At 58.8% G+C, this 115343-nt stretch carries 71 protein-coding genes and 11 pseudogenes (1 of these 82 running past the window's edge); 37 read left to right on the top strand and 45 right to left on the bottom strand.

The features are described 5' to 3' along the window. The 3 genes from nodD2 to QA637_RS28830 all read right to left on the bottom strand — a co-directional run. A protein-coding gene (gene nodD2 / locus QA637_RS28840) for a transcriptional regulator NodD2 (RefSeq protein ID WP_283067838.1) crosses the window boundary here: on the bottom strand, positions 1-904 show its 5' portion. Its footprint begins 71 nt before the window's first position; the window shows 904 of its 975 coding nt (coding positions 1-904); its start codon is at positions 902-904; its stop codon lies beyond the left edge, outside the window. A gap of 309 nt (positions 905-1213) precedes the next feature. After that, on the bottom strand, positions 1214-1477 hold the full coding sequence (locus QA637_RS28835; RefSeq protein WP_283067836.1) for a hypothetical protein: 264 nt from the start codon (positions 1475-1477) through the stop codon (positions 1214-1216). Continuing rightward, positions 1449-2465 (bottom strand): helix-turn-helix transcriptional regulator, encoded by a 1017-nt coding sequence (locus QA637_RS28830; RefSeq protein ID WP_283067834.1) that lies wholly within the window; start codon positions 2463-2465, stop codon positions 1449-1451. The genes QA637_RS28835 and QA637_RS28830 overlap by 29 nt, the downstream gene beginning before the upstream one ends. A 700-nt stretch (positions 2466-3165) precedes the next feature. Here QA637_RS28830 and QA637_RS28825 point away from each other — a divergent pair. Next, positions 3166-4239, top strand: a pseudogene (locus QA637_RS28825) (nucleotidyltransferase family protein). Positions 4240-4740: 501 nt separating this feature from the next. Here the strand turns inward: QA637_RS28825 and QA637_RS28820 are convergent. Next, on the bottom strand, positions 4741-5514 hold the full coding sequence (locus QA637_RS28820) for a helix-turn-helix transcriptional regulator (protein WP_283067832.1): 774 nt from the start codon (positions 5512-5514) through the stop codon (positions 4741-4743). A 522-nt stretch (positions 5515-6036) separates the two neighbouring features. Here QA637_RS28820 and QA637_RS28815 point away from each other — a divergent pair. Together QA637_RS28815 and QA637_RS28810 are read left to right on the top strand one after the other, a co-directional pair. Then, the gene (locus QA637_RS28815) at positions 6037-6312 is read left to right on the top strand and encodes a hypothetical protein (protein WP_283067830.1); all 276 of its coding nucleotides are present in this window, start codon (positions 6037-6039) and stop codon (positions 6310-6312) included. Between the two features lie 493 nt (positions 6313-6805). Continuing rightward, entirely contained in the window at positions 6806-7660 is an 855-nt protein-coding gene (locus tag QA637_RS28810; RefSeq protein WP_283067828.1) for a sterol desaturase family protein, read from the top strand. A gap of 299 nt (positions 7661-7959) precedes the next feature. On the opposite strand, the pseudogene QA637_RS28805 reads toward QA637_RS28810, so the two are convergent. Then, positions 7960-8426, bottom strand: a pseudogene (locus QA637_RS28805) (KUP/HAK/KT family potassium transporter); the annotation flags it as partial. Then, positions 8421-8648: pseudogene (locus QA637_RS28800) on the bottom strand (hypothetical protein); the annotation flags it as partial. The pseudogenes QA637_RS28805 and QA637_RS28800, both read right to left, overlap by 6 nt. On the opposite strand from QA637_RS28800, the pseudogene QA637_RS28795 reads away from it, so the two are divergent. Both QA637_RS28795 and QA637_RS28790 read left to right on the top strand, forming a co-directional pair. Beyond that, positions 8649-8866, top strand: a pseudogene (locus QA637_RS28795) (methyl-accepting chemotaxis protein); the annotation flags it as partial. A 102-nt stretch (positions 8867-8968) separates the two neighbouring features. Further along, complete coding sequence (locus QA637_RS28790; RefSeq protein WP_283067827.1) at positions 8969-9847, top strand: aldose epimerase family protein; 879 nt, start codon at positions 8969-8971, stop codon at positions 9845-9847. A 102-nt stretch (positions 9848-9949) separates the two neighbouring features. Here QA637_RS28790 and QA637_RS28785 read toward each other — a convergent pair whose 3' ends face one another. Continuing rightward, positions 9950-10411, bottom strand: a complete 462-nt coding sequence (locus QA637_RS28785; protein ID WP_283067826.1) for a transposase — start codon at positions 10409-10411, stop codon at positions 9950-9952. 125 nt (positions 10412-10536) lie between these two features. Between QA637_RS28785 and QA637_RS28780 the strand changes: the two genes are divergently transcribed. Continuing rightward, positions 10537-10758: a hypothetical protein gene (locus QA637_RS28780; protein WP_283067825.1), complete on the top strand. Its 222-nt coding sequence runs from the start codon at positions 10537-10539 to the stop codon at positions 10756-10758. Positions 10759-11154: 396 nt separating this feature from the next. Further along, entirely contained in the window at positions 11155-11361 is a 207-nt protein-coding gene (locus tag QA637_RS28775; protein WP_283067823.1) for a hypothetical protein, read from the top strand. A gap of 153 nt (positions 11362-11514) precedes the next feature. Here the strand turns inward: QA637_RS28775 and QA637_RS28770 are convergent, their stop codons facing one another. Together QA637_RS28770 and QA637_RS28765 are read right to left on the bottom strand one after the other, a co-directional pair. Next, entirely contained in the window at positions 11515-12120 is a 606-nt protein-coding gene (locus QA637_RS28770; RefSeq protein ID WP_283067822.1) for a hypothetical protein, read from the bottom strand. A 140-nt stretch (positions 12121-12260) separates the two neighbouring features. After that, a pseudogene (locus tag QA637_RS28765) lies at positions 12261-13213 on the bottom strand (3'-5' exonuclease). Positions 13214-13453: 240 nt separating this feature from the next. On the opposite strand from QA637_RS28765, the pseudogene QA637_RS28760 reads away from it, so the two are divergent. Continuing rightward, positions 13454-13859: pseudogene (locus QA637_RS28760) on the top strand (Ros/MucR family transcriptional regulator); the annotation flags it as partial. 275 nt (positions 13860-14134) lie between these two features. On the opposite strand, the gene QA637_RS28755 reads toward QA637_RS28760, so the two are convergent. The 8 genes from QA637_RS28755 to QA637_RS28720 all read right to left on the bottom strand — a co-directional run bounded on the left by QA637_RS28755 (position 14135) and on the right by QA637_RS28720 (position 26367). Further along, the gene (locus QA637_RS28755) at positions 14135-16207 is read right to left on the bottom strand and encodes a UvrD-helicase domain-containing protein (RefSeq protein ID WP_283067820.1); all 2073 of its coding nucleotides are present in this window, start codon (positions 16205-16207) and stop codon (positions 14135-14137) included. Between the two features lie 50 nt (positions 16208-16257). Then, entirely contained in the window at positions 16258-16926 is a 669-nt protein-coding gene (locus tag QA637_RS28750; RefSeq protein ID WP_283067819.1) for a hypothetical protein, read from the bottom strand. Positions 16927-16954: 28 nt separating this feature from the next. Then, positions 16955-17905 (bottom strand): hypothetical protein, encoded by a 951-nt coding sequence (locus QA637_RS28745; RefSeq protein ID WP_283067817.1) that lies wholly within the window; start codon positions 17903-17905, stop codon positions 16955-16957. A gap of 94 nt (positions 17906-17999) precedes the next feature. Next, positions 18000-18338 carry a GIY-YIG nuclease family protein gene (locus QA637_RS28740; RefSeq protein WP_283067815.1) on the bottom strand — a complete coding sequence of 113 codons (339 nt, stop codon included), beginning with the start codon at positions 18336-18338 and terminating at the stop codon, positions 18000-18002. Then, positions 18335-19876: a DGQHR domain-containing protein gene (locus QA637_RS28735; RefSeq protein ID WP_283067814.1), complete on the bottom strand. Its 1542-nt coding sequence runs from the start codon at positions 19874-19876 to the stop codon at positions 18335-18337. The genes QA637_RS28740 and QA637_RS28735 overlap by 4 nt, the downstream gene beginning before the upstream one ends. Before the next feature lie 297 nt (positions 19877-20173). Further along, positions 20174-23338, bottom strand: coding sequence for a UvrD-helicase domain-containing protein (locus tag QA637_RS28730; RefSeq protein WP_283067812.1), 3165 nt, complete (start codon positions 23336-23338; stop codon positions 20174-20176). Next, entirely contained in the window at positions 23338-25665 is a 2328-nt protein-coding gene (locus QA637_RS28725; protein WP_283067810.1) for a PD-(D/E)XK nuclease family protein, read from the bottom strand. Before QA637_RS28725 ends, QA637_RS28730 begins: the two co-directional genes overlap by 1 nt. A gap of 513 nt (positions 25666-26178) precedes the next feature. After that, a complete protein-coding gene (locus QA637_RS28720) occupies positions 26179-26367 on the bottom strand; it encodes a hypothetical protein (RefSeq protein WP_283067808.1) in 189 nt (62 codons plus the stop codon). Positions 26368-26546: 179 nt separating this feature from the next. Between QA637_RS28720 and QA637_RS28715 the strand changes: the two genes are divergently transcribed. From QA637_RS28715 to QA637_RS28705, 3 genes and pseudogenes are all read left to right on the top strand, one after another. Continuing rightward, positions 26547-27449 (top strand): helix-turn-helix transcriptional regulator, encoded by a 903-nt coding sequence (locus QA637_RS28715; RefSeq protein ID WP_283067806.1) that lies wholly within the window; start codon positions 26547-26549, stop codon positions 27447-27449. A 443-nt stretch (positions 27450-27892) separates the two neighbouring features. Further along, a pseudogene (locus QA637_RS28710) lies at positions 27893-28470 on the top strand (DDE-type integrase/transposase/recombinase); the annotation flags it as partial. Positions 28471-29026: 556 nt separating this feature from the next. Continuing rightward, positions 29027-29332, top strand: a complete 306-nt coding sequence (locus QA637_RS28705) for a hypothetical protein (protein ID WP_283068026.1) — start codon at positions 29027-29029, stop codon at positions 29330-29332. A 489-nt stretch (positions 29333-29821) separates the two neighbouring features. On the opposite strand, the gene QA637_RS28700 is transcribed toward QA637_RS28705, so the two are convergent. Further along, positions 29822-29971: a hypothetical protein gene (locus QA637_RS28700; protein ID WP_283067805.1), complete on the bottom strand. Its 150-nt coding sequence runs from the start codon at positions 29969-29971 to the stop codon at positions 29822-29824. A gap of 89 nt (positions 29972-30060) precedes the next feature. After that, positions 30061-30366, bottom strand: a complete 306-nt coding sequence (locus tag QA637_RS28695; protein ID WP_283067804.1) for a hypothetical protein — start codon at positions 30364-30366, stop codon at positions 30061-30063. 832 nt (positions 30367-31198) lie between these two features. Here QA637_RS28695 and QA637_RS28690 point away from each other — a divergent pair. After that, a complete protein-coding gene (locus QA637_RS28690) occupies positions 31199-32527 on the top strand; it encodes a hypothetical protein (protein ID WP_283067802.1) in 1329 nt (442 codons plus the stop codon). 13 nt (positions 32528-32540) lie between these two features. Continuing rightward, positions 32541-33980, top strand: coding sequence for a C25 family cysteine peptidase (locus QA637_RS28685; RefSeq protein ID WP_283067800.1), 1440 nt, complete (start codon positions 32541-32543; stop codon positions 33978-33980). 50 nt (positions 33981-34030) lie between these two features. Here the strand turns inward: QA637_RS28685 and QA637_RS28680 are convergent, their stop codons facing one another. The 6 genes from QA637_RS28680 to QA637_RS28655 form a co-directional block, all read right to left on the bottom strand. Further along, the gene (locus QA637_RS28680) at positions 34031-35419 is read right to left on the bottom strand and encodes a hypothetical protein (protein ID WP_283067798.1); all 1389 of its coding nucleotides are present in this window, start codon (positions 35417-35419) and stop codon (positions 34031-34033) included. Continuing rightward, positions 35416-40203 (bottom strand): ATP-binding protein, encoded by a 4788-nt coding sequence (locus tag QA637_RS28675; RefSeq protein ID WP_283067797.1) that lies wholly within the window; start codon positions 40201-40203, stop codon positions 35416-35418. The genes QA637_RS28680 and QA637_RS28675 overlap by 4 nt, the downstream gene beginning before the upstream one ends. 104 nt (positions 40204-40307) lie before the next feature. Beyond that, positions 40308-42368 carry a CHAT domain-containing protein gene (locus QA637_RS28670; RefSeq protein ID WP_283067796.1) on the bottom strand — a complete coding sequence of 687 codons (2061 nt, stop codon included), beginning with the start codon at positions 42366-42368 and terminating at the stop codon, positions 40308-40310. A 223-nt stretch (positions 42369-42591) separates the two neighbouring features. Then, a complete protein-coding gene (locus QA637_RS28665) occupies positions 42592-43272 on the bottom strand; it encodes a hypothetical protein (RefSeq protein WP_283067794.1) in 681 nt (226 codons plus the stop codon). Between the two features lie 33 nt (positions 43273-43305). Continuing rightward, complete coding sequence (locus tag QA637_RS28660; protein WP_283067792.1) at positions 43306-44163, bottom strand: hypothetical protein; 858 nt, start codon at positions 44161-44163, stop codon at positions 43306-43308. Beyond that, positions 44136-45056: a hypothetical protein gene (locus QA637_RS28655; protein ID WP_283067790.1), complete on the bottom strand. Its 921-nt coding sequence runs from the start codon at positions 45054-45056 to the stop codon at positions 44136-44138. Before QA637_RS28655 ends, QA637_RS28660 begins: the two co-directional genes overlap by 28 nt. A gap of 157 nt (positions 45057-45213) precedes the next feature. Between QA637_RS28655 and QA637_RS28650 the strand changes: the two genes are divergently transcribed. Both QA637_RS28650 and QA637_RS28645 read left to right on the top strand, forming a co-directional pair. Next, positions 45214-57339, top strand: a complete 12126-nt coding sequence (locus QA637_RS28650) for a hypothetical protein (protein ID WP_283067788.1) — start codon at positions 45214-45216, stop codon at positions 57337-57339. Then, on the top strand, positions 57330-65123 hold the full coding sequence (locus QA637_RS28645; RefSeq protein WP_283067787.1) for a hypothetical protein: 7794 nt from the start codon (positions 57330-57332) through the stop codon (positions 65121-65123). The genes QA637_RS28650 and QA637_RS28645 overlap by 10 nt, the downstream gene beginning before the upstream one ends. A 367-nt stretch (positions 65124-65490) precedes the next feature. Here the strand turns inward: QA637_RS28645 and QA637_RS28640 are convergent, their stop codons facing one another. Both QA637_RS28640 and QA637_RS28635 read right to left on the bottom strand, forming a co-directional pair. Continuing rightward, on the bottom strand, positions 65491-65949 hold the full coding sequence (locus QA637_RS28640; protein WP_283067785.1) for a hypothetical protein: 459 nt from the start codon (positions 65947-65949) through the stop codon (positions 65491-65493). A 377-nt stretch (positions 65950-66326) separates the two neighbouring features. Beyond that, a complete protein-coding gene (locus QA637_RS28635; protein ID WP_283067783.1) occupies positions 66327-66605 on the bottom strand; it encodes a hypothetical protein in 279 nt (92 codons plus the stop codon). A 602-nt stretch (positions 66606-67207) separates the two neighbouring features. Between QA637_RS28635 and QA637_RS28630 the strand changes: the two genes are divergently transcribed. The 3 genes from QA637_RS28630 to QA637_RS28620 are packed head-to-tail and all read left to right on the top strand — an operon-like array spanning position 67208 to position 71103. Then, complete coding sequence (locus QA637_RS28630) at positions 67208-67906, top strand: M12 family metallopeptidase (RefSeq protein WP_283067781.1); 699 nt, start codon at positions 67208-67210, stop codon at positions 67904-67906. 4 nt (positions 67907-67910) lie between these two features. Further along, a complete protein-coding gene (locus tag QA637_RS28625; RefSeq protein ID WP_283067779.1) occupies positions 67911-70616 on the top strand; it encodes a hypothetical protein in 2706 nt (901 codons plus the stop codon). Beyond that, a complete protein-coding gene (locus tag QA637_RS28620; RefSeq protein WP_283067777.1) occupies positions 70606-71103 on the top strand; it encodes a hypothetical protein in 498 nt (165 codons plus the stop codon). Before QA637_RS28625 ends, QA637_RS28620 begins: the two co-directional genes overlap by 11 nt. A gap of 385 nt (positions 71104-71488) precedes the next feature. On the opposite strand, the gene QA637_RS28615 is transcribed toward QA637_RS28620, so the two are convergent. Together QA637_RS28615 and QA637_RS28610 are read right to left on the bottom strand one after the other, a co-directional pair. Further along, on the bottom strand, positions 71489-72202 hold the full coding sequence (locus QA637_RS28615; protein ID WP_283067775.1) for a hypothetical protein: 714 nt from the start codon (positions 72200-72202) through the stop codon (positions 71489-71491). 3 nt (positions 72203-72205) lie between these two features. After that, complete coding sequence (locus QA637_RS28610; RefSeq protein WP_283067774.1) at positions 72206-72595, bottom strand: hypothetical protein; 390 nt, start codon at positions 72593-72595, stop codon at positions 72206-72208. Between the two features lie 275 nt (positions 72596-72870). Between QA637_RS28610 and QA637_RS28605 the strand changes: the two genes are divergently transcribed. The 7 genes from QA637_RS28605 (at position 72871) to tnpC (ending at position 79595) form a co-directional block, all read left to right on the top strand. Next, on the top strand, positions 72871-74145 hold the full coding sequence (locus tag QA637_RS28605; protein WP_283067772.1) for a hypothetical protein: 1275 nt from the start codon (positions 72871-72873) through the stop codon (positions 74143-74145). A gap of 263 nt (positions 74146-74408) precedes the next feature. Continuing rightward, entirely contained in the window at positions 74409-76172 is a 1764-nt protein-coding gene (locus QA637_RS28600) for an AAA family ATPase (protein ID WP_283067771.1), read from the top strand. A 3-nt stretch (positions 76173-76175) separates the two neighbouring features. After that, the gene (locus QA637_RS28595) at positions 76176-77012 is read left to right on the top strand and encodes an HNH endonuclease (RefSeq protein ID WP_283067770.1); all 837 of its coding nucleotides are present in this window, start codon (positions 76176-76178) and stop codon (positions 77010-77012) included. A 35-nt stretch (positions 77013-77047) separates the two neighbouring features. Further along, positions 77048-77275, top strand: coding sequence for a hypothetical protein (locus tag QA637_RS28590; protein ID WP_283067768.1), 228 nt, complete (start codon positions 77048-77050; stop codon positions 77273-77275). 48 nt (positions 77276-77323) lie between these two features. Further along, entirely contained in the window at positions 77324-77728 is a 405-nt protein-coding gene (gene tnpA / locus QA637_RS28585; RefSeq protein WP_283067766.1) for an IS66-like element accessory protein TnpA, read from the top strand. Beyond that, on the top strand, positions 77725-78072 hold the full coding sequence (gene tnpB / locus QA637_RS28580) for an IS66 family insertion sequence element accessory protein TnpB (protein ID WP_283067764.1): 348 nt from the start codon (positions 77725-77727) through the stop codon (positions 78070-78072). The genes tnpA and tnpB overlap by 4 nt, the downstream gene beginning before the upstream one ends. A gap of 68 nt (positions 78073-78140) precedes the next feature. Further along, a complete protein-coding gene (tnpC, locus tag QA637_RS28575) occupies positions 78141-79595 on the top strand; it encodes an IS66 family transposase (protein WP_283067762.1) in 1455 nt (484 codons plus the stop codon). Here the strand turns inward: tnpC and QA637_RS28570 are convergent, their stop codons facing one another. Genes QA637_RS28570 through QA637_RS28560 form a run of 3 tightly spaced genes read right to left on the bottom strand, consistent with a single transcriptional unit; the run spans position 79596 to position 82793 of the window. Beyond that, complete coding sequence (locus QA637_RS28570) at positions 79596-80603, bottom strand: tyrosine-type recombinase/integrase (RefSeq protein WP_283067760.1); 1008 nt, start codon at positions 80601-80603, stop codon at positions 79596-79598. Beyond that, positions 80596-81552, bottom strand: coding sequence for a tyrosine-type recombinase/integrase (locus tag QA637_RS28565; RefSeq protein ID WP_283067758.1), 957 nt, complete (start codon positions 81550-81552; stop codon positions 80596-80598). Before QA637_RS28565 ends, QA637_RS28570 begins: the two co-directional genes overlap by 8 nt. Beyond that, positions 81552-82793 (bottom strand): site-specific integrase, encoded by a 1242-nt coding sequence (locus tag QA637_RS28560; RefSeq protein WP_283067756.1) that lies wholly within the window; start codon positions 82791-82793, stop codon positions 81552-81554. Before QA637_RS28560 ends, QA637_RS28565 begins: the two co-directional genes overlap by 1 nt. 172 nt (positions 82794-82965) lie before the next feature. Here QA637_RS28560 and QA637_RS28555 point away from each other — a divergent pair. Next, positions 82966-83163 (top strand): annotated as a pseudogene (locus tag QA637_RS28555) (transposase domain-containing protein); the annotation flags it as partial. Positions 83164-83185: 22 nt separating this feature from the next. On the opposite strand, the gene QA637_RS28550 reads toward QA637_RS28555, so the two are convergent. From QA637_RS28550 to QA637_RS28540, 3 genes are all read right to left on the bottom strand, one after another. Continuing rightward, a complete protein-coding gene (locus tag QA637_RS28550) occupies positions 83186-83503 on the bottom strand; it encodes a hypothetical protein (RefSeq protein ID WP_283067754.1) in 318 nt (105 codons plus the stop codon). A 754-nt stretch (positions 83504-84257) separates the two neighbouring features. Next, the gene (locus tag QA637_RS28545) at positions 84258-84650 is read right to left on the bottom strand and encodes a hypothetical protein (protein ID WP_283067753.1); all 393 of its coding nucleotides are present in this window, start codon (positions 84648-84650) and stop codon (positions 84258-84260) included. Positions 84651-84743: 93 nt separating this feature from the next. After that, entirely contained in the window at positions 84744-85340 is a 597-nt protein-coding gene (locus tag QA637_RS28540; RefSeq protein WP_283067752.1) for a poly-gamma-glutamate hydrolase family protein, read from the bottom strand. A gap of 154 nt (positions 85341-85494) precedes the next feature. Between QA637_RS28540 and QA637_RS31090 the strand changes: the two genes are divergently transcribed. From QA637_RS31090 to QA637_RS28505, 8 genes are all read left to right on the top strand, one after another. Next, positions 85495-85803 carry an XRE family transcriptional regulator gene (locus QA637_RS31090; protein WP_379937353.1) on the top strand — a complete coding sequence of 103 codons (309 nt, stop codon included), beginning with the start codon at positions 85495-85497 and terminating at the stop codon, positions 85801-85803. Next, positions 85796-86989, top strand: a complete 1194-nt coding sequence (locus QA637_RS28535; protein ID WP_283067751.1) for a cysteine desulfurase family protein — start codon at positions 85796-85798, stop codon at positions 86987-86989. Before QA637_RS31090 ends, QA637_RS28535 begins: the two co-directional genes overlap by 8 nt. Beyond that, on the top strand, positions 86982-87932 hold the full coding sequence (locus tag QA637_RS28530; protein ID WP_283067749.1) for a DUF4007 family protein: 951 nt from the start codon (positions 86982-86984) through the stop codon (positions 87930-87932). The genes QA637_RS28535 and QA637_RS28530 overlap by 8 nt, the downstream gene beginning before the upstream one ends. Then, positions 87925-91374 (top strand): DUF6079 family protein, encoded by a 3450-nt coding sequence (locus tag QA637_RS28525; RefSeq protein WP_283067748.1) that lies wholly within the window; start codon positions 87925-87927, stop codon positions 91372-91374. Before QA637_RS28530 ends, QA637_RS28525 begins: the two co-directional genes overlap by 8 nt. After that, positions 91364-92218, top strand: a complete 855-nt coding sequence (locus QA637_RS28520) for a phosphoadenosine phosphosulfate reductase family protein (RefSeq protein WP_173519398.1) — start codon at positions 91364-91366, stop codon at positions 92216-92218. Before QA637_RS28525 ends, QA637_RS28520 begins: the two co-directional genes overlap by 11 nt. A gap of 145 nt (positions 92219-92363) precedes the next feature. After that, positions 92364-94139: a hypothetical protein gene (locus QA637_RS28515; protein WP_283067743.1), complete on the top strand. Its 1776-nt coding sequence runs from the start codon at positions 92364-92366 to the stop codon at positions 94137-94139. 43 nt (positions 94140-94182) lie between these two features. Then, entirely contained in the window at positions 94183-95652 is a 1470-nt protein-coding gene (locus QA637_RS28510; protein WP_283067741.1) for a methylation-associated defense system protein MAD7 family protein, read from the top strand. Between the two features lie 7 nt (positions 95653-95659). After that, positions 95660-100915 (top strand): FtsK/SpoIIIE domain-containing protein, encoded by a 5256-nt coding sequence (locus QA637_RS28505; protein ID WP_283067739.1) that lies wholly within the window; start codon positions 95660-95662, stop codon positions 100913-100915. A 229-nt stretch (positions 100916-101144) separates the two neighbouring features. On the opposite strand, the gene QA637_RS28500 is transcribed toward QA637_RS28505, so the two are convergent. From QA637_RS28500 to QA637_RS31085, 4 genes and pseudogenes are all read right to left on the bottom strand, one after another. Then, entirely contained in the window at positions 101145-103187 is a 2043-nt protein-coding gene (locus QA637_RS28500) for a hypothetical protein (RefSeq protein ID WP_283067738.1), read from the bottom strand. Between the two features lie 2 nt (positions 103188-103189). Further along, complete coding sequence (locus QA637_RS28495; protein WP_283067736.1) at positions 103190-105520, bottom strand: sensor histidine kinase; 2331 nt, start codon at positions 105518-105520, stop codon at positions 103190-103192. 221 nt (positions 105521-105741) lie between these two features. After that, positions 105742-106428 (bottom strand): RHE_PE00001 family protein, encoded by a 687-nt coding sequence (locus QA637_RS28490; RefSeq protein ID WP_283067734.1) that lies wholly within the window; start codon positions 106426-106428, stop codon positions 105742-105744. Positions 106429-106449: 21 nt separating this feature from the next. Further along, positions 106450-106726: pseudogene (locus tag QA637_RS31085) on the bottom strand (RHE_PE00001 family protein); the annotation flags it as partial. A 191-nt stretch (positions 106727-106917) separates the two neighbouring features. Here QA637_RS31085 and QA637_RS28480 point away from each other — a divergent pair. After that, positions 106918-107177: pseudogene (locus QA637_RS28480) on the top strand (DUF7673 family protein). A gap of 23 nt (positions 107178-107200) precedes the next feature. Here QA637_RS28480 and QA637_RS28475 read toward each other — a convergent pair. After that, a complete protein-coding gene (locus QA637_RS28475) occupies positions 107201-107632 on the bottom strand; it encodes a plasmid maintenance toxin (PemK-like) (protein ID WP_283067732.1) in 432 nt (143 codons plus the stop codon). Then, positions 107619-107897, bottom strand: coding sequence for a type II toxin-antitoxin system Phd/YefM family antitoxin (locus QA637_RS28470; RefSeq protein ID WP_283067730.1), 279 nt, complete (start codon positions 107895-107897; stop codon positions 107619-107621). The genes QA637_RS28475 and QA637_RS28470 overlap by 14 nt, the downstream gene beginning before the upstream one ends. 71 nt (positions 107898-107968) lie before the next feature. Between QA637_RS28470 and QA637_RS28465 the strand changes: the two genes are divergently transcribed. Together QA637_RS28465 and QA637_RS28460 are read left to right on the top strand one after the other, a co-directional pair. Then, positions 107969-109144 (top strand): site-specific integrase, encoded by a 1176-nt coding sequence (locus QA637_RS28465; RefSeq protein WP_283067728.1) that lies wholly within the window; start codon positions 107969-107971, stop codon positions 109142-109144. A 226-nt stretch (positions 109145-109370) separates the two neighbouring features. Then, positions 109371-110389: pseudogene (locus QA637_RS28460) on the top strand (Fic family protein). A gap of 165 nt (positions 110390-110554) precedes the next feature. Here the strand turns inward: QA637_RS28460 and QA637_RS30945 are convergent. The 4 genes from QA637_RS30945 to repA form a co-directional block, all read right to left on the bottom strand. Further along, positions 110555-110812, bottom strand: a complete 258-nt coding sequence (locus QA637_RS30945; RefSeq protein ID WP_346283798.1) for a hypothetical protein — start codon at positions 110810-110812, stop codon at positions 110555-110557. A gap of 872 nt (positions 110813-111684) precedes the next feature. After that, positions 111685-112899 carry a plasmid replication protein RepC gene (gene repC, locus QA637_RS28450; protein WP_283067726.1) on the bottom strand — a complete coding sequence of 405 codons (1215 nt, stop codon included), beginning with the start codon at positions 112897-112899 and terminating at the stop codon, positions 111685-111687. Between the two features lie 198 nt (positions 112900-113097). Continuing rightward, positions 113098-114123, bottom strand: coding sequence for a plasmid partitioning protein RepB (gene repB, locus QA637_RS28445; RefSeq protein ID WP_283067724.1), 1026 nt, complete (start codon positions 114121-114123; stop codon positions 113098-113100). Further along, positions 114120-115343 (bottom strand): plasmid partitioning protein RepA, encoded by a 1224-nt coding sequence (repA, locus tag QA637_RS28440; protein ID WP_283067722.1) that lies wholly within the window; start codon positions 115341-115343, stop codon positions 114120-114122. The genes repB and repA overlap by 4 nt, the downstream gene beginning before the upstream one ends.

The raw sequence follows: 115343 nt of genomic DNA, 5'->3' as shown, positions 1-115343 counted from the left end.
CCATACGGGACGCCTCCTGCACCAACATCTCGCGCATCCACAGGCTTGCCGGATCACTATCGTGAAGGGCAGGCCATTGGACAGCCTCGGTGAATGGGGGAAGTGGCAGCGGAAGTTCAACGATCTGCACGGGAATTGTCTTTGCGAAATGCTGCGCCAGCCGTAAGGGCATGGTTCCTATACGCTCGGTCCCCACCAGCATGGGCGGAATCATGCTGAAGCCCTGTAGGACGACGTCGGTACGTCTCTTGAGACCATGCTCGAGCAAATACCATTCCTCGATGCCTGGCCTCCGGCTATTCCCGAACTTGACCACAACGTGCCCCATCGACATGTATCTGTTGAATGTAAGTGGCTCTGACAGTTGCTCGTTCGTGCGACAACCTACACACACGTGTACATCTTCGAACAATTTCGCGCGAGGATGAGCGTTCGACATCAAGATTTCCGGGAGAATTACCAGATCGACATCGCCGCGCCGAAGAAGGTCCTCATTATCGTCGGTGGGAGGCCGAAATTCGAAGCTGACTCCGGGAGCTTCCCGCGCCGCACGCTCCACGATCTTTTCAAAAAACACGAGTGTGACGTAATCGGAAAGCACGATCTTGAAACGACGATCCGACTGGGCCGGGTTAAACGGCTCCCAGGAAATAATCGAGAGCTGAACGTGCAGCAGAGCCTCGCGCACCGCGGAGGCGAGCCCTTCCGCACGCGGTGTGGGGATAAATTCGCGACCAGCCATCGTAAATAGCTCATCACGGAAATAGGTGCGTAACCGGGCGACGGCGGCGCTCATCGCCGGCTGGCTCAGGTTGATGCTGCGTGCCGCCGCCGTGAGGTTCCGCTCGGCCATCAGAGCGTCGAGCGCAACCAGGAGATTTAGATCAAGACCCTTGAACCGCATGTTTCTTTATCCATACCGTGGATGTATGCCATCCGACCTATCAGCACCGTTTATTAGTAATACAAATTGACATTTTCACAGTGCAGAGACGGGGTATGGAAACTTTCATTCGCGAATTGCATATTGAACGCGAATTTGAATACGGCGTGTCGGATTGCGGACGCGCCGTGCTCGGGCAATGCTAGCGATCTAGCCTCGCGTCGCGCCGGCTTTCAGCGAGTGAACGGTCGGACTTTCGTCATCGCGTGCCGATAGCTTGACCTGTTCGGTCAAGAGCTTCTGGCGGTCGACGACACTGATTAAGGGCGGTCAAACAACGAGGAGCGACTTCCTCTTGGCTCGCTTGCGAAGTTCATCCGTGAAGCGGACGACAAATTGGCCGCTCAGGAAGCGGCTGAGCGCGACGGATGCTGACGAGGAGAAGTCAGCGGCGCCAACGGCGATCATCCGCCGACGCAGAGGCATATCTACGGCATGGCTGTCTTCCGATTTACGCAAACCGGTCATCCTATTTGCCGCGTGAGGGCGTTCGTCATCCGCTTTGTCAGGAGGACCTGCGAGAATGTGATCCACAGACGCGTCTCCTTGTTTCGGACGGATTTTCTCCATAGTGCGCCCTATAAACTGCGGAGAACCTCCCGAACTGAAAGAATCCCCATTTCAGGCAGATTTCTTTCAAAAGCATACGGTTCTCTGGATCGAGCAGGTCCTCCCGTGCAGCGCGTAACCGAAGCATCTGTAGATAGGCAGCAGGCGTAGTATCCTTGAAAGCACGAAAACCCGCTTCGAGTGCTCTGGTGGAAACACCCACTGCATCTGCCACCATTGGCATTGTAATCGGACGGTTGATATTGGCACACATGAACTCGATCCCGCGGCGGACATGTCCGGGAGCAATCATGCAAGGCTTCTTATTCATTAGATGCGACAACCGATGAGGCACCATCCTTATTACCACGTCGGCTAGTGCCTGCGTAATATGTGCCATCGCTACGGGAGACTGAGTGAGGGGGCCATTATCGCGTATTCCGTCGATGACCGCTTCCGTAATATTGCCGATTGTCCTACCAACTGGCGTTGACAGATCCAATTCGGGCAACAGGTCGAGCGAGCCATTAAACGGCACATCGAAAGTTTCGCCAATTGTCCGTTGGATCAAGGACCAATCAAGCACCAACTCGTCTATGAGATTGGATTGCCCGTGCATTGAGATGCCGCCAGGCTCGAAATTCCTGTAAAGAAGCAATTTCCCTTGTCCGGCCTCGGCGATGCGCGAACCGTACGTGACCCCCATGCCACCTCTGCGCGGCACTACGATCGATAGGTGCTCTGTTGCATCGGAAGCCCCCTGAGCGCGGAACTGAAACCCTGTCTGATGATACCCAGTAATCAATACTGCGCTTTCACAGGCCGAAAGATCGATCGCCCAATGGAAGTCTTGAGCACGGCCGACGAGCTCGGCGTCGAATGTGCCGAAAACCCCTCCGAGGGTTTCGATCATGCTATCGAACGTTGAGCCGCGATATCGAAAAACGGCGTCACCGGCGCTATTTTCCATCATGTATTCTCCAGGTTCAGTATTGCTGCTTTTATCGTTCCTGCTGGTTCAATGGCCGAGGACCTGACCGAGAGATGTGCGCGTGCAGTCCGATTGCGGCGCGCTGTCTGCATCTCGCCCGTTCTGTTCCCAATAGCAAGCTGAGCAGGTAAATTTATACGACAGCGCTAATATAGAAAAGAAGAAGGTGCCATGCCGAGCTAGCCGGGTTGCTACGAAATTTCGCAACGTAGAGCGGGACCAAGAACCGATCGAAACTCCATCAGGAGTCGTACACCACACGGACGCCCCTTCCGCCGGCGATTTCAGCCACCCGCTTCGATGATCTAATTGCCTATCCGGTAAACAAGACCGTGTCCCATTCGACCTCAAGCTTGCCTGTGTCTCCTCTCATCGATGACGGAAATTCCCACGGTGCCCCCACACGGCCTCCCCCTAACAGCACGGCAAAGCCGGAAATGAGGGGGCCGATATACCACAGCCAGACTGTCTTCAGCGCGTCGCGCTGCCGCTAGCCCTGCAGAACCAGGATGGAAACACAGAATTCAACTCGCAACAACAGAGTTGGTTGATGCACTTACCAAGCGGTCGCGTCTGAGCACGACAGTTATACTAGATTTTTGATTATGATATAATAGCGTTGATACGGACCCCCACTTTACTATACTAAATCTGGAAATCCAGTATAACGCCGAGATCCATGCTGAAAACCGTCGACATGATGTACCAGACGATGCTCGCCGAGGTCGGTCAGCGTGCGATGGATGACGCCTGGACGCTGGGCTTCCTGCCGACTGGTCGCTTTGTGAAGGTCAGGGTCAAGGATCGCGATTACTGGTATTTCGATCAGCCAGACGCGAAGGCGGTCAAAAGCGGAAATATGTCGGCCCCGTCGAAGATCCTGAGATCACGAAACGCGTCGAGGACTTCTCCACCATCAAAACCGACTACAGGACACGCCGACGTCTGGTCTCCAGCCTCACGACGGACGGCGGCCTGCTGGCGGCCGACCGAAGCTCAGGCGTGATCGTCGAAGCTCTGGCGGCTGCAGGCCTCTTCCGGCTTCGCGCTGTGCTTGTAGGCACGCTCGCCTTCGGAGCCTATTCCGGCCTTCTGGGTGTCCGCCTTCCCTCCACTGCCATCGTGACCGCAGATGCCGATTTCGCAAAGGGCTATGCGTTTTCGGCCAGCGTCATGGATAGCCTGCCACCGATCCTCAATCTGCTGCAATCCATTGACCCGACTTTCCGTGCCGTGCCGACCCTGACCGGGGCGGAGACAACCGCGTTCACCAACGGCGAAGGCTATCGCGTCGAGTTTTTGACTACGAATCGAGGCAAGCGCGAGTACCTGGACAAGCCTGCCGAAATGCCTGCCCTTGGTGGAGCGGGTGCACAGCCGCTTAGGTTTATGGATTTCCTGATCCGCGAACCCGTCAGAACGGTGCTCCTGTACGGAGCCGGTGTCTCGGTATTGGTGCCCGACCCGGCGCGTTATGCCGTTCACAAGCTCATCGTCGCGTCCCGGCGTCATGCCGACAGTGCACTCAAGCGCGACAAGGACGTGATGCAGGCCGGGATCCTTGTCCCTGCTGCAGACCAGACGATCTCCCGACCTCGCAATGGTCTATATAGAAGCATGGGAACGTAGGCCCCAATGGCAGGAAGGCATCAAGACCGGAGCGGCGATGTTATCCAATGAGCGCAAAGACCTTCTCAGGGAATGTCTCGAGGCCGGAAGCAAGGAAATAGGGGAGAAAGCAGCCTTGCCGTTCTGAGGGCGCTTCAGCCCCGTAAGCAGGGTTGCAAGGTTGGTCCACGCGGACCCATCGTCGCCGAAGCGATTAAGCGCATCTACAATATTCTCGTTGGCGCTCTGCACGTCGTATTTCCTGGCATCAGTAGTCCTGTACGCCACCGACTGTTCTAAGATCAGCTTCAGTGGAGTTTGGACTTTCGCGAAGACGATTATGACGGTGCTCGCACTGATCATCGCCACAGGCGCGGTGCAGATTGTGGAAGGTCTCGCGGATACGATTGGTAAGTAAAACCACATCAGCCGCTATCTGCGGCAACTATTTAGTTTATTGGGTAGGCGGATCATCCCAATTGAAAGCGGAGAAGCATGGAAAAGCGGCCGAGGATGAAGACTGATCCCGAGGCTGTTGCTGCAAGCCCAGCCAAGGCGTCGCCTACCACAAGAAAATTCCTCCGTTGTTCACGGCCGACTGATAAGGCGCGCGGCGCCACGACAATCAAGCCGACTTCGGTCAGTTCCGTCAGCGTGATGGTGCGCGGAGTGAGGCCAGATCAGCGTCGCTCCGGAAGTAGCGCGACGCCGCCTCCGTCCGGTTGCGCACGTCCATCTTCTTGCAGATGTTGCGGACATGGACTTTGACGGTGTTTTCGGAAAGCCCGAGACGATCGGCGATGATCTTGTTCTGCGTGCCCATGCAGATGAGCTCGAGAACCTGGATCTCGCGCGTCGTCAGGAGGCCTTGGCCAAAGTCGGTCCTGCGTTCCAGATCGACGGCTTCCGAAGACGCCTGTTTTTGCTCGACAAGGCCACCGCCTGAGAGCGCTCTCGGCGCCAGGCGGCGAAGCAACGCGGCGGGAAAATGCTCGCCGCCCTTCATCAAGAGATCGATGGCGGTAAGGCATACGTCGAGATTGAGATTCAGGGGCAGTACGCCGTGAACCAACCCTTCGTCGACAAATCCCGCGATCGACGAGTCGAGCTCGTCCGCATCCTGCACCATCAGGGCGACACCGGCCTTTGGATGGAACTCGTGGACCATCCTCATGATCGATGGAAATGCTGCCACCGGCAGACCGTAGAGCATGATCAGGCTTACGTTGATAAGTTTGCCATCCAGGAGACGCTCGGCGCTGGAAAGGCTTACGACGTCCCGATCTTGAAAACGCGCGCTGATCGCCTGCGTCAGACATTCGGCGAACAGGTCGGTCTTAGCGAGCACTACAATCTTGCTTTTCTTCGGCAATACCTTGTCGTTATCTGCAAAATTGCTCAGGGGCGCACTCGTGCGATACATTTATGCCTCCTTCGTATTCGCTATATCTTTCGGATTCTGAGTTTCTACCTGAGTGCGTTAAACTTCGCCTGAGACCATTGCAAAATATTGCGATAGTATTCTAGTAAGCGTTCAAAAATTGATGGATATTAAATTAAGTACATTCAGATAACGCCGTCGCTAAATACTTGGCTCTAATTATGTTTACCGATACAACCATCAAGCGCCAATGTCATTATCGCTTAGTCCCGATAGTTATCTCGCCGTTCATTTCTACTCAAAATGGACTAGCTCAGATCGCCGCCGCCCGGGGGTAAAGTGCCTGAGGAGCGATGCTTCTTTGGTAGGCAAGTCAAACAGGTCCGAGCGCTGGGCTGAGACCTGCGGCAACGGGTAAATTCGACCCTATTTTAGGCGATCGGTAGACCGGCCGATGATTGCCGCTTTTCGGGAAGTCGACTGTTTATCTCTGGCCTTGAAAGGAGACAGACGGCATCCGCGCCAAACTACAGGGTCGTGAGTCAGGATCGCGCGCAACTGACCATGCCCTGGTCCAGCGACCCCGAAGATCTCGCCACCGCCGGCATCGATTATCGAATTTCGGTGATTGCCGGCGAAGACATGCTCGCGGAGCGGATCGCGCTCCACCGCGATCACAAGACGCAGCAGGTGGCGATCACGTGGACGGCTTTGAGGATTCGCGAGGGAAATGAGAAGTTCGATGCGGTCGTAGAAGTTGCGGCGGTCGGCCTGGAGCACGCAGCGCCCGTCATGGCGAGCCGTTCACCCTCAAGTTTGGCGAGACGATCAAGCAACTAACCAGCGCGTCTGGCCAGGAGGTCCGAACGCTCGTCGAAGGCGCGATCAGCTCAGGGCACGCCCGTTCGCTACACTGGTGGCTATTACAAGGCTCTGCTGCCATTGGAGGTCGCCGCCTCAACACACTGAGGCATAGTCGGTCGCCTCGCGCAAGCCACCTCGTCTACCGGACTCCTCCACCCATTTGTGGCATGGATTGGTCTTATCCAAACAATCAATTTTACCAATTTGCGAGAATGCCGCATAGCACGTCCACGCGGTGCTGGCGGAAGGATCACCGTTTGGATGCGCAGTGAAAAGGAAATTTGCAAGACGTGGCTATATGCAATTCGCGCTTTCTGCGTGGATATCGATCCGGATGCCGACCCGAATTTGTCGGGCGCGCTGCAGATTCATAACTACTGGACCCGCCCCCGTGACGAAGACGACCGCGGTAATGAGAGTCACTCCGACCTGAGGTTGGCGCATTTTAACGATTCGCCGGAGCAACCAAATGCACGTTCTCGATGTTAATCAGATGATCCAGTCCTTCGTGAAAGCGCTTGAGCTGGTTGTGATCTTCGCCACCTTTTGCGCCGCGCTGGAGCTAACCTTTCCGGCTTATCGATACAGTTTTGCCTCATACGTGCGCGGCGTCCGGAATTGGATTATTCGCCTCGGATGGGGTGCGTTGATCTGGCACCTCTTCGCTGTGGGTTTGGGCTGGTTAGGGATAAAGCCGCTCGTAACGATCAATTTCGGTATGTTGCTTCACTCTGACAACGCAATCATTAATAATGGATTGGCCGTCCTTTCAGGGGTTTTAGTGGCGATTGCCGGCGACTTCTTTTACTACTGGATGCACCGCGCTCAGCATGCTGTTCCATTCCTCTGGCGCCTGCACGCTACTCACCACTCGATCCGCGAATTGACGGCATGGAATTGCAATCATCACGTTTCCGAGCCCCTCATTTACGCAGCGTTGGTAGCACTGCCACTCGCGCTGATCCACTTCGAATCTGGCGTAGTGCCCGTTGTTGCCATGACACTGATTACCTTTCAGGGCCATCTTTCACACTCTAGCACCCGCATCAATCTTGGGCCGCTTCGATATATCATTGGCGACAATAAGTTCCACCGCATTCACCACTCGATGGAACCGCATCACCGGCACCGAAACTATGGGTTCTTTACAACCATCTGGGACACGGTTTTTCTAACGGCATATTGGCCAAAAAAGAATGAGTGGCCGGACGTCGGCCTCCGAAACCAGCCCGAGCCGCTTACCGTGCGCGATTACATTATGTTCCCATTCGATCGACGTCGTTGGCATAGTAAAGTCGGAACTGGTGTAGAGGCTGGGGATTGAACGAGCGGAGATTTACACTTCGAATCTGATTGGGTCGCAAAACCATCAAAACAAGCACTCCATAAGGAGCAGTTTCCACAAACGCCGGACAAGCCTGCGCGTTGGAATAGCATCAGGTCGTGCCAGTTGCCCGCCCATAGCGCGGAAAAGGTCAGGGCCGCCCTTGTCGACGCGGCCGACGTTATCAGGACCTTAAAGATCCTGTTGGGCGTGCCACATTTCGCGCGGCTGGTCGCCGCAGTTTCAGAGACCATAGGACTGACACAGCCATATAGGCCGTTCTCCTGACCGAACGCAGCCCCGTGGTGGAGCTGAAACAAATTGGCGCCGAGAAAACCAGTTCGAGCAAGAACAGAGGAAGCAGGAATGCAATTGCCGCGAAGACGGGCCAGTTCGACAGATCTCGGAGGAATGCGAAAGCGAGAACTGTATCGATCACCATGCCGCCGATGATCGATACACCATAAGCCGGGGCAAGAGATTCGGAGCTGCTGAACGCAAACATTGAGCACAAGGACGCCGGTGAGGAGTGCAACGGCAGATAGCTCTGTCCCGTTTGTGTTTCCGAGGTGTAACAGATCTCGAATTTTGGCACGAATCCAAGGTGGATCGCTTGCCGGACGAGTGAAAACGCTCCGGCGATGACTGACTGACTGGCGATGATTGTTGCGGCAGTAGCAAGCATCACCATCGGCAACAGGGCCCATTTCGGGAACGTCAAGAAAAACGGATCCGAAATGGCACCGGGATGCGACAGCAGCATCGCTTTCAGCCGTCCATGCGAATGACCACGGAGATTGATCGATTTTTTTTCCCTATCTGGTTCCAGGTGCGGAATGGATAGTGGCGGAGGATGAGATGTTTGCTGCCGTTCAGCTGCGAGAGCAGATGCTCGCCGAGCCGGCACGCCGAGCCGCAAAATCACCGAGGTGCAGATCTCGTCCTCAGGCGAAACGACGCGGGTCCGATACGCCATCAGTGCGGCATCAATATCATCGGAGTCATTGATGAAATCGCCTTTCAAACCACCCTTCTCGCGCTCAATGCAGGCGTAGAGGCACCACGTGCCGGCGAGACGGGAAGCGCTTTGCGGTTGTCGCTCAGGAGGTTCGTGAATTGGCCCAACGCTCGGCCGGTGCTGCAAAAGAGATCAAGGGCATGATCTTGCAATTATCTGCGGAAGAACAGAATGGTGTGAAGCTGGTCCTCAACGGTCGAAAAACAGTAGTTTAATCTGGTCGCGCGACGATTGCAGAGGGCAAAGACCGCCAAGCTGCCGGTTCTAAAGGTTCTAAGGTGACAACATTCATGAATGATGCTGTCGTTATTCGTTCTGGTATTGCACGGGCAGTTGTCAACCGAAAAGGAGCGGAGCTAATTGGGTGGCAGGTCGGTGCAAACGACCTCCTTTGGCCGCGAGACTCCCTAGGTTGGAACCAAACCTGTCCCCTGATGTTCCCATCATGCGGATGGAGTGAGTCTTCACGTGTCGAAATAAAAGGGCAATATTATCCGATGCCTGTTCACGGCTTCATCAGCATGCAGGAATTTGCCTTGGTTTCCAACTCAGAATCTGAGGTGACATTAGAAGCATCTGACGATGAATTCACAAAAACAATGTTTCCATTTTATTTCCGTTTGAGAATTAAGTATACAATTGTAGATATGCAATTGCACACTGGGATTTCCGTAAAAAACACGTCCGATCGCGCATTCTTGCCTTATTCCATCGGAATACATCCCGGATTTAGATGGCCGTTACTGTCTCCGCACAAAGATACCTGGCGGCTGCAATTCGAGAAATCGGAATCCCCTCTCGTCCCGTGCATATCTTCCCAAGGGCTAATTCAAGGCAATCAACGGAAAATCTCATTCCACGGACGTTGCCTTCATCTAAATGAAAGCCTTTTCCAAAATGAAGCGCTTTGTTTTTTGAATGCGAATAGTAAAAGGCTGTCGCTTGTTGGAGAGAAGGTCACAATTGGAATTGATGCGCCAGATGCACGTCACTGGGTTGTGTGGTCTCTTCCACAGCAGGACTTTCTGGCGTTAGAACCATGTACGGGCCACGGCGATATAGAGGGCACGCGCATTCCATTTGACGAACGGGAATACAATGTCAATCTCGCCCCAGGAGAAGAGCAACATTTCCAAGTACGATTTGAATTTTCACGGCATGAAGACTAGTCCTCAAAAGACTTGGACGGCCTCCGCTCCCGGCATTTCATGCGTCCGTCCTTTAATAAGGCCGGACTCTAATCCAATCTGGAGGAAATTACCCGTGGCAGGTCAGTCCAGACCGAGCCTCTTGCGCAGTTCGGCATTTTCCGCTCGCAACTTTTCCGCCAGGAGTTTGCGGAGCCTCTGGTTTTCCTCTTCGAGCTGGCCAAGATCTGCCAACTCATCGCCGGCCGGTCGGGGCTTGGTGCTCTTAGTGTCCTTTCGCTCTACAGGTTTCGCGGCACCTTTCCAATGGTAGTAGGTTTGCTCCGATATGCCGGCGCTCTTGATAGCGTCCTTGAGGGTGCTGCCTTCGGTGACTTGCGTCTCGATCAGCTTGAGCTTCTCGCTCTTCTCTTGTTCGCTATACCTCCTAGGCTCAGCGGCGGACGCCTTTGATGAAGCTTGCACCGGTTCGGCAGCAGCCTTCGGACGCCGTGGCGACCTCTGCTTTTTAGCCGTTGGTGCTTTCACTTCTGCGTCCGTCGCTACAGTCGCAGCAACTGGTCCTGCATTACTTTCATCAGCCATCAGCAATTCCCTCCTTTAGTCATCGCCTGTTTTCCGCTGAGTGCACCACAGAGTCAACACAACCATCAGAGTCCTGCTTTACGGAAGTTGATGTTGGCCTTGTGCCTGGAGTCTGACGATCGACGATGCGTGAAGGCTACGAGGTCTCACCTGAAATAAACGGCGCCCTGCTTATCACTGTTCCCCAATTGACGATGTGCGACCCCTACACGTTGGAGCAGGTTCGACGCGAGCGCCAACGGCATCGCAGTATGTTACCGCAGGACACCGCCTTCTGGCGATCACGCCCGCCCGTCACAGCCAAGGCGATCGTCATGCTTCAATTGCTTGAGCAACTCTACTTCTAGTTTTCTCGCCTCGCCGTTGGACGCGCAATATAAAACCCGCCAATCAAATTCCTTGAAAAGTCATACTTGAAAATAGACTCGACCGGAAAGTTGTTCTCTGGTTCTATCCTGACGTACTGTTTCCGAGTAGCTTTTGAGGGCGTAGCAAATGGCTTACGATTGGGATGGAAAGCGCACACGTCGGCTCCAAATGCTCAGGTTCATGGGAGCTCTGGCCATACCTGCTCTCCTGTTCGGCTCCGCCATTGCGGCACTGCAGTGGACCGACACGGATGGTCCGGGCTTAAAGACGGCTCACTTTCGATAGATCTCCAGCCAAGCTGCACCCTTTCAAATCAGACTGAAACGCAGGACACAAAGGGTCTTCCGTCGCATCGGGTAGCGGAAGGGGAAAAGATGAATTCAGGTCAAACCTTGAGTTTCGATCCGATTGGACCTGACGAGCTGGATTTGATCGGAAGGGCCTTCCAAGACGAGCTGCAAAGGCGAGCCTTGTCGCGCAAGTCTGAAGAAGCTGAAGCGCTCGCCGCAAAGCTGATCAACGCTTATCAAGCAGGGATTCGCGACGACCTAGGCTTGAGTATTGTCGCTGGGCTGTCCTGAGGCGCAGCGCGCGCAGTGGCGAATAGACGCTGAGCGTGTGCGATTGATGGCTGCCTGCTCAGCAGGCTCCCCAACTCATTCAATTGAGTGGCGGCGAGAGCTTTGCCGGGCAAAGATGACGCAGGTGCGCGCTTATGGGGAGCGCCGCCAGGCTCACGACACGTCGAATCGCTCAAGCATCTTCTTTAGCTGAACGTTCTGCAGATGAAGCTTTTGAGCGAGTTGGGTCCGCAGCATTTTGACTTCTTCGTCGAGCATTGCCACTTCATGGAAGAACAAATCCCGTGAAGACGAGGGTCGCACGCTTTGATGATCCATTGAGGTGACCGCGCTCTGCGCAGCTACGTGGGCGTTGGCTCTCTTCCCATGTTCTCGACGCTTGATCCGCGGCTTGCGTTGCGACTTTGTGCTTGCCGTGCTTTTCGGTGCCAACGAATTCGCTTCGGCACCTGAGTGGTCAACTTTATTCGGCGCCGGTGTTTGAGCCTCGTCAGCATCGATCGGCGGTCCTAATGCCTGCGCGACATCGTCATCGTCTTTCGCCCTGTCCGATGCGACCGACCCTCGATCAACCGAGATGTCCTCATCGTGAGCAGGTGGGCTGGCAGCTACCCTCGAATTGGGTGGAAGTGCGGACGTGTGCTCCACTTCGCTCTCGAGAGCCTTGGGATCGGTGTCATTCCCGATCGAACTCTCTTGCGCCTTCACCGATGGTCGCCGCGACGTCAATTGAACAAGGAATTTCCACGGTGATTTCATAGCGTTCCAACCTTGAGCAAGCCGCACTGTGATCCAGCTGCAGCTGTTGCCTCCTCACACCTTTCGAGACGGCCCCACCATCGCGGTAACGAGCCTGCGCAACCTGCATGCCACAGCCTGCCCCCCCCAGGCCATCCCCATCAAGCCTTGTAACGATCAAACGCCGTCAGCCTTTTGACCGGTGGGTCGGCCTCTTCCCACCGGTAGATCTCTGACCTCAGGAAAGCGAGCTCCGCGGCGAGCTGCTCCTCGTCGATTTCGATCCACCAGGATTTCGGGCGGCCGTCGCTGCCATCCGACCAGCGGTAGCCTTCAGATGATCTTTCATGTCGAAGGGGCTGTGCTCGGCGAAGATGCGCACGCGCGAGCGCTGACTTGTCTTGAGAAGTTCCGCGAAAGCGCTCGGCTCCGTCACCCCGCTGGCGCCGGCGAGCACCTCGAGCAGGGCGAAACAATCGTCGACGGCGCGATGGCCATCGTGGAAGTAGCCACTCTGACCGATCAGATAGCCGAGCTTCGTGCCCTCGAAACCGCGCGCCGCCCAATCGACTTCCTTGACGGAACAGGCCCATGCCTTGCCGGAAAACATGCTTGAGAACACCTCGCAGAACGGACGATCGAAGCCGGCATTGTGGGCGATCACGAGGTCGGCCGGGTCGAGCAGCGCTCGAAGCAGCCCGACATCGATTATCTGCCCGGCAACCATCTCGTCCGTGATTCCTGTGAGGCAGGTGATTTCAGGGGGGATCGGGACAGTTGGCTGCTGCAGGCCGCCGTAAACACCTGTGACGTCGCCGATATCGCCCTCGTCGTTGAAGGTGAAGGCCACTGCGCCGATTTCGATGATCTCGTCCTTGCTGTGGTCGAGGCCCGTCGTCTCGGTGTCAACGATCACTCCCATGCGAGGAAATCCCGGGCGCGGCGTATCGACGATCTGGCGGCCGACAAGCTTGCGAAGCACGCGATAGCTGCCGCTCTCCTCCAAAAGCCGGGCCATGCTCTCGTCATCGAGTCGCCTCCGCTCGCGCAGCTTCAAGGGCGGTCGCAGCTTCACAACGACATCATCGCCTGGCTCACGCGGCGAGGGAAACATATCTAGCTGAGATGCCATCGGCCTCCAGTGCCCTCGGATTTCGGCGCACCAGTAGGGTGCGGATCATGTGTCAGGATAGAAACCGAGGGAGACTCTGGCAACGCATGAGGTCGGCAGAACAGGACACACAAACCAAAATGCCCAGAAATCTGTCGAAAAACACACCTCTCCAGCGACACCGACTTCGTTCCGACCGAAATACCTGCACCCTCAGCGCAGCGGCCCGATCGACAGACGATGTTGAGCGAATCGCGTTCGAGCAATGAGGAGCGGAAGCTGGAGCTGACGAGCCGGATCGTCGCGGCTTATCTAAGCCGCAATGTCGTTCCTGCCGGCGATCTATCCAATCTTATCCAGCGGACGTATTCCTCGCTGAGCGGCACGTCTTCGCGACATCAGGCTGAACCGGCCGTCGAGGAACAGCGCCCGGCCGTTCCGATCAAGAAGTCCGTGACAGCCGATTTCATCATCTGCCTGGAGGATGGTGAAAAGTTCAAATCCCTGAGACGCCACCTGATGGCAAAGTACGGCCTCACTCCGGAGCAATATCGTGAGAAGTGGGTCTCCCGGCCGACTACCCGATGATCCAAGCTATGCTCAACAACGCTCCGAGCTTGCGCGCGCGTCTGGGCTGGGCTGGGCAAGAACCGGCGGCACCAGCGCGAGCGCCGCCACCTGCCGCTCGCAAGAAAATCGGACTGAAGTCTCGCTGAGCCCCAAAAAACAGCTGCCCGTCCGTTGCGACAGTGCACGACGGTCCAGATCCGTATACGCGGCATCGCCATTAGGCTGCGAGTCAGCGGCATTGCCCCCGGCGCTTTAGAGCGTTCCAGACGATACATTATGCGATCCTAAACGCACAAAGCGGGAACATCGGATGAACAGCGCCCTTCGTCAAAAGCAGGGCGCAGCTGCCGCGGTTTAACGCCTTCTTCGCAGTCTGGGCGCTGACCGCACTGGACCTCGTTCAGCCCGACTGCAATCGGGAAACTGATTGCACCCACAAAATACCGAGCCGTCTCGATTGCGGATTTCGATGATCTGGCCCACGAGGCAGGTAGGACACTGGCGTAAAACAGCCCCTTCGGTCGTCTCGAAGCGGACCTCAGCGCCCGCGATCTCGCAAAGTTCGCGGATGTATCGTGACGGCTGGCGGCTGTTGGTAACGATGTATACGCCGCGGCTGGCGCGTGTCAGCGCAACGTAGAAAAGGCGCCTTTCTTCGGCGTAGGCGAACGTTTCGGGACACGGTATCACCAGATTAAGCAGCTCGTCATCTTCGATCCGGCTCGGCACACCGTAATCGCCCTCGCTAACATCAAGCAGAATCGTGTAATCCGCTTCGAGTCCCTTCGCCCGATGAAACGATTGGCCGGAAACCTCGATGTTCGCATAGGACGGTAGAGTTCCTTGAAAAGGGTCAACGTGATTATATCGCCACAGCACCAAAACCTTGAGCGTGGTGCCTGGTGCACTCCGCCATTGCGACGCGATATCTTCCAAAAACGCATCAAGCCGCTCGAGAATGCGATGGCAGGCCAACCCGAAGTCTGGCTTGCCACCTTTGCCCTCGATGGGTATCACCCGTATCGAGCGAGGTACCGCAGCACGTATCGAATGCACCGATTTCGTGATCTGTTCCGGATTGCGTTGGACGAACTTCGCGGCCGTCTCGGCAATGAGCTGGTTGCACCGATAGGTCTGTTCAAGGCGCCCCTGCCAACTGGCTCCGAAATTCGCCTCGAACTGCGTGAAGATCGTGATGTCAGAGCCGGCGAAGCGATAGATCGACTGCCAGTCGTCTCCGACCGCGAACACCTTGCTGAACGCCTTCTGCTGCTTGAGCGCCTTGATAAGGTTGGCGCGCGGCGCGGAAATGTCCTGGAACTCGTCCACGAGAATCAGAGAATACGGTGTTTGATATCGGCCGGTCTGGATCAAACTTACAGCATCGGCGATCATCGAGTCGAAATCGATCCGCTGGGATTCTTCGAGTCTCCGGGAATACCCTTGCGTGATCATCCACACGACGCGCGCATAGAGCTTCCCACGCTCCTTGTCGTGCAGGGTCTTGGCGCGCTCGAGCAGCATTTCGAGCGTCAGATGACTGGCGCGGATATGCTTGATGCAGGTGGCTATAAGCTTGTGATAGTGCTTGATCACGACCGGCTCGAGGGCCTTGGTGATTTCTTTATAGCTCCTGCGCTCGAAGGGCACGGCGCGCCGTGCCAGTTCCGCTTCAAGAGCGCTGAGCATCGTCTCGCTGCTGGCCTGCGCCGAGGTGGTCTCGAAAAAATCAATCTCTTTCCGGCGATACGCCTGCCGTTTGCTGTCCGCGTGTTGGACATAATCTGTGAAGGGCGAGGTGCCGTCGGCATTGAGCGCGAAATGCTCGTGTACCGTATCCGTCAGCGGATAGTAGAAGTCGGGGTGCAGGTGTAGGCGGGTACCGTCCTCATTTTCGATCTTGATCTGCCGCTCATATTCGAACGCGACGGAGTGCAGCCATAACCAGTTGGCGATCTTCTGCTCCTGCAGGGATTTGACGATCACCCCGGAAAGTGACCCGATCGTGGCCGCGCCTTTCCTGAGGCGATCCGACACATAGCGGCGAAAGTCCGCCTCAGTGTCGAAAACCTCGGCCGGGATGTCCGCTTTGGGATGCACCACGAGCAGGTCGCTCCACAGTCGGGCAAACTCCGGATCGGTCTCGACAAGACCCTGGATGATCTCTCCGATAACCCTGGCTTCGCCGCCGGGATGATCCACCCAGTTGGCTAGCTGGAGCGGGCGTCCCTCGACCTCCTCGATGATGCCGCGTCCAAGCGCATGAAACGTCGTGACGCGACACTCCAACGAGCTTTCCTCGACGTGGAGCTGTCGCGCGATCCTGAACCTGAGTTCATCGGCCGCGCTCTTGTTGAACGCCAGAAGCAGGATCTCGTCGGCCCGGTAGAGCTGCTTTTCTAGGACATAAGCAACCTTGCCGACCATGGTCGCGGACTTGCCCGACCCGGCGGAGGCAACGAGCAGGTTGTTATCCTCTAAATTAGCCGGATACAGGCCTCGCGTTGCTGATCAGAAAGCGAGCGCCCGTCGAGATCGTCGAAGAATTGCTGGAATTTAAGGAACTCCGAGGTGACGAACGCTTCATTATAGGCGCGTCGAACGCTCGGGTCGGTCAGCAGGGCAAATGAAGCCGGTAGGGACTCCTTGAGCCCGACCGGCATCATTTGTGGATCCAGAAGCGGGTGAGAGAGGGCGGCGGCGGCGCTGCCGGGCACGCCGGCGATAGCCCGGCCGACATCGGTCTGAGCGAGATATTGTCTGTTGCCCTTGGTGATCTCCCGAAGCTTAGCATCAACATCGAGCAAATGATCCCTCTCTGTGCCGATGAGGCCAAAGAGGTGGGTGTTGATGAATGCATAAACATCTGCCGCCAGCTGTGCGGCCGATTCACCCGTTAGCCCTGATAGGGTATCTGTTCTGCTGCGTGCGCGGATCTCGACGGTGTGCCAGAGCAGCGCCTTGCTGGTGGAAATCGACACGATATCGAGGCAACTGAGTTCGACATCACCACTCTGGCTCAGCCGGATGCTTTCAGATCGCCTGGGGTCCAGGACCAACTTCCATTTTCCGGAAGAAAACAACCTTGCAAGGAAGCCAGGGCGATATGTACGCGCCCGGCCAGATAACAAATTAATCAAAGCCACATCGCCCAATCTCCGGACAAGACATGCCTTATGGCAGGCCCTGCTTTGCCCCCACGCCCAGGTACCATTGAACGAGTTTGCACATTGCCGAAAAAGCGGCGGACGTAGTTTCGCGATCAAAGCCTGACGCCTGCCGCATCTCGGGCAAGCGCACCGACGCCTGCACACCTTTTCCGCTTGAATAGGGGGTAACAATCGCCCCTTCCGGCGCGTTCTCGAAGAAGCGCGCCATTTCGTCTTCGTCCGCGGGTGATGCGATGAGGTCCACCTGGCCGCCAGGTTCTTTGACGGAAGTCCAGAGGCGATGCCGAAGCTTGACATGGGTGGGCAAGCGTGCATCACGGATCGGCTCGACCCAAGAATCGCCGTCGTAATAGCTGGGGCGAAGAGGCGGAAAATCGAAAGCAATTCCCTCCGTTGCACACCAGGTGGTTGCAAACTCCAAATATTCCGACTTCATCCGGTGAAGAGCGAGGTCGGGGATCTGCACGCCCGTCGCGATTCGTTTCCGGATGGCGCGATCAATGATGGAGCGCCGATATTCCTGCCGCACAGAATCCGGTGATGAGATGAGCTTTGCGACTGACTCTAGATCGATACTCGCGTCGTAACTTTTCCGCTCGCCGGTATAGGCCGCTGGGGCCACGAGGATGGTCCAGACCGCATCCCAGCCTTGGGCTCGCAGTCGTCCAGCATAGGCCGAATAGCGCAACGCCTGCCGTACTGCCGGTGCGGCAGAGATCTTGTCTTCGATTAGAAGCGCGACACGGTTAGCGTCCACCTCGCCTTGGACCAACAGATCCCCGAAGCCTTCCCCGCCAAGGCTTGGCTCTACAGTGACCGTGATCGTCCTAAAATTCAGAGAACCGAGCCCACAACCAGAGAGGAAACGCTGCGCAAACAGTGGATCACATGCAAACTCCTCGGCCAGCAAGTGATCGATTTCGACTTCCTGCACGGATTTTCGCGGTAATTCCATTTCTCCAAACCCGCCTGCTCTCCTGCAAACTGGAAATTATTTCAAACTATTTTCCAAGCGTTCCCAGATGATGATTCCGTCTTGCAAGATCATCTCATGAAGACGTAGCAGAATAGATCTTGTTGAGTAACGGCAGCGTACCATGATGTTGGGCGTAGATGTTCATCCACGTTCTCTCCACCTTGCTCAGATCGTCGCATTCGAGCCAAGAAAACCACACTGCCCGCCCGTTGCTAGTGGCATTTACCTTTTCCGGATTGTCCAGGTGCTGCCCCATTCGGCGCTTGAGATTCTTCGTGAGGCCGACGTAAAGGACATTCCCATCAAATGACGTCAGCACGTAGCAACCACTGCCGTCTGGAATGAAGCGCAATCTGCTGCGACGGAACGCTTCCCTCTTCGTTGGCCGGGGAACCAATTCGCCAATATTCATATCTGGATCGTTTCAGCCATAGAAGATTTGTTCAGTGCCTTGGCCATTTCGTTCGACACCAGGCGAAGTGCTCCAGAGTTCAACCGGCCAGCCTGCCCGCCCGTGCGCCACCATTCCGGATGCCCCACTCCGGCATACTCTCCCTCGACGTTGTCGAAGCAGGACTGCAGTAGGGTTTCCATGGTCTCCACCCGGTAGTTGCCGCTGGTTTGCAGCTTCATGAAAAACGGAACTGAGAATTGGCAGAACAGCTCCACGCCACCGTACTTGTATAGAGTTTCTGAATTGCCATCATCAAGGATGGAAGAAATCGCTTTCCAATAATTCAAAAATATTCTTCTTTCTTTATCGAAGTCCATTATGGCTGAGATCGGATTATTTGCGGTCAGCACATACTTTAGAATTGACTTCGCGAAGCTGCTCTGGTTGATCCGTCCAGGCCCAGCGTCATCATTCGCCTTACGAATCTTGTCGTACCAGGGGGAGTCTGGCTGGTCATTGAGAAAGTCTACATATCTTATAGCTCTCTCAACTTCTCCTTTTTCCACTGTATTGAGGATCCATCGCGGCAAACTCGGGATGTCCTCAACATCCAACGCTTCGGTCAATCTCGCCACAATTCGTTGCTCGACCGACTTATCGACGCTCTTTTGCGTCGAGTTGACGATCAGGAAGTGGCACATCTGATGCAGCGTCGGAAGATTGATGGCCACGTTAACCGGCACTTCGAAATCAAGGACGCGCGAATCCTTCTCTGAGGCAACCTTCAATCCCTCGAGCCGATGTTGTCCGTCGACGACATTGAACGGGCCGACCTTCGCGACATCAATGGTAATAGTATTTCCGTTTTCGTCGAACGGAACAGTCTTGTCCGTCGCAAGAAATACCGATGTGGGTAGGAACGCGTCCCGCGCGTCCTGGCCTTTCACAACGTAGTCCGCGAGTTTTCTCGCGCGACTCTTGTTTAGGAGCCTTTGGTATCCCTTGTCGTCCGTGTCAGACGGGTCAAGCGTCTCGACAGTATAGAACCCGGGGCGGATCAGATCTCTAACCTTGAGCGCAGTCGCATACAACGTCAAATCACCCTGACGAACACGAGCTGCGGGAATGGTAATGGTAGTTGACATAGGCACCTCAGATTTTGGTAAGTTTCTGACGGGAAAAGAATTATTTGAAACAAGCGGCGGGCCGACTATTCCTAAGGACGCCGATATAAACTGCATTGCGTAATCCACGGAATTCAGTTCGTACAGACGAATTTCCTTGTCGTGCTGCCAGCCATTTTTCCGGGCATGTTCGATGTGCCGAACTCGCCGCTCGGGATCTGGAATACGTCTGTCGAAGAAACGGACAAGCACGCAACCCTTCTGCACCTTCACTTCCGCGAAGATGCGATCGATGAGGTAAACTATGCGCTGCGCAGGTGTTGCGCGTTCGACTATTCGCGGGTCAAGACCCCTAATTGCAGCCCTTAGTCCAAGTAGGACCGGCCGGATATGAGGTTCGGTGTATGCAATATGATCATCAATTAAATCCATTGGTGCACGGCATTGCCGCCTCCAGTGATGCGGGAGGGATTTGTGTCGGCAATTCCAAAATTTCGCAGCGAACCCCGTCGCAGTCGGTTGACCTAGTTTGCGTCCGCCAAACGCTTACGACAAACAGCCAGATCGACCAAATGCCAGCGGGTTCCGCTCAGTCGCTTGAATGTTCCCTTCCCCTCGCGAGAGTTGAGCAGAAAATCCACCTTTAGTCGAGCACGTTAGATGACACCCCACCGTTACGGTTAACCGAAGCACCGTGTTGAAAGGCGCGCAGCATGCCGCTTTGAACTACTAGCATTCAGCACCTCCATGACCGTGCGCCATCACGCGCAGTAGCGCGCCAACGATTGGCATATGAATCCATAGCTGGTCGCACCTTCGGCCCGAGACCGCAGCTACGGCGTCGCTGTAAAGCCCGAGCTGAGGGGCGTGCAGGAGGGCGTGCCCCTCCCAATGATCCATGCGGCCGGGGAAGCTCTTATGGTCGACAATGGCCGAGCCATGGCCGTAGTCGACGAGCAAGTCGATCCTGCCTTGAACGAGCTGATCACCGAACCGGGCCGTCACGGGGGCTTCGTGCAACATATTGCCATTGGGCCAACGGGTTCGGAGCCAGGCAGAAAGCCTGTCGGACGCGGTCAATGCATCGACCGCGGCGAACCCCTTGACCCCCCAACGCGCGAGCGTCGCGTCGGCGTCCTCCAGCCGCTGTGCTGGGTCCCGGTTGACATCATCGTACGCGATGATGGCGTGCAAGGCTTCGCCGACCGCCGCCATGTCTGCGACCCGATCGATCGGCAACCGCCCCCCGAGGCTCACGCGTTCCACGACCCTCCAATCGCCGCCCTCCGCCTGGCTGGGCCGTAGGTACAGCGGCAACCGATCTACCGGAGCGCCTCGCGGCCGCACGAAAGACGGCTGCGGATATCGTTCCTCCGGCGCTTCCTTCGCTGCAAGGGGCCGGACATCCGCAACAAAGGTTTGGTCACCCACGCCCAACAGATTGTCGTCCGCCGCTGGCGGAACGACGTGTGGAGCGGCATCAGGCTCGTCCAGCAATTTCAGCCAGTTCAACGTCCCTTTGGCAGGCGGTGCAAGTACAAGGTAATCACGAGCGCGGGTTACCCCCACATACAGGAGCCGGATGTCTTCATGCACGGCGCGGCGCCAGGCAGACTGGCCGAGTTCGCAAGCGAACGCAGCGACTTCGAGGGCGCTGTCTTTACCAGATTGGCCATAAGGCCATGGCCAGAAACGAATCCAGCGCCGTTCGAGAGGTGCCCGCCAGTCGAGCGCGCCATCGACCTCCGCGATCGGCTCGAACAGCCGTGCCCGTGGTTCCCACGCAAGCCCCGTCAGGACGGTCATGGGCCATTCCAGGCCCTTTGCGCCATGATAGGTTATAACCTGGATTGCATCTTTGGCGAGGCTCGGCGGTCGCTTTGGATCAGCGCCATCGAGACTGAGAAGCAAGCCTTGCAGCGTCGCCGGTGCGCCGGACGCGGCGCATTCGCCTTCATAGGCGGCGGCAAAGCCGCGAAGCGCCTCGAGGTCGTCGAAACGGATCGCCGGGTCGCCCCATTGCTCGATCTGCTCCATCAGCGCCGGCAGGGCGAGCACTGAGTCTATCAGTTCGACGGGCGTAAGATTGAGTGTGCGCTCGCGGAGTCGCTCAAGCTCGTCCGCGACGGGAACTCTTGCGCGCAGCGCCGCAGCCGAGTCTTCGGCGGCGGCTGCATGCAACCAGTCATCCGATTCCGGATCGCCACCGAAAAACCGGGCGAGTTCTGCGAGCGCCAGCCGGTCAGTCGCGTCTGCCACCAAACGGCAAGCTGCGAGCACAAGTTCGACATGGGGGGTGCGCACGAGTCCGAAACGCTCCACCGCCACTGGCAAGCCAGCTCGACTCAGTGCCCGAGCGAAACGGGCCACGTCGGTATTCGTACGGCAAAGGACAGCGATATCTCCCGAGCGAAGGGGTCGATGCTCGCGGCGAACTCCTTCGACCGTCCACTGCCAGGTATCCGCCAGGCACTGGCGAATTCCCTCGGCCAAGGCTTGCGCCTGCTCTTCGACTTTGCCCAGGAGCGGCCACCAAGCGATCGGTGGGCGGTCGAACTCGACGTCCGATCGGGCCGCGCCAGAGAACGCATGCTGGGCCGCCGCCAGCCCCATTCGTTCGAATGCCGGAGTAAACAAGGCGTTCGACAGCTTGATTATTCCGGGGCGGCTGCGCCAGGACTTCGAAAGCACGTCCTGCGGATTTGCAGCGACGCCCGAGCCGGTGAAAGCGGCTTGGGTGAGTTCCGTATCGGCTCCGCGGAAGCCATAGATTGCCTGCTTCGGGTCGCCGACCCAGGTGCTTTCTTCGGCGACCTCCGCCAAAGCCGTGAACACGGCGAGCTGCAGGGGGCTCGAATCCTGAAACTCATCCACGAACACGCGGCCAACGCGCTCGCGCAGTCGCCCAACGCGAACGGGATCCTTCAACACCTCAAGCGCGAGCGCCTCCTGATCCGTGAAGTCGAGAAGACCGCGCTCTGCCTTCCAGTTGTGATAGGCCGTCAGGGCCTCCGCGGCGCAAGTGAACGTCTCAAGGATGAACTGCTCGGTCTCGCCCCGCAAACGTGGGTGATCCACGTGGCGTCCGGCCGCGGCAACCAGATCGGCCAAGGCTTCCGCGTAGGCCGGCCCATCCTTGGTCCGCGCGCAGCTGACCTTGGTCAGTTTTGCCCAAGTTGACCAATTGAGCACCTCCCCACGCGAGGCGCGCTCATGAGCGGCGCGAATGGTCGGCAGGTCCTTTGCCGCGGTCGCGCTCGGCTGTGCCGGTCGAGCAGCCATGGCGGCTGCCAGCGCCGCGGTGAGCGCTGCGTCCAGGGCAGCGCCGTCAGCGACCGGCGACGGCAGGAGTGTTCGATATGTTTCAACCGACCGTTCTGCCGAAGCTAATAAGCCTGCAGCATCGAGACCGTTGGCCCTGGCCAGAGTCACGATCGCTCGCACCGTGCGCCGCCAGTCCGGTGGCTCACCGCTATCCGGACGCCTGGGGTCGTTATAACCGAAGCGTTCCGCAAGCGGATTCAGCACTCCGGCTCTTGCCGCAATGGCGGCATCCGCTGCCACACTGAAGACCAAGGCCTCGTTGCCTTCGCCGATGACGCTCGTTGACGGTGATCGTCCCAGATCGATCGCAAAATCACTGACGATGTGGCCGCAGACGGCGTTGACGGTGCCGAAGCGTGCTCCGAGAAGGCGGGCCGCCTCTTCCACATTCCCCCCTTCGAAGAGCTTCGCGCGAGCGCGCTCGACAAGTTCGTCAGCCGCCTTGATCGTGAACGTCGTGGCTAGGATTTCTTCCGGTGCACGGATAGTGACCTCGCGCGCGATGTCGGCAACAATGCGGGTGGTTTTGCCGGCGCCGGCGGCTGCGGTGATGGTGTTCAGTCGACGCATCAGATGGTCTCCACTTGGACGCGGCAGAGGCTCGTCAAATCACAGAAACGGCAAGGCTCTTTCGGCGCCTCGAACTCGAGACCCTCAAGCCGGTCGTTGACCACGTCCTCAAATCCGGCCGCCACCAGCACGCCTGACGACGCAAGATCACGCCAGCGCTTCCAATCACCTGCGACCATGTCGAGCGTTTCGGTGTCCGTGCGCTCGGACTCGATCGGATGATCAGTCAAGATCGAACCCCCGCCGGCCAGGATCCGGCGCTGACGCAGCAGGAAGTAGCCTCCGGTGCCCTTAGTTCCGGTTTCCGCCGAGATCGCGCGGTACACGGCCAATTGAACCGCACTCCCGTCGGCGATCTGCTCCAGGTAACGCCGCTCGGATCGGGTCCATTTCAGATCCAGTACCGCGACTTGCGAGCCACGGCGCACAAGCAGATCCAGTCTCCCGTGAAGGCTGAGACCTTGGTGAGAACCCTCCCGTTCAAGTTCCGAGCCAACGACTTCCAAGTCGCGCTCATGCAGCAAACGCACGAGCGATTCCAATGCAGCCGGCACGAGTTCGCGCGCAGAAGAGAGCTCACCCGCGTGCTCGGGCTGCAGCAGCGGCGCCGCGATCTGTGGCAGCAGAGTTTCGAAGAGTTCCGTGGCGCCGGTGCGCACACCACCCATCGGCGGTGGCGGTCCGGGAGGGAGCAACCTTCGTGCGATCTCATGGGCGAGATTGCCAAAGAGCTGATCTGGCCCTGGAATTTCAGCGAAGCGCCCGGGCCGCAGGCCCAAGACATCGTGGGCAAACCAACCGAACTGGCAGTTCAAAAGTCGACCAAGCGAGGTTGCGCTCTCACGCCGCCCTTCCATGAAGGCGGTCGCGGTGCTACCCGGCAAGGTCCACGTCGCGACGCCGCCGGGCGGATCCTTGGTTTCGCTAGCCTGACGGGTGAGATGGCGTCCGGCAAGTGCCGCGTCTGGCTCGCGCAGCAGACGCTCGGCCTTGAACGTCACTCCTTCGCCGGCGCCCTCAAGAATGGGTTTCAATTGATGGGCAAGAGGATGCACTGTGGTCTGTTCGTCCCGCAAAAGCGCCGGCCGCACGAAAATCAGCCGTTCTGCCGTGCGCTGTAGAACCTGGGTATAGCCAGCCCCAATCCTGCGCGCCGCCTCGGCTGACGACTCTAAGGTCACACCTGCGGCCTCGAGAGCCTTGACCTCGTTGCTATCCCAAGGTTCGTGGGCGAGCCGTTCGCCTGGGCCAACGAAGCCCCACCAGACCACCCGCGGCGCCGCCGACCACAACGCTCCGGGCGCGCGCACGGTACGAACGCTTCCTGCTTCGGGAACATGATCCGGATTAACAACACCCTCCGAAAGCACTTGGCCGACGATTCGCTCCAGCAGCAAGGCCGAGACGACCTCCTGCTCCAGGCGAGTGAGGGCATCCACCACAGCACCCGCGGCTGCAGCGACGGCCAGCAAGAGCCTGTCGTTGCGTCCAGCATCCGCGCGCATCGCCCATGCGGCCACTCGACCGGCGATCGCTTGCGCCTCGACCATCGGAATTCCCACACTCCTGTCGAAACGGCCGACATCCGTCCACATGCGCCATTCGGCGAGTACGGCATCAACTTTCTTGTTCGCGTCCTTTGATTCAAGCTCGGTGTGCATCTCCAGGAGCCGCGCTTCAATCTCGGCCCAAGCATTAAGCCAAGCCGCACCACCGATTCCTGGCTCCGAGCTCAGTGCACGGGCCAGACGCTTTGCCGCCCAACGGGAGATCGGCGGTCGAGGAAGCATAAGAAGGTTGAGCAGCACTCGCGGATCGAATGGTCGCCAAGCAGCGGCGAAGGCGAGTGGCAGTACCTGCAGCGCGCCACGCCAGGGTGATGCGGCTGAGAGGCCAAGCGCCGGAAGGCCACGCGCAGCCAGCGCATGATCGAGCAAGGCCGTGTCTCCGTCCGGGGCCAACACAACGGTGCCCGCACCCTCCTCAGCAGAACCGGTCGCCAGCCAATCGGCGACTGCTTCCGCAGCCATCAGTTCCGTGTTGGCCTCAACAACGACGAAAGTGCCGTCTCCCTCGAGCGGTTCCGGCGGTTCCCCGGCAAGAGCCCCCTGCACCTTGCGAAGGTCGGACCCTTCCACGGCCGGTACGCAGCCTTCGTGCTGATCGATCGAGACGCCGGCGGCCTCCAGTGCGTCCACCAACCGCAGCCACAGCGGGGGAAGCAGAGCTCGCGGTTCAGCCAGCGTGAGCCGTTTAAGACGCAGGCCGGAACGACTTGGCAATGCTTGCAGCAGCTGAACCGCGCGATCTGCAAGGCCAAGCGGCAAGCTCGTTCCGGCATTCTCGGCCGCGGCGAGATCGTCAATCCTTCCCGTCCCAACCGGTTTTCCATGCCATCCTGCCGCAATGAGATTATCGCGCCATTGCAGCAAGGTTGCTGCTGTTGCCCAAGGATCCTTCTCAAAGGATGCAATCCAGAAGCGACCTTTGCCCGCAGCTCGAAGCTTGGGGAGATAGCTTGCGATCCGCGCCGCACGCGAAACGATCGGGCCGAGGAGCCCGAGCTGGCCCTCCAGCACGCTGATTAGACCTGCAGGGCCTACGACCGCTGCGTCGATGGCGCCTACCACCCCAGTCGCCTCGGGATACACGCGGCCATCCGCAGACAACCCGAATACTAAACGCATACTTCCAGCCCCGCTTACGCCCCAGCCATGAGCCGCCGCCGTCCTTCAGGCCGCCAGCCAACAGGCTTCGTTTGCCAACTATGGGAAGGTGAGCGCCGGACCTGGCGCGACGCTGGTGATAAACATCTCCGCCGCGCCAGGTCCAAACCATGGTCACGAATTCTCTGTGTCGCGGCCGTCGGGCTCTTGGGCAACCCCTTTGAACTTGCCCGGCGTCTGCTTCACCTCCATGAACTGTCCCGAGCGCTCGTCGCGTTTCTGGTACATTCCATCGGGGCGCTCAAACTGTGTTCTGCCGGTCACAGCGCCGCGTCGGTAACCGTCACCTGTATTTTTGGCCATCAGCAAATCCTTTCTCGATGAAACACTGCATCGGTCTCGAATGCTTGCCGCTCCAGTTTATGAGTTCCCTCGATTCGGGCTTGCCTCTGTCCCTGGGAAGTCGGATTGTGCCATCTCGACCTGCATCATTAGTATAGGGCTATAATTCCTATACGTGTCAAGTCCTGATAGGGGTAACAATGTCGGAATCCGACGATCGACGCACATGGACGCAACAGCGGCGCTTCGAATTCCTGGAATGGAAGATGTTCTGGGAGAACCGAGTTATCAGAAGCGACCTGGAATCAACGTTTGGCATTTCCACACCGCAAGCCTCTGTGGATCTAAGGCATTACAGAGAGATCGCACCCGGCAATCTCGAGTCGACCGCGAGAGGTTACAAACCATCGCCAAAGTTCAAGCCGCACTTCCTGATTCCCTCTGCCGACCGATTACTCCTGCAATTGCGGGCGGCTCTTTCGAGTGTCATCCCAAGATCTGACCTCTGGTTCAGGGAGGACCCACCAGTTGAGGTCGCACCAGATATAGCCCGGAGCGTTTCACCCGAGTGCTTGCGGCAGATTCTAATGGCAATGCGCGAACGTGTAGCACTCGACGTCCGCTACCACGCTCTCACTGGGGCGCGTCGCCGTGCCATCGCACCTCATGCTCTGGCATTTGACGGTCACCGTTGGCACGTTCGCGCTTGGTGCTGCGATAACGAGGACTTCCGCGATTTCGTCCTCTCGCGCATCGACGAAATCGGAGAAACAAAGCCAGTACAATTCGATCCCGAACATGACATCGAGTGGGCGACGAAGGTCATGCTCCGGCTCAGACCGCACCGCGGCCTCTCGCCAGAGCAGAGCAAGGCAATCCAGCTTGACTACGGGATGGTCGATGGCCGCCTTGACATCGAGATGCGAGCCTCGCTTGCGTTTTATTTCATCCGACGCATGAACCTGGACCTCGCGGAATCGAAAGAGCTTTCGCCCGAACGGCTGCAGATCGAGCTCGAGAATCTCGGTTCAGTGATGGCCCAGATCCAAGAGGCTAAATCGCGGACAAAGGAACTCGTCCGAAGCGAGCATGAAGGTCGCTAAAGCGGGTCGCGATTTTTATGGATTCCCGAATCGGGTTTGGCTGCGATTCCCTCGCTTTGACGGGAGGGACACCATGGGCAAAATCACATCCGCTTGCTTTGCGTAGTCGTGTCATTGCGTTTGTCGAGGAAGGTCACAGCCACCGGGCCGCGGCCCGGCACTTCCGGGTGTCACCGAATTTCGTGAACAATCTGGTGAAGCTCAAACGCGCGACCGGATCGCTGGCACCGCGGCGGCAAGGCCATCTGGGTGGTGGCAAGCTGAACGCGCATGGCGACTGGGTTCGCGATCGCTTGGCGCAGAATGACGAATTGACGCTGGACGAACTGGGCCTGGAACTCGCCGAGCGCGGCGTTATCGTGCACCGCTCCAATGTTGGTCGTCATCTCCACCGGCTCGACCTCAGCCATAAAAAAAGCCTGCAGGCAGGTGAGCTCTGGATCCGGAGACGCTTCGGCTACCGGCGGCTGTTCATCCTGCTCAAGCGGGAGGGAGAGCCGTCCGGGGTCAACCGCATCTATCGGCTGCATCGCGAGGAAGGGCTTTCTGTTCGCAAGCGGAAAGCCAGACGCCGTGCCGTCGGCACGCGAGCGCCGATCCTCGTCGAGGCGAAGGCCAATGCCCGATGGTCGCTTGATTTCGTTCACGACCAGTTCGCCTGCGGCAGGAGGTTTCGCGTGCTCAACATCCTCCACGAGGTGACGCGTGACTGCCTGGCGGCGATCCCGACACCTCGATCTCCGGCCGTCGCGTCGCACGGGAACTGACGGCACTCCTTGAGCGCCGCGGCAAACCAAACATGATCGTCTCCGACCACGGCACGGAGTTCACCTCGAACGCCATCCTTGCTTGGTCGAAGGAGCACAAGATCGAGTGGCACTACATCGCGCCGGGAAGGCCCATGCATAACGGCTACATCGAAAGCTTCAACGGCCGCATGCGCGACGAGCTGCTGAACGAGAGTCTCTTCTTCGGTCTATCCTCGAAGCAAACCTTAAACACAAAGCAAGCGCGGAAATATTTGAGGCGATGGCGATAAAATACTATCAGCCTGAGCATAACGCCCGTTTCAAGCGCTTCTTAGATACCGAGTTTCCCGTTTGGTTGCCGGGCCTTCGGGATATCATCTCGCCAGACTTTGACCCGCGAGGTTACACGGAGCATACAGATGCGAGGGGCATTGGACGTCAGGATTTTGCGGAGATGCGCCACATACTAAGGCGCCCATAAGATAGGAGCCATAAGAACCTGCAGAGGAGGATTCTGGGAAAATGCTCGATCGATCCCGTTTACCGGGCGCCACCTTACACGGCGAATGCGGCCGAGATCGTCCCTACTAATGCCGCGCCCCCTCGCTCGCGCACGTCGACCGGTTTGCTGCTGTTGCATTTGATGTGCTGAGCACGGCAGACCCACGCTCCGAAGTGCCAGCCGAGGAGCGATGGAACGCCTCAATTCGGGGCGTTCATTCTGATCGGACAGTCCATCGAAAGACGATGGGTTGTGCAAAGATTGAGTTGACCCTTCTCGACGGCGAGGCGACACTTGCAACCTGTAGCGAGGCAGGAGGAAAAATGATGGCCGAGCCAGACCGCTGGCGTCACATGGCAAGCGCGCCGAAAAACGGCAGTCGGATCCTCGTCACGATCCGCCCGTCCGAACAAGGGGCGGCAGAAGTTGACCTCGCGTATTGGTCGAATGGCGATCAGTTCGGTGCAGAAGGCTGGCGCGCCTCTGATTCCTCGCCCGGTCGCATCATCGAATACCCCGAGCCGGAATTGAAGTGCTGGATGCCGATGCCCTCGGCCAATCTCGATCGCATCTCGATGCCCTCGCCCTGGGAAGGCGGCGACGACCAAGAGCTCGAGGGGTCAGGGATTTAAGAACTCGCGCCGCCATGGTGCTAAAGATGATATGCAGCGAGTGGCAAAATCCAGTTGAGCTATCCACAACCGGAGGACCTCTCGCAATCCCATTCATGATCGTTTGGCTGACTTCCTCGCTTCCTCGTACATGACGGGGTCAAAGACGTGCGTTTGCAGCCGGCGGAACGCCTAATCTCAATCCGATCTAAAGGCCGCCTTGAAAGGAATCGAACCAACGACCCGCCCCTCTACCCTTGGTATTGGGGAGAAATCCGGCTCTTAATCTTCCGACGAAGACTATCGAAATCCGGGTACTACAGCCCGACCCGCGGGCACCTTTCAGCGTGATATCCACAGAGCGACACAATCACGCTAAAACGGCATTTTTTCCTTCGGCTGGAAGAAAATTCTTCAACCAGAGCATGCAGCCACGCTTGCAACGTAAATTGGAATCAATTTGCATGCGGAGTTGGGGGAGGAAGGATGCCGTATTTTCCAACACCGACGTCAGGCGGTTTGTGGCGGTATGTCGATCGCCGTCACCACCTGCGCCGGATCCCGATAGTCCTCGCCTTTCGTCAGCATGGCCCTAATCTGACGCGCCATTTTGTTGGCAAGTGCAATCAACATCAGCATTTCGGGCTTGCGTGTCAGCATACGCACCGCCCGATGATCCGCGTCATCGCACCGATGAGCCCGACCACGCCGCTCCTCACCGCCCATGCCATCGTGGGCACAAGCCCTGGCTAGGCCGAGAAATTCCGGCCAGCGGAGAACTGCTTCGCGCAGAGCGCGAAGGTCTCGATGCCAGCACTACCGAGGCGGCCGACACTAGGCATGGTCTCCAGTCGCCGCGCCGTATCCGTCTCGGCCGCAAGTGCCTTCAAGGCCTTCGTCTTGTTCTCGATCTTTCTGTCCTCTCGGAGATCTGTGTCAGCAAATCTTGGCATTCCGTGATGATTAGCGGGCGGGCCACAGGTCGGACCCTCGATCAACGCCTCGATCCGCTTCAGATGGGCGAGGCCCGTTAGAGGAACACCTTGCCTGTTCATAAAGCACCGCTCGAAGAGGGCGGCAACCATCCCATCTGCCAAGCGACACATTGCCCTGCAACCAACAACGATCGCTGGCAACCTGCCAAAGAGGTGAGCATCTATAGCCTCATCGAGCTATGTGACAACGCATCTCGAGTTTGCTATTTAATCAACTTAAAATGGGCAAGGGAATATACTGCAATTCCAAAAACCACCTGTTTTCGAAATCGTCTGCGACCTCGGCGTTGGCAGCCGTAGATGATGCGCAGATCTTTCATGGGGGCTACGATGGCATTTGTTACGTTTACACGCCCAGATAATACGAGCGTAGCAATACGAGTCGAAGAAATCGTTCATCTTGCACCTGTCCCCAGCGCAGGTCCCTTGGTAGGGCCTCTTACTGAGGGGACGCGGATAGTCTTCAAGAATCAAAGTATCCAGGATGTCGTTGAGCTCTTCACCGACGTCATGGCGCAGATCGATGGGGCATTGGGTCATACCTGAGTGGCGGCGCCGACAGCAGTCTTGTCTTCAGTCGCAGTCCTGGCAGTTTTCCTCAAAGGAACCAGGTGATATTGAGCATGGTCAGCTTGCCAATGATCACCCCGCCGATGAAATTTGCAGTACTTGCGCTCTGTCGTCGCAAGGTCCATCGCTGGGCTGCCCCGCGTCAGGTCAGCTCGATGAGTTTTGGCGATCATACTTAACCCCTCTGGCGACTGGCGGTCGCACATTCGTCAGGTAAAGCGTCTGAATCTAAAGAACGTTTGAAGCTGCTTAGATATCGCGCTACAACTATTGATTATATTTTAATTTAATTGAAGTGGGATACAAAAGCGAGGGGAACGGCATGGGCTTCGAAACGATCTCCGGCACCAATCTCGAATATGGACTGATCAGCTTCGATGCCGACGGCAAGGAGATACCGGAGCCCGGCGGCCTTATGAGCCAGCGCCTAATCGACAAGGCGCGGGCGGATAATGCAACGAATATCTTTTTTTTCAGCCACGGGTGGAAGGGCGATGTACCCGCTGCCAAGGAGCAATATGCGCTCTGGATCAAGGCCTTTGCCGATTCAGCGGACAGCGCCAAGGCGGCCGCGCATTTTCCGAATTTCCATCCGCTCTACATCGGGCTGCATTGGCCGAGTCTGCCATTCGGCGACGAGGAGGTCGGTGCTTCCTCCTTCGAAGCTGGTGCTCCGATCCTAGGCGCTGCCTTGCTACAGAGATATCTCGATCGGCTCGGCGACCGCCCGGAGATCCGCGGGCCGCTTGAGATCATCATCGATGAAGCGCGGCGCAATTCGGCTCCCGACGAACTGCCAGAACATATCAAGAGGGCCTATCTCGACCTGAACGACGCGCTTGGGCTGAAGAGCGAAGGCGTGGATGCGCCGCCGGATGCTGACCGACAAGGCTTCGATCCGGAGGAATCCTTCGAGGCCGCGAATGAGGAATCGGCATCCTTCGGTGGCGGTATCACCAATCTCGGCGGCTTGCTTGGCCCGCTTCGCCAGCTCTCCTATTGGACAATGAAGAAGCGGGCGCGCACCATCGGCGAAGGCGGCATGCACAATTTCCTGAAGAACCTGCAGAATGCCACCGCCGACAGCCATACCAAAATCCATCTGATGGGCCACAGCTTCGGCACCATCGTGGTCTCGGGGATGCTGGGTGGTCCAAATGCTGGCGGCAAGCTCCCGCGGCCCGTCGATTCGGTGGCTTTGGTTCAGGGCGCGGTGTCGCTATGGTGTTACGCTGGACAGATTCCATTTGACGGCGCGGGTCATGGATATTTCAGCCGCATCCTGGCCGATCATAAAGTACGCGGGCCAATCGTCACTACGCAATCGAAGCACGACACTGCCGTGGGCGTACTTTATCCACTAGCGTCGCGCATCAAGGGTTCGGTGAATTTCGCCGACGGGTTTCCAAAGTTTGGCGCTATTGGCACCTTCGGTCTCCAGGGCATTCCGGACAGTTCGCGCAGCGAACTGAAGATGCTGGCGGCGGCCGAAGGCTACGCATTTGAGGCAGGCAAAATCTACAACGTGGACGGCTCGCAGTTCATCGCGCGCATGGATGGCGCGAGCGGGGCGCACAATGACATCGCCGGACCGGAAGTCGCCCATTTGATATGGGCTGCGGCTTTCGCATCGCGCATTGTCCCAGATTAGATGAAAGGCCGCCATGGACCAGACTGATGAAGATGCGCCAGTCCCGTTTGGCATCAACGCCGATAATGGCTTACCGCTGAACGGATTGACTGACGAGGTCATCCACGATCTGTTGGGCCGAAAAGCGGAGCCGACAGCTGAAACGCTGGCACTGTCGAGCCGCGTCGACCCCGCGAACATCTCCTTCGCCACCGAAGGCTACGTCGATCCGAGCGATCTGGCGCAGGCCGGGTGGGGTGTTATCTATGCGCCCAGCGTAAGCCAAGCAGTCAAGGACGCGCTGGCGCCACTCATCGAGCGCCGCAAGGCGCAGGCGCAACCGTTCAAGATCTTCGATGGTTCGGACGGCTACCGTCCCGGTGACACCGCGAATGACTGGCTCAAGAGGCGCAACGTGCGCATGGACGTGGTGGATCCTGAAAAGGGCGTCCCGTTCTATCTCCTGCTGGTTGGCCCACCCGATGAGCTGCCGTTCGAGTTTCAGTATTCGCTCGATATCTATTGGGCGGCAGGACGGTTGTGGTTCGAGACCGCGGATGAATTCCGCCGTTATGCGGAAAGCGTCGTCAAATATGAGACGTCAGTGAGCGTCCCGACGTTGCGCCGCGGCGCCATTTTCGCGACCGAACACGACTTCGACGAAGCCACCCAATTGTTCATGCGCCAAGTGGCGAAGCCGCTAGCCGAGGGGGAAAATGGCGGCACCACCGTGTGGAAGCGACAGAGTTTTGGCCTCCAAACGCTGCTCAGTGAGCGGGCGACAAAAGCCGCACTCATTGAGGTGCTTCGCGGCCAAGCGCAGCCGACGCCTGCACTGCTGCTCAGCGGTAGCCATGGTATGCAGTTTTCCCTCGGTGACTCACGTCAGGCGCACGCTCAAGGCGCTATCGTGTGCCAGGATTGGATCCGCTCCGGTCCAGTGAAGGCTGACCATTGGCTATCGGCCGCGGACGTTCCTGACGACGCTAGGCTTGAGGGAATGATGCATTTCTTTTTTGCTTGCCACGGCGGCGGCTGCACACAATTCGATGATTTCGACCGCCTCAACAAGGCGCCGAAGAGAATTGCGGATAAGCCCTTCCTGGCGCGACTGCCGCAGCGTTTGCTCGGGCACCCCAATGGCGGCGCGCTCGCCGTGCTGGCCCATGTCGAACGGGCCTGGGCCTATTCGTTCCAAGGCCAGCGCGGCGGCTCGCAAATTCAGGGCTTCCGCGACGTCATCGGCCGGCTGTTGAACGGCCAGCGTATCGGTCAGGCTACTGACATGTTCAATTTGCGCTGGGCTTCGATTGCGACCGAGCTGAGCGACATGCAGGCCGATGCGGCGAAGGGCGTAGACGTTTCTCTGCGCAGGCTTGGTAATCTTTGGGTTTCGCGTGACGATGCTCGCAATTTCGTCGTCCTCGGAGATCCGGCCGTGCGGCTGAGGGTCGAGGACATGCCGCCAACTTGATGGACGTGAAGGCATCCGACGCCGTCGCCAGCGGCGGCCATACGGGCAATTCAGTCCTCTCGCCGCTGCTGGGTCGCGGCCGCAAGAAGGTCCGCCAAGTCCCGGCCGCTCCGGCGGTCAGCAACTGCTCGTGCCGTCACCTCCAATTCGATCACGGCCTTATTTGCGACCGGCTCGCCATCGTCGCTCCGGTATAGTTGGGCGTGCCTCTTGCCGATCTGTTCGACGATCAAGCCATAGGCTTTCGGATCCTGATCGGGTTGCGGGTTTTCGTGCAACCACTGGGCGCCCGCGAACAGCCTGCGGGGATCCGTGTGATCTGCCAGGACTGCAGTTGAACCCAAGGCCGCAGCTTCTCCGATCACATTGTCCGCGTATGGATCAACGGTATAGCTGATGATGTCCGTTAGCGCATGGCCCCGGTAGGGGCCCTTGTAGATCGCGCAGATCACCTTGGCGACATCGCTCTCGAAATCGACCAGCGTGCCTTTCGTTTCGTAGACATCCTCCCACGTCCTACGCAGACGGGCGGCATCTTTCGTATGCCCGGCTTGCGTGAGGGCATTGAGCATTAGCTCGATGCGCAGCGCGCGCGTGGGGTATTTGCCACCGGTGCGGATCTCTTTCTGCACAGCGTCGACAGATGTCGTCAGCAGATCCATCATCGCCCCAACAAACGCTGGCCCCATGCACAAACAGCCGTACAAGTCAGCGAAAACCTCGGATGCCCAGCCCTGCCAGACCTCCGCGCGATCGAGCGCTGCGTTGGACAAAGCGGCCGCGATATCGGCAGTCAGATCGAAATCGAACTCAACCACATGGCCGACTTCATGGGCGATGATGATCGCGCCGGGCAGATGAACCGTGTGATACCAGGGCACGCCGATCAACGGGATCGGAAGGCGTTTTAGCACCTCGAGGAATGCATCATCGCGCAACGCGCCGGCCGCGCCCGGCCCGGCGCGAACCTCGTTTTGAAAACTTGAGTCGCGCGGGACCATGAAGGGGCTCCAGGTCGCCGAGAAGTACACCAGCGGCGGGCCCTTGAGGCCCGGATCGAACCTCTGCATGGCCGGCCCGTAGCATTCCCAAGCAAGGTCATCACATGCAGCAAGGACACCGCGGAACATCTCGTCCTCGCGCAGCAGGAGCTTGGTGCGAAATACCTCCCAGATCGAATGCGCCGCCAGAATGCTGTTTTCCAGTGATACCGCCTTGTCAATCACGGTGCCGTCTGGAGGCAGATCGCCGAGATCCTTCCTGACGGATGCGGTTAGCCCGTTCAGCACTGTTTCCAGCCGACGAATCTGAGAATAATGCCGGCGCAGTCCGAGCCCCTCGTCATCGGTGAGCCGCCTCCAATGGTCTAGCTCCTTGTCGAGGCTTTCCATTTTGGCGTCGATCTCGGCGCGTCGCCGCTGGTTCAGTCCTGCACTCATGGCATGAACAGCCGGTCTTTCGGATCATTGGTCCAAAGCGCCGCGGCGTGGCGCGGCAGGACATGACCCAGATCCCGCGGTGGTTCGGCGCGCAGTCGACTGAGCGGAGCGCGCACGCAGTCAGACAATAGTGCCTCCGCGATTTTCGCCGTCAGATCCTGCCTCTCATCAGGTCGCGCCAGCCCGCATGCCAGAACGCCCCGCGCAACGCCGAATTCGAAGAGTTCGGCCGCGAAGATATTTCGCAGCAGCATCATGCGAACGGCTTCGACGTCATTGCGCGGGTGGGTGATGTCCAGCACAACGAATGGAGGTTGCGGCAAACTGCCGAGCATCTTGCCCAGAAACGACGCGGTGATCGGGTCGGCTCCGCCGTCGCTTGATCCGCCGCCCAGCGATTCCACGCGATGGCTCGTGCTTGCAAAGTCAAGATAGACTCCCGCGTATCCCTCTCGCACGGCGGCAACCACATGCAGAACCTCCGGTGGCTGGTTATTCCAGTTGAATGCCCTGAAAAAGAATTCAACATCGCGGACGTCGGTAGCGATGGGCGCGACCCCCAGGTCAGAATACACTGCGGCGAGGCTGAATCCGCTGGAGCTCTCGATGCGTACGTCATCTTCGCCTCCGGAGGGCATCAGCAATTGAACCGAGCCAGGACGCCGGCGATCGCCGGCCATGGATGGAGGCGGCCGCAATTCCGGCACCTGTCGAGATCGCGTGCCTGCTCCCCCGAGCTCCCATGGCAGCGCCGCAATGTCGTGCGCCAGCGCGATCGGTGCGCCCTCCGCATGTCGACTGCGAAGCACGCTGCGGAGCTCGCTCGCGAAACTAGCCCAGTCGGCACACAAGAAATCGATGGCAAGTTCGTGCGACAAGGCCGCATCACTGAGATGCGGCACCAAATCCGACCGAGAGATTGTGATCGCCTCCGCCGGCAGTGCACCTTCCGTCGCTTGCGCGAGCCGATGTGTGCCGAAGCTTTCCATCTCGCGCGACTCCGGCAAAGCTGAACGATCAGGCGGTGCGGATTGTCCAAGCGCCCGATATAGCTCCGTCGCCTCCCGTTGGAGGCGGAGACGATCGCCCGGCGTAGCAAGCTCGACTAAGAGGTCGGCGCGACGGGCCTGCCAAATATTGGGAAGCTCTGCCGGCGGTGAATATGAATCAAGCATATCCTTAGCGGCTGCGGCGTCGCCAGCGTGACGGACCTCTTCGGCGGCCTGGCACAAAAATGCGCCATATATGGGGAAATTTGCGAGCTCTGTTGAAAGAGCACGCTCAAGCAGGGATCCAAAACCGGTCTCGGTCTGGCCCAGCCGCTTGCGGGCCAAGTTCAAATGCCAGGCCCTCAAGAGCGGCCCCTCGCTGGCATCCTTGAATTCGGTGGCGAAACCGGCGCTGGCGCGGTCGAGTTCCTTCGCAGCCTCTTCGCGCCTGCCGAAAACGCGATAAAGGTCGGCGCGGCGGATCATCAATTCGACGCCGCTCCCCAGTTCGGAGCCAGGGCGCGCGAACTGTCCGATCAGCCGCGTCACAAAATCTTGCGATACATCGAGTCTTCCGTCCGCGTCCCTGACCCAATCCAAAGCTTCCGCGGTTCGGCTGATCGGTTGTATCTGGCCTACCGTTTCAAGCACGTCCTCCAGAAAATCATTCGATGCTTCCCTTAATCTGAATAACAGCGCGAAGATCAATACTCGCGCATGAATGTGCGGCGGAATGCCCTGACGCTCAATCAGCTCCGACAGGTTCTGACGCGCCTCATCTTGCCGGCCGGTTCGGCACAGCACAAAGGCCATTAGTAGTCGCAATTCGGTTCGGATCTCGATGTCCGCGCTTCCCCGCAACGAAAGTGCCGACACGATCTGTGTCTCCGCACGCCGATAATCCTGCATCTCGCGGGCTGTCATGGTCGCAGAAAGTAGCGCGCATCTTGCCGGTCCCGATGAGATCGTCGCAAGATCGTAGCTTGTTGCAGCCGAATCCCAGTCATCGGAAGCGGCTCGAAACTCCAGCAGCAAGGCTCGAGCCTCCGCGCGCTGGTCGAGAAGCCGCGCGCGCTCGTTCGCGCTGGTGGCGACGGCCAGACCTTGTTCGCAGGCGCGCAAGGCCGTGAAAGGTTCGCACTCCATGATGGCGAGCCGTTCTTCGAGAACCTGCGGCGACGTGGGGACCGGCAGCACACCGGGGGGCAACTTGCGCATCTCCGTTATGCGCTTTCTGGCGGTCGAAATGTCACCCACGCCGACCGCATACCAGGCCTGGTGGTCGATCACGCGAGCGCGGGCGCGCGGGTCCTCCCCTGCGCTCCGCCCCGCCGAGCTCATTGCTTCGATGACAGCGGCGTGAGCGCCGAGGAACATGTAATACGAAGCCAGCGCGAGATAGAGATCGGTCGCCGTGACGCCGACCGGTCCGGCTCCCGACAGCAACCGCAACGCTTCGCGAAAATGGGTTGGTGTGTCGGGGCCGGGATGCCGCAGCAGGATGGCAGCAAGCTGGAATTCCAACACGAATTTATGGCGGCTATTTTGCGCGCCTGGGATGGCGGCCCGGAGGAATTCCCCAGCATTCTCAGCCGAACCCGATTGCCAGGCCTCGAATATCTGGTCGAGATAGACCGGAATAGCGCCCCTGATATCCGGATGCACGCCGACGATCTCCCGGGCAATCTCGACATGCCGGTTGAACTCGTTGCGGTTGACCGGCTCGGCGAACTTCAGTCCGGCTGCCTGCATCAACAATTCCGCGACTTCGCAGTGTGCGGAAACAAGCAGCTCCGCAGAGGACACTTTCGGGTAAGGAATGCGCTCGGCCTCAGAATATTCGCGGCCGAGGATCTCGGCGGCAACGGAAACAGCGGCCGCCGGGCCGAACCGATCAACCGCCTCTCGCAGATGCCCGGTCCAGAGTGGCTTCGCTTGGACGCCTTCCCCCTGAAAGCGATGGAATATTGCATCCTGGTAATGGCGTACGGCGGTGTTGGCCCGACTCGCCGCGCGCGCCTTCTGCTCGAAGAATTCCGCGGCGCGATTCTGCAGTTCGGCGAATACCGGCTGCTCCCGCAACAGCATGCGTGTCGGGTTGATCACCTCCGGGTGGAAGTGTAGCTCGGATTGACCGTCCACCGTGACGTCCGTCAACCATCCCTTTTCGCGCGCATAGCCGGCAAGTTGATCCCAAAGATCTTTCATGCCGTTCCGCTCCAGATTCGCGAGTGCTTCGGAATCTGCCTTCCAGACATCTATCTTGCCGTCGAGAGGATCCTCGAAGCCGTCGAGGCCCTTGGCCGGATCATCATCGAATGGCTTACCGCGCAGAGCCTGAAGAAGCGGTGGCAGCAACACGGCGTTCGCGAATTCGAACGTAAGGTGACGCCCGATTGCACCGTAACGTATCATCCAGCGGATGGGTTGCGAATCTATGCGCCGGATAATGCGTTCGACGAGATAGGCGATATCGACGCTAGGGAAACGTTTGACTTCCTCGGCCGTGAGCTCCTTGCGGTTGAGCGCGAGCTCCGCGAACATGGCCAGCTTGAACGGATTGCGTCCAGTCAGCTGGTCGGTAGACGCGTTGTTTTTCCCCGTCGACGCATCCTTCTCTTCCGTGCGTTCGACGATCGCATCTCGGACAGGACCACCGGGTACACCGCGTTGCTCCAGATAACGGTGAGCCTCATCGTCGTCAAATCGGGGCAAATCGTAACCAAGAAATTCTCCGTCGTGGAGCACATCGCATCGTTTGGCGATATCGTAACGGCCGGAAAGCACCAAGGTAAGATTCGGGAAATCGTCGTGAATGGTGCGCAACGCGTCGATGCAAGCCTCCAGCCAATTGCCGGCCGACAAGGTCGCTTCTTCGAGAGTGTCCAGCATGACGACGACGGGGGTGTCGATATTGGCGCCCCTGAGCTGGCGGCGGATTTCTTTTGTGACATCCGGATTCCACCCTGGAATCCCCTCCTCCCGTTTCAGCCTTTCCAGAAGCGGTGCGAGCGCATTGCCGTTGGGTTGCTGCACGAACTGCGCGATCATCCGGCCAAAGAGGCGTGCCGGATAGCTCTGAACTTCTTCGAGCCTGAAGTCATCAAAGTCGACCTTTGCGCATAGAATCCGATTAGGAACCAGGCGACGGGTGGTCAGCCATCGCAGGAACATCGTCTTGCCGGTGCCACCGGTGGCATGCAGGTGAAAGATCCAGACGCGCTCGCCGAGCTTTCGATCGAATACCGACTTAAAGCTTTCGAGCAGTTGCGGCCGTTCAAAATAGGAACCGGTCTTGTAATAGTCACCGGCGAACAGGAGGCGCGCGGTATTGTACGAACGGAAGTCCTCCCATAACCGTGATACCCGTTTGCCGCGCCAGCTTTCCTGCAGACGCAGCATTTCGAGCAATGCGTTGCATTGCGCCATGTCGAAAACCTTGTCGGCTCGGGCAAACCATCTCTGGAAGAATGGTATGACTCGTTCGGGCGACGCCGAAGCGGCGAGGTGGTACACTGCGGCGAGTTGCGCCTCAGGATCATCCCTTCTCAGGAAATGAGAGCCAATGTTGGTGTTTTGGCGCCTCCAGCTACGCGGTTCGATCTGCCACTCGGCGATCAACCGCGCCCGCTCACCATCCTCGATCGCCCAGCGATTGCGGCGTAGCTGGCGTACATCGGGATAGGTAATAAAGTCCTCGAATGACGGCTTGTCGTTCAGGTCTTTGCAGAGTGAATCGTAGAGTGGTTTGTCGAACCAGCGCACAAGCGCGCATTGTTTGGTCGCTTCGACCACACCGTCCGGCCGCGGCGGGCGGATTTTCGAGAGCACTTCGTCCAGCGGCGTGTCGGCCGGAAAGCTCTTCAGAGCTTGCAGGAGAGCCGCGAAATCCGGAACACTCATCGCATGCGCTCCACGGCGTTATAGTACTCTGGGAAATGAAGTCTTATCGTGTCCCGAACCATCACCAGACGTGCCAAGCCCTTGGGTGGAGGTGATCTTCCTGGCGAACGACACAACAGCAAGCCGGCCAAATCCTTGATCCATTGCTCATCCTTGAACCACATCATCTCGGCGGCAAGCGTAGCCAAGTGATCGTCCGCCACATCGGCAGGCACTTCATATTTGGCCACCTTGTCTGAATATTTTGGCGGCATCGGCAGGAGATTGAAGGCCGCAGCCTGCATGTTCGTGACTGCTATGGCGACCTTGACGTGACTGGACTGTGTGGCAATCGGCAGGAACACGTTTCGGACAAGCTGCTCAAAGTCGTCGACTGGAAGCAAGCGTTCGCCCTTTGGCCCTTCGAGTTGATCGAAGACCAAGACGAGTGGTCTATCCGCGGCGTCGCGCCGCAAAGCCTCCACGAATAATGCCCCGATTTGCTCCTCCGGCCGCTTGTCGCTCAGAGCGGTCAAGGGCCGACATTCGTCTGAAATTTCAGTTTCTGGGTGCTCAGCCTCAACCCAGTCGCCCGGCGCGCCGGTTCGCGTCAGATTGTTCAGGTGCCAGTTGAACTGCCTGAAAGCGAGCTTGGAAAGCCCGGCATGCAAATATTGGGTACTGATATCCCGATTGTCGGCGTCACCGTCGCGAATCTGCCTAAGGATGGAGAGGAAAGACTTGGGAGTCCCGTCATGCATCCTGATATAGCGGACACGCGCACCGCCGATGGCCCAATTCTCCATGCACCACTTCAGCAAGTGGGATTTTCCAGAATTCGGCTCGCCTAGCACGATGAGGACATTTTCCGGTTTGTCCGTCATCCTGCAAGGATAGGCCCAGTGTGTGAATATCCGACGCGGTTCGCGGCAATTCGCGAACAGCCGGGCCTCCTCGAATTCGGCGCATTTCTCGTAGGTTTGGTCGGACGGCAGCGTGCAAGGCGTAAACAGCTTCGCGTTGCGCTCGCTTACCGTCAATGCCGGCAGCGCCCAGGCGATGTTCCCTGGAGCGCCAGGGATCAGCGCGCGCGCCTCGTTCATGGCATCTTCCAGGCGGTCACCGGCCGCCAGCCCCTTATACAGCGTGGCGGCGAAATTTCCGGCGAGATCGCCAATGACATCCGCCTGCATGCCGAGGACCGCCTTGGCGCCGGCTGCCAGGAAGCTTCGGTGTGTACTCCATCTGCCAATTTCGGCCGAGCTGCGGCAGGCGTTCAAGAATACGAAGGTGGGAATCCAGTGCTTTGCCGGCAAATCGTTGTCTATGCCGCTGCTCGACCAGGTCCAACTACCGCCGTCGCTTTCAATTCGCAGGCCGTATTCATCGGCTCCCTCGACTTTCCTGGTATGCCCGGCGAAGTGAAAGACATGTGGCTGGAAACGGCTGATCCATTGCATCATCGCCTCACGCGTAGGACGGCGCATGCAATGAACGTCGACGGTTCGCCCAAGTGGGTGGAACGTCCTCTCCACGGCCTCGACTTCCTTGCCGATTCCAAGCGCTTCTTCCTCCTCCGCCTTGCAGCCGACAACCATCAGAATTCGGAATGGCCAGGTCGACGGCTTGTTCGTCGCGGGGGGGGCCTGCAGGTTCAGCCGACAAAGGCCGGCGATCAACGCAGGCCTTTGGAGAGGTGGCTCCGCGGGACAGGCCATCTCCCAGGGCAATTGATCGAGTGCTTCGACCGCGGTCGCGACGTACAGGCGAGGATTGCCCAATGAGGCCCATCGCTGGCGCAGAACGCCGTCCGGCAGGAGCCAGTCGTAGAGTTTCGTGGCTATGTCTAGGAAATCGGGGTGACTGCGGCGGTCCGGAGTCACGCCGGACACATAGGTTACGATATCCGTGCGAGGCGGTGGTACGACGCGATCGACGTTGGCGGTCCATCGTCCGGTGGTGAGGTCGAGCCGCTTGAGTATCCCGGACGTCTGGTGGCCATCCTCCTCTATCAAGTGGACGTCAAAATTGCCATTGTTCGCCTCATGCGTTTCAATTCGGATCGTCGCAGAAACCATTGCAAGTCGGACTCCTCTTTGCTCGCTGCACGGCAATGTCGATACCGTGAACGGCACGAGCCCGCTGCCGTGCCATTCAGGGCCGCGTGCCGCCGCCTTTACTTGCTGTTCGCGACAGCGATACCGCCTTTCCGGCCGCTCCTGCGGTTGTGTGGAGAACACCGGTCGTCTTCAAGACAAGATCTACCTCAACGTTATCGACGTTTTGCACAAGCTCTTGCCTTCAGGCGATTGCTTCCGAAGCGTAGTGTGCTTTACCGGTTGCATCCACAACACAGAATCGCTCGAGATATGGTCGGCCCTCCGCGTCATTCCCCCATGATATTGCTTTTGCGACTTTTAGCCATTCTTTCCACAGGCGTGTAGAGTCCCCAATCGAACCACCCAGAGCGGAGAAGTAGTTCGGCATCGCGAAATCCGGCAAGGGCTCCGGCGCGGCACTGCCGTGCCCTTTGCCTCCGAACATTATATCTGTGATCTCCCAACCGGTCACGCCGACCCAACCAACGAGAACATGCGGGCCAAACAGTGCTCGCATGGTCGCGATTGTTTGGGCACTGCTACAAACGTTGCAGCCGCCCCAGATGATGAGCTTGCAACTGGTCTGTTTAAACTCCGTCCCGCGATTAAGAACAACGGTTTGCCCATCGTAAGTGATCGTCAGTTTGCTGGTCCCAAATTCGAGATCAATGGACTGGTCGTCGTTATACAATGAATTGCTGAAGTGCCCGGCGAGGAAAAGCACGTCATCGCTGCGCGCAAAGAGAGACTTCAGGTCGTTGAGCGACGGCTTCGTGGCGTGTAGGAATGATCCGGGCGATAGTTGAAGTTTTTCAACTGCGCCTTTGCGGAACTGTTTTGCGTCGCGGCGGGTTCCCAGTGAAAGTACGCTGAATGTTGCCATGACATCTTTCCCAATTGGACTCACAATGTCGCTTTATTTGGCCGGCTGATCCGGCGGCCTCAGAGGCTGCGCATCGTGCGCTTTTGAGACCAAGTACGTCGCGTGGCTCGCGAGGAGAAGCGCCGTGAACGCCGTGCCGAGTTCCGGCAGAGTAGTGAATATGGCCGTCTTGGCGCCCATTATCTGGAAAGCGTCAATGGTAGTCATCGCGACGAGAATAGAAAAGAAGCCGAGCACGAGGGTTGCAGTGATGACCACGTTTTGCAGGCGCGAAACGTCGACCGTATCGGAATCGGCTACTTCTTCGCCCATGAAAATATCAGCGATTGAAGCGAGGCGCGCCGATGCGCGTTTCTCCAACCCCTCCGTTGCCACGCCGAAAAAGGGTGCACCTCGTCTTTGTAAGTCGGCGTCACCGCCCCTAATGGACAAACTGGCATTATTTCCGCTGGCGTCCTTTGTGGGCAGAATAAGTGCAGAGACCATCGGAGAAACCGCCGCAATGCCAAGCGCGGCAGCGACCGAGGCAGGTATTGTCGGAAAGACACCGAACGTCGCGATGTCGACCGCGCTTGCTCCGGCCGCTGCTGCCGCCGGTCCGGCAATGCCGGCGAAGCCGATGTTGAACAATGCGAACGTGGCATACCCGGACAGAGCTACTGCAGTCCAAAGTGTGACTTGGGCGCGCGCAAGCGATACGCGGTTCCGGGTGTCGATCCACACGCCGGCGACACGCTGCTTGGTTCCTAAGCCAAGCGCAATGGTAAGCCCTGCAATGCCGGAGACCAGCATCAGGAAAGGGACGAGAACAGAGATCGATCCTGCGGCCGAAGCCACTCCGCTCAGGTAGCCCGAAACATCGTTCAGAGGGTGAAGATCGGGCCTCTCCAACTGTGTTCTTGGCTAACGTCAAGCGCCGCGCGCCAAATGGTGTTACATCCATCGTTGCTGGGGTCTGTCGGGCATGCTATCGCGTCTGAGAGAACGGACACAGCCGCCGGAAAATCGTGGCGCTGTCCGTTGGTCGGCGGCGGAATATCATTGCCCCTCAACAGCTTGCCGCAGACTGCTGATTGGGCGCCATTGGGCAATAGCTTATGGTCGGCTGCGCACAACTCGGTGGTTCTCGCCAGCAATTCGTACTGATAGGCGGGATTGCTTGTAACGAGAATATTGCGTGCATCGCTCATCGATCGACCAGCCCAGACCGACAATGCACCACCGAGCACGAAGACGATGGCCGCGACGATGCCAATTCCCCAAGCAACTCGGTTGTATGGGTTTTTGCCCCCCAGCTGCGGCAGACCACTGCCGGTGAGCGCGGAGGCAAAGGGCAACTCGTGGTCGGCAGGTACTTTGTCACTTTCGAATAGACGATAGACGCGACCGTCTGATCCATCGGCGGTTACGAAGTCACCGCCGCTCGTAACGCCTTCCTCTGTGATCCAACTCACTCCCTGGGGCAGCGGCTGATCGACACGTGGACTGCCGTTGACGGTGACTTCCCACAATGCGGCACGCGCAGGCAGCGTGGCGCCACTCCAACTACCAGCCTCTACCGCGTCCACGGTGGCCATTACCCTTTTATAGCGTGCCTCTTCGGTTGCGCCGACGCGAGGGGGTGGGAGCTTTCTTAATTTGTTGTCGAGACCACGCTTTTTTGCTCCCGCTGCGAGCTTGGAAACGACCGCCTCCAGTCGCGCTTCGGCTGCCGTAGAGCCGTCCTTGGAAGTGGCCCCGCTGGTCTCGCCCCAAACGATTGCAAGCACATCCGTATCAGCCATCGCCCTCCCCTCCGCAGGCACAGCTAGTCGCGAACATCGCCGCACTCGCTACCTATACTACTCTTATGCTGCAGTTTCAATTTATTGTGGAAAGCGTTGTCGAGATGTGATCTATTAAAAGGTCAGAAGTTATTGGCGTGCCAGACCGAGGGGGGACATGGCGGACGTCATTCAACTCTATTCCGCTACGGGCGTGAATTACTCGGTCGATCTTTCGGCGCGAAGATCAACCGGCTCGACCGTTGAAGCCATCATTGTCACAGCACGCAACCATGCCAATACAGTGCTCGGTCAAGGCGAGCTCAAGGTCAGTTTCGACCTGCCTGATGAGCTGACCATTGGCGGACGGCTCAAGACTTGGAGTGAAATCCAAGCCGAGATCAAGGCATTTCGCGATGCCGCGAGGGCCGATCTCGCCGCGACGCGGGAGCGGATGCGTGACAACCTGCGAGAGCAGTTGGCGGAGCGTTCGATATCGCTGAGCGCAAACACAGGTGCTTTCCTTGGGATCGATGGCGTCGGCTTCGCCGGCGCGAGCGCCACGGCGCAACTGTCGATCGATCTGCTCCTGCTCGATCCGACTCTGCAGCCAAAGCCGGCCGACGATGCGGCCGTGCTGACCGCGCGCCTCAGCAGCCGCGGGACGGTTCAACTCGGCGGCAACACGTGCACTGCCGCGATGCTGCTCGTCCTGGTGGTCACTCGCGGCGCGCTGGTGAGCGCCGTCCCGTCGCTGTCGCTCGAGGGACTGCCGGCTGCAAAGATTCCCGCCTTCGACTTTCGGTGGCCCAGCATCGACTGGCCGTCGCTGAGCTGGTCCACGCTGGACGTGAATCACGTCGCGTCGCTGTTGCGCTTCGACCTGCCGATTCCGAAGGCAGGTGAATTCGATCAGCCGTTGCACATCAACTGGACCACGCCACAGCCTCAGATCGCGTTCGCGATAGACGCCTCGAACCATTTGACGATCACGACAACGCAAAATGGCACTGGCGAGCTCGTTTGCGACACGATCGATGCGAATGGCAACCCGTTCGCACAGAAAATCGCCGACATCACTGGTTTCGGCATCGCGCTGTCGAGCGGCGGGAGTTTTTCGCTTACCGGTGCAATCAAGGCCGCCACAGCATCGATTGGTCTGCCGCGGAAGCGAATCGATCAGCCCGACGCGCTGCCGTTCACGATCGAGCTCGATCCGGGCAAGCTCGAAATCCAGATCACTGCCGACATCAATCTTCCACAATCCGCCAGCGCCGACGTTACCGCCACGCTGGACCTGCCGCGCGTGCTGGTCCGGGCGAAGAGCGATCCGGCGCTGCTGCTCGCGCTCGGCGCAACCTATGAGCAACTCTATGATTCCGCTACGGGCGCATCGTCCGGCAAGCTGACCCGACTTGAGATTGTGGAGCCCTACCCGCTCGCACTTACGGCGCTGGCAGCACGTGAGGCCGCCGATGCCGCTGCGGGGCTAATCCGGCTGATCGGCGCAATCCGTCTGCCGAAGCCGAACGTCCCGGAGACCGGCCTGGTCGCGCTGCTGGAACGCATCGGCGCGATAATCGGCGCGGCGGTCAAATGGCTGGCGCGCCAGGCGGGTGGCGCGCTTGACGCGCTGCTCGGTATCGCGGAGGCAATCGGCAAGGCACTCGAGGAGGCGGTGCACTGGCTTCGCAAGGCGCTCAGCAAGCTTTCGGCTGGCGACCCGCACGTCGCGATCGAGGTCCGCCTCGATGCACGCAGCTTCGCGCTGCGCCAGATCGTCATCTCGCCCGCCTGGTCGGTGGCGCCGAACGAGGTGTTCAGCAGCGAGGCAGCCGCGCTGGATGTGACCGTACCGCTTAACTGGCGTCCATCCCTGGTGATCGACCTTGATGGTCCGCCAAGCGTCGCGCTAATCGCGCTGCAGGGCAAGAACAACAACACCTCTTTCACGCTTGGAACCGACCTGTGGCTCGCTCGCGATGCCAGCATCGAATCGGTCGCGGATACCGACGTCCAAGGTAAACGCCCGACGAAACGACTGATCCAGGTCGCCGCGAAGCTCAGCAAAGCGCAGCCGGTAGTGATCTTCCGCTTCCGCTCCGGCAAGACGGCCTTCTTTGAAACGGTGGAGGCGGCCGTAACGCCGCTGGTTGAAAGCGGAATCAGCATTGCGGGCATCAGTGGGCCCGTGGTCTATCGTCCGATCAACTGGAGCGACGTTGCCGTAGACGCAGAGATCGAACCCGGCACGGCGGAACGGCTGTTGCCCTTCCTGCAGTCATCGAAGGGAAATGCCAAACCGAGCTTCCTGGAGAATCTCGATCAATATATCTCGGTGAAGCCAGGGACGCCGAAAAGGGCCAAGGACGGCGTGGTGGAGCTGCCGCTCAATGCCGAGCTCCGCATCCGCGAAACGAAGGTGCAGCTGCCGCTCAAGCTCGGGCTCAATCTAAAGACCTTCGAGCTGCGCTTCGCCGGTCCGGAGATGATCGAGATCAAGGGCACGAGCGCCAAAAGGGATTTCGACGTCTTGGGATTGTCGGGCGAGATCGTTCCCAAGACGCACAAGCCCGGTGATCCGCTGCCCGCCGAATACGGCTTCTACAAGCTGGATTTCTCCAAAGGCGACGTGCGCCTCGCGCTGGCCGACAGCGCGCGGCTCGACCTCTCCTACGGCCGAGTCGCAAGCGGCGGGCGCGGCATCGTGTTCAAGGTCGAGGAGCTCGGCCTGTCGCGTGGCGGACTAGACCTCAATGCTAAGGTGGATCCCGATATCCCGGTGCAGCTCGCCGGCGTCGACATGCCGTTTCGCTTTGACAGCGGCGGATTGTCGATCAAGCGCAGCGAGATACAAGCTTTCTCGATCAAGGGAGCCGGGCAACTGCCGCCGGAGTTGGTTGGCGAAGCGAACGCCACGATTTCTATCTCAATGGGGCGCGGCAAGGATGGCTCGCTGATCGTGCAAAGCGCCGAGGCGACACTCGACAAGTCGAATGATCCGATCGTCTGCCACGGCACACGCTTTAAGCTTACACTCTCGGCGATCGGACTTGAGTTCAAGGACTTCTCGTCCCAGGGCGCGGGCTATCACTTCTACTTCACACTCACCGGATCGGCTGAATTCAAGCCGCGCGCGGGCGAATTCACGGACGGCCTGTTGAAGAACTTCGGCAGCCTGACGATCACTCTCGACAAGGCGCCGCTCGCCCGCGATCCCTCGATGCTCCTGACCGCAATCGAGTTCCAGGTCGCGGTCGAGCCGAAGAAGCGGATCAACTTCTTCAACCTCTTCACCTTCGAACTGCGCGGCATCGGCTTTCATCCGGCCTCGCGGGCCTTCGGCGGTAAGCCTGCAATGTCGGTCTCCGGTCAGGTCAACTTCGTCGAAGCCGGCGACATCGTCAGCCCCAAATTCGATTTCCACAAGCTCTGGATTGCGCCGCCGAAGGACGGCGAGACCTTGCCGCAAGTGCGCTTTGACGGGCTCACCGTCGGCGTTCGTTTCGGCGGCGCGGCCTCGATCGAGGGTACCGCCATTGCGGTCGATGACCAGCTGCCGAGCCTGTATAGGCCTGGTGCGCTGCCGGCCGACGTAACCGCGCATGGCTTCCTCGCGTCAGGCAAGCTCACCATCAAGGGCTGGGGCCAGATGGCCGCCTCAATGGGCTTCCTTGAGTTGCAAAAGCGCGGCGGCGAGCTGCGGCAGGCGTTCTTCCTTTACGGCGAGGCCGGGGAGCTCTCGATCGAGATCCCGACCCCGCTCGGACCTATCTATCTGCGCGAGGTCGGCTTCGGCTTCGGCTATCGCTTCACCCTGGCTGCGTTCAACCGCGCCGATCAGGTACGCAATGTGAAGCAGCTCATCGATGTCCTCGACGACATCTCGAAATATCAAGGCGAACTTGCTACTGTGAGGTCATGGGAGCCGGAGGCCGCGGGCAATCGACTGACGCTTGCGTTGCGCGGCCTGATCAGCATTTCCAGCGCGTCGGGCGAAAGGGAATACAACGCCGACGCGGAAAAAGAGATTCCCAACCCAGTGCTGTTCGACATCGTGGCGGCGCTGCGCAGCGATCTCACCTTCTTCATGAACGCGCGCGTCTGGATCGCGCGCAACTATGCGGACTGGCACGACTCAAGTGGGACCGATGCCTGGCGTACCAATCCAACCTTGCGCGGTTATGTGTATCTCTCGGTGCCGCGCAAGGAGTTTCTTGCCCGGATGATCGCCGACGGGACCGGCGACGTCGACGGCAAGCATCCCGAGTTGCCGGCGCCGTTGGTCGCAGCGATGAAGGCCGTGCGCTGGTCGGCCACCACCTATATCCGCCCTGGTCTATTCCACCAGGAGTTCGGCTGGCCCTACGAGCTAGGTTTCACCTTCGAGCGCGACAAGACGTTCCAGATCGTCTGCCAGGGCGGTCTGGTTAATCGCATTGAGGACCTCTCGATCCTCTACGGCATCGCGTTTCGCGCCAGGGGATTCGCGCAGATCGGGGGCTCCGTCGGCGGGCGCTCGTTCGGCGCCTCGGTGCTCGCGCGCGCAGACTTTTCGATCGATGCGAAATTCATCGCCTATCTGTCGATCCAGCGCTTCAACGAGACGCTGTTCTACGGATCGCTCGCGTTCGACGTCTCGATCTCGCTGCAAGTGCGTGTGTGGCTCGAATTCTCGATAGGCATCAAGGATATCCATCTGGAAATCGGCTTCTCGCTCTCGCTCACTCTCTCGATCGCGCTCGAGGTTGCAGTGTCGCCGCGGGCGATCGGTGGACGCGCCGCGGCATCGGTCGGAGTCGGCGCGTTCGGCCGCTCGGTCCGCCTCGGCATCGGCTTCGGCTTCAACGAGGGCGCGGTCAATACTGCGCGTAGCCGGGTCGAGCGGTTCCTCGCGCTCGGCCTCACGGTCGCGACTCCCGACTCCGAGCAGGGCGTCGCGCCGCCGGCGCCGGAGCAGCCTCGCGGGCCCACGTCCCGCGATGCAGACCAGATGCTGGACCACTCGCTCGACAAGCACGAGGAAATATCGGCGGGACCGCTGCCGCAGCCAACGCCGGAAGGTCGCGACCTGCAGCCGAGCGGCTATTGGGCGATGCTCTTCCCGGTCGCGGGCCGAGGCGGGGATGGCGAGCGCTTCGTCATGATCTTCGTGCCGCGCGATCATTCCGAGACTGGACTGCCGGAGGCGACTCTGCCGAAAACGACTGCGGGTGGACTGCTCGGCACCTTTTATGCACCGCCTTCCGTGTACGAACCAAACGGTTCGGTTCCACCGTCCCTGGTCATCCGCAACCGCTCGATGACCAGACCGGTTGCAGTCAAGAAACTGGAGTCGCGCAGGGACAACTCCGGCAGCACTACGCGTGAGGTCCTGTTCGGCGACAGTGCCGCCATCGAAATCTCGTACGACGTCGCCAGGACGGCATTCCAATCTGGACAGGACACGCTTTCGCTCGGCCGCTTTCTAGGACAGTGTTTCGTACGCGTGGGCGATGCCGCTACGGACCTGCGCGAGCCGTGTCCGAGGCGCATCGACGTCGATCCCGAGCGGTTGCCAGATGCGCGCGAAGCAGCCGCCCAGCTCCTCGCCACGGCGGGACGCGACCAAATCGCGCTCAAGGCGGAGGAGCGGGCCGCAAATGAAATCGAGGAGCGCCGCTCCGCGGTGATCGCCTCACTGTGCGAATCCGCCGGCAAGCTCGCGATGGGCGGCGAAGCCGCATGGACGTTAGAGGCAACGGAGCTCGGCCTCGACGTGCGGTCGCTCGGCGTCGCTTTCGTCGTCACACGGGCTAACATCGATGAGTTGTTCGAACTCCCCGCGCCGAACGGCGAAGCCGCGCCCCGCCGCGCTAAATTCGAGTTGGATGCGGCGGTCGGCGGCATCGGGGCACTGACGCCCTCGGTCCATCTTTTCAATCCGCCCGAGCGCATGTTCCGTGAGCGCGGGCCGAAGCTGGCCGAGCCGGTGGTCGAGGCCACACGCACCGGCATCCGTCTCGATTGGGACCTTGAGCCGGCGTTCGGTTTGTCGACCGGCGTATGGAACGATCCAGAGTTCGACCTGCAGCACTACCGCATCGAGCGCATTCTGATGCGTGGAGGTGTCGTAATGGCCTCCGTGCCACCGCGGCGGGTCACCGTCAAGGCCGCGGCACCGATGCGGCTGGTGCGCGACATCACCACCGGGGACTTCGTGTGGCGTTTTCTGCGTCCGAACGCGCAATATGTTGATGACCTGGCCGACTTGCCCGGCGAGCTGCGCGCCGCGATTCTGCCAGGCGCAGAGAAGAGCGAGAAAGTGGCAGCGCAGGTGCCCGACACGTTACGCTATATCGTCGTCCCGGTGGACACAGCCGGCACCGCAGGCGCTCCGACGCCGCTTCAGCTCGACATAAAAGCGCCGAGCCGGTCGCGCGAGGGCATCCGCCGTGCGGTGCTGCACTTCGAGTACCGCAACGACAACGCTCAAATCCGCAACATCGATGCGCCTCCCACTAGGCCGATTGTGACCCTCGGCCTGGATGACGGAATGGATCCAACGCCGGCGAAAGGCGAGCGCCCTGACGAACGCGGCAACGTAAGCGATAAGCGCACTTATATCCTCCGGGTGCGTCAGGAGCGCGCCGCTCCGACCGGACTCTACGGTAACGACGCGGTCACCGACGCGCTGGCGCGACCGACGGCCGGCGATTTTGCGCAGAAGCACGTCACCGACGAAGATTTCGAACTGACGCTGCCCAAGGTCAAATCCAACAACACGCCGAACCAGATCCCGTGGTTCGACGATCCGCGGCCGCTTGCGCACTCAGACGGCTACGGTTTGAAGCACGTCGGCTCGAGCGGCGGCAACGACCTTGATAAGTTCTTCCGCACGATCGGCGTGGACCTGTCGGGCGAAGAGCGTGCGCGCGACGGCGCACGCGGCGTGCGCTTCGCGATCCGGCCGAAGCATGAGCTAGGAGAGTCTCCAGGCCCCTGGTGTCCGGTCGACATCACAATGCTGATTGATTCCCGAGAATCGAATGCCCCGTCGCCGAAGCTGCCGCCGATCGCGGCGCCTGTCGAGATATTTGAGCATCCGGTGGCGATCGACGCCGCGCCGTTGCTGTTCGACGACCTTGGCGGCGAATCCGGCCGCGTGTTGGTCTGGCATCCGGCCGAAAACGGATTGCTCAGAAGCCTTCTGACACCGGACGCCAATGGTCCGGCCCTCGTGCTGCTGCGCGATGGCGAACGTCGGGTCGCGACGCGCGTGCGCTGGAACGGCCGCCCGGCCGCTGACGATGTCGATGCGGGAAACAGTAGCGCAAAGCGCTTGGCCCGCTTGTTCGGCGGTTTCGATCTGTTTGAGATAGATGCGGCTGACGAAGCTGAAAGCGCTACGACTGCTCCGGCGGCAGTTGCGATCGCCTATAAGTTGAGCACGGCGGTGGAGGACGCCGATCCGGGCAACGGGACCATCCGGCTCAATCGCAAGCCACAATCGCAGGCAACCGCGATCTTTGCCGACCTGCGCGACCGGTCAGGCGCCGACCGGACATCGGTGCTCGACCTAATCAACGACTCATGCGAGCGCGTGAAGGGGCAAGTGCGGCTGGTCAAAGCGAACGACGCATCGCGCTGGCTCGCTTTCGATCTGACCGCCGCGATCAGTGCGCAGGGTTACCGGAAGCTCGTGCTCACCTGCACTGACGCGAGCGATCCCACGCCTTTCGCCAATAACGATGCCGTCGTTCTGCTGTTCACACGGTTGCCAGCACGCCATGTCGCGCGCGTGCAGGCGCTCCCTGCCGCAATGGCGCGGCTCGATCCGCCGGAGATCGCGGATTTTGCCAAGGTCGAGGCGCACTATCCGAGCGAGACGCGCAGGCTGCAGAAGAAGGGCGCCGGGCGCCGCGCCGCTTGGTACACGCCCGCCGAATCCTATGTGGTGTGGCCGCAGCATACATTGCGGCGCGCGCTCTCCATCAATGTCGACGAAACGATCTTAACCGAACTGTTGTCGAACGGACGCCCACACTCGTTCGAACTAAGCCTCAAGGTCGGGGATAGATCCTATGAGGTCGTACGGCGCAGCGGTGGTCCATTCGACAACAGCCAGGGGCCATGGACCGCGCGCGGCCTGCGCATGCTGTTGCAGGATCTGACTTGGGACCCGGACAGCGCGGACGCGAAGAAACATTACGCTGAGCATCGGGAGCAATTCCGCAACGCCCGGGTCACCATCACGGCGCGAGAAGGCGGCGGAGCCGTGCTGGCGAGCACCGAGTGGTCTATCGACCTCGATCCGGTGCTCCACTCGGTGCTGGCCGATACCATCGACTGGGCGCGCTATGACGAGATGCCACCAACTGCCTTTCCGCCGCTCAAGGTGGACCAGGCGACATTCGACGCACAGTTGACGGCACAGACGCTGGATCAATCCGTCGCGGTCGAATTCCGGCTTGACGAATGGCCCGCGGCACCAGCGCCGAACGTGCTTGGCTTCCGCGTCGGCGGCGCCACGTCGTTTCCCGATAGACTGCGTTTCGAATACCCGCCAACTGCGAAGACAGCGCAGGAAAAGAAGGACAGCCTGTTGGCCGCACTGGCGCGGCTGGTCACGAACCTCCCTGCGCTGGCGCGGAAAAAGCTGGCAGACGATTTCGCCAAGGACCAAGGCAGCTACAACAACGTGCGCCTGCTGCTGCAATGCGAGATGTTGCCATCGGTCGCAGCTCCGGCAGTGGAAATTTCCTTCCCGGTCGATGTTCGGTCGATGTTCGAGGATCTCGAGCGCTCAACCTATCGCCGGTACGAGCCGGTGCTGGAACCATCGCCGAAGATCGGTGCGACCGATGTCGCCAGCTGGCTCGACGAAACGCCAGCTGAGCGCGACCCCTACGGCTGGGGCATCCTGCGCACGCTTGGGCTGGGCGCAGGACTGCGGCTGTACGATACCGAGACGCGCGAGTACCTGGCTCCGGACGCGACGCTACGCCAGTTGCAAAAGGCAATGAACAAGGCTCTCGCATGGTACGACACGCTCTCCATCGGTGCACCGTTCGTCGACGTCGTGACACGCGCGGGTGGCACGATGCGGCTTGCTTCATTCGACGGCGGCACTCCCGCCACGACACCGGACGATGTGCAGAGACTCATCAACCATGATGCCCTGGCGCTGACGCAGATATCACTGCGTCCCCTGCCCGACCGCTGGCGCCGACACGCAGGCGATCAAACCGCGATCCAAAAGCCGGTCGCCTATTTCGCCATCCGCAAGGCCACCGGACAGGCCTCACCGCTAACGATCGACTTGAGCAAGATCAATGCTGCAGCTATTGCGGTCGCCGATGTGCTCGATCTGACGGCGCAACTCGCTAAGCCACAATCTGTCACGCTATCGAACTACGTCCCGGACGGCGACCCGAAACGCAAGAAGCTGAATGAGGAGCTGACCGGCGGAGCAGGCCAGCAATCGACCCTGATGATCGACATAGCGCGGGCAAAGGACGGAGAAGTCGTCGCGCTTGTGCGTGCAACGGTGTCGGACGGCGATGCCTTCGGGATTTTCGGCCAGGCCTGGGGCGGCGGTGGGGACGTCGGGGAGATCGCCGATCCGATGGGCACGACCGGCCTGGAGCCGTTCGGTCGCTTTCGCGACATGGCCGCCGAGCGGTACGTCGCGCTCGCCGGATCCCATGCTGGGATCATCGAAGCCATTGAGGCGTTGAAGAGATCCGCGGAGCGGCGCTGGCCAAAGGCTTGGCCAGCCAGCGAGGATGAAGCCAAGCTGCTCGCCCGCATTCCCGACTGGACCCGCCGCTTCGTCGATCATGCTCCAGCGAGCAAGCCGCCGCGCGAGGTTCATTTCTCGCTCGCCGAGGTCACGCGTCCCGATCCGTGGCGCGTTGGAGTACAGGACGACGGGACCATGGAGGTGCTGTTGACGCATGACGATCGCAAGCGCCGGCTGAAACGCTATGCGATAAGGCCTTTCGGCCGTTACGAAGGGTTCGTCGACGCACTGCGCGCTGCGGAAAACGAGGCCAATCCGCGGGTACCGCAGCTGTTCGGCGCATGGAGCGACTGGCTCGCGGGGGAAGAGGATGCAGCGAACCGCTTCGAGGAAAGCTGGAGCCGCCGGCTATTGGATGTGGTGATTCCGCGCACCGAGCCGCTGGCTCCGCCGGTTCTGGTCGACGCTAAGCGGATCGAAATACTGCCGCCCGGCGAGACCAACCCGAAGAAGGCGCGGCGCGTGCTCGAGTTCATCTACAAACGGCACACCGAGGAGCTTCTGTCGGAGTCGAACGTGACGGTCGAGGGCGCCCTCTCGTTCGAGACCACGGCGGTCGGCTTCTGGCGCGAGTTCCCGATGCAGCGCTGGGCGCAGGACCTCGTTCCAGACATCAACACGGCGGCCGCATTCGGTGAATTGAATCCAGGTCCTAATCCCGCCGCTCTGATCGCCAGCGACGACATGTTCGGCGGTCTCGCTACAAAGGAGGGCGGACGCTACACCGATGGCTGGCGCGGCACGCTCGCGATGCGAACCGAGGCGCTGCCGTTCTTCTTCCGCATTCATGCGGCAGCCTTCGCGTCCGCCGGCGTCGTCGTTTCCGACCCGGTGATCGCCACCGTCGAGGAAGGTCACTATGATCTGCACCTTCCGTGGAAGCAGGATCTTTTTGGCGAGAGGACTCCCGTTCCACGCTGGTCGGTGCTGCGGCGCGACGGCGCCAAGCCGGGAGTCTATTTGGAATTCCATCTACCGCTAGTGCGGCTGGTTGACGGAATGCCGGTGGACACGCGACCGATCTGGTTGTCGCACAACGCGATACCCGAGGTGTTCAGCCTCCCTGATCCGTTCGCCCGCTATGAGATCAGGGCCTTGACGGTCGACAGCGCCGGCCTGTCAGCCGCGTCGGCGGAGCTCGACGTGATCGGCGAGCAGCGCAGCGAGGACAGCTCCAAAACCTCGGGCCATCGCGTCAATGTCATCGGTCCGCTGTTCGCGGCGGACTCGGCCGAGCCCGACGAGTTATATCGCTGCACGAACCATGGCGTGTGGTGGCAACTCGCGATCTCGTCCAGGCTGCAACAAAAGGAACAGCTCGAAGCCGAAACCTTTGCGCCGCACATCGATCCGGTCGTGTTTGGGAGCACCATGCATCACCCACTGGAGCTGATTGAGCTGGATCCGCAGGCATTTGCCGCCGGCGCGGAGTGGCAGAATCTCGCGCCTCAGACGCCGGTTACGGCGACGGTGACTCCGGTTGCGAATACGGATGCGGCCGCCTTCGCGCAGTTCAAGGTCGATGTGACCGTTTGGCGCGATGCGTTCGCCGCCTATGCGGCGAATACCGCCGGCAAAGCGATCCTGGACTTCCTGCAGGCATGGGTCGACACCGACGGCAACGCGCCACCGCCGACGACACTAACGGCCAATGATTTTATCTGGGGACTGCCGCGACTGCCCGAAGGCAGACCGACGGCAGTACAGGTCACCCACACGGCAATCGGAGACTGGCGAGCGCCCGCCGATGCCGGAATCGCGGGGCGCGAAGCGCTGCGACAATTGAAGACGAGCAAGACCCAGGGCGGGTACGCTCAGGACGACTTCGACACCGGCGTTCGCGAGTTGGTGCGGACCGAGATGCGACGCCTCTCCGCGGCACGCAAGGAGCGCGAGCCTGGAAACCGCTTTCTCGACTTCCCGCCATTCGCGAGCCCACTCTCCGACAGCCTGGCTGCAGCGGCGCTCAAGGTCGGCCTCGCGACCGCCCCGGATGGATCGCGCCTGCTGCCGCCCAGCGCGGACGTGATTGCACGGGTCACGATCAATGCCAATCCACTCAAGGATGCGGCCAAGGTCGTCGCCTTGATCAAGGCCCTGGAGGCGACTCCCTTCACCGCCCTCGCCATTACCGAACTCGGCGTGCTCGAAGACGGCGTGCTCAAGGACGTCGACATGAGCGTGCTGGTGCATTTGCCCTGCAATGCGCTGCTCGAGAACGGCGTCGCCAGTGCACTGGCAGACCTCGGAGCGGCGAATCAAGCGGACTGGCGCGCAGTGTCATTGCTGTTGCGCATGCCGCCGACCGATCAGGAGCGGGACACGATTATGGCGGCTATCACCACGACCGTAACCGATGCTGCAGAGCGCGATGCGCTCGCGGCTTTTACGGACCGCACCATGAGCGGGCAGGTGTTCGGGCTCGGTCGCACACTCGGCGTGAAGGTTTTCCGCGGGAGCGCCGATCCCGCCGAGGATGCGATCGTCAGGTCGGGAGAGGGAGCGCAGCCATGTCAATGACACCGTTTCGCCGCATCGCGCTCGAGGGGCCTGATTTCAGCGTCGACGAGCGGGTCTGGGAAGCGCACGTCAATCTCGGCTTTCCATTCAACGTCGGCGCCGAGCCGCCCGTGGTGCGCAATCATTCCATGCGACTGCTCGCGCAGACCGCGGACCCGGTCAACGCCACGATTGTCGGCGAGCATTCGGGAAACGCGAAGACCAGCGTGTCCTTGCATCAGCCACTGCTGCTCACCGCCGCTGCGACGACCGTAGACTTCGGTCCCGGCGACAGCGCGGCCGCGATCGAGATCCTGTCGGCGGCTTTCGAGCCAGTCCGGCTGACAGGCGACGACGCGCAGCCGCGCTACTCCGAGCTGCACGCCGCGCCACGCGACGGGTGGCCCAACGGACCGTTCGAAAAGGACAAAGACGGTCTGTTTCAGATCGTCGCGCCGCGTCTGCGCGCGACCAGAGGCGTAATGCGCGTCGGCTACGCCAATCCAGCGCAGCATGGATCGGCCGTGCTGACCAAGCGCCTGACGATGGACTGGACGCCGCTCGCTGAACAACGGGTGCGGATCCTCGGCAACCTACAGATCGGCACGGTCGAGACGCTCGAGAAGGTCGGAAGTCCCCCAAAGAAGGCGCGCGCCATCGCCTTCGAGCTGGTACCCGAAGGCGTGGAGTTCGATGCGCACGTGCCGGACCCGTTCGGAACGAAAATCGATTCCCTGCTCGATCTGCGCCTGCGGCTTGTCGCGGTTCACCGCGCCAACCGCAGCGAGATGCGGCTCGACCTGGTCGGCGGGTCGGCCGACAGCCTGAAGAGGTTATCGGAGGGGCTCGCCTGGATGGCGCGCGATTTTGCGGCGCGCGGCGGCAATATCGTGCTGCAGGTCGACACGCGCGGCATTCCGCCGCTGTCGTGGTCGCTCGCTTATGACAAGGTCAGCAAAGCGTACAGCTGCGGCGCGCCGGGGGTGATTCCGGAGGTCCTGCTGCGCGAGGACGGCGTCGGTATCAAGCTGCTGACGCGCGCCGACGCCGGAGGCGGCGAGCTCGGTGTCGCCGAGTTGGTGCGCTATGCAGTGCGGCTAGCGACCCGCAGCCCGACCGCGAGCGTCCAACTGAGTATCGAGTCGGTGTCGGACGAGCCAGCCGCGCCGGCAAGCGGACCGACGGTCACCATGTCTTGGAGCGATCCGCCGCAGGCCCCAAGGCCGTACGGAAACCCGGACGCGGTCATGCTGACGAGATTCACCGGTGCCGCCTCGATGGAGGTGCTCGGCGCCCGGTTCTCGGAGATCTGGGGCCGTTCCGGCGCAATCGCGCAGAAGACATGGCCTCCCTATGCCTTCATCGCGCTCGATCGCGGCTGGGTGCAGATCCCGCTCATGGATGCGCCGAAGCCAGGCACTGTGAAGACACGACGCGCCGCGACCGGCCCATCCGCCTTCGCGGGCTTCATGCGCGTCGATGTGCCGCTCAAATCCGGCACGCTTCCGGGTGATCCCGCGCCCGACGGCAGCGACCTGCCCGGGCTGCTCGTTGTCGCGTCTAGCCGCATCTCGATCACCGTCACATGGGCGAAGCCGCTCGAGGCCGACGCCGCACGCACCATCAAGGTCGAGATCGAGGATTCCTTCGGGACACTCGACGGCCTGCTGTGGGCCGGCGAGGCCAGTCCCTCGCCGGTCGAGATCCTGCCGCCACGCGATGCCGGGCCGGCAGCGCTGCACGCGATTCCGATCGTGTTCGGCGGCCGAGATATCACGGGCTGGAACGTCAATGTCGGCGCGATCGCGGGCGGAACGCTCGGTGAAGTCAGTTTCCCGCTTCCGGTCGTGACAAGCCCCGACGCCGGGCCTCTACTGGTGTGGCAGCCGCATAAGGAGCTTGCGCTGGTTTCCACGGTCGCGATGACACGCACGGCGGAGAGCGCGACGCGCCCCTCGGCGACGCGCGAGCTGGTGCCGGCCCAGGTGGCGTCGAACGGCGAGCTCACGCTCGTATTTGGCGCCGACAGGCGTCTGCCCGAGGTCGTGCTGCCGGCCGGAACCAGCGTGCATGGCGACGGCCGCTGGCGCTGGCCATGGCCCGGCGAAATCGCTGCCGAAGGGTCCTCTCCTGCATCGCCGCGCGAGCAGGCCGGAGTTGCGCTTGCGGCTCTTACGCTGCCGGGAATCGAATTCACCCTTGGGCCGAATGCCGCGAAGCTGGAGGCGGACGCGAGCCTGCTGGTCTCGCTGCGCTTCGATCTGCCGATCCTCGACGAGCTGTTCGCCAATGCAAAGGCACCAGAGTCTAGGATCGCGCCTGGCAAGAAGCAGGCGATGTCCGCACGGGAGACGCCGCCGACCGCACTCGACCTGCGCAGACTTTCCGACGTCTGGTTCGAGAACGCACGCCGCATCGCGCGGGCACGCACCGAAGCTGACCGCGTGGTGCTGCAGGAGATAAAGCTCGACGATGGCCAAACGGAGCTGCGAGCCTGGCATCAGTCGACCATGAAGACCAAAGGCGTTGTGCGCGGCCTAGTAGAACCTTACGTCTGGGCGCCGCAAGCCTTCGCGTTCGCGCTGACGCGGCCGGGCCAGGACGCGACTCTCGGCGCCTATTGCCTCGGCGATACGGCCAAGGACGAGGATTGGTATGCGGGCGCAAAAGCGCTGGGCGGCCTCACCGCTGACTTCACCATTAATGGTGACGCGCTGACGCCGGGTGGCACTGACGTCAGGATTGACGGCTTCGCGTCATCGTCGTTCAAAGCTAAACCGCGACCGCCGATCGGCGGCGACACAGATCAGCTGCATGACGCGCGCGGTCTGTCGCTAGCGTTCGACCCGAAGCCGTTGTCCACCGCGATGACCGCGCGCGAGCTTTCGCTGCGCAAGGCGCCGGACGACCAGCGTCTCTCCCTCGCCACCCGGCATCAGCCGATTGCGCTCACGATCGGGCAGGACAAGCTGCAGTTCTGGTTCCGCGATCTCCCGGTGAAGGAGGGCGCGAAGCTCGTGTTCGACCGCTCCGGCGGTATCGAGACCGGCGCCGGCCCCGATCCCGAAGCGCTCAACCGCAGCCGCATCGCAAAGACGCTGTACGAGTGGCGCCTTTACCCGGTGGTTGTCGCGGGCGAGCTTGGCCGATTCGAGATTCCGCTCGCCGGTCCCCTCGCGGCGCGGCCGCTGCGCCTGTTGGCCTTCGAGATGAAGCCGGACGGGACACCGGTACTGCTCGAAGTGCTCGCCTCGGTCGGGATCGCTGGGATAGAGGCTTCGGCCGCGCAGCAGCGGGACATGGTATTTGCCGCAGAGGACGTCTATGCGTCGGGCAACTTGATCGTGCTGCGCTTCGATGATTCGGACGGCAATTTCGCATTCCGCTCGATCGGTCAGGTCAGGGTCGGCGACTCGCCGCAGGATCCGTTCCCGGTATCGACGCGCGAGCTCTTGTTTCGCGCCGACGCGCCGATCATGCCGGTATCCAGCGTGCCGATCACGCTGGGGCTTGGGCTGCAGGAGAAGAACGGCGACGTCGACATCAAAGCGGCCAGCCTGACGGTGCGTCTGTTCGGGCAGGCCTGCAAACTCGACCTGCGCGACGCGCGCTTCGAGGCGGGCGCAATCAGGGCAAGCTGCTCTGGCGATCCGGGCGAAAGCCCACTGCAGCTGAAAAGGATCGATCTGGAGTGGCAGAAGGCCGGCGCGCCCCGGCTGACACTGACGACCGCGGAACTGCGCGCGCCGCTGCGGACAAACGACCCAGCGAGCCCGATAGCATTCACGCGCGACTATGGCTCTGGCGCCATTCGCTGGCTCGAGTTGACGTCAACGGCGGCGCTTCCCGTGGAGGAGGTCGATCACGACGCCGGCGTGGTCCGCATCCAAATCGCTGACGAGATCGCAAACGCGGAGCTGTTCCGCGGCTTCCTACTCCCGCCCGGACAAGTGAGCGGCACGGTCGCGTTCGTCCTCAAACGCACCCCGTCGGGAGCGTTTGCAGCATGGCCGCAAGCGAAGCTCGGATCCGCCTACGTGGAATTGGCGTTTGATGCCGCGCAAGCGGGCACGACACAGCGCATCACAGCGATCCGCCACCGTCACCTCGGACGCTCCAATGGTGAGCCGACTTGGCAATCGTCGCTGCGGCTCGATGCCGACTTCGGCAAGCTGAAGACAAGTACGATCAAGTGGCCGGTCGGACATGCGACGGTAGGCAACGCGACGTTCGATCCGCACCCTAGCCAGAAGGCGGAATGGACCACAACGCTAACCATGGACCCGGGGTCCGGCCTCGACCTTGTGCACGAGGTGCAGCCACGGCTGTGCGCGCACGTGCTGCCGCTCCAACTCCTGGTGCAGGAGGGAGACAGGGTCGCACTGCACGAGCCGTGGCGCTTTCGCGCCGTGGTCGAGCACCAGCTCATCCCGGCCGAGGGACAGTTTTGGCCAGGCAGCCAATCCAGGACCCCGCTCGCCTGGACTTCGCTCGACGAGGTTTGCCTGATCGACCTGCGCGCGCTCGCGTCCGATGCGATCGTGGAATTCGAGCCGGCCACGCGCAACACCGATTACGCCTTCATGGCGCGTTACCGCGGCAACGAGAGCAACATCCGGATTGCGGGCGTGGTACGGCGCGCGCTTGCCAATGCGGGGTTTCCGGTCCGTGCCATCCTGGCAGCGGTCAGGAATAAATATCCGAAGGTCGAAGATCTCGAGCTGGTTCCGCCGGCGCTGCTGCTCACCGGCTCATGTGTGACCGAGGTCGTGACCGGCATGCAGCGCGTCGGGCTCGACGGCAGAACCGAGATCGGCGTCACCCTCGTGCCGCAATGGATTCTGCCCTGGGCGCAGGTGGCGGACGACACCCCGTCGATCGGTCCACTGAACTACTGTCCGCAGATCGCCGCGAGCACGCGCATGTACAAGATCGCGGCGCACGACGCCGCCGCGGGAGCGCCGCGCCGGCTCGACGGAGTGCCGCCGCGAGCATTCTCGGTTCAGGATGGGACGCAAAGCCTGGTCGAGGCGCGCTTCGCGGCAATTGTCGGCGCGGCGCAGCCGGACAGTGCCGCGGCCACCATGGCGGTGGACCAAGCCTTCCTGGAAAGCGCGAGCGCGCTCAACAATCAACTTGAGACTCCCCTGTTTCCGCGCACCCTGCTGGCGCTGCGCACGGTGGCCGAGGCTTTCGCGCACGCGCCCGATGCCCGCTGGTTCGGACGCGCGGTGCGATGCGTCGCGCCGAGCCAGGACGTACCGCACCGGGAGACGCGCTTTACCGTCAGCGTCTGGCCGCTAGAGGCGGCGCCGGAACGGGCGCCGCCCGCGGTCACGCTGCTGGTAGCGGACGAGCGTCAGGTCGCCGCCGAGATCCTGCCGCCCGCGCTTGCGGCGACGCTGTCGGATCCCGCGAGCAACGCGCTCGCGCTGCAGGGTGCGCAACGTGCGGAGGCGGCGCTGCGCGCCTTCAGCCTGAGCGCCGCGCCGCGCGTCGTCATGCTCGCCCGGGTCGACACGAGCTATCTGACCATTCACGACAAGCCGCCGGCCGCAGATCCCACGGCGGAGCGTACGACAATCGTCGATGCGGCCGCGCCGTTCCCGCATGTGGACTGGACGTTCGCCAAGCCGGCGCCACCCGGCCTGATTGGGCAACCGTCGGTCGCGCTGCGCGACCGTGATGTGACAATCTATGCCTCGCCGGCGCTCGGGTGGCCGAACGAGCGGCGCAACGAGGAGCTCGCGCAAATGCATGCGCGGCTTGGCAACGAGGAGGTGCGGCGCAACACCGAGCGCGCATGGGCGGGGCGCGTGCGCAGCCTTTCGTGGCCTGCGCACGCCTTCGGCCTCGACGCGAGCACGCCGGACGAGGCGCGCGAGAGCGAGGAGGTCGCGCATGCGGCCTTCATCGCGATGGGGCAACGCGCCGCATTCCGGCGGCGTGCCGCTAAGGACTTGCGTTCGCCGCCCGACCGGCTCGCGGTGCTGGCGCCACCGCGGGCGCGCGCCCCGACCATCGAGGCGCTGACGGCGGCGTTCGGCCAATCGCGCATCCCTGCCGTCGGCACGACGGCAGCAAAGGACCGGTCGCGCCTGACACCGCTTCTTCCCGGGCCGGTCGAGGTCACTACCACGGGGCAGCGTCCGGGCGCGATGCTCACGCAGCACGAGGGAGTTCTACTGACTTGGCAGGAGAAGCCGTTCGACCCGGATTTTGCCCGCTTCGGCGTGCCAGCCGCGCGCGGACCGGTGATTGCACGGCAACTCCGCGCGCCGCGCTCGTCGAAACTGCCGGACGACGCGGAGCTCGAACTGCGGCGCCAGACCTTCATCGCTGGCGACGAGCGCAGTCCGGCAACCAACAAACCGAAGCTATTCAAGCTGATCAAGGGCGCCGCGGTGGTTGCGCGCTTCTTTCGGCTGCTCGATGCGAACGACCACGCGCTCAACCCGCGCAGCGTGACTCTGACGGTCGGCACACCCGCGCTCGGCTGGCTCTCGTCGGGCTGGAGCGGTCGGATTCGCCTGGTCGCGGTCGTGCCAGGCGACATTCCCGCGCGCGTCGCGCTTGCACGCATCGGCCTTCTGCCGCCGACGCAGAACGGAACAATGAGCCACCTACCCCATGCGGCGCTCCAGGTGGGAACAGCGGTGATCCGGTTTGAGAGGATGATCTGGGGCGAGACGATCGACGCGGAGGATCATCCGACCGGCGATCCCAATGCGAAGCGGCTGCTGCTCGACTTCGCCATCAGCGGCGCCGCCCGGCGCGAGGCCGCCCAAACCAGCATCATGTTGGCGCTGCGCGACGCATCCGCCGATACGCCGATCCGCTTCACGGTGCGCTGCGGCGCCCCGATTAAACCAACCGACGCGGCGGCAGACCCCAAGGAGACCGGCGAACTGACACTGGCGACTGACAGCCTGGCTGGCGCAGCCAATGAGGATCTGGTCCCGGGACCACCGCAGGTGCTGGTGTTCGATCTGCCGCACGTCCCGGCGCGGCGGCGCTGGCTGCCGCAGACGCCGTTTACTCTCGCCTTCGGGGATCCGGCCTATGACCGCGAGCTTGGAAGTCCGGCGCGGAGCAACGCGCTCGGCATCGACGACGTGCCTCACGTATTGGCGGCCGATCGGGCCGAATACGACACCGCCGCGACGATTCACTTCGCGTTCTGGCGCCGCGAACGGACACAGAACGCCAATCCGAAAGCTCCCGACAACCGCCAATGGATGCTTGACGTGCAGGTCGTTCCGGCCGCCGGCGGCGCGGCGCGCGATCTTGCAATCGCCGCCACGACGGCGCCCGGGATTCGCTACAAGGTTCTCGGACTAGCCGCCTATGCAATCGCTATCGCGAGCCTGCGCGAGACGTTCGACGGCGCGGCGTTGAACGACCAGCCAGCACAACTCCTCCCGGGCGATCGCCTAAAGCTGACGGTAACCGGAACAGGCGCGGACAATATCGCGCATTCGATCACGGTCGATGTCGGCATCGTGGCCGAGCCGGTGTTGCCGCCACCGGCGGCGTCCTACGGACTGGCGACGCTGCAGCACGGCGGACACACGGTCGGCACCGCGCTGTTCGCGACCGCGCCACTCCCGCAGAAGATCGATCTTCCCGACCTGTTAAACGATCTCATCGCCGGACACGTAAGGCGGCGCGCTTTGTTCTTGTGGCCGTTCGTGGCGTCGGGTGTACCGCCGGCGGAAACGCCCTTCGGCTTTCTGGTCAAGGTCGATCGCACTGGCGGCGGGCAGTTGCCGGAATCGCGCGGGGAGTTCGCGATACCGGAGTAATGTGCGCCGGGGCGCGGCGCACCACCATATGCAGCGTCATCGCTTACCTGCTTTCCGCCTCCCCGCCAACTGGATATAGGCGCCTTTCTGCGAGGCTACATACCAAAAGAAACCCAGTCGCCTGGCGGCGTTCGAGTTCATATTTCTCCAGCTTATAAGGAAGAAGCACCGCCCACGTTTTCGACATCGCTGGCGGCAGCCGGCAGGGTCCTGACTTTCTCGCGCAGCCCCGCTGACGCGCGAAGCTGCCAGAAAATGTCTCGAATCTCCCGTTCATGGCTGGTTCTTTCCCGGCTGTTGACACTTTGCAGACGCTTTCCCATAGTCAACAACTTCATCGCGCCGCAGTTTGATCGTAGGTATCTTTTTATAGTAATAATAGACCGAAAGTCAGAAGCGCAAGCGCAACTGAGGCAGCGCAAGCAAGCTGCGTACGGCGAAGATTGCCAGATGTGAGTTCACCGGATATTAGGGCATTTAGGCCATTTAGCGTATGTCCAATGTCCTCATTTGATGCCCGCTTGATATTTACAATTGACACCTCCACTCCTGAAACCGCAGTGAGAGTTACGCTGTAATTAAAGTAGGCGTAACCAATGGATAAAACACAACTAGACAGTGAGATAAACGACAATAATGAAGCCATTGGCGCCTCTTCAGCTATGCCACTCGACGCTGTATTGACTATAAGAAATGCGAGCGCAGCAATTCCGGCCATTAAATATCGATACTGTTCAGCCGATCGCCTGAATACTGTGTTCGCTAAAGTTAGCATATCGTCGGCAAGGCTCTTATTGAGCGCTATTTCCATGTTCGCCCCTTCCATGACCTTCTCCCGTTTTTCGCGTAGGAAGCGAGTGAACCGCGTCGGCCCCCGAGGCTAAATAGTGCGCGGTTGACGATCGCGGCCAAGTCTGGTTTGCCGCGCGTCTCGACTACTGGGGCGCCTAACCCCGCCGAAGATTGCACCTCGACGAATAATGTCTCGGTGGGGCAGATTTCCATCATGAGGACCTCCATTCAGTCGGGTTTGACATATAGAGCAATGCCGCTGCTGCTGGGCGGTCTCCGCCACACCTCCGATTGCGCCTCAAAACAAGGTGCCCGTCATCGCGAGACCTGCCCTCGCAGCAATTCCACGGGCATCCCCTAGCTTCCGCGGCCATACACCACTGGAGCAAGATATTAATCGTTCAATTCATACTAGATCTTCCTGATAGCGTCTGATGCTAGTGAACATTCTATTCCCTCACTTGTCCTTATTCTTGTATAAGAACCCTCATCTTCTAAAAACGTAACTTTTGCTCCGCTCCTTATATCCCATTTTTCCGAGCCAGAATCCCGGACATTCGCCCAGCAAACCTCGTCTTTAATAACCTCGTGTGTAGGATTCTCTTCTTGAGACATTGCATCTCTCCCGGTTAATTCATTCAGTGTTGCCGTTGAGACATGACTGTAGCATGAGAGATAGGATTTCCGCATGACGAATTCCTGTGGCTTTTCTTTCTGACGTCGGTCTGACTTGCCACCGAACTTCATCCAACGGCTAGCCTTCTACTATATGTCGCACTCTCTTAAGTTTTGCGATTGTCAGAAGACAATCTATGAAGCATAATTTAGCAGCGGGTGAAATTTCAGATTCTGCAAGGCTCCGACGGGGACTCGGATCATGCGGCACTGACTGGACGCGCGCGAATATAAGCTTCTCCTCAACCCACAGCGGCTCCTAGAGGCACCTCCCGATACAGTCGCCGAAATCTTCTGGGACGAGCATCTGGGGCCGCTCATCCGTCGCGAAAAGGTGGCCAACCACGCCACGCGGGCAGTTCGACAGGCGCACCGAACGCTTCGTCCGCCCGAATTCATTCTGCGACGAGCGTATATTTCGACAATCTAAATTTCCGTTGTGCAAGTGTTGCAATTCATAGTAGATTTCAGGCTAGGGCTGAGATGCCTGCGCCCGTATTGGCGGGACTGACCAGAAGCCAGATCGATTCATCAACGGCGTCGCGGCGAGCGCCCGCCGGAGGCGAAGTTCTGTTTGATTTAGAGGGGAGTTCATTCGCAGCGGAGGGAGAGAACCGATGCTTAATGCCAAGCACTTCTGCAAATGTATCCTAGATGCCCCCAAGGACAGCCACGACATTCAGAAGATATCGCGTCCGAGAGCCGCAGTTTTAAACGGTGCGAAGTGGCAGCCGGGCGACCTCGTTAGCTGCCGGTTTCTGAGCGGAACGCCAGCGCTGCACGAGCGCGTCAAATCGGTAGCGAGGGAGTGGGAGAGGTTCGCCGAACTTACCTTGGATTTTCGCGATCATGGATCCACGGATATACGGATCGACTTTGTTCGGGGCAACGGATCGTGGTCTTATCTCGGCACATTCTGCAGACGCATCTCCGAACCCGAACCGACGATGAATTATGGCTGGATAGATGAGGAATCGGACGAGCAAGAACTGCGGCGTGTAGTATTGCACGAATTCGGCCATGCTCTGGGGTTGATTCACGAGCACCAGAACCCCGAAAATAGCATCAAGTGGAACAAGGCAGCAGTCGTCGCTGATCTTCAGGGGCCACCAAACTACTGGGACGACAACGCAATCGAGAACAACATGTTCCGCTACTATCCGAAGGAGGATGTGACGGCTACGGCCGTCGATCCTACGTCGATCATGATGTACCCGATACCGGCCTCCTGGACCCTAGATGGGTTCTCTGCTGGGCTGAACTCGGAACTTTCGCCAGCTGACAAAGCACTAATTGGTGCCGTTTATCCGAAGTAATCGCATGGCAAACGTCGACCATTACGCGCTTGTCGTCGCACTGTCGCATTATCCCAATCTTGTAAACGGCGGCCTAAGAGGACCGCAGAACGATGCTGCCGCCTTTGTTGATTGGCTCAAGAGCCCCTCCGGAGGGAACATACCGCCGGCCAACATTAAATGCGTGACGTCGGCGGACTTTGTAAACAAGGAGCCTGGCGACGACATTCCCTGGCCGGAGCATCTAAACAAAGCCGCCTTCAAATGGATCTACGACATGGCCTGTGCGAGCAGGAACGCAGGACGGGGGTTCAGGGTCGGCAAGCGAATATACTTTTACTTGTCGGGACATGGTTTTGCTTCGGCCGACAGAAACGGGTGCCTGCTCACCGCAAATACGTCGGAGGGCAGGGCGGACACGAATATCGGTATTTCCAATTGGCTCAACTGGTGGCGCAATGCGGCATGTTTCGACGAGTATGTCTTACTGCTTGACGCCTGCATGAACCGCCTCGTCACGGCCGTGCCCCGGCCGGCACCCTACAAGCTCATCAATTCATATGAGACACCTGGCGAATGCTTTCTCGCCTACGCGGCAAAGGCTCCGAAGAAAACGGTCGAGCGATCTTTGCCGACCGAGAACGGCAAATTTCACGGGGTCTTCACGTGGTGTTTGCTCGAAGGTCTTACGGGCGCCGCGGCAAACAGCTCAAATCTTGTGACCGGCAAGACGTTGCAGAACTGGCTTGTTAATTCGATGTATCATTGGTTCACAGATTCCGATCGGGACGACATCGATGTTTCGCTCGAGCCGGATATCCTGACAGCGGACCAAACACTGGTTCTGGCGACCAATGTGAAGCCAAAAACCTACTCGGTCGAACTGATTTTTCCTGATGAGGTTGTCGGCCGGACTTTGAGGGTTTGGTCTGGTCCGGGGCCGCAATTTGTCAGTGAAACGGCGGAAAAAACGACGAGGCTGGACCTGCACGTGGGCCTGCACGTAGTCGACTGTGGGGACCTTCGACAAGGTTTTGAAGTCGTAGGCCCACAAAGAGTCAATGTTTCTCAACGCGGGTCTCCGGTCCTCGTGCCGTCTGGACGGCCGCTGTTCCATGTGACCCTAAGCGCCGGCGATACGGCCAATCAGATAATATTGCAGGACGCCAATTTCGATCCGGTGGTCGCTCCCGGCGGTCACGTGGAGGTCGATCTACCTTTTGGGCTCTATCGCTCAAGGTTCCGCGTCGGACGACGTTTTGTCGACGATGTCTTCTTGCTGGACGGCGACTATGCACCGGGCGCAAGCGTAACGGCGCGCGATTTGCCAGGTATCGCCTCGGCGGTGCCCTTCAACGGGGCTCCTCGTTCTCATGAACGGCAATCCGTCCTGGTCGGCGAAGTGCAGAACAATGCAGTGCCGGCCGATGGCTCGCAAATAGCCGTCGTCGCCCGCGGATGGACTCCAAAGGATACCGGCTATTCGATTGCCAATCCGTGGAAGGGCATCAGGGTTCTGGGCGCGAATGGGAAGGTAGTTGGAGACATCGGTCGCTCCGGCGTGAAGACGCTTGGTGAGGGGGATTTCGACGGTAGCGCCCACCTCACGGCGAATGTCGCTCCCGGAGCTTACTTTTTGAGATACCCCTATCCCCAAATCGGCATCGTCGAAGTGTCGCTCGTGACCGCGCGCGGCTGGCGGACCGAAGTTTATCTACTTCGATCGCGTACAAGCAGTGAGGGCCCCGAAACTTTGCCACGCCGTACTATTATCATGCGTCGCCAGAATCAGCCTTGGCGCCATGAGCAGAACGATCGGTTGGAAAAAGCTCTCTTCGCATTGGCCTACGGCCGCGCCATTCTTAATCGGGAGTTAAGTGATCTTCTCCTGCACAAATTCGACAGTCCTATCGAAGGGATAGTCGGCGCTCATTTGCTGCTGATTGAGCATGCTCGCCGTGCAGATGTGGACCTGAGCCAATTGGATCCGGTCGTCATAAACCTGCGCTCGTTGCTCGGCGGCGATCATCCGGACGTGGAGGCGCTCTCGCTTATGTGTGCGAACGAGGATTTGCGCCGCCGAAGGCCCTTCGATACACCGCCGATGTTCGAGCGAAGCTGGCGGCTAATGGTGGAAGCAAGTCGCAAAGATCCGAAGATGGTGTCGTTACGGCTGTGGAAACGCGTAGCCGCTCAAGTCGTTATGCCTCCGTATTTTGGATGGTCGACTGCTGAGACCCGAGCGCACTATCGCGACGCACTGATCGAGGCGGCTACAGACGCGCATACCAGCCCGGATCGGTCAGTCGGCGGGCCTTCGCTTGGATTGAAGGACATCGGAGATCGCGAGACACTCGCTTCAAACGTGCCTTTGGACGGGGAACTTGACGCCCCCGCCGCGCACCCGATGCGCGGGCCGGATCGCGGAGGTAGCGAGCGCGATTCTGCTAATCTCGAACGCTTGTCGGGAATTATTCGACCCCCGGGCAGCCAAACGCAGCCTCCGCCAGATCCCGAGGTGATGCACAGCTTCGCAGAAGCCTACCGGCTGCCCCCTGCTGCGGTTCGCTCGATATCGAGATCGATGTCGCAATCGATGCGACCGGCGATAAAATACAACGAAGGCTCTGCGAACCCAAAGGTGGCAGTCGATAAGATTGATCAGGAATACCCAGGCGAAACACATGCCCAAGACGAGCTGGCGGTCAACAGCGACTTCGATGAGCATTGATGAAACGCGGCAACTGCTCTCGCTCGCGTGCTTGACGTTTTCATTCCAGCGCTATCGCCTTCCTGCGACCGGCCTTGTCGACAAACTTCCTACGAGCCTCGGGACTTTGCCACTCTTCGGCGCGCAGGCAAACGTAAGCCTGCCGGTCGCTGAAGACGAGGCCTTCTGGATCGGGGTCTTCGGGCGCAATCCCAATACCACGCTTTCTTGTACCGCCATTTTGCGCGACGGGCGCGTCGTCATGCTTCAACAGGACGACAGTATAATGGGCATTCAGACGCCTACAGGCCAGTTCGCTTCGTTAACTCGCGTCGCCACGGCGGTCGGACCAGGAGTCTTGTCGATCGTACTCGGCGTAAGAACAGACGTTCGCAGTCTGTCGGCTGCAATCCACCTCGTCAGCTATGATGCATTTCAATCTCAGTCAGGAGTGCGCCCGCGGCCACTTGATCCTAGTGCGGGATACCAAGGCTACCAATTGCCGTAATTCGCCTCCGCATTGTCAGCAAGCAATTGTTGAAAGCCGGGTTGACGAGGCCGCGCTTGCCAGATCGCATTGACTGGTTCCGGGCCATGGCGCCAGCGCTTAAACCGGGAACCCCTGTTCGCACCCAGTCTTCCGCACCGCTATTGTGCGATCGGCGGAGATCCCCTATCCGCGGAAAGCTCGAGGACACAGATTCTCGTTGTTGTTGCACGAAACGAAGAATGCGTGACAGCTATCGGCAACTGATATCATGGATGCGCGCTTGCCGAAAATTGACAAATCTCGAGTTACTCATGAGTTTCAACACATGTCCCCGCGCACCGATGCCGGTTCCGGAGGACGAAATTTCCTCGGCCGGGGTCCGTGTCAGCTCGAAGTCACGGGTTTACGCCCCAACATGTCGGCTTATCTTCACCGTCAGGTCATTCAGGATGTCGGACAGAGCGTCTAGCTCTTGCAGAGAGCGCCCACGTTGATGGATGTTGTGCACAATATCATTACGCACGGTGAGGCACTCACGGGCTAAAAGAAGATCGCGCTCACCAAGAAGGTGCTGCTTTCCAAGCACCTCTAGTACCTTCCCGACGGAGATACGTCGATCCTCAACATACGGTCGCACAACGTCGCGGCAAATTTCTTCGAACCGAGCCCAACGATGCACGAAATACATCGCGTGGTGGGCGGGATACAAACGTCGGAGTTCGACCGTTTCATCCACCAAGTAGGACCTGTCACCGTTGCCCGAAACTCTCTCCGCGGTAGCTACGTTCCTTGCTACGAAATCTGCTTCCGACGCGGTGCTATAGTTCGGAGGCAGTAGGTAATCGCCCTGGCCGCGACGTTTAACAAGCCAAGCTGCCCACGCTGAAGCAACCGAGACAGTAACACCCGCACCGACAAAGAGAAGTGCGCGTACTTGATCATCGGTTAACTCGATATTGTAGAAAAGCAAGATAAAATAGCTGGCCGCAAGTACAGCAAACACTGCGCCGAGAACCGAGTAGATTTTCAACGCAGTCACAAGGGCCCAGAGCCTACGTTGCCGTGCCCGCTTCAAATCACGTTCAGCGAACGACAGAATGTCGTCATCGTGGGTCACGGCTCAGTCCTCTAGGTTCGCAAAGATAATGGCCGCAATCGCCAGTCCAAACAAAATGAACAGAAAGGCAGCGTAGTTCAAATCGCTTAGTCGCTTGGCGTCCCAAGCCAGCCCGAAAATCAGAGGGAGCGCTTGACTGGCGATGCGCGTCAACTTCTTGATCGGCGACCGACGTCGTGGCGCTGCGCCGTGATTGATGAGTGTCGTCGCAGCCTCCACCATGCTATGCGTGACTTCACGACTATTGTTGGTGAGATTATGTCCTGCCTCGAGGCGATTTGCTTCGCCTATTAACCTCTCGCCGTAATGGCGTACCGATTCTTTGAGTCGGTCCTTTGCGTGAGCTGAAAAACCCTCCAGTTCGGCGTCCTCAAATTTTATTTCTAGTGACATTGCAATCCCAACCGGCAACGATCGAGCCTACGATGCCTATCAGTTGTAAATTATCCGGTAATGTGCCGGCTGGCGTGCGTGCCGTGTGAATGCAGACGGGTTGGATAGTCGACTGGAACCGCGGCCGGCGATCTAACACCTTGAAAGGTTATGTACCGATGCCGTCCTCAAATACCTAAGATGCTGATAGAACACGGATAACTGGCGGAATATATTGCCAGCCACATGTCGGTGATGCCATATCGGGTCTCAATTTGAGATCGGGACCTTTCGCTATGCAACTGACACGTCTTGAGCTTTATAAACGGGTCTGCGACGGCCCCCTGAGTAAAGTCGCCCCCGAGTTCGGTATCTCCGGCACGGCGCTGGCCGCCATCTGCAAACAATATCAGGTGCCCTACCCCGGATCCGGATACTGGACCCGCAAATCGCTTGGGCTTCCGACAGAACTGCCAACGTTGCCGGCGACGTCTGACGACATCATCGAGATAACGCCGTCGGTCCCGAAGCCACGACAAAAGAGACCGCCGGAAGAAGGCTCTGTTCGCAACACAAGGGTCGCAGCAAAACCTCATCGTCCGGCACGTCATCCGCTGTTGTTCGGCGTAGAGGAACACTTCCGAAAGACGCGGGATGTGAAAGAGGGCGAGTTCCTCAGGCCCTACAAAAGGATCCTGCCAGATCTGATATCATCAGAACCTGCGTTGCTGCGTGCACTATCGATCGCCAACGACATCTACCTCGCGCTAGACAAACAGGGTTATCGAGTACACATCGCCCCGGCGACTGATGACCTTCGTCGTGTCCACGTCAACGAACAGGAAGTGGTGCTCAAGGATCGTAAATACGGGCGCTACCACTCAGGGAGAATCTGGGGACCGGACCGGCCGACAATCTTCTCCATCGACACGGTGCCAATAGGGCTCGCTCTCACCGAGATGACGGAAAGGGTAACGATGCGATACCTCAACGGTGATTATCATCGTGAGGACAGCAAGCTCATACGATCGGCCAAGCCTTGGCAACTGACGCACTCCTGGACAACGGAGCAGGATATGCCCTGTGGGCGCTTCCGGTTAATTGCTTATTCGCCAAAGAATGGCGTCGATTGGTCTGTCAGTTGGCAGGAGGCGGAGCAGGAGCCGCTTGGCAAGATGATCCCTAGGATCATCGATGCGTTTAAGGCGGCGAAAGACAAGCTTCAACGCCTTATGACAGCCGAGGACGAGGCCGCAGCGAAGAGAAAGAAGGAGCGGGAGGAGGAGTGGGAGCGATACCTACGGCAAGAGGACGCCCGCAAAGCGGCTCAAGCTCTCACTGATAGCCGACAGCAGCTGGCAGAGATCATCGACAAGTGGGGAAAGGCAATGACGGTTGAGCGTTTTTTCGCGGATGCGGAAGAGCGGCTGCGGAGTGCGGATGGAGAGCGTCGACGGCGCCTAGAGGAGCGGCTGACGCTCGCGAGGGTGATGATGGGAAGCGTGGATCCGCTAGATTTCATCGAACACTGGCTGGCCCCGGACGAAAGATACCGTTCAAAATACGTCTAGGCAGTTTCGATTTCGGGCCTCACATCCTTGGATGAGGTGCGCCCAAGTCTTGTCCCTGACGACAGGGCCGATCTGACATCGTCCCGCTGAGCCTAAAGAGATCCTCGCTAATACGCAGCTCAGCAGGAGATGAAGCAGAGGGTTTGCAATCGATAAATCCGCGGGTTTCACACCGAACCTATTGTGTTTCGACATTCATGGTGGGATTGAGGGGCACCAGTAATGATCGCAGCCACCGTTGCGTACTATCTCAGGTACCTGAAATGCCAATTCCCTCCGCGCCTGAAGTTCGACTTGTGTTTGCTGAAAGCCTCGCAACCGCCTTGGAAAACGTAAATGCTCGGCCACTGCTAATCGTAGCGAAAACTGAAAAGGAACCGTTCTACAACAATTTCGGATATCGCTTTCAAACCAACTGCTACTTTCTTCCCGAAGCGCAGGGCATAATTGAAATCCACACTGAAGTCATGTTCCCGGGCCACGACAGCACCTGGCAAGCAATCTCTGAGCTCTTGAAAGACAGCCCAGGTTGGATCGACGCAACGGCTCTAGCCTTGGACCACTGCTCACTTATGTTGAGGGAAGATAGCTATCGTGACCTCGTGGAGCGTGTCGGGCTGGAGTTGGCAGTAGCAATACTCCGACGCCTCGGCGATGCCGTCGTCGTTAGTGCTGAACGGTCGGACAGCGCACGCATGGAGCTTTTTGAGAGCGAAGCTTTTTTCCTGTCAATGCTACGCCAGAACGAGAGCTGGACTGCCTTTCGCAGGGGCTCTCGACATCTGCGATTCACGCAGATCCCAGAGGTCGAAGACGCTGCAACTTCATTCTGCATGTCGGTCGATCTTCCATCCGCAGATAATTCATACCGTGTGGACTTCGATTTTGGCGAGGATCGGCTTATTCGAGACCGTCTCGCGATTTTGATCGGAAAGAACGGGACCGGAAAATCGCAGATTCTGCTGTCGTTGATAGATGGACTTACGCGACATCCCGACGTGAAGTTGGTTCCTCGAAAAAGGTCCGTGCGTTTCACTCATCGTGGTACAGACAAGCGCCGTTTCGGACCGCCCGCCTTCTCGCGTGTCGTCGCTTTTTCGTCGACACCATCTGATCTTTACCCAATAGCACTCGATCCTTGGCTGGGGATCGACTATCAATTCTTTTCGCTAACGCGTCCTCCAATGCAACGATATGACAGTGTAACAATCTCGATCTTTGATTGCTGGCGGGACGACGAGCGGACCGTCTTGCCGCAGATCGACACAACAGAGACTTCCGCAAACTTACCTGCTCGCCTCTTGCTACTGAAGCGGATCTTAGAGCCACTCGACCTGTGGAACACGGTGTACTTGCCGCTCAAAAAAAACGACGCCAGCCAAAAATACAGTCGTTTCAAATGGGACGGACGTGGATACGTCAAACTCGGGGAAAAATATCCTGAGCAGAAGCGGCTGCTTCTCTTTCGGCAGATCGACCTCACGGAGCCGCCCGTTGTTATCGACCGGATGAATTTCACCCCACGCCATCTAAGCAGCGGTGAAAACGTCATGTTCCGCTTCGCCGCACAGGCGTGCGCTGCGGTCGAGCCCGGCACTCTATTCTTGTTCGACGAGCCAGAAACGCATCTACACCCACATTTCATATCCGATTTTGCAGAAATTCTTCATCGGCTCCTGGTCGCAACGAAATCAGTTGCGATTGCAGCGACGCATTCTTCCTACCTTGTCCGAGAGGCCCCATCGCGGAGAGTGCGCATACTAAGATTAGAAGATCGATCAATCAGTATTGATCAGCCACGTCTGCAGACTTTCGGTGCGGGAATAGATTCGATCTCTACCGCAATTTTCGCAGACGCAGAGATCAGTCATCAATTCCAAACTACCTTGCGGAACTGGCTCACTTCACTGAGTCCAGACGTGACCATCGAAAACATACTTGAAGAATATGGCTCTGACATGAACCCCGAGACGCTAGCCTACGTAAGGCGATTGCTGGCTAAACGGGCGGGAACGAGAGCGGTCTGATCAATGCTGGTTCTCAATTTCCCTAAAGAGGACGACGACGGTCCGCTTACGCGAATTCTTGCGCGAAAGGGTTGGGGTCGCTACTCATCCGCATGGCTCAAGGCTTATTCTGACTATGTGCAGTTCCAAGGAGACCCTTGGCAAGTTTCTCCTGCGCCAATTCCGAAGACTCGGCAAAAGGCGCAACGAAAGTTCTATGACACGCGTGCCGGCGGCGGTGCCCTCGCGAGAATCCGATCTACAGCTGGTCTCAAATGTTGCCCAATGTGTGGGTCCGACAACTCCGGTACGCTGGATCATTATCTCCCACGCAAAGAGTATCCAGAATTTTCCATATTTTCCAAGAACCTGATTCCCGCGTGTCCTGCGTGCAACTCAAGCGTGAAGGGTGATATTTACAAAGGCACTTTGTCACCAGAGCGCTTCATTCATCCTTACTTTGACAAACTGGCGGCAAAAGCAGTTTGGAGGGTGAAGATTGTCGCACCCTTCGACGCGCCGAATTTCACTGCCGAACCTATGCCCGGATTTTCGGCAATGGAGGAAAAGCAAATCCAATTTCACATCGGCCACATCCTAGGTGAGCAATTCCAACTCAAAATGGGTACGCTCTTTGGCGATTTTCCACAAAGGATAAGGGACGGCATGGAGCACATTCCGAAGCTCGATCGAGCCAGCACTGAAACTGGGCTAAAAACGATATTGAGAGACGTCGTCACAAGCAGATCGATTAATTCTTGGGAAGCCGCGCTAGTTCGAGGCACGGTTTCAGACCCGGATGTAACTGATCATCTGACCACGCTCGCGAACGGTTGCGTCGCGGTCCCGATCGACATGTAGTGGCCACCTTATCGCTAGTTCAGATGCGGCCCCCAATGGACGCCTGTATCAAATGGAACGTCTTCTGGCGTTACCAGCTGATCATTCGCTTCCACCAACTTTCCGATGACGTCACGCGCCCTCTTATCGATCGCCGCTTCCGAAGCGCTGCTCCACCTAAGAGCAACCGCCTGATCAATGTCATCGATAAAGTGGGGGTTGGGGCTGAATTTCACCGTAAGCGTCCGGTGAAGCAGCCTTTGAGAATTTGCCCAGTGCGCTGAAGTTACGTCGCTAATTCTGTAGTTAGCGACGTAGCCAAGGGTGAACTTATGGGGCGAGTTGAGATTCTGACGGGCGTCGAGCGCCGCCGTATCTGGACGCACGAGGACAAGCTTCGGATTCTTGACGAGGTGGAGACGAGCGGCTCTGGCATCGCCGAGATTGCCCGCCGGCACGACATTCTGCCGCAACAGATTTACACCTGGCGCAAGAAGCTCGGCCAGGACAATAGGCCGGATGTGTCAGGCGTGACGCTATTGCCGGTGGCGCTCATCGGGCCGGATGCGGATGGCAAAGCGGATCGAGCGGCCGCAACAGAACGGGTCGCACCGAAACGGTTGGCAAAGCCATCGCGCATCGAGATCGGCTGCAAGGGTGGCCGAGTCCTGAAGGTCGATGCCTCCATTGCGTCGGAGACGCTGAAAGCCCTGATCCGGTCGGTGGAAGAAGCATGATGGGACCGGGTGCGAATGCCCGCGTCTATCTCGCCTGCGGGGTGACCGACATGCGCAAGGGGATCGACGGACTGACGGCACTTGTGCAGACGGCGCTGCGGCAAAAGCCGGCGTCCGGATCGGTGTTCGTCTTTCGCGGGCGTCGCGGCAACCGGATCAAGCTTCTGTTCTGGGATGGCCAGGGCTTCTGCCTCTATTACAAGGTCCTGGAGAAAGGCCGCTTTCCGTGGCCCTCGGCTGCCGATGGCACGGCCCGGCTGACGGCGGCGCAACTGGCGATGCTGTGGGAAGGGATCGACTGGCGGCGGCCGTCCTGGACCTCTGCGCCGACGCGTGTCGCATAGGACAAAAATCCAATCTTTCCATTGTGATAGCTGGTGAGCTGAGGCCAAATCAGCTATACGTTCCGGCCATGGGACAGAGCCTTTCCGACCTGCCGGATGACGTCGAGAGCTTACGGGCGATCATCGCCGCGCAGGCCGAGGAACTGGCGCGTAAAAGCCAGAAGCTGCGCTCGCGCGACACTTTGATGGAGAAACTGAAGGCTCAGCTTGCCGTTCTGAGAAGGGCCCGCTTCGGTGCCTCGTCGGAGAAGATCGAGCGCTCGATCGAGCAGCTCGAACTGGCGTTGGAAGACATCGAGGCCGCGGACGCGGAGTTCGAGGGCTCGGTGCGTTCCGTCTCGGGCAGCCAAGACAAGGCGAAGCCGAGCCGCCGGCCCTTGCCGGATCACCTACCCCGGCAGGAGGTCGTACATCAGGCGGCCTGCACCTGCCCGGTCTGCGGTGGTTCAAACTTCATTCGCAACGGCGAGACCGTCACCGAGGTGCTCGACTATGTCCCGGCCTCCTTCCGGGTCGTGCGCCATGTGCAGCCGCGCTTCACCTGCAAGGGCTGCGACACCGACACCAAAGCGACAATGCCGTCGTTACCGATCGAGCGCGGCAAGCCGGGTCCGGGACTTGTCGCGCATGTGCTCACCGCCAAATATTGCGATCATCTTCCGCTCTACCGGCAGTCGGAGATTTATGCGCGGGAAGGCGTCGATCTTTCCCGCTCGACCATGGCCGATTGGGTCGGCAAGGCGGGCGCGCTACTTGAGCCGCTCGTTGCCAGACTGCGCGCGCACGTGTTCGTCGGCAGCCGTCTGCATGGCGACGACACACCTGTTCCGGTGTTGGAGCCTGGCAAGGGCAAGACGAAGACTGGACGGCTGTGGAGCTATGTCCGCGATGGTCGCCCCTGGGGCGATGATACGCCGCCTGCCGTCTCCTACTTCTACAGTCCAGATCGCAAGGGCGAGCACCCGAAGGCCCACCTCGCAAGCTTCGTCGGCACGCTCCATGCCGATGGCTATGCCGGCTTCCGCGACCTCTACGAAGCAACCCAACCCAATATACCCGCCGCCATCCAGGAGGCGGCCTGTTGGGCGCATGTCCGCCGCAAGTTCTTCGATCTGACCACCAGCCCCGGAACGCATCCGATCGCCGAAGAGACGTTAGCTCGGATTGGCGAACTCTACGACATCGAGAAGGCGATCCGCGGAGCGCCGCCGGACAGGCGCAAGACCATCCGCCAGAGCCAGGCCAAATCGAAGATCGAGGCGCTCAGGCGGTGGTGGGACAAGATGCTTGCGGAACTGCCGCGCTCGAGCAACACGGCGGAGGCGATCCGTTATGCGATTACGCGCAGGACCGCGCTCTGCCGCTTCCTCGACGACGGCACCATCGAGATCGACAACAATGCCGCCGAGCGGGCGATCCGGCCGATCGCGCTCGGCCGCAATTATGCGAAGCTTAGGATTATGCGCAGGTGTCGTGGCGGAACCAGCACGGCGGCCGTGTCCGCCACGATGATCTCAACATAATCAGAGCGACTGCAGAAAGGTTATCAGCTCGTCGGAGGCTCGGAAACGTCCAGCAGGGGCGCTGGCGGGCTGCAGCTTCATCAACGCCTTCTCTTTCATCGTGAGGTCCGCTTCAACGTACATGTGCGTCGTCGCGGTGTCCTCGTGGCCGAGCCAGAGGGCGATGACGGTGATGTCCACGCCGGACTGCAGCAGATGCATCGCTGTCGTGTGGCGGATAACGTGCGGTGTTATTGCCCGATCGATGAGCGCCGGGTGTTTGCACGCGGCCACCTCGACGGCAAGCTGTAGCCGCTGGGTCACGTTCGAACGTGTCATCCGGTCACCGCTGCGGTTCGGAAGCAGCATCGCATCGGCGAGGGGCTCACCGAGCCGCCGGCGCCAACTACGAAGCAGTGCGGCCGTTGTTCGCCACAACGGCACTGATCGGTCCTTACGGCCTTTGCCATGTAAATGGACAGCCGGCTGTCCTTCGAGCACAACATCGCCCCAGCGCACTGCAATCATCTCGGAAACGCGCGCGCCTGTATTGTACAGGGTGCTGAACATGGCACGATCTCTTTGGCCAGCCCACGTTTTGGCGTCCGGGGCCTCGATGATGGTGCGGATCTCGTCTCTCGACAGAAAGCCAACCATCGGCCGCTCAAATCGCTTTTGCGGGATTGCGAGCGCCCGTTCGATGGTAGCCAGAGCACCGATATCGTGATGTCCAGCGTATTTTAGGAAAGTCCGTATGGCCGCGAGGCGCGCGTTGCGACTTCGCACACTGTTGCCACGTTCCTTCTCGAGATGATCGAGAAACGCCAGGAGCAACGGCGCATCAAGTTCCAGCAGCGTGATCGCGCTTGGCGTTCGGTGCAATCGCTGTGCTGCAAAGCCCAAGAGCATTCTCAACGTGTCGCGATAGGCGGCAACCGTCTCGCGGCTGACGGCGCGATGTTGGCCAAGATGCTCGAGAAAGAACCGTTGGACGAGGGTGGAAAGGGACGGCGCGTTATGATCAGACATGGCCGTCTTCCCCGAGTGCGAAGCCTTCGAAGCGTGATCCGGCGATGGCCATCAGATCGGGGATGCCGGTCATGTACCAATAGGTGTCCGATACTTTGGCGTGGCCGACATAGGTCGAGAGCGCGGCGATGGCGTTATCGATGTCGCATCCTTCTGCCTGCCAGCGCTCCAACCGTCGGCAAATAAAGGTGTGCCTCAGATCATGAATACGAACATGCGAATGGGAGCCGCGCGGAATGATACCGACTGCCGCGCGCAGTCGTTGAAAGACGCCGTGGACGGTGCGCTTTTTGAGGTTTTGGCCACCTGCGACGGTGAAGAAGGCTTGCTCCGCCTCTTGCCTCACGAAGCGTCCTCGGATCTGTAGATATGACTCAAGTGCCTCGGTGACCGACCGATGAAATGGTACATGCCGAGACTTTTGGAACTTGGTCATGCGAACCGTTGCGCAGCGAGCTTCGATGTCGACATCACAGCAACGCAGGTTGATCGCCTCCGAAATGCGCAGGCCGGTTGCGGCGATGAATCCGATCAGTGTCTCGAACACGACCGATCGCAACTCGCCTTTTGCTTGGAGAGCTCGGGCGGCGGCCAGAAGACCGAGGATCTCGTCGTCGGTATAGATGTGGGGAGTCAACCGCCGCCGTGATTTGCCGAATATCGGGCTCGCCGGAAACTCCGTCGCTGGATCCAGGCGCGTCATGTAGGCCGCAAACGGCTTCACGATTGCCAGTCGTCCAGCCCAGGTGAAGGGTTGATTGATGCGCGATCTGTCCTTTGCCCAGTTGATGATTAGGTCACTGGTTAGCCTGCGACAGTCCTGCTCGTCAGCGAAATCGGCAAAAGAACTCAGCAGTTGAGCATTGGGGCCGCTGACGCTGAAGCCGAGCATGGACCGCTCGAGCAGGTAGGCGGCGACATGTTCCTTCATTGTCACCGTCGTCGTCATCACGCCCTCCCTGGCCATGGCAGAGCGACAGCCGACAACCGGTCGAAATCGATCTTGGTGTAGATCTTTGAAGTGTCGAGGCTGCGATGGCGTAGGATATCGGCGATGTGCTTCATCGGTGTGCCCTCGCGCAACAGTCGGCTCGCTACGCTATGGCGTAGAACATGCGGATCGCTGCGATCCCAACCGCACCGCCGAAACGCGGCGATGATTGCTCTCTGGGCTACTCCCGCCTGGACCGGCCGATCATAGGGTGCGACATGGCGGACGAAGACCGCGCGGCTTACCGTCTCGGGCCGTTCGTGCCTGACGTAGTCGGCGATTGCCTCACCCGTTGCCCTGGGTAGCGGCAGACAGTCTGTGAAATGCGTCTTGGAGCGCGCGATCGTGATGGTTCCGTTCTGCCAATCGATATCCTCGATGCGCAGCTTGACCACCTCCGCACAGCGAAGGCCAAGGTCTGTGACACATCTGAGCATGGCATAGGCACGCCGACCAGATGGCAGACCCGCATCGAACGATCCTAGAAGCGCGTCAATCTGGGCTGGTGACAATGTCTCGGGCAGTGACGCCAGACGCCAGTGCGCCGCGCGTGGGATGGCTTGCAGAAGCTTGGCGACCTCGTCACCGCACATCTGGCGGTACCTCAGATAACAGCCTATCGAACTGCCAGCGACGCGCACCGCCCCGGCGCCCCAATCGCGACCTTCACCCAGGACGAACCGCCTCATGGCTACCGGATCGATCTTCGTGACTTCGATATCGTCCGCGCCGAAAGTTTGAGCGAGGAATCTGCCGACAATCAACCCGCGTTGCCGCCGTGTGGTCTCCGCTAAGCCTGCGACGTCACGCATGTAGGCATCGAACCTGGCCAGATCTCTGCTGAGTGCGTCTTGCTCGTCGGTCGGCCGAATGGCTCTCTCGGTCTCCAGCAGTCTTAGAAGGTGGCGAATGGCGGTCCGTAGTTCATGCCGCGTCCGACGAACCGGCTGACGACAACTGCAAATTGGCAGGTGGTCGTTAAGAAAGCGATCCAGCACCGCCGTGCACAGCGACGAAAGGCCAATGTGTTGCTCGTCAATCCAGCGTGCGAAATGCGCAACGCTCGCAAGATAGACGCGGATCACGTTGTGCGCGTACCGGTCTTCCTGCAGACGAGCGACGTAGCGGTCTTGGTAAGCTGACAGAATGCTGGACGACAGCCATGCTTGTGGTCCAGGCTGCAAAATGACGGGCTTCATGGAGATCTCCCCTTCCAGTGATTGGAGCAGGGAGAATGAAATTATGCTCAGTTGGAATCGTCACGCTGCTTTCGAAATCGCTGTAAAGCAAAGGTTATTTGCCGAGGGGCCAGAGAGCCTGCGCATAATCCTGAGCTTCGCATAATTGCGGTTATGCAGAGATTTGCATAACCGGAAGAACTGGCTCTTCGCCGGATCGGACAAGGGCGGCGAGCGTGCCGCGGCGATCCTGTCGCTCATCCAATCCGCCAAGCTCAACGGTCTCGATCCCGAAGCCTATCTTCGCGACGTCCTCACCCGCATCGCCGACCATCCGATCAACAGGATCGAAGAACTGCTCCCGTGGAGCATGCAGCATCAAGATCGATAGTATCTGTCACGCCGGCAATAGATCACTCGCTGCGCGACGGGCGGCCCTTCAATATCAGGACTAGGAAGGCGGCAACACCAAAGGCGGTAGCGAAGGCAGCCCACAAGCCAACGATGAGCGTCATGGTGTAGAATGAGAAAGGTTCTTCTTTCGCGGTTGCAATGACCGCCCCGCGATTGCGGACTTCGCCGACAATGATCGCCTCGATAACCTTGTAGAGAACTCCGGGACCAGACGCCGCTAGACCGATTGCAGCAATGATTTTACTGAGCCGGGGAAACGGCCCCACGGAGAGATGAAACGCGAAAATACGCACCCAATCCCGTAAATAGGCCACCATACCCTTTCCGAATCTTGACAGCATCCCCCGAGGTGGTGAGCGACCGTCACCTCGGAGCGCTTCGACCTCTCGGAGTTTATCCAGTAGCCGTTTCGTTGTTCTGGGCATTCGCCGATGTTGGCTGTTTTGACGCGATCAAACTGCAAGTTATCGCACGAGCCGTTTCGGTAAAGTAAAGGCGAGCCGTCAGCGCGAAGCTGCCTTACCGGACGCTTACATTTCACCTTGTGGGCAAGAAGTAGGCTCTCATATCGGCGATAGGACCCGAGTAGAAGATTGTTGTATTTTGGCCCAGGATGCATCCAGGAGGAGTCGACCAGCGCCGTTTGTAGGGGGGTAAGGTCCAGTTTCCTCAACGTACCGTACGAGAGGTCGTCGTAGACTAGCGCGTTGTCCGCATCGCGGTTGATGAAGTCCAGAGCAATGCGCGGGAGATAGTCAGCCGGGATAGATGCAATCTCCGTTCGGAACGTCAGGTCAAAGCAATAAGAGCCCCCGGTGCGAACTAGAGCTTGGGATGCGGGCTTCCAGAGACTTCGCATCGCCGCTCGCTCTTTGTCATGATATTGGCCTGCCTCCATGCGCTTGCATTCGATTGCGAACCGCTTGTCCCCGCGCTTTACATCGAGGTCGTGCGTCCGCCCACGTCCGGGCTTTTCGGGGTGGAAGGCGACATCATAGCCTTCGTTGACATACTTAGCTGCCACCAGGAATTCGAACAAACCGCCGTTCGGCTGAGCTCGTTCTTTGAAGATCAACCGATGAAGGCGATCCCTGTTTCCCCCACCCGCTCAAGATTGTCCAGGTTCCTACCTAAAGCCGCGAGAATAGGGACCACCCTGCAGCCGTAAACCACCTCGTAGTTTTGGGGATGGTCGTTGAACGCTTCTCCTAGAAACAGATACCAGGCAAACAGATCCTTGTTGTCAAAGTATATCCCAATTCCGGTAGGGTCAGCTTGTTCGCCGACCAGCGACTGGTAAAAGCGCTTGGCGGTGGCGTCCCGCCGAAGACGCCATTCCTCTTGCCCCATGGCTGATTTCAGATGCTCGACATATCGCTTTAGGTCCGGGCTATGCCCAAAAAGCGGAAGTTCGTCCTCATGGAGGACGTACATATCCGGCGGGAATTCAAGCAGACGTCTCAAGCAGGACTCCTTGGCCTCGCAACTAGCGAGCAAGAATATTTGGATGCCAACCCGGATGGCCGCCAAAGGTTCGGCCGGATGTTAGCCTTTTCATCAAAGATAGGATGCGATGGCTGCTCTTAGGCAACCTATAAAGGCGTCCTCGCGCGCCGGATTGCTCCGGAATTCCTCGCGAAGCGACAATGGGATCTCGAGCTGGACCCCAGCCTTTGTGACGCCCCGGTTGCAAATGTTATCGCGGTGAACGCCCTTGAACTTCGGTGGATCGAAGAGAACAGGAAATCCCGATTCATGAAGCGCGCCACCGATATGCTCTGACAGATTGCGGTCCAGCCCCCCCATCCAAGTCCTCTCAGGGTCATCACCATCTCGCCGGCCATGGAGCGCGATTACGACCTCGGCCGATTTCACTGCGGCCAAGGCCTCTGGTACGTCATAGTGCTCAGACGCGATATGCATTTCTACTCTGTTGTTCGCGGCGAGGTTGGCCTCAAACAGGTAACATGAGTAGTCTTGTGCCGCCGTGGCCCGAGCGATTTCCGCGGTGCGAACCTCGATCTTGCCCCCGTGCGGCGCCATGATCAGTACGGATGGCTTAACCGAACCCGTTCTGGTTTCCACGTTAAAGTGCTCGCCACGAACATAAACCGCAGCAAGGTCGTGGTATGATTCAAATCGATCCTTCGCCATTCATCCCCCTATTCAACTCTCAATGGATGCGTTGCCATTCTCAAGTTTAGACTCACAAATAGTTGTGAGCTTCGTTGCCACACCACCAATCTCCACTTGCCGTTCCCATGGAGAATTTTCCATAATCACCAAGCGAATCAATCTGGGGTGAGCCATGACGAATTCTGCCATAGATGCCGTTCTTGTCTCATCCCCTCCGGATGTGGCACAGGTCGTCCGTGCCGATCTGCGAGGTGTTCTCGCCCGTGTTATGGCGGGTACCGGTCTTAGCCAAACCCGTGCCGCCAAGCTTTGTTCGACAGACCAACCGACCCTTTCGAAGGTTTTGTCTGGTCGTAGCGATATCGTAAGCACTGACCAGCTTCTACGGTGGCTGGTACAATTAGGCTGCGACGTCGCGATTGAGGTCCGTACCCCATCCGAAGGGAGTCCTGGTTCAATTAGGACCACCTTCGATGAATGAACACACCTCAATGCATAGGCTGGCCCTGCGGAGTGAGGGAGCCGCGCTTTACTTTGACCACCATGCAACCACCCCTGTTGATCCCCGGGTCGCTGAGGTGGCAGTTCGCATGATGCTCGAGGAATTCGGCAATGCAAATAGCGTTGAAAACCTTCACGGCGAACGAGCTGCGCTCACTGTTGCTCAATCGAAAGAGAAGATCGCGCGCCTCTTGTCCGCGGAACCGACCGACGTGCATTTCACGTCTGGATCAACTGAGGCTATCCAGCTTGCGATAGCTCATTCGATCGCGGTTCATCGCGGTCCTCTACGAATCGCGATCAGCCGAGTGGAGCATAAGGCTGTGATCGATACCGCCTTGCGCGCCGAGCGCTTGGGATTGGCAACCATATCGTGGATCGAGGTCGACGCCAAAGCTCAACTCGACTTGGAGAGCTATCGGCGCATCCTAAAAGAAGGTGTCGACCTCGTATGCGTTATGGCTGCCAACAACGAGGTAGGCACTGTTTATCCCATCGACACAATCGTTCGCGAGGCGAGCGAACACGGTGCAGATGCGCTGGTCGACGCCACCCAAGCAATTGGACGTACGCCTCTGGACTTGGGAGACCTTGGTGCCGCATATGTCATCTTAAGCGGTCATAAGATTTACGGTCCTAAAGGCATCGGCGCACTCATTTCGCCAAGTTTCGATTACCCGTCGACATTCGGCCTCCAAGGCGCGCATCATCCGACGCCCAATGTTAGCGGTATCGCTGCGTTAGGTTTCGCATGCGAGCTCATGGAGCTTGAGGGTGAGGCAGAAAGCGCCCGACTCTCGCAGCTGAGGGATTTGTTACAAGACCGCTTATATGCGCTGGTTCCCGGCCTGATAGTGAATGGCGACGAAGTGAATCGCCTGCCCCATAACCTTCACGTTTCAGCACCGGGGGCGCCCAACGATGTGGTTTTGAGCCGTCTTCGGGGCAAGGTGTCAATTTCGACTGGCTCAGCCTGCAATACTGGCGCGCAAGAGCCATCACACGTGCTAAGGGCGATGGGATTGCCCAATTCTCAAATCGAAAGTTGCCTGCGGATCGGATTGGGCCGAACAACGACAGCTGACGATGTTGAGCGTGCAGCCATCGAAATAGCAGACGCTATCAACGATGTTCGTAATTCATTATCCGGGGTCATCGATGTTTGACATATCCGCCACCGAGGGTCAGCCAGGCTATCGATTTTCGGGGCACGAAACCTTTGCATGCCGCTACGCGTGGCTGCCGAAGGCCTACCGAGCAATCGTTGCAAACGCCAGCATTTTCTACAACGAAGATGCTGCGATGGTCGAGCTTGGCATCGGCAAGAACATGGTTCGTGCGCTGCGTTTCTGGGTTGACGCGATGGGCATCGCCCACCCCACCACTGACCGCACGCACGAGATTTCGGACCTCGGACACGTTATATTTGGAGAGAACGGCTTCGACCCGTATCTGGAAGACAGCAGAACACTTTGGCTTCTACACTGGAACCTCTCCTCGTCTGCGACTCCAGCTATTTTCGCATGGTACTATTTGCTAGGCGCGTGGCCGTACGCTGAGTTTTCTCGGTCTGAAGCGCTCACAGCATTCGCCCGGCAATCTCAGCGCCTAGGGCATTCTCATTCCGAGATTACCCTGGGCCAGCACCTGGACGTCTTCTTGCACACCTATCTCTCGGCACGCGGCTCTAGGGCGGGGATCGAAGACTCTCTGGATGGCCCGCTTGTCGAGTTGCGCCTGCTGCAACAGACCGGTGAACGCCGTGCCGAAGGGGGACGTTGGGAGGCTATGTACGCCTTCCGGAAGGAGCCCAAGGCAGATATCACCAATGATCTCTTTGCTTATGCCGTTTTGGACTATTGGGAACGAACAGCGCCCGGTGAAAAGACGATTCCTGTTCGACACCTTCTCTCCGCGGCAGGTGCGCCCGGCCAGTCATTCAAACTCCCAGAAGAAGACGTTCGTGCCCGACTTGAGAGCCTTTCTCTCCACGGCCGACACGGCTTCACCTATCGCCCATCAGCCATTCAGGGGCTGTTGACGCGCGAAGCCCCTATTAAGGCTGACGCGCGGACAATTTATGCGAACGAGGCAAACATCAATGGCTGAGCCGGGCTCCGCGACAATCACCGAGATTTTCTCGATCCCTGGTCGGTTCCTTCGGTCAGTCCAACTGGAAAAAGACTTCTTGGACGCATCCGCGCTCGAGAACTACATTGTCACGCCGCCCATGGCAGACGCTCTGCGTCAGATCCTGTCGAGCGTCCGCAACGGCTCGAAGCGTCGGGCTTGGCGTATCACTGGCGACTATGGCGTCGGAAAGTCGTCCATGGCGCTGGTGTTGGCTCGACTCTTGGCCGATCCCTCGGGGAAAGACTCCAAACGCGTAGCCAAGGCAATAGGTTGGCGCGCTGGTAACAATGATCGACGTTTCCTGCCCATTCTGGTGACAGGAAGCCGAGAAAGCATCCCGAGTGCCGTCGCTCGCGCGATTCGAGAGGGCATCATTCACTCAGCCTGCGCTGACTTGCTTGATGCGCAGGTTGAAGCGGCGTTGGAAGCTTGTGAAACAACCGGCTCCGTCCGCTCGTTGGAACAGCTTATATCTCTGATGACCAAGCGCACGGCGAACCGAGACCTCGGATTGCTGTTGATCATCGATGAGCTGGGAAAGCTCCTCGAGCATGCGGCATTGAATCCCGACCAGGAGGATGTCTTCCCGCTGCAGCGACTGGCCGAGATGGCGGCTCGTAGCAACGCCAGCCCCTTCTTGCTTGTCGGTATCCTCCATCAGGGCTTCCAAGCTTATGCCGAACGCCTCCCGCTGGCCCTTCGCCACGAGTGGGACAAGGTCGCTGGTCGTTTTGAGGAAATCGTGTTCGACCAACCACTGGTTCATTCAGCGGCTCTGGTCGCCGGGGCGCTGGGTGTGGACGAAGGCGCGCTGCCCGCGAGCGTAAGAACGCAAGCGAACTCAGCTCTTGAGAAGGCGGGTCAGGTTGGCTGGCTTGGCGGCCGCGGATTCACTATTGACCCCGCTCGCTTTTATCCCCTGCATCCTGCTCTTCTTCCGGTGATGGTGCGGTTCTTTTCGCATTTCGGCCAGAGTGAACGATCTTTATTCGGCTTTCTCCTATCGAGCGAGCCAATGGCGTTGCAGGCATTCGCAGCCGCCACTGAGGTTGGCGAAAGCTGGTTCGACGCCGCTCGCTTCTACGACTACGTTAGAGCGTCATTTGGACATCGGGTGTCGGCTGGAAACTATAAGAACCAGTGGCTTCGCATCGTTGCGACGATCGACAGCTGTGTTGGTATCGCCCCTGCTGAACTCAAGGTCCTGAAGACGGTAGGACTACTCAACCTGCTCGACTCCGACGATTTGTTACCGACAAGTCGGACAATCGACGCATGTTTGTCAGGCTCCGGCGATTTGGCCGCAGCTATCGACACTCTTGTTCGGGACGGCCTCTTGTTCGAGCGCGGTGGCTCTGGGGCGTTCCGCCTTTGGCCGACCTCGAGTATCAACCTAACGGCATCCGTAAATGCGGCCAAGCGAGCGGTCGGCGAAGTCGAAGCCGTTGCGCCGGCTCTTTCTGAGATCTTGGATGGCGAGATGGTACTTGCGCGTCGCCATTATCTCGAAACCGGGACTATGCGGTATTTTGAGCTAAGATACGCCACCGCTGAAGATGTAGGCAAGGCAGCAAGCAAGCCAACAAACGCAGATGGTCTCATCATTGTGGCGCTCGCTGACCAAAAGGATCAGCAGCAGATTGCACGGGACATCGCCCGCACTCCCCTCGTAGCTGAAAATCCTGCGACATTGGTCGCCGTGCCGGCCCCTGTCTGGCAGCTCGCGTCCTACCTCCGCGACGTGTTGGTTTGGCGTTGGGTCGAAGCGAACACGCCTGACTTGTCCAGCGATGATTTCGCATCCGCTGAGGTCAAACGTCAAATCGCGCGCTCGCGCCAGGCACTGGTAGCGCAATTCACCGAGTTGGCCAGGATCGATGCAAACTCGGGCATGGAATGGATCTATGGCGGTAAGAATTACGACGCGACCGGCAACCTACCAAAGGTCGTTTCTCAACTCTGCACTGATCTCTATCCGCTGAGCCCGAGGGTCATGAACGAGCTTGTAAATCGCAATGTCCTCAGCAGTGCCGCGGCTTCTGCGCGAATGCGTTTGATCGAGGGCCTTTTCAAGGCACCGGAGCTGCCGCTCCTTGGGATGGACGAGCGCAAGTCCCCGCCTGAAAAATCGATGTACCTTTCAGTACTTCAGAAGGGTGCACTGCATGTGGCGGATGGCGAAACCTTCACGTTACGGATCCCCCAAGCCTCGAACGATCCGCTGCATCTTGAACCAAGTTTGACCGAAATCGTCAGAATGGTGAGGGCCGGCAAAGGTTGTAGGATCGCTATCACCGACATCCTTAGCCGACTTTCAAATCGGCCATACGGCGTGCGGGATGGATTGGCTCCAATTTTGTTGGCAGTAGTGGTCAGAGTGCATGGCCATGAGCTGGCTCTCTACGAGAACGGCACCTTCCTTCCGAGATTTGGCGCTATGGAGTTCCTGCGCCTGATCAAAGCGCCACAAACCTTCGAAATTCAGCATTGCAGCGTCGAAGGTGTGCGCTCGCACGTATTTGCCCGCCTCGCAAACCTCTTTGCATCGGGGATCGAAGGCCGCCAACCGGTTCTGCTAGACGTCGTGACTGAGCTCTGCCAGTTTGCAGCAAAACTCCCTGAGTACACTCGAAAGTCGAAAGGCTTGTCGCCGGCGACACTCGCCGTGCGCGACGCACTCCTATCCGCGCGCGAGCCGGCGACGCTTTTGTTTGCTGACCTGCCCAACGCCTGCGGCCTTCCGATCTTCCGCATTGATGAAGCCGATGAGAGTTCGGTTGAAGAGTTCATCAGCCGCTTTACAGATGCGGTTCAAGAACTTCAGAACACCTATTCAGATCTCATCGCACGCATCGTTAAGAGAACGAGCGAAGCGGCCGGTCAGGACCCAGAAAAATTCGATCGTGTCGCATTGGCGTCTCGAGGCGCTCGCGTGTCACTCGCTGCCCGCGAACCGCGCCTTCGCGCCTTTGCGCTTCGACTACGGGATCCCGCCCTACATGACGAGGCCTGGGCGGAGTCCCTGGCTAGTTTTGTGGTGGCTAAGCCTCCCGCCCGCTGGATGCCTGGTGACGAAGCCCGGTTTACCGAAGAGATTGCTGCACTGGCCGAGCTCTTTGCAAAGGTCGAGAGTACAGCATTCTCCACCTCAGAGGATCGCCCAAATACCGAAGCGATACGTTTAAATCTAACTCGCGGTGACGGAAGAGACCTCGTTCGTGTCCTTCATCCGGTCGATCTAAACGCTGCGGACCAGAAAAAAATGGAAACGTTCACGGACTGGTTGCCACAAGGTGACGCGCAACGAATTCAAATCCTTGCCAGTCTCCTTTGGCAAGAGCTGGCTCGTACCAGGGAAACCTCCACAGACGAGAAAAGCTCTGGCGCAGCAGGTGTGAGAACGCAGAATGACAACTGATTATGCATCTCAGATTTTTTCATCGTTCGGGTCGGAGCAGCCGCGACATATCTTGAGCCTTTCTGGGGGGAAAGACAGCGCGGCACTCGCTATCTACCTTCGCGACCGTGTTCCAGAAATCGAGTATATTTTCCACGATACGGACAAAGAGCTTCCCGAGACCTACGATTATATCGGGCGTCTGGAAGCCATTTTGGGCAAGCCGATTGTTCGCACAACCCCGACAGACAGCTTTGATCATTGGCTGACGGTTTATCGCGGGATGCTCCCGTCGAACCACCGTAGGTGGTGCACTAAGATGCTCAAGCTCAAGCCGTTCGAAGCTTATGTCGGTGACGGGCCAGTAATCAACTACGTTGGTCTTCGCGCAGACGAAAACAGAACCGGTTACATCAGCACGAAACCGAACATCTTGGCCGTTTACCCATTTCAAGACGACGGCTTGGTACGGGCAGACATAATAGCGATCTTGGAAGACTCGGGACTTGGTCTGCCACCTTATATGGATTGGGGCCGGTCCCGGTCAGGATGCTACTTCTGCTTCTATCAGCAGAAAATCGAATGGGTGCGTCTGTTGGAAACCCATCCGACGTATTTCGACCTTGCAATGGAATACGAGGAACGTGCGGTTCAGTTTGGTGAGCAGTTTTTCTGGTGCCAGAATGAGCCCTTGCGTGACCTCGCAAAGCCGGAGCGCGTCGCCAAGATCAAATCAGACTGGGAAAAAGCTCAGGCGAAGAAGAGGGCCAATAGGAAATCGTTGTCACTCGTCGAAACCCTCGGCGGTTTGGAGGTTGAAGACGATAGCCATTTGCGCGACGGTTGTCTTGTATGCTCAATATAAAGATGTAGTTGTAGATTAGCGATCGAAAGGAGTCGGTCGCGTATCGACCAGCGAATGGGTATCGGGGGCAGATGGGATGAGTGGGTTGGGGGGCCGATGGGTTCGCTTCTTACGACAGTACGGACCGATCTCAAGAAATGACAATATGTACGACGAGCAGATCCGCCGATCTGCCCGCCGATACGATGTTGAGGCTTTGGATTTCGCGCATCCGCTTGAGGTGGATCTTTTTGCGGCCGTCTCGAAATCCGCAGAACGAGCTCGCTCCATTATTTTGACCGGAACGGCGGGCGACGGAAAGAGCCGGCTCTGTGGCCGCCTCTGGACCGAACTGGGTGGAAGCTCTGATGAGTGGACTGCCAACGAGATCTATCAGGAGATCTCTTCGGAAATCGCCGGCCGCGTTCGAACTGTCGGCATCATCCGTGACCTGACGGCCCTCCCTGCCCAGGGAACTTATGGGATCTGGGAGGGTAAGAACGCTCTGCTAGCGGAGGTCAACCGAAGCTTCTTTTCGCTTGACCCGGATTGGATTTTCGTCGTTGCAGCAAACGATGGGCAACTTCTCGATACATGGCGGAGGGCCGCAGAAGTTCCGCTATGGAAAGAAAGCTATGATCTCCTCGAGACATGCCTGGTCGAAGGGAAACCCACCAGTCAGGGTGACGTCGCATTTTTCAACTTAAGTGCCGTCCCTTGCGCGAAAATCATCGACTTGACGCTGGAGGCCATCATCGCTCATCCCGGTTGGGCGGCCGCCTATGAAGAAGCGGAGGCGGAGGGTTTCTTTTCTGAGGCGTGCCCAATCCGGCGCAACTACGAAGTCTTATCGTCTCCACAGTTCAAGTCGCGATTGCGGCAGTTGTTTGAATTGATGGATCTGAATGAGCTTCATACGCCGATCCGGCGAGTGCTCCTCTTAATCGCAAATATGCTGCTCGGTCACCCAGCAGCAAAAGATCGGCTGATGTCGCCGACCGATATCCGGCCGTACATTCGCGCCGGCCGGGCTCACATAGCGGACATCCATCAAAATCTCTTTGGCGCGAATCTGACACCCGCGAGGCGGGAAAGCCTGGAGATTTTCGAGTTCCTGAACCGCTTTGGCATAGGGGATGAGACGACAAACAGGATCGACAACATTCTCGTATTTGGTCCATCCGATGAAACACTGCGCCCGTACTATGAAAGCTTGGTGGAGGGGGCGTTTTCTTCCCAAGCCTTAGATGATCTTTCTGCCCTGCGTAATGCTTATCTTGAGCGGCCTGACGCAACGCAGGAAGACGAACATCCATTCTTGAGCAGCCTTCAAGCGCAACGTCGCGCCATTTTCTTTCAGATCCGCGATGACCAGTCCGAAGATTTGAGGCTATGGGATCTCACAGTGTTTCGCCACGCTGGCGAATTCTTGCGGGACGTGGTTGCGCCTCTTCAAGATACTGGAAAAGTAAGCCGATCCATAACCGCGCGTCTGGTGAATGGTCTGAACAGGATCTTCACGGGGATGCTGGTCACAACCGACCGAGAGCTTTTGATCGCCGCCGGACTATCAGGTTCGGCCGCAGGCCTTAGCCAGATTCTGATAGAGCGGATAAGCGTTGCACCTAGGCGCTACGAACGCATCGAGCTCCGGAACGGGACGTTACCGACCCTGGTCGTCCAAATTGACAATGGGATCGAGGTAAGTTTGAAACTAAACCTCGTTCGTTATGAGTTCCTCATGCGGGTTGCCGGCGGCGCACTGCCGGGCAGCTTCTCCAAGGAGTGTCACGAGGACATCCTCGCGTTCAAAAGCGCCATTCTGGCCGCATTCTCCCGGTCTCGCCCGGCGGCGGAAACGAATGACCTCAGCTTCAGAATTCTTGGCCTCAACGGCGAAGGCGAGCCTGTGGATGATGTAATCGAGGTGAATTGTGCTTGAGACCCTACCGCCGCCTCCGCGAAATGATCACCCGCAAAACGATATGTGGATCGATGAGCAGATCTGGGGCCACCGCCTATGGGACGCGACCACGCCTTGGCTGATTTTCCTAGAGTTCCTGGGTGTCGCGGAAGCAAAGGATAGAGACCGGTCGCTACTTGACGACGAAGGAAAGCTGTATCCGCTCCGTTTTAAACCGGCGCAGCGAATGTATATCCGAAACATCCTCTATAACAATGAGCCGATGCTACGGATCGCCGATGAAAAACTGGCGGAAAGCGCTTCCTGGGACAAATGGTTGGCGGCGATCGCCAATCGCGCACAAGGCGTTCCTCTTCGAGATTTCTCGTACTTGCGCAAGCGATTCAACTCGTTCTCAGATTTTGTCGCGCTGGTGTCCATGCTACGCGGTACGACCATCGAGAATGGGCCGAACAAACGTTGGTCTTCGCGCTTCGTGTTCCCGTTTGGGCGGCATGCCCTATACGAAGATCTGAGCCTGACGGCGTCTCGCGAGTACATCAACTTTGGCCTTCCAGGGGAGCTCGTTTATCAGATGCTGTGCCGCTCGTCGCATGCGGCCGAACTGGCGCCAGAGATCGCAAAAATGCTGGATGGAGATCCTTGCGATCGTCTCCTGCAACTGATGGAACCCGACTACGACGAAGACCGGTCAACGCGCGGCAACAGCTACCTGCCCTATGCGCGACACGAGACGTTTGATGATCTTGCCCAAGATTGGCTGTCCCTTCTACGTGGCCCCCTTCCCCGGTTTGACACCTACCCCCACTTAGCGGCGCTCACCGCGTTGCACCTGCTGCGTTACCAGCTGGTCGTCGCAGCCGTCCACTGCTTCTCTCCGAAGCCCCACTTTATTTGTGAGATTATTGCACCCAAACGGACCCCGATCCGCGAACTGTCAATTTCGAATTTCCAGCTCAACGACACGTTACCATCGCGAGCGGTCGATGCCTATATCGACGCGATTGGCAGGAGCGAAGAGTGGGAACGCCGACGTCTTGGCGAGACGCCGTTCCCGGATTGCAGACGTTTGCTTGTCGATATCGTCCGATGGCCGGAAGTAGACGATTACAGCGGACAGCCTGACGAAGCCGAGCTCTTAGCCGATCTCAAGAGAGCCGCCCAGGCACGACATCGTAAGCATGTCGCCGCTGTCCATCGCGCATACGGCGCCGGCGCTGGACTGGTATCTCGGCGAGGGACAAGCCAGCTCCGTTACGCACCGACGGATGCACTGCTGAAGTCTCTGATACTAGCGAATGTCGAAACTCGCATGGATTACAGCGAGTTCCTGGACCTCCTTTATCGCAGGTACGGTCTTGTTATCGGCGAACGCGAGGCGGTGCAGGTGCTGTCCGACGATGAGTTTGATCGAAAATCCTTCCAAATGAACTCAGCCCGCCTCGAGCGACGGCTGAGAACGCTTGGTATGTTGCGGCGTCTTTCTGATGCATGCGCTTACGTCGAAAACCCGCTTTCGGTCAGGATGTGACTACAACATGGATATCCACGAACTGATTGGAAAAGTTGCGTGCTCGATCCTCAAGGAGGAATTGGGGGATGTAGGTGGAGAGGCCGGCACTGCCAGATTCCTGTTGGACGGTCTGAGCATTCCGCAGACACTCGCCGTCACACGCGCTGTCCTGGCCGACGTTTTCTTGAGCGAGCGCGTCGACATCAAGCTACCCCGCACTCTTTTCGACGGGCACGCTTTACCTGAGGAAATCTTAACTGACCGCAATGCGACATTCTATCGGAGCGCGGACTGTGAGAAGGCGGCTTTTCTCATTACAAACGCGAGTGCGGATGAGGGACAGGCCGAAGATATGTCCCTTCACGAGGTCACGCCTATTGGAGCCGCTCAGCTGATTGAGCGGTTGCCCGCATGGGTTTCTGCTGCAAGTGCGGGTCTCGCTCTGACTGATGATGCGAAAGCTTGGTGGGAGCGGTCTCTTGCGGGACTGAGCCAAGTGGGCTCTGTAGCGCTTGAGCGTTTTGCCCGCTACATTGTGGCAACCCGAGAGGCAGTGATCGATGAAGGTTACCCGATCATCGAAGCTCTTGGCTACGCGCTTCCAGCGCTCCAGCTTCCCCGTGATCCGGCGGCCTTTGCCGGGATCAAGGACAAGTCCCGGCGTCATGCATCGGTTTGGAAACGCGAATACATCGGGTTGCGCCGGAAGCGCCACCCCTATCTGCTCAAGCAAAACCCGAACCAGATCGTCATCTCGGAGTCCGAACTGCGGGATGCCTTCGAAAAGGCTCGAGATGTAATTCCTGAGATCGTTCACCCCGTTGTCGAGCTTTTCATCGAAAGCCGACCTGCTTGGAATTCCAGCTCTGAGGCCTTGGCGAACTGCCTTTGGGAGCACGTGAAGCCACTCTTTGAAGGTTTGGCTAGGGAAAAGACCAACCTAGGCCAAGATACTCAACGCTTCTATTCGGAGGGGCCTGAGGACCTCCTGTCAAAGGACGACGAGGAGCATCTGGAGCTTCTGGCACGAAGAAAGACGACTGCCAGCCCAGAACCTGAAGACATTGATTTCTACGAACGCCACCGTGACGAAATTAGAGAGGACCGCAAGCTTAAGTCTTCCTGGGACAAATTTATCTATGGGCGGCCGCTGGAGACCGAGGATTTCCTATCAGGCGTAGCGATGATGATGGACACGCTGAACGCCCGTGCGGCGGTTGGTGTGGAGCGAAGGTTAACCATCCGGTGTGACTCCCTGACTAAACGGGATCTACGCAGCCTAAATACGGAGGCCGGCCTTTTCTTCTCGCTCAGATATGCTGGTTTGCCGAAGCTGCTGGGCACGAACGTGGCAATCGAGTTTGGCTCGTTGATGGACTATCCTGCCGTGTTACGCGGGTGGCAGGATGCCAAGGACAAGTCGGCGATCAATCGATCAACTGCTAAGGCAGCTCTGCAGTTACGGTTCCAGTTGGAACTCGAAACGACCGATTTCGAAGGTGGGACCTCTATCGCCTCCGCGCAGCTCATTTGGAAGTATCGATCGGATGTTATCTCGTCACAATTGAGCGACGATTGGGACCGCTTGTGCAGCAATGCTTTCGTCGCGCTTCAATGCGGTCGAGAACCGGGAATGGCCGGTCGTCGGCCCGGTTCGATCGATCTCTCTGACGTGAAAACACTAGTCCCGGCCTATGACCGGGATCGTGGATCGCTCGTCCCAACCTATACACGCGAGCGTGACTTGCGCCTGATCTGGCAAGCCAATCTCAAGGCTGCGCTCGAGCAGGACCTTATCGACGCGGCCGTTTCGACGACGCTCTCTGCAAGTTTCGAGTCATTCTGCGAGCGTTATCAGACCGCGATCAGGTCATTCCGGACCGAAGGCGCATCTAATCCCGTGTGTCGCGACCAGGCTGCGAGTTATGCGGAGCTACTTGATCTCGTCCGGACATTAGCACCCGGTGATCGCAACAAGGACTTGCTGTTGCGCCCCCTCCTGGAGCTGGGTCAGGCCCCAGTTGGCGACGGAGCCGCTGCTGCGATTGTTGCGCCGTGGCACCCTCTAAGACTCGCGGCTATCTGGCGGAAAGCTCATCTCGTTCGAGAGGTCGTGCGCAAAATTATCGACCTGCCCGCGGGCCTCGATGGCGATACGAAGCTCTTCTTCAGAGATCTTGCTGAAGATATACGGCACGTCTTCTATCCGGAGGTGGTTGTCTCCTGGAGCGGCCGCAAACCGGAGCTCCTCTCGCTGGCCGATCATCAAGGCGACTATTCGCTTCACGAACGACCTGTGCTCGATGGAGCGGGAGGAGGAGAAACAAACGACGACGCAAAGGCCGGGACGAACTGCCTCCTCGATCTGACGCAGCGCTACCTCAACCTGCATCCTCATGAACGGGCGAATATGTCGCTTGTTCTCTACAATTGCGATTCAGCGCGTCTTCCCCAGCAATTGGTTGATGGTCTTGGCGAGCTGAACGACGACGAAGACATGAGGTGCCAGGTGATGTTGCGTCACACGGACGGAACTCGGCTTCGTGATATCTATCGATCAATTCTGACAAGCACGAGTGGGTCCGCTGAGGTACTGGCGGCTTCCGAGATTACCCAAGATTTCATGGCGAGATTACGCATAAGTGTCATCGCGGATCAGGCTCCACCGCCAGATCCGCGTGATGGGCGACCGTATGATATCGTATTCAGTCAAGACGTGATTTCTCGGCATGCGTCGGTCGAATGGTATCGGGAGTCTGCTGATCCGGCTGATCTTGCGACGCTGTTACCGGCGCGATGGTCGCGCCGGCGCCCCGGTGCAATGGATGACTTGAAATCGAGCGTTTACCTGTGCTCACCCGTGCAAAGCCGCGAAGGCTGGGCGTTCCTGTCTGCAACAACAGCGTTCCTGAAAAATGACGAGGATCTACAGGACGGAAAACGACTGCTTCCTGTCCGCCAGCTTGATTTCCGAGATGACCGCACAGCCCGCATTTTCGAAGAAACGCATGATTTGGGCGCGTGGGTCGTCAACTTTGACGAATTGCTCGATCGTCGCCAATTGCAGAACCAGAGCGTCCGCGTAATTCGGTACAAGCAATCCGCGACACAGGGCCGGAATGTCGTGATTTCGTCTCGCGCCCCACTCACCCTCCTTCGCGCGATGGTACGCCGGCGGCTCGAGGAACTGCAGCTCGATCTATCGCCTGAGGACATCAATGCACTCGCGGACCGCTTCATCGGTGACGCGAATGATATTTCGGGCGACATCGTGTTGCGAGCCGCAAAACGTGGTGAAGCCGCCGGTGAGCTCATTGGCGTCGTCTTGAGCCGGTTCCTCGCCCGGCAATCTCTCGGGGCCGACCGCCTTGTCGGGTGGTATTTTCTTGACGACTACGCGAGTTGGCTTGGAGCCCGCGAGGAAACACAGGCCGACATTCTTGCATTGTCTCCGGCGATCGATGCCAGTGGGCAACTGACGTTGCGGATCATCGTCACGGAGGCGAAGTATGTCGATGCTGTCTCCTTCCCGTCGAAGCGCAAGGAATCGGAAAAGCAGCTCCGCGACACGATGCGCCGGATCATTGATGCCACGTTTGAGCCCGACCGCCTCGATCGCGAGTCATGGCTGTCTCGTTTGGGTGATCTTCTGCTAGACGGCATTCAGATTCCGGCCGCCAGCAATGTTCCTCTAGTGGACTGGCGCCGGCGGATCAGAGATGGCCTCGCCCGGATTGAGGTGGTCGGTCTAAGTCATGTCTTCGTTCCGACCGCTCTAGATGGTTCCACGGTTACAGATTTCAGCGAAGTAAGCGGGGCGCCCGCTAGCCGACAGATGATCTTCGGTCGGGCGGAACTCAAGGACCTGATCACAGCCTACATAGCCAACGCGAACGTTGAGGCGCTGCTGACGTCGATCGACCCAATCTACGGCAAGGTGCCGGCGCCGCATACGCCCGGCCAGACCATCAATCCCAGGTCGGATGCGCCGCGAGCCGTTGCAAAAGCAAAGTCCGAACCTGTCGCTGAGAACGATGACCGCCGATCTGCCCCTCCATCACCCGCTGAAAAGCCCAGTGACGAGAATGCGCTTAAACCGGAAGTGACCAATACCATCGCTCCGGCGAGTAGCGTGGCAGAGATCGTCGAACGGCACCTTGACACCAGCCCGAGGCAAACGGAGGCCGATGAAGAGTGGTTGGCAAACACCGCTATGATGGCTCGCAGCGCCCTTCAACAACTCGGTCTACAAGCAAAACTCATTGACCAGAAGCTGACACCGAATGCTGCCATTCTGCGTTTCAGCGGAAGCGCAAATTTGACGGTAGAACAGGTTCTCAAGCGTCGTTCCGAGCTCCTGACGACACATCGCCTGGACATCATTTCCGTGAGGCCTGAGCCAGGTGCAATCGCAATCTATGTCGCGCGAACTCAGCGGCAAATCGTGGATATCCAAAGTCTCTGGAGCCGATGGAAGCCTACAATTTCACCGACTGGGAACCAGAACCTTGTGATCGGAGTAAGAGAAGATGATAACGAGCTTTTCATACTGTCGCCTAGCCAGCGACACGCACCGCACACTTTGATTGCCGGCAGTACTGGCTCTGGAAAATCAGTGCTCATGCAATCGATCATATTGGGGATTGCAGCAACGAACGATCCACGTCATGCGAAGATCGTTCTGATCGATCCGAAGCAAGGCGTCGATTACTTCGCCTTTGACGCGCTTCCTCATCTGGAAGACGGTATCATTGACCAACAGGAGACGGCCATCGACCAACTGGAGCGTATGGTTCTAGAAATGGACCGTCGCTATCGAACCTTCAAAGAAGCGCGCGTCGCTAACATCACTGCCTATAACGCTAAAGCTACGCCTGCTGAGGTGCTGCCGACCTACTGGGTCATTCATGACGAATTTGCGGAATGGATGCTTACGGATGATTACCGAGTAGCGGTTACATCAACAGTCGGAAGGTTGGGGGTAAAGGCGCGGGCGGCAGGCATCCATCTCATCTTCGCAGCTCAGCGACCTGAGGCGAATGTGATGCCCATGCAGTTGCGGTCGCAGCTTGGAAACAGGCTGATACTGCGCGTCGACTCCGAGGGGACATCTGAGATTGCTCTTGGTGAGCGTGGAGCTGAAAGGCTGCTGGGCAAGGGCCACATGATAGTCAGAGCGGAGGGCGAACAGAGCCTAATCTATGCTCAGGTTCCATTCGCATCAGAGGGCTTCGTATCAGACGTAGTTGCGGCAATTCGAGGACGTGGCGATCAACAATAGAGGATCAACGATAGAGAGGGAGCCGGGATTGCGCATTTGCGATTTCCTTTTTTGTCGCATACAGCGTTTCAAAGCTTTTTTAGCACCTTCTTTTCCAAGGAAGCGCTTTCGCTAGTGATAAATTGGCGGCTTGGACCGCGAAGACGAAGGCTACGTGCGCAATAGCTGCTTAGTCCGCTCGATCAATGGAATATCGCAGAGACATATGACTGGCGCCGCCAGTTCGCGTTCAGACCACTAGCGCCGGATCTGTGGGTCGCAGTTCGAACTGCTGTTCGAGGTTTGATTCTTCCGCAGCAGATTTCAAGAAAACAACCGCGAATTCCTGCGAAAGCTTCGTGAAATCTATTTCACTCAGCGCTTTGCAGCGCAGATACGCGACACCGTCCGTACTCGGCGCGTTCGATTTGAGGGAACCTTTTTTGAACAGGATGGGTCTGTGCATGTCGGCCAGCCACGATGGTTGATTAGATTTTTCAAGAAGCTTCACGATTTTCTTGGACTGAATCTGATCATGCCGATTTTGGACCCATTCGCGTACTGTCCATGCGATGTCATCGCGCAGACAAAATGCGCGTCCCTTTTGGGTGGTGAAAGTCCACCCCGGATGCGTGTTACTAGTCAAGTCCAAAACTGTTTCATAGCCGCCGGGGACACCGTCGCGGCCTGTTTTTGCAAGGATGGTGACCCCGACATATTCCGACATGACTGGTGATACCGGCACGCCGACGCGGCCGACGTCGGCAAACAACATGTGCTGGAGCTCCGCGTGGTGCAGATCCCTTAGGCGTGCTGCCCATTTATAGCGACCCGCTAGAGCCTCAGTTGTTTTCATGCTTTCGATTCCGACCGTAAAGGGCCATTTTGTATTCCACTGAATGGCATAAGGCTTCTTATTCAACATCAGAAGGTGGGTCGTTGGAGCATCAGTGTCCGCTAGCGGCACGAGATCCCCGCCAACCATCGTCACCATTCGCAATGGATTTTCCTTTGAACGCTCCGGGATAAGGTCGCAAGCGGGTGTCACCACTGCCAGCACCTTTGGCATATTCTTCCGCTTCTTCTTCACGCGAAGTTGCGTCCCGAACGCCTCGTTGTATGTCGTCAAGTCGATGAAGACATCGCCCGCCCAGGCTCGCGGCTGGAAGTCGCCTTCTGCTATCGGCACCTGGCTTGTGGTCAACGAGCTGTACAGGTCAGTGATGGCGGCGGTTGGCGAAACACGCCCGGGGATGGCTTGCGGAAGCTTGAGCTCCTTAAGGTGGGATGACGCCTGTCGGCGTTCCATTTCACGCTCGACCATATCGACTAGTCGGCCGCTGAAAAGGGAGCTGATATACTGCGACAGCGGCGTTCGTTCGGTCGTCAGCCGATATTCTTGCATATAGGAGTAATCTGGCAGATCGAGTTCGCGCAACGAAGACATCATGTCGTTAGCGGCGGTATCGACGCTTTGTTTCCATTCCTCCAAAAAGCTCCAAAGGGCGTCCGCCTGTCCGCGGAACTGCGCAAGGCCGATAATGGTGTGTTGCATGCGCGCGACATTTTTCTCGGCATACTCTTTCGGCAGAAACGCCATCTTGCTCGCTAGCATTTTGGCGCCAGATCTAAACGCCGGCAGATGATCAGGGCTAGCGAGCGAAGAAATCAGCATGACCAGTGGGATGCGCTTGCCTCCCTGCTCTTGTGTCAGATCGACCAAGTCGCGGAGAAACTTAATCGAGCGCTCTCTGGCGTCGCTCTTCATCTTCTCGGTCAGTTTTTCGCTTGCCGTGTTCGGTACGTCGTCACCTAAATAGAAATCCAGAAAGACCAGGTCATAGTCGACGACATCGGTTGCACGCGTAGAGCTGTCCAGCTCATCGACCACAACCTTGGCCTCTTCGACAAGCATGTTCTTCAATATCCTCAGGGGCCGAAGCTTGTCACGTTTGTCGACCCCGATCGCCCGGAAGATCGGCCCGAGCAACTCCGCCATTGGGCTGTCGACCTCCTCGATCAAATAGACTTTCCAAAGTTCTTCGACGACCTCCTGGTCGTCATGATTGGCGAAGATTTCCGCATGTCTTTTGCCAAGTCGTTTTTCGAGCTGGTTTATCGTCGAATCATTCGCGTTTGCGCCCACCATCTCACGCGCAGCAGTTCGGGATGCGATAAACCCTGATCGCTCGATCTTGCTGACATCGATCTGGTCGAAAGCGTCGTCGACAATTGCAACCTTCTTGATTCCGGCACTCTTGAAGACGCTTTTCAGTTCATTCGTGTAGATCATTGTCAGCCCATATCTAAGAAAAATGTATTGAATCTGTTCGGCTGGACCGTCTCGGCGCGCTCGATATCCAACGTCCAGCCATGATAAGTCGCGAGCTCGCGCGATATGTAGAGACCCAAGCCATGTCCCTCACCCGCAGGTCTCCGTGTCACGAATGGCTGGAAGATTTCGCTCGCCATATCGGGGGACACGCCCGGCCCATTGTCGGTAATGCTCACGAACTTTTCGTCGGCATCCACCTCGATGGTGAGGATTTGCCGGTATCCGTCTTCAAGTTTTTCCTGTTGCTTCATCCAATAGAAGGAATTCGAAAGCAGGTTCTCGACGATCTGGATGAACATGCCTTTGACCGCTTTGACTTTCCAGGGCCGCGCATCCCGAAAACTTCCCGTCACTTCGATTTGGTGACGAGAAAGCTGCCCCGCTCTCCCGCCAATGATGTCGCGGAGTGTTTCCGCGACATCAAAATTCTCTTTGTTCTGGCGGCGGGAGGCACTAATCGGATCGAGGTTGGCGACCCGCTTTTCAATGGTGACCAGCTGATCCGAAAGGACCGAGATCGCAGATGCTGTAGGCCGCTGTAGCTCTGTGCGATCGATGTCTCGCAGCGTCGACAGGGTCGCAGCGGCAGTTCGCGCTAGTTCGTGCATAATGAACTCAACCATCAAGCCGATACCAGCTAGATGAACAAGCTGGGCGCGGTCATTAGCAACCTCATCGCTCAAAGCCTTAACTTCGTTGAGATACCCCGTAAGGTCGCGCAACATTGCCAGCGCGTTGGCGATAAGGGGTTTGTTTTCAGGAGGCAGTAGACGTTCAATTTGTTGAAGTTTCCTCTTGATGTCAGTCTCAGAGGCTTCGATCTTCTCCTCGATGTTCTCGAGGGTAGTCTGTTCTTGGATCCGCGCGGCCTTGTCTTCTCGATCGAGGAAACTTTTAAACTCTGTCAGCAGGACATGCTGCAAGAGTTTGACAAGGGCCTGCTTTTCTCTTGTCTCAGTCAGACCTTCTCGGTTGGTCTGGTCGGTCAGGGCACGATTCTCCCAGCTGATCTTCACCCGTCCTAAAACCTGTTGGCGATTGAGCTTAAACCCTTTGGCAGCGAAAGCCCTCTTGTCTAGTTCGAGCCAATCGTCGCTTCCGCCGCCATAGGGATTGACTCGGTATCCATCGCGGAACAGCATCAAGCCACCAGACCACTTGCCCACTTCAGAAGTGATGTCTTTTCGCGTGAGCGTACCGACAGCGTGCAGAAGGCGACGGTTAAACCACCACATTTCCATTGTGAACGGCCCGAGCGAGACCAACGCCTCGGGACCCGAGGTCTTCACGACCGACAACAAGTCGGTGACGTTGAGGTCAAATGTCCGGCGCTTTTCGCGGAGATCATAGGTTGCAGACCCCCAAAGCCGCGGGCGGCCCTCGACAATCTCGTATTTCGCTTCACACCGTCCATGTGCCAGTTCCAGAATGCGGGTGTCGATCTCATCAATGTAGACGCGATCGGTGCCGTAAAAGACTTGTATCAAGTTGTTCGCAACGCCGTCCTCGAAGGGATCAACTAGCTTTGAGAACTCCTGATTAGCGATCGCGGTGACCTTTTCTAGGGTCCAGTCCGCACGCAAGCGTCTTATGATGACTGTCGTTCCCGAGTTTTCCTTCGCGATCTTCGCGGGGCCGAGAACCGGATCGACCATCACTTCATGCAGTTTGGCATTGGATGAGTGACTGAATAGGCTCCAGTCAATGTCGAGCAGATTGAAGTTCGTCTCGTCCGATTTGGTCGTTTTGACGGTAAGCCTCTCGCCGAGCCGCATTGTGGAGAGACGTCCAACGCCCTTTTCGCCGAGGGGTGCCCTTTGACCGGGAAGCAGCGTCTCCTTGCTTTCCTGGCGCGAGCGGGTTCCAATAGTCAAATAGACTTCCTGCAGATCTTCGAGGCTCATCCCATTGCCAGTATCAATGACACGGATGAAGTTGTGCTCGTCGTACCACTGCCACAAGGTGGCGACGAGTGCCTCAGGATCGGCGATAACCGCGATTTGTTCCCGCATCGAGGCTATGGCACGGGCATCGACGCTGAGCAGTTTCGTCAGCTTTGTGGCCTGTTCAAAGCGTGCCCTAAGCTTGGTCGCGTCAGCGCCGGGCTCTTCGACAGCTGCAATCAACGTGTCGAAGTGCGACCGAAGACACTGGATATGAACCTCAATGACGACTTTTTCAGACTCAGCGTCGATCGCATTTTTGATCAGTTCATAAAGGGCGATACCGTCAGAGCTGATCAATTCTGCGCCAAGCTCGAGAACTGTTCGAGCCAATATTTGAAATGCCATGTCACTTCCCGAATAACGTGTGGCTGACACACTATGCGAAAGTACTTAATGGGATTTCAATCGCAACTCGCATCCGTCCATTTGCTTCCCTCTGCGGCGATGATGGGAGCCTCGATGCTGATTTCACAGGGCGAGACGAGGGGCAATCATCCCCGAACGAGAGCAGGATAGTCGTTTTTTCGATGCTTAAATGTCGAGTTCGATCACAACCTGCCCCGTCCCTACAGAATTCCCCACGCCCGAAACCTCCCCCTGCCGGTCATCTCGCGAAGACCGAGCTCGCCAACAATCCTGAGCGCCGCCCGTGGCGTCACCTTCAGCATTTCGGCGACCATGCCGGCCGACACCAGCGGCCGCGAGATGACGATCTCGATCAGGCCCGGCAGATTAGAGGACGATCGCCGGCCGACCAGGCGCCGCTCCATCATCTGCCTGGCGAGCGCCAGCCGGTCGTGCTCCTTGAGGCCGAATTCCGCGGCCGCGACGACACCGTTGAGGATCGCCAGCAGGCGGGTGTCGCGAGCGCGATGGCGGCGGCGCTCGACGGCAATGGTTTTGAGGACAAGATTGACAGCGGTCAGATGCGCCGCCGTCGTGAGGCCCGCTTGCCGCAGCGCCTCGGCCGCGAGCAGCCGGCCGAGCCACGACACGTGCTGCAGGACCTCCAGTTCATTCCAGGCGTCGAGCAACAACGCGGCGCGCAGCACGGGCGGCAGACCTTCGGTTTCGGTTAGCACGACGCGGCGATCACGACGTCGATCGTGGCCAGTTCCGCAGCGAGCGATCGTACGTCCCTCCCCCGGCAGGGGCTGCAACCGGCGCGGCCGCTGATCGACGACCGCGGTTGCCGCTGCGTGCACCTTGTCAACTTCTTTACTCCCGGCGCCCTGCCCTCGCAGCCGGCGCATGCCGTCCAGACCGAGCGCTCAGCCGGGCGGCTGCGTCGCAATCCGCCGGCGGGATCGCAGCACGTCTCGGGCAATGGTCAGCTCATGGGTGGGCGCACGGACGTCAAGGCCGGCATCGTGCAGCACCAGATCCTGGAGGTGCACGAGCTCGCCGTCGATCCACAGCGAGGCGCAGGCGTCGGCAAAATGCGGTTGTTCGATCCGGCCCCGACCGAGGGCGAACTGCGATCCGCTCGTCGAGCGCCAGCGCAGTGGGCCTCAAACACCGGCTGCAGCAGCAGTAGACGGCCGGGTTAATGAACGATTAACCATATGAATTAACGTCAAAAATATCACAACCGGAAGCTAAACTACGCTATCTTTCCGTCATCCGGACGCCGTTCTTCGCGACCACTCACTATCGATAGGTTTCAAGTATCGATAGTGATGGATTTAGAGTCGCAAATCGCCTAGATTCGCCCCAAATCGCGGCTGCTGGGAGCTTAAAACATGGAAGACCGGGTCCGATTTGCCCTCGAAAAGCTCCTGAACATCGCCCACGACGATACCGGCCAAGGCCGCCGGGTGGCGAACTTCCTGCTTGCCTGGTGGAACGCCGATGCGCTCGGTGGCTTCGACATTGCCGACCTGTTTGCCGTCGACCGCGACGTCTCCGAGGACATGGCCACCGTGTTCACCTGGCTCGCGCGGGAGGAGGACGCGGCGAGATCGAGGCGATCATCGCGCGGTGGCGACGGGAGCCGGCGTAAAAAGGACGGAAGTCATGACAGGTTCAATCGGTCCGGGCCGTCGGCGTGTGCCGGTGCGCCCGGGCGAGTTCGACGAAGCGGCGCTTCACCTCGGCAAACAGGGCCGGCGGCAATGGCCCGAAATAGCCGCTGTCGCTGTCGACCGGTCGGATGTCCGGTCCCGGCCAGGCGAAGCGGTTGCTCTCACTGAGCACGATCCAGGAGCGCTCGTCATCGAGGCGGAGGCGGCGCTTCGTCGCCGGCGGAATCTCGATCGCCTCGTCGCTTCTCGCTGGTGGCGTGTGGGTGATCGGCAGCACGCGGACGATTGGTGTGCCATCCTCGAGCGTCGTCACCAGCGCCAGCACCAGACAGGGTCGGTCCTTGTCGCCCTCCTCGCGGCCTTCGAGATGCTGCCAGTGCCAGAGATAGGAATAGCGGAAGACGCGGCCGACCTTGATTTCAGTCGGCAGCATTCTTGTCCGTCAAGAGTTCGGCATTGAGATGATCGAGACCCGGCTCCATTTCCGCCTGTTCGACCGCGGCGAGATCGGCCTCGCTCAGGTTCCCCGTCGCCTCGACGCGGCGATCGCGCCGCGACAGCCGCAGATAGTCCTCATAGGCGATGAGCACGGTGCGCGGGCGGCCGTTCTTGGTGATGATCACCGGCTCGCGCACGGCGGCATCCTGATAGGCCCCGAAATTCTTGGAAACCGCAGCGGCGGTCACGGTCGACGTCATATCAAAAACTCCATTTGTCCGGAATATACGGATTTTCCGTAACTTTCGCAAGAACACAGGGGCTGGAAGCCATGATCAAAAACCATAAAGCGGCGGATGCGAACAGCCAAGCGGTGCATCGCCGCGCCGAAGAGCTCGACGCACTCGACGCCATCCTCCCCTTCGACCGGCGCGACCAGCTCGCCGGACTGCTGACCGACGACGACGTCGCGACGCTGAAACATCTCGCCGGCGAGGGCATGGGCGAGAACACGCTTCGGGCGCTTGCCTCGGACCTCGGCTATCTCGAGGCCTGGTGCCAGCTGGCGACCGGAGCCCCCCTCCCCTGGCCGGCGCCGGAAGCACTGCTCTTGAAATTCGTCGCCCACCATCTCTGGGATCCGGTCAAACGCGGCGAGGACCCGGCCCACGGCATGCCGGCCGAGGTCGAGGCGGGATTACGGGCCGAGCGCCTGCTCAGGGCCCCCGGCCCGCACGCGCCCGGCACGGTTCGGCGGCGGTTGACGTCGTGGTCGATCCTCACCCGCTGGCGCGGTCGCACCGGCGCCTTCGGCGCGCCATCGCTGAAGAGCGCGCTGAGGCTGGCGGTCAAGGCAAGTAATCGGCCGCGCCAGCGCAAGAGCAAAAAGGCAGTGACCGTCGAGATCCTGGCGAAGTTGCTTCAGGCTTGCGCAGGCGATCGGCTGGTCGATGTGCGCGACCGGGCACTGCTCTTGGCCGCCTTTGCCTCCGGCGGCCGTCGCCGCTCGGAAGTGGCGGCTCTGCGCGTCGAGGACCTGACCGACGAGGAACCGGTGCGCGCCGATCCCTCCGACAAGGACTCCCCTCCCCTGCCCTGCCTGTCGATCCGTCTCGGCCGCACCAAGACGACGAGCGCCGACGATGACGAACATGTGCTGTTGATCGGCCGGCCGGTCACCGTGTTGAAGCGATGGCTGTTCGACGCGCAAATCAAGGATGGGCCCGTTTTCCGGCGCATCGACCAGTGGGGCAACGTCGACCGGCGGGCGCTGACGCCGCAGTCGGTCAACCTGATCCTGAAGAGTCGCTGCAAACAAGCTGGCCTCGACCCGGCGCTGTTTTCGGCGCATGGGTTGAGATCCGGCTATCTCACCGAGGCCGCCAACCGCGACATTCCGCTTCCTGAGGCGATGCAGCAGTCGCTGCACAAGTCGGTAGCCCAGGCGGCGCGCTACTACAACGATGCCGAGCGAAAGACGGGCCGGGCGGCACGTCTTGTGACGTGAAGTGCGCTACACCATCAGCAGCGCATTTCCGCCCGCAGGGTCCCTGATCGTCCTGGTTTGACGAGTTTGGAGGCTCCTGTACGAGCGCGGGTACTCTACCAGAAACGTTCGCCAACGATCGGCAGGATATGTCGATAAATTGCGATTGTATCGACACGTTTAGGCGACATGTCGTCGCCAGCGACATATGCGGAGACAAGTCAGCCGGAACAATGAAAGTTTTAGCATGCCGTTCCGGCCCGACCGCCCCTACAACGATCTGCCAACATTGCCGCCTAGCGAAGACATTGAGACGAAGGCCATCCTCAAGGCCTGCATCGCCGCGCGCGCTGCTCTGGCAGAGCTCAAGGTATCCGGAGATACTCATCCCAAACCAGTCTGTGCTAATCAATTCCATCCCTTTGCTTGAAGCACAAGCGAGCTCAGAGATCGAAACCATCGTTACGACGACGGACTGCATGTTTCGCTTTGCCGGCGATGCGGCAAACCCGCCCGACGCCGCAACCAAGGAGGCTCTGCGCTACCGGACCGCGCTGCATCAGGGCTTCCAGTTGCTTCAGGAGCGGCCGGTCTCGACAGCAATGGCAATCGAAGTCTGCCGGACGATCAAGGGCATTGAGCTCGACATACGCGCCACGCCGGGAACCGCGCTATACAATGAAGCCACGGGGGAGGTTATCTACACGCCTCCCGAGGGTCGCGACCTCTTACGGGACAAGCTTTCAAACTGGGAGCGCTATATCCACGAGGCCGAAGACATCGATCCGCTGATCCGCCTCGCAGTCATGCACTACCAGTTTGAAGCAATTCACCCCTTCTCCTTTATCTCGTCGACAAGGGCCTGCTCGACATTCCCGTGCTCTATCTCAGCCGCTATATCATCGGCAACAAGCGAACCTATTACGACCGGCTCCAGCGGGTGACTACCGAAGGCGCCTGGGCGGACTGGATCCTCTACATGCTCGCGGGCATACGCGAAACCGCGGAGTGGTCAAACAGGAAGATCCACGCGATCCGCGATCTCCTCGATCAGACGGGCGCGAGCTGGCGGAGGTGATTTTCGTCCACCCCTATTGCCGGATCTCCGACGTCGTGACGGCCGGTATAGCAAAGCGTCAAGCCGCGGCGGTCTACCTGAAGGCCTTGGTTGATGCTGGAATTCTCGCAGAGCTGAAATCCGGCCGCGAGAAACTCTATATCAATCCCATCCTACTCGAGCTCCTCACCGGAAACCGCCCGCGATGACACCTGCTCCTTGTGGCCGGATGATTGGTTACGCACGCGTGTCCACCGACGACCAGGCGACAAAAGTGCAGGAGATGGAGCAACGAGCCGCATGCTGCCACCTGACCATCGCGGAGCGCGGCTCCGCGATGCCTCCCGTGCCTGCCCTGCCCTCTCAAAGCTGCATTAGGTCGACGGCGGCGAAACGCTCGTCGTGGTTCGGCTCGACCGGCGCGCTCGGTAAGCCCTCTCCTTGACATCATCGACCAACTCACGGACGCGGGTGCACATTTCAGTCCCAGCGCGGCCCATCGAGACGTTGACGCCGCAGGAGATGTTTTCCTTGCCGGTGGTCGCGCGCCAATTGCGGAGCGGACCAAGTCCGGCATGAAGGAGGCCAAGGCCCGCGGCAAAGCCGTGCCGCAAAGTTGGTTCAATACACATGCAAGAGTATCTGCTACCAGCGATGACGGCTTTGTCTGTCGGTGAAGAATAAAAAGGGCCGGTCCAAAACCCTGACAACTGTCAGGGTTTTTCTTCTCCGCGAAAGGGAGAGGGTTCCGGGCTCTAAATTCGGAGGGCACGTAGGGACGTTGCCTAATTGGGCCAGCTCCCGCTCGCAGCCAAGATGTTACGGCTCACGATATCTTGCCTATTTGTCAATATTTCCCGCCGACTTATCGCGGGATCTCTACCTCGCTAACGCCGTCCAACATCGTCCAACCCAAATTCACTTGCGATTTTTCCAGACTGCAGATTCTTCGTCGCGAGCGCTGAGACGCCAAGCCCATTACTTTGCGACAATCGCAAAGGATGTCCAACGCCCCGCGCCTCGAAGATCCGATGCCGGTCACGTGGAGTGATGAGGGCCGCAACAACTTCCTCTGGTCTAATATCTTTCTCCGGTCAAATGTGCCCAAGGCGATCGGCATGCTATGGCCCCGTCTGCAGGGTCTTTGATCGTCACCCACCGATTGTGAACGAATGGATGTGGACTCAGGCAGTTCCGTGAGAGACGGATTCGAGTTCTGTCGATCGCGATAGCGTTTCGATCGCAGCCTCGACAGGTGCACTCCAAATTCAGAAGCCGCTCGCCTCACCTCCGTCACTTTCGCATTTTCACGAGGTTCAAGAACATCATTGGCTCCGTTCAGCCAATCCTATAGTTGGTGGATGCAGTTGGACGCTTCGCTGAGGTGTGGATCTGTCCGGCCCCTTAAGCGTAGCCGGGTGGCCCGCGCTGCACCTATCTTTCCGTGATAAAAACCGAGACTAAAACCCTGACAGCTGTCAGAGTTGGCCACAGCCCTTCACGATCACCCGACTTTTCTCGAACTTTGCCCGTGAGCTCTCAGAAGCGCCATCAAAACGGGCCCAAGCGAAAAGTCGCCGCGCCTTGTCTTTGAAGTCAAGTCTCGCAGATATCCGCCAGCCGAGTTGATATGCTCCGCCCGTTCGAGAATGCAGGCAATCGTGACGGCGGCATTTTCCGCACCCATCACATCGCAGGCATCCTCATAAGCTGAAGGGCTGACTCTGAGCATCGAACGGACGACCACAGCCGCCGACATTAGGTCTCGCCAGCCCGCGACTGTGCCCCCTGGACCATAATCGGCAATTTGAGGGCAGGCCTTCAGCACCACTCCCAGAGGAAATCTCTTTTTCGGCTCGCTCGTAACTTGGCTGAGTTGGCTCCGCGTCGCGTCCTGCTCATTTCGAGAGCTAGGTTCAAGTTCATATATGGATTCGGTATGTGAATTCTGTATGTGACGCTCATTGTGAGCATCATTGGTGCTATCAATTTCTTCTTTTCGCTGCAAATCCAACGTGTTGAGAATTTCCTCCTGCAGCAATTTCAGGTCATGAAGCAGGTCGTCCAGATCGGACAAGCTTGGGGAACGCGGTATGCGGCGAACCAACTCCACATATACCGACTCAATTTTGTCCCAGTCCCCATCCGCGCCCTCTGCGATCGCGGCAGTGATGAGCTTGCGGGCGTTCCGCCGGCATATGGTGAGATCTTCCTTCGCCCTCCGGAGCGCTGCTCGGTCAGCAGCGACTTGCTGGGCGATCTGGGCGAGCTCCTCGGCGCGGTTGAGCAGGGGTGAGAGGTCGAAGCCAAATGCACTTTCGACCTCGCCTGACCTATCCCTTCGAGCGTAGCGTTTACCATTGGCGCTGTCCTTGCGCACAATAAGACCGGCCTCAACCAGAAGTGCTAGATGTCTGCGAAGCGTGGCGCCCGCAATGCCATGGGCGCGGAGTGTCAGCTGCGCATTGGACGGGAAGACAATGAGTTGCCCGTCCTGGCGGAGTTCATTGTCTGGATAAAAGGTCAACAAGGCGTTGAGTACCGCGAGGCTGCGGTCCTGCAGTCCAAGCTCTTTCCGCGCTTCAGAAGCGTGCCGAAAGACCTTCCATTTGTCAGCCGATCTGCCGGCCTTGATCTCCGTTGCGGCAATTTGTTGCCGAACCAAGGCAAGCGTAATCGGCCGCCGCCCAAAGGGCGTCGTCACATTTCCACTTTGCATTTTCCTTCACCTTCGAATGGCAAAAGAAATCCGACCGCCGAAAACGACGCCAAACACTCTTGACTAGGATTCGTGGAAATGCGATTCTCGAGGTGCTAAATCAGAGAGAGGCTTCCACGACGGCAACGTTTGGGGGCCTTTTTCTTTTGCTGCGTTTCCTTTCCTCAATAGTCTTTGAGATCCTGACAGCTGTCAGGGTTATTCGTGTTCTCGCTGACGGGCGAAGCGCTCAGCAAGTTCTGGTAGCTCCGCCTCAACGAACTTCAAAAACTCGATCCCAAGCGATCCCTCGGCCGAAATTCGAACCTCTTTCGGGGACATCACCAACGCGCCAAGCCTCGTGCCATTTCCGTCCGAAATCGGAGTCGCTTCAACGGCCCTGTTGGCGGCTGGCTTGATGGCGTTGAGGACGCGCTGAAACCTCTGGTCGGAAGTTTCGGGAGCTCTGCCCTTGCTGCCCAGCTCAGTCCGAATGGAATCGAGAGTACGCGGGTCGCCGGCAATCACCTTGGCAAAATCGAGCCAGCGAGGCCGGCCGATCTTTGGCGCCCGCCCGATCGCTTCGATGATATCTGCCGGAACGATGCGATAGACGTTCCGCATACGCGCCAGTTCAGCGTCCTCAATAGAAAGCGCGGCGTAGATATGGCGGGGCTTAATCCCCGCATCATCCATCCGAGACGCGAACAGAGCGCGCTCGATCCAGGTTAGATCTTGACGGCTTGCATTCTCGATGCCTTGCGCGAGGACAAGATCGATGTCGGAAATCTCAACCTCAATGGCCCGAACGGGTCTGCCGAGTTGCTTGGCAGCAAGCCAGCGCCGGTGACCGTAGACGATCTGATGGCGACCAGGCGACGAGGGGTGTCTCCGGACCTGGATGGGGACCTTTTGCCCGTCGGCCTCAATTGAACGTTTGAACGCCTCGAAGCTTGTCTCGTCATCGTCCGGCAGTCGGTCCGGGTAAGGGGAGGGGTCGATGAGAGAAGGATCCAGCTCGCGAACTGCACCTCCGCCAGACTCGACGAGAGCCTTCAACTGGTCTCGCTCTGACCGGATTTCGCCGATCGTACGGTGGGCCACGGCGATGACACCAGCTCCGACGCGTTTGCCCGAGGACGGAACTGAGGGCGCAGGCTGCTGATCACTCGCCAGTTTGTTCTCCAGTTCTGCGGAAAGCAGTCCGAAGCTAGCGACAATTGACTTACGAGAGGATTTGCTCATGTCCGTCCCCAACTGTCGTTGATAAGGCGAACAATCGCCTCGTTAACGGCGTCTACTGCCTCGCGGGCACGTTTATGGGTATCGCGCCCGATCTGCCCCATCTCGAGCTCGTATATCGAGCGTTTCGCAAGGCCAGCAGCCTCGACGGCAGTGCTCTCGATGGCAGTCGGCAATAAGACGTCATTACCGAACAAGTGTCGAAGCATCGCAACGATTTGCGACTGCGGCGCGTCATTGGGGTCGTGCCGTGTGATCAAATACCGGATGAAGTCCTGGTCCAGCTGAGCGCCGCTCTCGTTCAGAACGCTAATCAGATCGCCCATCATCAGGAGGAACTGGCTCATCGACGCAACGTCCAACATGGCTGGATGCACCGTTATGATCATGCTGGTCGCGGCATAAATTGCGCTCAAAGTCAGAAAGCCAAGCGAAGGCGGAGTGTCCAGGATCACGACGTCATAATCCGCCTCAACTTCGGAAAGGGCGAGCTTCAGTCGCTCGAAGAAGATTGCGCCAGAGCTCGACTTGTTCGCCAAAACGCGGGGAGTTTCATGCTCATACTCCATCACCTCCAAGTTGCCCGGGATTAGATCGACTCCTTCGAAATATGTCTTGCGGATGATATCCCGGATTGGACGACGTTCGGCTTCGTCATAGCGCAGGGCGGCATAAATCGTTTCATTCGACCCAACGTCGAGTTCTGGCTGCGCACCAAACATGGCGGACAAGGATGCTTGAGGATCCAAGTCCAGTGCAAGGACGCGATAGCCCTGAAGAGCCAGGTAGTGGGAAAGGTGGATGCAGGTTGTGGTCTTCGCGCTGCCGCCCTTAAAGTTGGCTATCGCAAGGACCTGAAGATGGTCGCCGGCGCGACGGCGAGGGAGGAACCGCAAAGCGTCTGCAGGTTTCTGCTTCGCGAACAATTCACGCAATTCATTGATCTGGGCCAGCGTGTAGAGGCGATGGTTATTCTCCAACCGACTAGGGACCGGTCCGCGTCCTTCGGTGGACATGAGCTTTAGGGTGGAATCGGGTATCGAGGTCAGCTTCGACACTTCGTTGGTCGAAAATGAACGAAGCGTTTTTTCGGATCTTGGCGGATACATGCGAGTTCTGAGCTGCTGCAACTGCCCAGACAGAATCCCGGCATGGCGCATGATCTTGCTGCCAGCATCTTCCTGCGAGCCAACAGCTGATTCCACTCGGTTTGCTATCGCCAT

This window comes from Sinorhizobium terangae, from assembly GCF_029714365.1.
GTDB classification, from domain to species: domain Bacteria; phylum Pseudomonadota; class Alphaproteobacteria; order Rhizobiales; family Rhizobiaceae; genus Sinorhizobium; species Sinorhizobium terangae.
This window is presented reverse-complemented; position numbering and strand designations above follow the sequence as displayed.

What these genes read in the sequence shown, in the direction of transcription:
- QA637_RS28830 (WP_283067834.1), bottom strand. Translation starts at nt 2,465, where the DNA reads ATGATGGAAAATAGCGCCGGTGACGCCGTTTTTCGATATCGCGGCTCA.
- QA637_RS28820 (WP_283067832.1), bottom strand. Translation starts at nt 5,514, where the DNA reads ATGTATCGCACGAGTGCGCCCCTGAGCAATTTTGCAGATAACGACAAG.
- QA637_RS28815 (WP_283067830.1), top strand. Translation starts at nt 6,037, where the DNA reads ATGCCCTGGTCCAGCGACCCCGAAGATCTCGCCACCGCCGGCATCGAT.
- QA637_RS28810 (WP_283067828.1), top strand. Translation starts at nt 6,806, where the DNA reads ATGCACGTTCTCGATGTTAATCAGATGATCCAGTCCTTCGTGAAAGCG.
- QA637_RS28790 (WP_283067827.1), top strand. Translation starts at nt 8,969, where the DNA reads ATGAATGATGCTGTCGTTATTCGTTCTGGTATTGCACGGGCAGTTGTC.
- QA637_RS28785 (WP_283067826.1), bottom strand. Translation starts at nt 10,411, where the DNA reads ATGGCTGATGAAAGTAATGCAGGACCAGTTGCTGCGACTGTAGCGACG.
- QA637_RS28780 (WP_283067825.1), top strand. Translation starts at nt 10,537, where the DNA reads ATGCGTGAAGGCTACGAGGTCTCACCTGAAATAAACGGCGCCCTGCTT.
- QA637_RS28775 (WP_283067823.1), top strand. Translation starts at nt 11,155, where the DNA reads ATGAATTCAGGTCAAACCTTGAGTTTCGATCCGATTGGACCTGACGAG.
- QA637_RS28770 (WP_283067822.1), bottom strand. Translation starts at nt 12,120, where the DNA reads ATGAAATCACCGTGGAAATTCCTTGTTCAATTGACGTCGCGGCGACCA.
- QA637_RS28755 (WP_283067820.1), bottom strand. Translation starts at nt 16,207, where the DNA reads ATGGTCGGCAAGGTTGCTTATGTCCTAGAAAAGCAGCTCTACCGGGCC.
- QA637_RS28745 (WP_283067817.1), bottom strand. Translation starts at nt 17,905, where the DNA reads ATGGAATTACCGCGAAAATCCGTGCAGGAAGTCGAAATCGATCACTTG.
- QA637_RS28740 (WP_283067815.1), bottom strand. Translation starts at nt 18,338, where the DNA reads ATGAATATTGGCGAATTGGTTCCCCGGCCAACGAAGAGGGAAGCGTTC.
- QA637_RS28735 (WP_283067814.1), bottom strand. Translation starts at nt 19,876, where the DNA reads ATGGATTTAATTGATGATCATATTGCATACACCGAACCTCATATCCGG.
- QA637_RS28730 (WP_283067812.1), bottom strand. Translation starts at nt 23,338, where the DNA reads ATGCGTCGACTGAACACCATCACCGCAGCCGCCGGCGCCGGCAAAACC.
- QA637_RS28720 (WP_283067808.1), bottom strand. Translation starts at nt 26,367, where the DNA reads ATGGCCAAAAATACAGGTGACGGTTACCGACGCGGCGCTGTGACCGGC.
- QA637_RS28715 (WP_283067806.1), top strand. Translation starts at nt 26,547, where the DNA reads ATGTCGGAATCCGACGATCGACGCACATGGACGCAACAGCGGCGCTTC.
- QA637_RS28705 (WP_283068026.1), top strand. Translation starts at nt 29,027, where the DNA reads ATGGCCGAGCCAGACCGCTGGCGTCACATGGCAAGCGCGCCGAAAAAC.
- QA637_RS28700 (WP_283067805.1), bottom strand. Translation starts at nt 29,971, where the DNA reads ATGCTGACACGCAAGCCCGAAATGCTGATGTTGATTGCACTTGCCAAC.
- QA637_RS28695 (WP_283067804.1), bottom strand. Translation starts at nt 30,366, where the DNA reads ATGAACAGGCAAGGTGTTCCTCTAACGGGCCTCGCCCATCTGAAGCGG.
- QA637_RS28690 (WP_283067802.1), top strand. Translation starts at nt 31,199, where the DNA reads ATGGGCTTCGAAACGATCTCCGGCACCAATCTCGAATATGGACTGATC.
- QA637_RS28685 (WP_283067800.1), top strand. Translation starts at nt 32,541, where the DNA reads ATGGACCAGACTGATGAAGATGCGCCAGTCCCGTTTGGCATCAACGCC.
- QA637_RS28680 (WP_283067798.1), bottom strand. Translation starts at nt 35,419, where the DNA reads ATGAGTGCAGGACTGAACCAGCGGCGACGCGCCGAGATCGACGCCAAA.
- QA637_RS28670 (WP_283067796.1), bottom strand. Translation starts at nt 42,368, where the DNA reads ATGGTTTCTGCGACGATCCGAATTGAAACGCATGAGGCGAACAATGGC.
- QA637_RS28665 (WP_283067794.1), bottom strand. Translation starts at nt 43,272, where the DNA reads ATGGCAACATTCAGCGTACTTTCACTGGGAACCCGCCGCGACGCAAAA.
- QA637_RS28655 (WP_283067790.1), bottom strand. Translation starts at nt 45,056, where the DNA reads ATGGCTGATACGGATGTGCTTGCAATCGTTTGGGGCGAGACCAGCGGG.
- QA637_RS28650 (WP_283067788.1), top strand. Translation starts at nt 45,214, where the DNA reads ATGGCGGACGTCATTCAACTCTATTCCGCTACGGGCGTGAATTACTCG.
- QA637_RS28645 (WP_283067787.1), top strand. Translation starts at nt 57,330, where the DNA reads ATGTCAATGACACCGTTTCGCCGCATCGCGCTCGAGGGGCCTGATTTC.
- QA637_RS28640 (WP_283067785.1), bottom strand. Translation starts at nt 65,949, where the DNA reads ATGGAAGGGGCGAACATGGAAATAGCGCTCAATAAGAGCCTTGCCGAC.
- QA637_RS28635 (WP_283067783.1), bottom strand. Translation starts at nt 66,605, where the DNA reads ATGCGGAAATCCTATCTCTCATGCTACAGTCATGTCTCAACGGCAACA.
- QA637_RS28630 (WP_283067781.1), top strand. Translation starts at nt 67,208, where the DNA reads ATGCTTAATGCCAAGCACTTCTGCAAATGTATCCTAGATGCCCCCAAG.
- QA637_RS28625 (WP_283067779.1), top strand. Translation starts at nt 67,911, where the DNA reads ATGGCAAACGTCGACCATTACGCGCTTGTCGTCGCACTGTCGCATTAT.
- QA637_RS28620 (WP_283067777.1), top strand. Translation starts at nt 70,606, where the DNA reads ATGAGCATTGATGAAACGCGGCAACTGCTCTCGCTCGCGTGCTTGACG.
- QA637_RS28610 (WP_283067774.1), bottom strand. Translation starts at nt 72,595, where the DNA reads ATGTCACTAGAAATAAAATTTGAGGACGCCGAACTGGAGGGTTTTTCA.
- QA637_RS28605 (WP_283067772.1), top strand. Translation starts at nt 72,871, where the DNA reads ATGCAACTGACACGTCTTGAGCTTTATAAACGGGTCTGCGACGGCCCC.
- QA637_RS28600 (WP_283067771.1), top strand. Translation starts at nt 74,409, where the DNA reads ATGCCAATTCCCTCCGCGCCTGAAGTTCGACTTGTGTTTGCTGAAAGC.
- QA637_RS28595 (WP_283067770.1), top strand. Translation starts at nt 76,176, where the DNA reads ATGCTGGTTCTCAATTTCCCTAAAGAGGACGACGACGGTCCGCTTACG.
- QA637_RS28590 (WP_283067768.1), top strand. Translation starts at nt 77,048, where the DNA reads ATGGACGCCTGTATCAAATGGAACGTCTTCTGGCGTTACCAGCTGATC.
- tnpA (WP_283067766.1), top strand. Translation starts at nt 77,324, where the DNA reads ATGGGGCGAGTTGAGATTCTGACGGGCGTCGAGCGCCGCCGTATCTGG.
- tnpB (WP_283067764.1), top strand. Translation starts at nt 77,725, where the DNA reads ATGATGGGACCGGGTGCGAATGCCCGCGTCTATCTCGCCTGCGGGGTG.
- tnpC (WP_283067762.1), top strand. Translation starts at nt 78,141, where the DNA reads ATGGGACAGAGCCTTTCCGACCTGCCGGATGACGTCGAGAGCTTACGG.
- QA637_RS28570 (WP_283067760.1), bottom strand. Translation starts at nt 80,603, where the DNA reads ATGTCTGATCATAACGCGCCGTCCCTTTCCACCCTCGTCCAACGGTTC.
- QA637_RS28565 (WP_283067758.1), bottom strand. Translation starts at nt 81,552, where the DNA reads ATGACGACGACGGTGACAATGAAGGAACATGTCGCCGCCTACCTGCTC.
- QA637_RS28560 (WP_283067756.1), bottom strand. Translation starts at nt 82,793, where the DNA reads ATGAAGCCCGTCATTTTGCAGCCTGGACCACAAGCATGGCTGTCGTCC.
- QA637_RS28550 (WP_283067754.1), bottom strand. Translation starts at nt 83,503, where the DNA reads ATGGTGGCCTATTTACGGGATTGGGTGCGTATTTTCGCGTTTCATCTC.
- QA637_RS28540 (WP_283067752.1), bottom strand. Translation starts at nt 85,340, where the DNA reads ATGGCGAAGGATCGATTTGAATCATACCACGACCTTGCTGCGGTTTAT.
- QA637_RS31090 (WP_379937353.1), top strand. Translation starts at nt 85,495, where the DNA reads ATGACGAATTCTGCCATAGATGCCGTTCTTGTCTCATCCCCTCCGGAT.
- QA637_RS28535 (WP_283067751.1), top strand. Translation starts at nt 85,796, where the DNA reads ATGAATGAACACACCTCAATGCATAGGCTGGCCCTGCGGAGTGAGGGA.
- QA637_RS28530 (WP_283067749.1), top strand. Translation starts at nt 86,982, where the DNA reads ATGTTTGACATATCCGCCACCGAGGGTCAGCCAGGCTATCGATTTTCG.
- QA637_RS28525 (WP_283067748.1), top strand. Translation starts at nt 87,925, where the DNA reads ATGGCTGAGCCGGGCTCCGCGACAATCACCGAGATTTTCTCGATCCCT.
- QA637_RS28520 (WP_173519398.1), top strand. Translation starts at nt 91,364, where the DNA reads ATGACAACTGATTATGCATCTCAGATTTTTTCATCGTTCGGGTCGGAG.
- QA637_RS28515 (WP_283067743.1), top strand. Translation starts at nt 92,364, where the DNA reads ATGTACGACGAGCAGATCCGCCGATCTGCCCGCCGATACGATGTTGAG.
- QA637_RS28510 (WP_283067741.1), top strand. Translation starts at nt 94,183, where the DNA reads ATGTGGATCGATGAGCAGATCTGGGGCCACCGCCTATGGGACGCGACC.
- QA637_RS28505 (WP_283067739.1), top strand. Translation starts at nt 95,660, where the DNA reads ATGGATATCCACGAACTGATTGGAAAAGTTGCGTGCTCGATCCTCAAG.
- QA637_RS28500 (WP_283067738.1), bottom strand. Translation starts at nt 103,187, where the DNA reads ATGATCTACACGAATGAACTGAAAAGCGTCTTCAAGAGTGCCGGAATC.
- QA637_RS28495 (WP_283067736.1), bottom strand. Translation starts at nt 105,520, where the DNA reads ATGGCATTTCAAATATTGGCTCGAACAGTTCTCGAGCTTGGCGCAGAA.
- QA637_RS28490 (WP_283067734.1), bottom strand. Translation starts at nt 106,428, where the DNA reads ATGCGCCGGCTGCGAGGGCAGGGCGCCGGGAGTAAAGAAGTTGACAAG.
- QA637_RS28475 (WP_283067732.1), bottom strand. Translation starts at nt 107,632, where the DNA reads ATGCTGCCGACTGAAATCAAGGTCGGCCGCGTCTTCCGCTATTCCTAT.
- QA637_RS28470 (WP_283067730.1), bottom strand. Translation starts at nt 107,897, where the DNA reads ATGACGTCGACCGTGACCGCCGCTGCGGTTTCCAAGAATTTCGGGGCC.
- QA637_RS28465 (WP_283067728.1), top strand. Translation starts at nt 107,969, where the DNA reads ATGATCAAAAACCATAAAGCGGCGGATGCGAACAGCCAAGCGGTGCAT.
- QA637_RS30945 (WP_346283798.1), bottom strand. Translation starts at nt 110,812, where the DNA reads ATGTGTATTGAACCAACTTTGCGGCACGGCTTTGCCGCGGGCCTTGGC.
- repC (WP_283067726.1), bottom strand. Translation starts at nt 112,899, where the DNA reads ATGCAAAGTGGAAATGTGACGACGCCCTTTGGGCGGCGGCCGATTACG.
- repB (WP_283067724.1), bottom strand. Translation starts at nt 114,123, where the DNA reads ATGAGCAAATCCTCTCGTAAGTCAATTGTCGCTAGCTTCGGACTGCTT.
- repA (WP_283067722.1), bottom strand. Translation starts at nt 115,343, where the DNA reads ATGGCGATAGCAAACCGAGTGGAATCAGCTGTTGGCTCGCAGGAAGAT.